A 91595-nucleotide genomic window follows, 5' to 3' on the forward strand; every position below is an offset into this window, starting at 1 on the left:
TCCAGGTACACCCAGTCATGCCGCACCGGACGTTCACCGCCCATCAGCGACCGTCTCCTGTCGCCAGGGGGGAGCCGGGCCCGCTTCCGCGACGCGGGACGGGGCTGCCCCCGGGACATGCGGAAGCGGAAGCGGTGGAACTCACTGCTCGATTCATTACCCGGATTCAAGCCGCCGGTGGGAGCGATCCTGCACCGGTCGGCGACGGTTGCTCCCGGTCGCGCGAATCTCCCCGGAAATCCGGGTGGGAGCCGAGCGCACGCATCAGGGATTCCCCTGAGTCGCGGGAGGGCTAGCGGGGCTTCTGGAGGAGGGGGCTCACGGCGCTCACGTGCTGGTGGCGCATGTCGATGAGGATGTCGTAGTTGCGCGGCTCCGGGGCGACGGGGCCGGCGGCGAAGCGGTAGAGGCCGCTCACGTCGTGCTCGCCAGGGAAGCGCTCCTTCACCAGGGCCTTGAGCATCTCCTTGGCCACCCACTCCGCGTCCACGGAGACGGAGCCGAACTCGTCCAGGTAGTGGAAGGGCGCGGTGGAGTCCGCCTGCTTCGCGGTGAGGACGAAGACGCGCGGCTTCCGGTCCGGGACGACGAGGCTCGCGCCCTGCTCCATCACCGCCAGCTCCCGGCCCTGGGGCAGGGCGAACAGCTCCAGGGACTGCTGGTGCGCGAGCAGGGCGCTGAAGGCCACGAACGCGGTGAGCAGGGCCGTGGCCACGCGCGGGCCGTGCCGGGGCCAGAGGGTGCCCAGGTTCGCCAGCGACGCGGCGAAGAACACGGCCCACACGCCCGTGAGCGCGTTGAGCGTGCGGTAGGTGGGCCACCGCTCCCCGGCGAGGAAGCCCACCGAGTACGCCGCGCCCGACAGCGTCACCAGCGCCAGCAGCCAGCGCCCCACGCCCGTAAGCCCCGAGCGGCGCCCCTCCACCGCGATGCCCACGCCCAAGAGCGTCAGCGTCAGCACCACCATGGCCCGGTAGCCGTCCATGTCGCCCACCGGCGCCTCGTTGAGCGCGGACAGCGCGAGCGCGTTGGGGAACACGTGCGTGAGCGCCCAGACGGTCTTGTCCACCCAGTGCTTCTCGAAGCTGAGCCGGGGTGAGGGCGGGAAGATGCCCGCCTTGAACAGCACCTGCGTGACGGCGTACGCGAGCGCCAGGCCCGCGCCCATCACCAGCAGGTGCTTGAGCATCCAGCGCGCGGTGGCCTTCAGCGACACGTCGTGGTGCGCCACCAGCGACGCCGCCAGCAGCACCGCGGAGAACAGGCCGCTCACCTGATAGATGAGCGTCGCGGTGGCCATGGTGCCCACCGCGGCCAGCGCGTACGGCCACCGGAGGGGGGCCTCCGCGCCCGGCGGACCGATGGCGCGGCGGGCGAAGGCGAACGCGCCCAGGCCCAGCATCAGCGCCAGGGCCTGCGGCCAGCAGATGCTCCAGTTGGCGATGACCTGCGCGGACGGCGTCACCGTGAGGAACCCCGCCAGCAGCGCCGCGGAGCCCGGCCGCCAGCCCTCCTTGCGCAGAAGCAGGAACACCGCCGCCGCCAGCACGCCCAGCCCGGCCACGCCCATCAGGCGCAGCCCCATCAGCCCGTCGATGCCGCCGGCCGCCTTCGCGGACGCCTCCAGCATCCAGCCGTAGAGCGGGCGGCCCTGCGACGCGCAGACGCGCAGAATCTTGCCCGGCTCCTCGCGCGCCTCGCGCAGGATGGCGTAGTCGTCACGCAGGCCGTACCGGTGGATGACCGCGCTCCAGTAGATCAGCCAGGGAAGCAGGAGCAGCAGGGCCACGGTGCCGGGAGTCCCCAGCGCGCGCGGCGAAAGACGCTTCATCAACGGGAAGGCCATCGAAGTTGACGCAACGTAGCAGAAGCCTCCCACGGGCTCCCGGAGGAAGCGGGACACGGCAGGGTTCCAGTCACGGTGAGAAGGGCGGGGCTCCAACCACCTGCGCGTCCTCACCGAACTCGGGGCCTTGGGGGGCTCTCACGACGGTGAGCACGGGCCGCGCTTGCGCAAGGGACGGGGTGAAGAGGGAGGGCTGGTCGGGGTCCGCGAACACGGTGGCGAAGTCCTCCGGGGCCAGGCCCCGCGCGAGCCGGGCCGCGAACGAGTCCTTGAGCAGGCGCACGTAGTACTCGACGTCGTAGTCGCGCGCGTCGTCGCCCGCGGGCTCGCCGGGCCCCGGGCGCGGGGCGGGCTCGCCGTCCTCGGTGAGCGCTTCGGGGAGCAGGCCCGCGCGGCCGCCGGTGGCGCGGTAGATGCGCACGCGCTCTCCCAGGGACCAGTGCTCGCGGCCGTTCGTGAGCAGCGCTTCGTACGGCAGCTCCCTGCGCTGCTTGCGCGTGGCCAGGTACTGCGACGGGGACTTGGTCAGCCGCACCTGCGCGGAGACCTCGAAGGTGGGCACCTGGCGCCGCCGCAGCGCCATCACCGCGTCCACGTAGGTGTCGCGCACGGCGCGCACGTCGCCGGCCAGCAGGTGCTGGAGGGCGCGGCGCAGGAAGTCCTCGCCGTAGGGCTCCGCGCGGCTGGAGCGGAAGGCCACGCCGCGCAGCAGCAGCGGGCCCGCGTAGGGCTGGAGCGCGTAGTTCTTCGGTTCGTGGGACAGCATGGCGGCGTAGCGCCCGTCGAACTCCAGCTTCACGCGCGGCGGCAGCAGGCCCGCGACCTCCGCCACCACGCGGCGCTCGTCCGCCTCCGTCCAGGACTCCGGCACCGCGAAGTAGACGCCGTCCGTGTCGGCCTCCAGCAGCGTCACGCCCCGGTGCGCCAGCTCGCGGCACATCAGGCCCAGCAGCTCGCGCCCGCGCCGCGTCACCTCGTTGGCGGCGTGCACGTCCGAGAAGCGGGTGAGGCCCACCGCGCCCAGGTAGCCGTAGGCGGAGTTGATCAGGATCTTCATCGCCGCCGAAATCGCTTCGTGCGTGTGGCGCTCCCGCGAGCCGGGCGGGGCCTTCTTCGCCTGGGCCTTCGCGTCCAGGCGCTGCTCCACCAGCCGGTCCACCAGCGCGAGCAGCGCGTTCAGCCGGTCGCGCTTCGGCCCGATGCGGTACTGGCGCATCAGCGACGGGTAGAGGCTGGCCACGTCCGCCTTCACGATGTGGCGCGCGACGCCGGTGGCGAACAGGTGCAGCGCCGCGCCGCTGTGGGAGGTGCCGTCGCCGGACTCGTGCGCCGGCAGCGCCGCGCCCGAGCGCACGTAGGCGCGCACCAGCAGCGGATCCAACACGCCCGTCGCGGGGCCCGCGTCCGCCAGCCGCTCGTAGCGCCGGGGGGCCATGCGCGCGAGCGCGAACGCCGCGCCGCCCAGCAGGTGCGCCAGCCCCGCCGCCTCCGTCACGTCCTCGCGCGCGTAGCGGCGCACGCGCTCCGGGTCCTTGAGGAAGACCTCGTGGATGCGCGCGCCGGGGATGAGCTCGCGGTCGGGCCCGGACAGGCCCAGGTGCCGCGCCACCGCCTTGAGGCCGTGGCCGGGCAGGTCGCGGGCGGCGAAGTCGTGGCGGCGCACGGCGTCCAGCGTGTCGATGAACTCGCGGCCGGGGACGGTGTAGCGCGCGCGGCGCATGGCGTCCGCGTCACGGCCCCCGGGGCCCCGGTTCAGCGCGGCGCCTCTCGCGGAGGGGCGGTGGCGCAGGCCCGGCAGCCCCGCGCGGCCCAGCGCCAGCGGCACGTTGAGCCGCTTCGCGCGCTGGTCCAGGAAGGGCAGGTCGAAGCCGTGCAGGTTGTGGTTCTCCACCACGTCGGGGTCCGCCTCGCGCAGGCGCGCGACCAGCCGGCGCAGGAGGTCCGCCTCGCCCGCGTCGCCGTCCTCCGTCACCTCCAGCGTCTCCGCGCGGCCGTCCGGGTCCCTCAGCGCCACGAGGAAGATGCGGTCCCGGGTGGGGTCCAGGCCGGTGGTCTCCAGGTCGAACTGGAGCCTCCGCAGGTCGTCGAACACCAGGTCGCGGAAGTACGTGCGGCCGGTGGCGACCAGGTACTGCTCCTCCGGCGGCAGCACCAGCGCCGCGGCCGGGCCCAGGTCGCGCAGGTGGCCCACGCGCCGGTCCAGCCGCTTCGACGCGCCCTTGAGCACCGCGGACGCCAGCGCGCGGCCGTCCTCCGCGCTGACGAGGAAGCGCAACGCGCCGGGCCCCTCCAGCTCCCGGTACGTCACGGCTCCTGGCACGGGCGGCGCCGGCGGCGGGCCCTCCGGACGGAGCGCGTCCCCCAGGTGCTCCAGGTCCTGGAGCGACGCGAGCAGCACCCAGGGGCGGTACCTCGCGTCCTCGCGCAGCCGCGCGTGCGTGCCCGGCTGCCGCTTCCAGACGAAGGCGCGCCCGTCCGGTTCCGCCCAGACGGACACGATGCCCGGCGTGGGGTCCCATCCCCACAACCACTCGTCCTCCAGCGGATGGGGCGGCGGGACCATGGGCGGGGACTCAGGGGGCGGAAGGCGCGGCGTGCGGGCGCTGCTCCGGGCGCTCATAGGCGCGCGGGGGCCCGCTTCGCAAGGGTGGGCGGACAGGAGCGGCGTGGCGCTGTCGGGAGGGCTTCGCATCGCGGGTGCCTTGGCAGCAGCTTGAGGCCCCCGGCTGACAGCGGTATGTCAGGATTCACCGCCATGCAGCGCACCGAGCGACTCTTCGCCCTCGCCGAGTACCTGAGGGGCCGCCGCACCGGCGTCACCGCGGAGGTGCTGGCGGAGCGCTTCAGCGTGACGGTGCGGACCATCTACCGGGACCTGGACGCGCTGCGCGCCGCGGCGCTGCCGGTGGGCGCGGAGCGGGGCCGGGGCGGTGGCTACGCGCTGGACCGGGGCTACAGCCTGCCGCCGGTGAACTTCACCGCGCGCGAGGCGGCGCTGGTGGTGGCGCTGGGGCGGTTCGCCATCGACATGCGGCTGCTGCCCTTCACGGGGACGCTGGAGTCGGCGCTGGACAAGGTGCGCTCGGCGCTGTCCACGTCCGCGCAGCGGGAGCTGCTGGCCCGGCTGCGCGAGTTGACGTTCCTGGGCGTGCCGTCGCTGCCCACGCGCAAGCCCGTGCGCGAGGCCCTGGAGCGCGCGTGGTTCGAGCGGCAGCCGCTGCGCATCACCTACGTGGACGGCAACTTCCTGGAGACGGTGCGCGAGGTGCGCATCGAGTCCGTGGTGATGGACCGCCATGAGACACGGCTGGACGCGGTGGACCTCGCGTCCGGGGAGCGGCGCCACTTCCGGTTGGACCGCATCACCCGGGCGGAGGTGGTGGGCGCTTGAAGCGCCCCGGACGGCGCCGCGCTCCTGGCGCGGCGCCCTTCCTCCGGGGACCTCAGCCGCGCGAGGGGTAGACGCCTTCCGTCGCGATGATGAAGTTCACGCAGGTGTACGGGTTCTGGACGGGCACGGGCTGGCTGCCGCCGGCGATGCCCACGGCCTGGGCGCCCATCACCGTGCTGGGCGTCGTCGAGTAGGGCGTGGGGGTGCTGCCCGGGGGATAGGCCGCGAGGTACGCGCCCTCCGGGCTCTCCGAGTTGCCCTCCTGCATGCTGGCCATCAGCGGGTGGGTGTGCGCGGGCATCTGCGTCGAGATGAGCGTCACCGACGGCTGGCCGGACGCCTCACCCAGCGTGTGCGGCGCGAGCCCGGGGCCCTGGCCGGGCGCCATGGGGAAGCGGCCGCGCAGGTCCGGCAGCGCGAACGTCGTCCTGCCATCGCCACCGTAGGTGGTGCCCAGGATGCTGAAGAGCGCCTGGTTCTGCGCGATGGAGAGCAAGGCGCCGTTGCAGAAGAGCCAGCCCTTCGGCGCGAAGTCGCCTCCAAACATGATGATCTGCCCAATGTACGGCTCGGACATGGTGCCCCCGGGTGTGACGGATTGTGTGAGCCGGCGAACAGACCATGGGCGGCCACGCGATGAAAGAGCGCGGCGCGTCATCAGGGAAACCAACCCAGCGTGTGCGTAGGTTCACAGTTCGTGAGAGCATGGATTCCTACGCCGCACGTCACCGCGGCGGCTGTCCTTGGGGAGGACCTGTTCCATGTCACTTCGAGCTTTCGTGCCCCTGCATGGGGTGTTCTCGCGGTTCCGCGTGCTGTCGCTCTGCGCGACGTTGATGGTGACCGCCTGCACGGAGGGGACGGCGGGTGATGGCCCGGCGGGACCGGAGGGGCCTCCGGGGCCCGCGGGCGCGACGGGTCCCCAGGGGCCTGCCGGCCCACGAGGTGAGAAGGGCGCCACGGGTGAACCCGGCCTGATGGGTCCCGAGGGGCCGCCGGGCCTGTCAGGTGCCCAGGGCGAGCCCGGTCCCCAGGGGCCGCAGGGCATGCAGGGGCCGGCGGGCGCGATGGGGCCGCAGGGGCCCATGGGCCTGACGGGGCCCATGGGGCCTCAGGGCGCGGTGGGGCCCACGGGGCCAACGGGCGCGAAGGGTGACACGGGCGCGAAGGGCGACACGGGCCCGGCAGGCCCGAAGGGTGACACGGGCGACATCGGTCCCGCGGGCCCGAAGGGTGACACGGGCGCGACGGGCGCGACGGGCGCGGTCGGCCCCGCTGGAGCGACCGGCCCCGCGGGTCCCCAGGGGCCGCAGGGTGACACGGGCGCGACAGGGCCCACGGGCGCGACCGGCGCGATTGGCCCCGCTGGAGCGACCGGCCCCGCGGGTCCGCAGGGGCCGAAGGGTGACACGGGCGCGACGGGCGCGACGGGCGCGATTGGGCCCGCTGGAGCGACCGGCCCCGCGGGTCCGCAGGGCCCGAAGGGTGACACGGGCGCGACAGGCGCGGCCGGGCCTGCTGGAGCGACCGGCCCCGCGGGTCCGCAGGGGCCCGCGGGCGTCGCGGGTCCCCAGGGGCCTCAGGGCCCCACTGGCGCGATCGGCCCCGCCGGGGCGACCGGCCCCGCGGGTCCCCAGGGGCTCACGGGTTCCACGGGAGCGCAGGGGCCGCAGGGGCCCGCGGGCACGCAGGGGCTCTACGGTGACGGCTCGGCGGGGGCGTTCAACGTGGGCTCGGGCCAGACGGTGGACCTCTCCACCGCGGCGGGCGTGTCCTCGCTGCCCTCGGGCTACAACCTCCAGTTCAGCACCATCACCATCGCGGGGACGCTCAAGGTCCCCAGCGGTACGGTGCTGCGCGCCACGGGGGACATCACCGTGTCCGGGACAATCACGGTGCTGCCCGAGGCGGAGGACCTGGGCGGCGGAGAGGCCCCCCCGGGGATCGCCCGGACGGCCGCGGGCACCTACCACGGTGGCGCGGGCCTGACGGCCTTCCAGGCTGCCCAGGTCCGCCGGGTCCAATCCGCGTCGGGTGGCGCGGGAGCCCGGCTCTACGCGGGCCCGAGCGCCGACGGCGGAGCGGGTGGCGGCTCGCTGCTGCTGGTCTCGCGCACCAACATCCGGATCACCTCGGGTGCGGTCATCAACGCGAAGGGCGAGGGCGGCACGAACCCGCAGACGGCCGGCGCGTCCATCGTGGGCACGGGCGGCGGCGGCGGCGGCGTCGTGCTGGTCGCGGCGAAGGGGAGCATCATCCTGGCCGGCTCCATCCTCGTGTCGGGCGGCAAGGGCGCGGACGGCTTCAACGGCAACGGCGGTACGGGTGAAGGCGGTGGCGGTGGCGGTGGCGGTGGCATCGTCCACCTCATCTCCCCGGTGTCCGCCACCGTGACGGGAAGCGTGGATGTGACGGGGGGCGCGGGGGGCGCCAACGCGGCGGCCGTTTCGCCCTCGACCACCATCCTCTCGGCCGGTGGCGGCGGTGGCAGCGGCGGCAACGGCGGCAACGCGGGCGGTATCATCCCGAGCACGACGACGAACGCGACCGCCGCCTCGGGGACGCCGGGCCACTTCCTCCAGACCATCGCCCCGGAGCCCGAGACGCTGCTGGGGCTGTAGGCGCAAGGCCTCACGGAGCCGGCGGGCTCACCCGCCGCCGGTTCCCGCATCGCCCTCCGGAGCCCGCCACTGGAGCTCCCGGTACGGCGACGCCGGGTCGCTTCCCGGCACGGGCGTGAAGCCGTGCCGGGTGTAGAGCCGCAGCGCCGGATTGTCGCGCGTGACGTGCAGCCGCACGGGCACGCGCGCCCGCGCCGCCTCCGCTTGAAGCGCTTCCAGCAGGTGCGTGCCCAGGCCCTGTCCCCGCCGCGCGGGCAGCAGGGTCACGTCCACCAGCAGCAGCTCCGTGGCGGTGCGCACGAGCCACTGGCGGCCCACGGGCACTCCCTCCACTTCGACGATGGCGTGGCCCCCCGGGGCGTAGGTCGCCGCGTAGTGGCGGGCCTGGGCCTGGTGCTGCATGCGCAGGAACAGCTCCGCTTGCGCGGGCGGCCAGCCCCAGGCGGCCAGCTCCTGTTCGCGCGTGCTCGCGTAGAGCGTGAAGAGGAACGGTTCGTCCGCGGGCGTGACCGTGCGCAGGCGGGGCGCGAAGGGTGGGGGTGTCGTCACGGCGGGGAATCCTCCCACGCCGCGCGAGCCCGGGGCGAATGGGGGCGCCGGGACTGGTCCGCCTGTCCGCGGCGACCCGCGCGAACCTGTCCGACAGTCGGACACCCGCCGTCCCCGGCAACCGGCCCCCGCACGCTCCAGCCGTGAGGCGCGGGCGGCGTCAGGACTTCTTCGCGCGCTTCCGGGTCGCGGGCTTCCGCGCCGTCGCGCGGCGGGCGGCCACGGCGGTCCGCGTCTTCTTGGCGCCGGAGCGTTTGGCGGCGGGCTTCGCGCGCTCCTGCGTCGCGTGGTAGCGCTCCAGGAGCTTCGTGCCCTTGGTGGCGAGCCGCTTCGCCCCAGCATTGTCCTTCGGCACGGGCTCACCCCAGGCGCGGGCGGACAGGGCGAGGCGCGTGGGCTTGCCCTGGTCATCCACCATGGGCCCGCGCGGGTGCGCGAAGTGGCGGCGCAGGAAGCTGCCCTTCCTGCGCAGCTTCTCCGGCGTGTCCGCCTTGCCCTTCACGCCGGGCTTGAGGTTCGCGCCTTCCTTCTCGTGGAACCACTCGCGGCCCGCCGCGGTGAGGCCGCCCTTCGGATCCTTCAGGCGCCGCGTCCGCGTGACGCTCTTGCGAGTGGGGGAACGGGTCGGCATCGGGCGTGCTCCTCTTTGAACGGCGGTGGAGGCTTCCGCAGGAGAGGTAGGTCGTCCCGGCCGGGTTGGCACGACGTGACAGGCCGCCTGCTCCCTACGGCGTGGCGCTCGCCTCCGGAGGCACCAGCGAGTCCGCCAGCGCACGCAGGGCCCGCGCATGCGAGTGCCACGGGTCCTCGCTCTTGAAGACCTCCAGCGGGCGCTGGGGCGGCAGGCCTCGGGCCTCGTAGTCCTGGCCCCGCGCGTCGGCGTAGTGCTCGTTCGACAGGTGCACCGTCCATCCGTTGGGCAGCGGCTTGACGAGCATGTCGGAGAACGCGCCCCGCGTGGCCGTGCCCACGTGGACGACGTTCGGGAGTGCCCGCAGGGCGAGCGTGAGGACCTCGCCCGCGCTCACCGTGATGTCGCTGGTCACCACGTACACCGGCCCGTGGAAGGACGGACGCGGCGAGGGCTGGAGGGTGAACTCCTGCGGCGGCACGTCCTTCGCGCCCGTGGCCCACTTGGAATACGCGCGCCGGGGCTCGGCCGTGAAGCGCTCCGCGATGGCGCGGACCACGGCGTCGTGGCCACCCCGGTTGTTGCTCACGTCCAGGATGAGCGCGTCCGCCCCCGCGAAGGCCGTCAGCGCCTCGTCCAGCACCGGCTCCAGCGCGGCCAGTTCCTGCGCCAGCGTGGGCGCCTGTTCTTCCGTCCCGGCGACGAAGCCGCCCATCGTCAGCAGGTTGAGGTAGGCGACGCGGGGCGCGGCGAAGCCCCACAGGACGCGCTGGTTTCCGACGTGATGTCCCTCGCCGCGCAGCACCGTCTGGAGGATGCCGTCGCGGTAGGCGCGCATCCACTCGCGCTGCACGTCGCGCGGGGGGCGCGCCATCGACTCGGCCGCCATCGCCAGCGTCGCGAGCGTGCCCGTGGGGCGGGGCTCGTACTTCAGCGTGTCCGGGTCCGCGTCGCCCGCGAGCAGCTCCACGTGCGCGTCGTTCAGCGAACGGAGCGCGTCCGCGAAGAGGGTGAACAGCGCGCGGCGGTCCATGTCCGGCGTCACCCGCGAGCGCTGCGCGTCCAGGCGGGCCAGCCAGTCCGGGTCCCGCTGGGGGAAGGCGGCGTAGTGCTCCGCGAAGGTCGCCCGGAACACGTCGAACAGCTCCAGCGCGCTCCACGTGCGCGGCGTGTCGCAGCCGGCGGGCAGGGCGGCCAGGCGGTCGAAGCGGTAGCGCGTCTCCCCTGGTGCGCCGAGGAAGTCCCGGACGTCCGCCGACGGCCCCGGCTCCTGGATCCCGAACAGCTCCTTCAGCTCCGCGGGCGAGGACGGATCCGGATGGCACCCCGCCGCCGTCTCGTGGTGCAGGCGCATGCCCTCCGGCGTCACCGTGAGCAGCCATCCATAGCCGCGCGAGCGCCACACGCCGGACCCCTCCGGGGCGCGGGTCCCCGACGCGGCGTGCGGCGTGGCACACGCGGCGAGCAGCCCCGCGAGCACGAGGAGGACGGCCCCGCGCCAGCGCCCCCCACCCCCCGACACCCCACCGCGAGCGGGCCGGGGGGACGCGGGGCGTGCGCTATAAACCTCGCGCGGGGTGGGGGTGGCCTGCCCGCGGATGGGAGACAGCATGGGTGGAGTCGCTCGGAAGTTGGGATGGGTGGCCCTGGCGTTGGCGGGGGCCTTCTGCCTGGGCGTGGTGGCGCTGCACCGGGGTGAGTCCATCAGTGCCATCTGGCTGGTGGTCGCCTCGGTCGCGGTCTTCATGCTGGGATATCGTTTCTACGGCCGTTTCATTGCCGAAAAAGCGCTCCAGGTGGACCCCTCTCGTGCCACCCCCGCCGAGCGCCGCAACGACGGACTGGACTACGTGCCCACGGACCGGTGGGTCGTGTTCGGCCACCACTTCGCGGCCATCGCGGGCGCGGGGCCGCTGGTGGGCCCGGTGCTGGCGGCGCAGATGGGCTACCTGCCCGGCACGCTGTGGATATTGGCGGGCGTGGTGGTGGCCGGCGCGGTGCAGGACTTCATGACGCTGTTCCTGTCCGTGCGCCGCGACGGCAAGTCACTGGGCGACATGGTGCGCATGGAGCTGGGGCCCGCGGCCGGCGTGACGGCCATGGTGGGCGTGCTGATGATCATGATGATCATCCTCGCGGTGCTGGCGCTGGTGGTGGTGAAGGCGCTGACGCACAGCCCGTGGGGCACCTTCACCGTGGCCATGACCATCCCCATCGCGGTGGCCATGGGCCTGTACCTGCGCTACGTGCGGCCCGGCAAGGTGCTGGAGGTGTCCATCGTCGGCTTCGTGCTCCTGATGCTCAGCATCTGGCTGGGCGGTCAGGTCTCCGAGTCCGCCACCTGGGGCCCCTGGTTCACCTTCGACAGCCGCACGCTGGCGTGGCTGCTCATCGGCTACGGGTTCTGCGCGGCGGTGCTGCCGGTGTGGCTGCTGCTCGCGCCGCGCGACTACCTGTCCACCTTCCTGAAGATTGGCACCGTGCTGCTGCTGGCGGTGGGCATCGTGCTGGCGGCGCCGCACATGAAGATGCCGGCGGTGACGCGGTTCGTGGATGGCTCCGGGCCGGTGTTCTCCGGCAGCCTCTTCCCGTTCCTCTTCATCACCATCGCGTGCGGCGCGGTGTCCGGGTGGCACTCGCTCATCGCGTCCGGCACCACGCCGAAGATGCTGGCCACGGAGGGGGACGCGAGGCTCGTGGGGTACGGCGCCATGTTGATGGAGGCCTTCGTGGCCATCATGGCGCTCATCGCCGCGTCGGTGCTGGAGCCGGGCGTGTACTTCGCCATGAACTCGCCCGCGGCGCTCATCGGCACGGAGGCGGCGCAGGCGGCGGCGACGCTCAGCCAGTGGGGCTTCGTCGTCACGCCGGAGGTGCTGGAGCAGACGGCGCGCGACATCGGGGAGACGACCATCCTGTCCCGCGCGGGCGGCGCGCCCACCCTGGCGGTGGGCATGGCGCAGATCCTCCACGGGCTGGTGTCCGGGCAGGGGATGATGGCCTTCTGGTACCACTACGCCATCCTCTTCGAGGCCCTCTTCATCCTCACCACCGTGGACGCCGGCACGCGCGTGGGGCGCTTCATGATTCAAGAGCTGGCGGGCCTGGTGTACGCGCCGCTCAAGCGCACGGAGGCCTGGGGCGCGAACCTGCTGGCCACCGCGCTGTGCGTGGCCGCCTGGGGCTACTTCCTCTATCAGGGCGTGGTGGATCCGCTGGGCGGCATCAACACGCTGTGGCCGCTGTTCGGCATCGCCAACCAGATGCTCGCGGCGGTGGCGCTCACGCTGGGCTGCGTGGCGCTGGTGAAGATGAAGCGCGAGCGCTACGTCTGGGTGCCCGGCATCCCCGCCGCGTGGCTGGTGCTGTGCACGCTCACCGCGGGCTTCCAGAAGGTGCTCGGCGGTGACGTGCGCGTGAGCTTCGTGGCCCACGCCCAGGCCTTCTCCCAGGCGGTGGCCGAGGGGCGCGTCATCGCCCCCGCGAAGTCCGTGGAGGAGATGGAGGCCATCATCCGCAATGACTACCTGGATGCCGGCCTCACCGTGTTCTTCATGGTCGTGGTGGTGGCGACGATTCTCTTCGGCGTGCGCGCCGCGCTGCGTGCCCGTGGCTCGCCGGTGCCCACGTCCCACGAGACGCCCTACGTGGCCGCCGCCGTCCCGGTGAAGCCATGAGGCGCACGCTCGCGCAGACGCTCCAGCACGCCTGGCGGCAGGCCGTGCGCACCGCGCGGCTGATGATTGGCGTGCCGGATTACGACACCTACGTCGCCCACATGCGCCGTCACCATCCAGACAAAGCGGTGATGACCTATGCGGAGTTTTTCAACGACCGCCTCCAGGCCCGCTACCGCGCCGGGGGCGGCCGGTGCTGCTGAGCGGATGAGCCGTTGAGTCTTCCGGACAAAACTGCTTAGTGGGTTTTACGGGTCAGGCCCGTTCAACCCCTTCGCAGGAGTCAGCCGTGTCTCGTACCTCGACGCCGTTCCGGACGTGGGCGCTGGGCGCCGTGTTTCTCGCATCGTTGGGCGGTTGCTCGGGACCGGAGGACGCTCCTGTCGCCGGGGAGGCGGTGGGGAAGGTGGAGTCCGCCGCGCTGTCGACGCGGGTGGTGGGCTACCTGCCGACGTGGGCGGGGGATGTGAATGCGCTTCAGTATTCGAAGCTGTCTCACATCAACTACGCGTTCGCGCTGCCCACGGCTTCCGGCGGGCTCACGGGGGTGAGCAGCTCTGACGCGCGGCTGCGCTCGCTGGTGACGCAGGCGCATGCGCAGGGCGTGAAGGTGCTCATCGCCGTGGGTGGCTGGAACGACGGCAACGACAGCGGCTTCGAGCAGATGGCGGCCAACGCGAGCACGCGCACGGCGTTCGTGAACACGGTGGTGAACTTCGTCAACGCGGCCGGGCTGGACGGCGTGGACATCGACTGGGAGTACCCGGACCCCGGCACGTCGGGGAACAACTACGCGGCGCTGATGCGCGAGCTGGGCACGGCCATGCACAGCCGGGGCAAGCTGCTCACGGCGGCGGTGGTGGCCAACGGCTACACGGGCGGCGGGGTGCAGGCGTCCGTGTTCAGCGACGTCGATTTCCTCAACATCATGGCGTACGACGGCGGGCAGCCGCATTCGACGTATGAGCTGGCGGTCCAGTCGCTGGACTACTGGAAGGGGCGCGGGCTGCCGGCGTCGAAGGCGGTGCTGGGCGTGCCGTTCTACGGGCGCTCGCCGTCGAGCTACGTGGCCTATTCGGAGCTCGTCGCGCGCGACCCGCAGGCGCCCTACAAGGACAACGTGGGGGACGTCTATTACAACGGCATCGCGACCATCCAGGCGAAGACGCAGTTGGGGAAGCAGAACGGCGGCGTGATGATCTGGGAGCTGTCGCAGGACACGTCCGGGAGCACGTCGCTGCTCAGCGCCATCTACTCCGTGGCGCAGGGCACGGGCGGCACGGGGGCGTACCGGCTGGTGAACAAGGCCTCCGGCCGGTGCGTGGACATCAACGGCCCCAGCACGGCGGACGGCGCCATCATCCACCAGTGGGCCTGCCACACGGGCACCAGCCAGCAGTGGTCGATGGAGGCGACGGACAGCGGCTACTACCGCTTCGTGTCGCGCTACAGCGGCAAGGCGCTGGACGTGCGGGACGTGAGCACGGCGGACGGCGCGGGGCTCCAGCAGTGGTCCTACGGCGGCGGGAGCAACCAGCAGTTCAAGCCGGTGGCGCTGGGCAACGGCTACTACCGGCTGGAGGCGCGCCACAGCGGCAAGGTGCTGGACGTGACGGGCTGCCAGCAGGGCAGCGGTGACGGCACGCCGCTCCAGCAGTGGACCTGGTTCAACAACGACTGCCAGCAGTTCCGGCTGGAAGCGCTGTAGCCCCTTCGCGGGAGGCGGAGCCGGCGCCGTGGGCGAGGCGGATGCTATAGGGACGTCTGCGATGACCGACCCACGCTCCCCATGGGCACGCCTGCTCCGCCGTCCCATCGGCCGGGGTTGGGAGTGCATGCGCGCCCCGTATGTGACGGCGCTGGGAGTGTGCTTCGCGGTGCTGGCGCTGCGCTCGCACGAGCGGCTCCTCCAGGCGCACCTGTGGGCGGAAGATGGCATGGTGTTCCTGGGGGACGCGCTCGCGTATGGCTTTGGCGCCACGTTCATTCCCTATGCGGGCTATCTGCACATCGTCCCGCGGCTGCTGGCCTGGGGCCTCTCGCTCCTGCCCATCGAAGCGTTCGCGCTCGGGCTGGCGTTCGTCACCCTGGCCATCAACGCGGCGGTGTTCGCGCTCTTCGCGCGGGCCCGCTTCCGCTGGCTGGTGCCCCATGACGGCGTCCGCGTGTTCACCGCCGTGGCGTTCTGCTTCCTGCCGGGGACCTGGGAGGTGACGGGCAACCTCGCCAACCTCCACTCCGTGCTCTTCTACGGGGGGATGCTGGTGGCGCTCCAGGACCTGGATCGTCCGCTGGGAGTCGTGGATGGCGTGGCGCTGCTCGCGGTGGCATCGAGCGCGGGCGAAGGTGTGTTGCTGGCACCCGTCTTCCTGCTGCGCGGCCTGATGCGGTGGCGCGAGGTCCAGCCCCGGCGCGCGGTGGCGTGGGAGGTGGTGGTGGCGGTGCTGCTGACCGTGCCGGCGGCGGTGAACGCGGTGCTCTTCCGGAAGTCCGGCATGCCCGCCGCGGACTTCGCCACGTGGTCGTTCGCGCGCATGGCCGAGCACGTCTGGAACACCTTCTGCGTCCGTTACGTGCTGTTCCCGGTGCTGGGTGAACCCGGGACGTTCGCCTATTTCGACTGGCCGCTCGGTGCGCGGATCCTGGTCGCGGGCGGGTTCATCGCCGTGCTCGTCCTGGGCCTGCGCCGGTTGCCCGCGCGACCGCGCGCGTTGCTGCTGTTCGTCTGCGCGTGTGTCTTCCTGTTGATTCCGCTCACCTGGTATGTGCGCTCCGGCTCCGCCGAACATCCTTCGTTCGGAGAGCTGCGCAATCCCATCGTGATGCCGGGCCGCTACATGCTGTTCGCGCTCCCGGCGGGAGTCATCCTCTGGGTCGCGGCGCTGGGGCGGTTCCGCGCCGTCCTCGCCGCGGGCCTCTGTGTCTGCGTGGTGGGGCTGGCCTATCGACGTTGGACCTTCGAGCCGTGGGGGCCCGAGCGCGACTGGCCCCGGACCTCCCAGTTCATCCGCGAGACCCGCGAGACGCCAGGGGCGGAGGTGGCCGTGCCCATCAACCCCGGAGGATGGCGGATGCAGGTCCACGGCGCCTCAAGCTCGGCGCCGTGAACGCTGTCAGGGCGCCTGGGCCTTCGTGAGCGCGTCGCGCAGCCTGTCGGCCAGCACCTGGACGTGGGGTGGCTTGAGGAAGGAGTAGTGGTCTCCGGGGACGGTGTGCGCGTCCAGCCCGCCGGGCGCGTAGGCGGCCCAGCCGTGGTCCCAGCGCGAGCCCTCCGCTTCGAACAGGGTGAAGGGCCCGCTGGCCAGTGGCGGTGCGTAGACCCAGGCCGCGTGCAGGTGGACCTCGAACGCCTGGCGCATGTCGCGCAGCGGCTGCTCCGCCGCGAACAGGGGCTGGCTGGCCTGCTCCAGCGCCGCCATCCACTGGTCGGGGGAGCGTCCTTCGTTCGCCGGCAGCGGCTGGCCCGAGGCGCGCAGCAGATCCTCCAGGAACAGCGCGCTCAGCCGTGCCTTCGCGTCCTCCGGGTTGCCGGAGTGCAGGCTCGCGGACGTGTCCAGCAGCGCGAGCAGCGCCACCGTCTCGCCCTCGCGCCTGAGCTGGTGGGCCATCTCCCACGCGATGCTGCCGCCCATGGACCAGCCGCCCAGCAGATAGGGGCCGTGGGGTTGGACCTCCCGGAGGGCGCGCACGTAGAGGGCCGCCATCTCCGGAATGGACTCGCAGGGAGGCTCCGCGCCGTCCAGTCCGCGGGCCTGGAGCCCGTAGAAGGGCTGCTTCGGCCCCAGCGCCCGGGCCAGCTCCGCGTAGGGCGCGACGTTGCCGCCCACCGCGTGGACGCAGAAGAAGGGACGCACGCCTTCCTGGCCCTCTTGAATCGCGACGAGCGGCGACCACGGCGCGGCGTCATCCCGGAGCAGACCCGCCAGGTGCTCCACGGTCGCGTTCTGGAAGAGCGCGGACACGGGCAGCGGACGGCCCAGCCTGGCGCGGATGGCGGACTGCAACCGCAAGGTCAGCAGCGAGTGCCCGCCCAGCTCGAAGAAGTTGTCGCGCACGCCAATGGGATGCACGCCCAGCACCTCCTCCCAGATGCGCACGAGCCGCAGCTCCAGCGGCGTCCGGGGCGCCACCAGGGTCCGGGTGGAGTCGCGGCCTCCTTCCGGCGCGGGCAGCGCCTTGCGGTTCACCTTGCCCGAGGGCGTCAGCGGGAACTGCTCCAGCGGGACCCAGCGCGCGGGCACCATGTATTCCGGCAGCCGCTGCTGGAGGAAGATCCGCAGCGCGCCGACGTCCAGTGACGTCCCGGCGGCGCCCACCACCCAGGCCACCAGCCGCTTCTGGCCGCTGCCGTCGTCCCTCGCGTCGACGATGCAGTCCCGCACCGACGGGTGCTGCGCCAGCGCCGCTTCGACTTCGCCGGTCTCGATGCGGAAGCCGCGCACCTTCACCTGCGCGTCGCGCCGGCCGAGGAACTCCAGCGTGCCGTCCGGCAGGAACCGCGCCCAGTCGCCGGTGCGGTACAGTCGGCCTCCCGGCGTGGGGCTGTGCGGGTCGGGGATGAAGCGGTCGGCGGTGAGGCCGGGCTGATCCAGGTAGCCGCGGCAGACCTGGACCCCGCCCACGTACAGCTCGCCCGTCACGCCTCGCGGCACCGGACGCAGGTGCGCGTCCAGCACGTGGATGGCCACGTTGCTCAAGGGCCTGCCGATGGAGGGCAGGTCCGGCCACGCCACCGGGTCGCCCTTCAGCGACAGCGACGTCACCGCGTGGGCCTCGGAGGGCCCGTAGTGGTTGTGCAGCACGGCGCCCGTGCGCTTCATGAAGCGGCGGAGCGCGGGCGACATGCGCAGTTGCTCGCCCGCGACCATGATCTCCCGGACCCGCGTGGGCCAGGTGCCCTCGCGCTCGGCCACCTCCGCCAGGTTCTGGAGCGCGACGAAGGGCATGAAGAACCGCTCGATGCCCGCGCTCTCCAGCAGCGCGAGGAGCTGGCTTGCGTCGCGGCGGGTCTCGTCGGTGAGCAGCACCAGCTCACCGCCCGCGGCCCAGGTCGCGAACAACTCCTGGAACGACACATCGAAGCTCAGCGCGGAGAACTGGAGCGTGCGCGCCCCGGGCGCCACCGAGTCCCCCAGTTGCCAGTGGAGCAGGTTCACCAGCGCCTCGCGGTGCATCGCGATGCCCTTGGGCGTGCCGGTGGAGCCGGAGGTGAAGATGACGTAGGCGAGCGCCTGCGCGTTGCCCACGGGGGCGGGGCGCGCGTCGGACTCGCGGGCGAGGAGGTCCGCCTGCGTGTCGAGCTCCAGCGACAGCGCGGTGCCGCCGCCGAGGGTGCCGTGCAGCGCCCGCGACGTGAGCAGCACCGCCACCCCGGAGGCCTGGAGCATCGCGGCGAGCCGCTCCGGCGGATAGGCCGGATCCAGCGGCACGTAGGCGCCTCCCGCCTTGAGCGTTCCCAGCACGGCCACGGCCAGCTCCAGCGAGCGGTGCAGGTGGATGCCCACGCGGACGTCGGCGCCCACGCCGTGCCGGCGCAGGTGGTGCGCGAGCTGGTTGGAGCGGCGCTCCAGCTCCGCGTAGGTGAGCGTTCGCGCTCCGAAGCGCACCGCGATGGCGTCAGGCGTGCGCGTGGCCGTGGCCTCGAAGAAGGCGTGGACGCTGGACACGGAGGGGTAGGGCACGGACTGGAGCGTCCACTGCGCGAGCTGCCGTTGCTCCCCGTCGGTGAGCAGGGACAGCGTGGCCAGCGGGGCATCCGGTGTCGCGAGCGCGCTTCCCAGGAGCTGGGTGTAGTGGTCCGCGAAGCGCGCGACCGTGTCCTCGTCGAAGAGGGCGGTGTTGTATTCCCACGCGCTCGACCAGCCTTCGGGTGACTCGCGCACGAAGAGGGTGAGGTCGAACTTGGCCATGCCGGGCTCGAAGGTCAGCGCCCGCACGGAGACGCCGGGCAGCTCCCACGGCGCCCCCGCGTTCTGGAAGACGAACATCACCTGGAAGAGCGGCGAGCGGCTCAGGTCGCGCGAAGGGACGAGCGCGTCGACGAGCTGCTCGAAGGGCATGTCCTGGTGGGCGTAGGCGCCGAGGCAGGCTTCGCGCACGCGGCCCAGCAGCGAGCGGAAGCTCTCCGCGCCGGACGCATCCACGCGAAGGGCGAGGGTGTTGGTGAATAAGCCGATGAGGTTCTCCACCTCGCGACGGCCGCGCCCGGCGATGGGCGTGCCGATGACGAAGTCCTCCTGGCCGCTGTGACGGGCGAGCAGCGCATGGAAGCCCGCGAGCAGCAGCATGAAGGGCGTGACGCCCGCATCCCGCGCCAGTGACTGGATGGCGGCGGGAAGAGACGCAGGCAGCGGGCGCGAGAGCTGAAGCCCCTTGAAGGACTGCACGGGCGGACGCGGCCGGTCCGTGGGCAGGTCCAGCGTGGGAGGTGCGCCCTCCAGGTGCTGCCTCCACCATGCGCGCTGCGCCTCCAGGGGCTCCCCCTGCATCACCTGCCGCTGCCAGGCCGCGAAGTCCGGGTACTGCACGGGGAGCTGGGGCAGGGCAGGGGACCTGGCGCTGTAGAGGGCCTTGAGCTCGCGCACCAGGATGTCGATGGACCAGAAGTCACAGACGATGTGGTGCATGACCAGCAGGAGCGCGTGACGCTCCGGCGCGGTGCGCACCAGCGTGGCGCGCACGAGCGGTCCATGCTCCAGGTCGAAGGGCTTGCGAAGCTCCGCCTCCGCGCGCTGGCGGAGCGCGGCGTCCGGGGTCTCCTCCCGCGCGAGCGTCAGGGGCTGATGCGCACGGACGTGCTGCACGGGCTGGCCGCCCTCCTCGGAGAAGGTCGTGCGCAGGGCCTCATGGCGCTGGATGAGCGCGTCCAGCGCGGCTTCCAGGGCGCGGGCATCCAGCGGCCCTTCCAGTTGGAAGAAGAAGGGGACGTTGTATGCGTACCCTTCCGGATCCAGCCGCGCGAGGAACCACAGCCGCTGCTGCGCGAAGGACAGCGGCAGCGGCTGCTCACGCGAGACCTCGACGATGGGGGGCGTGGGGGGCCCATGGCCTCCCTTCTTCAGGTCCTCCAGGCGCTCCGCGAAGCGGGCCACGGTGGGCGCTTCGAAGAGCAGCCGCACGGGGACGTCCTGCTGGAGCACGTCCCGTAGACGCGACACCACTCGCGTGGCCAGGAGCGAGTGGCCTCCCAGCTCGAAGAAGTGGTCGTGCGCCCCCACGCGGCTGACGTTCAAGAGGGGCGCCCACAGCTCCGCGACCAGGGACTCCCAGCCCTCGCGCGGCGCGACGTAGGTGTCCTTGCTCCCGCTCGCGTCCGGTGCGGGCAGGGCCTTGCGGTCCACCTTTCCCGACGGCGTGAGCGGCAGCCGCTCCAGCTTCACGATGGCGGAGGGGACCAGGTGCACCGGCAGCTTCGCGGCGAGGCTGGCGCGCAGCGCGACCGGCTCCACCGCCATGCCGGCGACGTAGGCCACCAGGCGCTTGTCGCCGGGGGCGTCCTCGCGCACGACGACGACCGCGTCCGTGACGCCCTCCGAGTCCTTGAGGGCGGTCTCAATCTCTCCGGGCTCGATGCGGAAGCCGCGCAGCTTCACCTGCGAATCGTTCCGGCCGAGGAAGTCGAGCACGCCGTCGGGGCGCCACCTCGCGCGGTCTCCCGTGCGGTACAGCCGCGCTCCTGGCGTGGTGCTGAACGGGTGCGGAACGAAGCGCTCCGCCGTCAGCGCGGGCTGGTGCAGGTAGCCCCACGCCAGGCCGTCACCGCCCACGTACAGCTCGCCCGCCACACCCACCGGGGCCGGGGCTCCCAGCGCGTCCAGCACGTAGGCCCGCGAGTTGGCGATGGGACCGCCAATGGGGATGGGGGCTCGCGCATCCGCGGGGACGGTGAGCCGGTACGCGGTGGAGATCGTCGTGTTCTCCGTGGGGCCGTAGGCGTTGACGATGGGCTGGCCCGCCTCCAGGAGCCTCCGTGCGGCCACGGGCGACATCAAGTCTCCGCCCGTCATCACCTGCCGCACGCTCGCGAGCGCGCGGGGCTGCGCCATCACCATCTGCTCGAACAGCGCGGTGGTGAGGAACAGCGTGGTGATGCGCTCGCGCTCCAGCGTCGCACCCAGCTCCTCCAGCGAGGGCTGGTGCGCCGGGAAGACGACCAGCTTCGCGCCGTGCAGCAGCGCGCCCCACAGCTCCAGCGTCGCCGCGTCGAAGGAGATGGGCGCAAGCTGGAGGAGCACCTCCTCCGGTCCGAACCGCGCGTAGTTCGTGCCCGTCACCAGCCGCACCACGCCCCGGTGCGGGATGCACACGCCCTTGGGCCGGCCAGTGCTGCCGGACGTGTACATGACGTAGGCCAGCGCCTCGGGCGGTACGGTGATGCGCGGCGCCTGCGTGGACTCCCGCGCGAACGGGCGCCATGACGGCTCCAGCACCACCACCCGCGCCTCCAGCGCCGCGAGCTTCAGCTCCTGTCCCGGCTGCACGAGCAGCACCGGCAGCCGCGTGTCGCGGGCCATGAAGAGGAGTCGCTCGGTCGGGTAGGACGGATCCAACGGGACGTAGGCGCCACCGGCCTTGAGGATGGCCAGCGTGGCCACCACCAGCTCCAGCGAGCGGCCGGTGCACAGGCCCACCGGAGTGCCCGCGCCCACGCCCAGGCCCCGCAGGTGGTTCGCGAGCTGGTTGGCGCGGACGTCCAGCTCCGCGTACGTCAGGTGGCTGCCTTCGAACGTCACCGCGATGGCGTGTGGCGCGCGCGCGGCCTGTGCTTCGAAGAGGGAGGGCAGGGACGCGTCGCGTGGATGGCCCGCGTGGGTGTCGTTCCAGGTCACCAGCAGTTGGTGACGCTCGTCCTCGGAGAGCAGCGGGATGCGGGAGAGGGGCCGCTCGAAGTCGGAGACGGCGGCCTCCAGCAGGCGCGTGTAGTGCGTGGCCATGCGCGCCACCGTCGCCTCCTCGAAGAGGGCGGTGTTGTACTCCCAGAGGAAGCCCAGGCCCTCCTGGGCCTCCTGCGCGAAGAGGGTGAGGTCGAACTTCGACATCCCCGTCTCCACGTCGAGTGGCTCCACGGCCAGGTCCGGCAGGGCCCGCGCCGGAGCGCCTCCGGCGTTCTGGAGGACGAACATCACCTGGAACAGCGGCGCGCGGCTGGTGTCGCGCTCGGGCTGGAGCGCGTTCACCAGTTGCTCGAAGGGCAGGTCCTGATGGGCGAAGGCCTCCAAAGTCACGTCGCGCGTGAGCCCCACCAGGTCGCGGAAGCTCGCGCCCTGGGGGGAGGTGATCCGCAGCGGCACGGTGTTGATGAAGAAGCCGACCAGTCCCTCCAGTTCCTGCCGCTGACGGCCGGCGAGCGGCGCGCCGATGACGAGGTCGTCCTGACCGCTGTAGCGGGAGAGCAGTGCGTGGAAGCCCGCCAGCAGCAACATGAAGGGCGTCACGCCGTGGCGCTGGCCCAGGGCCTCCACGGCCCGGGACAGCGCGGGCGAGGCCTTCCAGGCCAGGTGCGCGCCCTCGAAGGTCTGCACCGCCGGACGCGGCCGGTCCGTGGGCAGCATCAGGGCGGGAGGCGCGTCCTGGAGCCGGGCCTTCCACCAACCGAGCCGCTCCTCCACCGTCGCGCCCACCCAAGCCAGGCGCTGCCAGCGCGCGAAGTCCGCGGGCTGGAGCGGCAGCGCGGGCAGCTCCGCCGCGGCTCCACCTGTCTCCTCACGGTAGAGCGCGGTCAGCTCGCGCTCCATCACGCCCAGCGACCAGCCGTCACAGATGATGTGGTGCAGCGTGATGAGCAGGGCATGGTCCCCGTCACCCACGCGCACCAGCGTCGCGCGCAGCAAGGGGCCTTGCGCAAGGTCAAAGGGGCGGCGCACCTCTGCCTCCGCCCGGTGCATGAGCGCTTCCTGCGAGGCCACCTGTTCGCGGCGCAGGAGGACGAACAGTGCCGGAGCAATGGCCTCCGCCCGGCGCGTGGGGGGCTCCTGCGAGGCCTCCTGCCCACGGCGCAGAGGCGCCTCCAGCGCCGGAGCAATGGCCTCCGCCCGGTGCGTAGGCGCATCCGGCGAAGCCACCTGCTCCCTGCGCAAGGGCACCTCCAGCGCCGGAGTGATGCGCTGCACCGGCTGGCCCTGGTGCTCCTCGAAGGTCGTGCGCAGTGCTTCGTGCCGCTGGACCAGACGCTGGAGACTCCGCTCCAAAGCATCGGCGTCGAGCGGGCCCGTCCAGCGCGTGAACCAGGGCAGGTTGTACGAGAACCCTTCCGGATCCATCCGCGTGAGGAACCACAGGCGCGCCTGCGCGAAGGACAGGGGCGGCGTCTCGCCGCGCGGGCGGGGCTCGAGCGGCGGCTCCGCGGTCTGGCACGCCTCCGGCTTCAGCGTGGACAGGTGCTCCGCCAACTCCTCCACGGTGGGGAAGGCGAACAGCGCGCGCACGGGCAGGTCCACCTGGAGCCGGTCGCGCAGCCGCGACGTCACCTGCGTCGCCAGGAGCGAGTGACCGCCCAACTCGAAGAAGTGGCCCTGCGCGCCCACTCGCGGCAGTTGCAGCAGCGAGGCGAAGACACCCGCGACCTCCGTCTCCAGCGGCGTGCGCGGGGCCACGAAGTCCCGGGCGCCTTCCGCGTCGTCGCCCGGGGCAGGCAAGGCGCGGCGATCCAACTTGCCGCTGGGCGTGAGCGGGAACGCGTCCAGCAGCACGAAGGCCGCGGGCACCATGTACTCCGGCAGCCGGTCGCGCAGCGCCGCCTTGAGCTCGCCGGCCTCCACGGCCGCCCCGGGCTGCGTCACCACGTAGGCCACCAGGTGCTTGCCCCGGGCCGGGTCCTCGCGGGCCACCACCGCCACGTCCTTCACGCCCGGCAGCTTCGCCACCGCCGCCTCCACCTCCGGCAGCTCGATGCGATAGCCGCGCAGCTTCACCTGTGCGTCGCGCCGGCCCAGGAACTCCAGCGTGCCGTCCGGCAGGTACCGGGCGAAGTCACCGGTGCGGTACATCCGCGCGCCCGGGTGCGGGCTCAGCGGATCCGGCATGAAGCGCTCCGCCGTCAGGTCCGGCCGGTGCAGGTAGCCCCGCGCCAGCCCCGCCCCGCCGATGAACAGCTCGCCCGCGACGCCCACCGGCACCGGCTCGCCGCGCGCGTCCAGCAGGTACGTCCGCGCGTTGGTGATGGTGCGGCCGATGGGCGGCAGGTCCGGCCAGGTGTCCGGGTTCCCCTTCAGCACGTGGGCGCTGGCCGCGTGCGTCTCCGTGGGGCCGTAGTGGTTGTCCAGCACGCACCCGTCCAGCGCGTGCAGCAGCCTGCGCAGCGCGGGCGTCATCCGCAGTTGCTCGCCCGCGGTGTTGATCTCCCGCAGCGTCGTGGGCACCAGCCCCTCCGCGTCCGCCACCTCCGCCAGGTGCTGGAGCGCCACGAAGGGCAGGAAGATGCGCTCCACGCCATGCGCGCGCATCAGCGTGAGCAGGGCCCGTCCGTCGCGCCGCGTGTCCTCCGGCATGAGCACCAGCTCTCCGCCCGCGGCGAAGGTGGGCAGCATCTCCTGGAAGCACACGTCGAAGCTCAGCGCGGAGAACTGGAGCGTGCGCCCCCGGGGCGCGGCGGAGCGGCGCACCTGCCACTGGATGAGGTTGAGCAGCGGGCGGTGTGGCATCGCCACGCCCTTGGGCACCCCCGTGGAGCCGGACGTGAAGATGACGTAGGCCAGCGTGTCCGGCCCTCCCACGGGCACGGGCGCCGTCGCCGGCATGTCCTGGTCGTCCTCCAGGAACAGCCGCTCCACGCCGTCCTCCGGCAGTCCGGACGCCAGCGAGCGCCGGGTGACGAGCACCCTCGCGCGCGACGTCTGGAGCATCAGCGCCAGCCGCTCCGGCGGATAGGCCGGATCCAACGGGCAGTAGGCCGCCCCGGACTTGAGGATGCCCAGCACGCCCACCGCCAGCTCCAGCGAGCGGTCCACGCACAGCCCCACCGCCGTGTCCGGCGTCACGCCGCGCGCCCGCAGCGCATGGGCCACGCGGTTCGCCCGGGCCTCCAGCTCCGCGTACGTCAGGTGCGCGTCCCCGAAGCGCACCGCCACCGCGTCCGGGCTCCTGCGCACGCTGTCCTCGAAGAGGGCATGCACGCCGGAGCGCACCGGCACCTGGGCGAACGTGTCATTCCAGTCCACCACCGCGCGCTCCCGCTCGCGCGGCGTCAGCAGGGGGAGCGCGGAGACGGGAGACTCCGGCCGGGCGACGGCACCCTCCAGCAGGCGCGCGTAGTGCGCGGCCATGCGCGCCACCGTCGCCTCGTCGAAGAGGTCCGCGTTGTACTCCCAGCGGGCCTCCATGCCCTGCGGGTCCTCATAGAGGAACAGGGTGATGTCGAAGCGCGCGACGCCGGGCTCGAAGTCCACCTCCGTCACGGTGAGGCCGGGCCACTTGAGCGCGGCCCACGGCGAGTTCACGTGCACGAACATCGCCTGGAACAACGGCGAGCGGCTGGGGTCGCGCTGGGGCACCAGCAGGTCCACCAGTTGTTCGAAGGGCATGTCCGGGTGCGCGTACGCGCCCATGCACACGTCCCGCACGCGGCCCAGCAGCGCGAGGAACGTCGGGTCGCCGGACGCGTCCAGCCGCAGCGCCAGCGTGTTGGCGAAGAAGCCGATGAGCCGCTCCACCTCGCGACGTCCGCGCCCCGCCACGGGCGTGCCCACCACCAGGTCCTCCTGCCCGCTGTAGCGCAGGAGCAGCACCTGGAACGCCGCCAGCAGCGCCATGTACGGCGTGACCGCGGCCTTGCGGCTCAGCTCGCGGATGCCCGTGGCCAGCGCCGGAGCCATGGGCAGGCGGTACACCGCGCCCCGCGACGTCTGGCGCGGCGGACGGGGGCGGTCCGTGGGCAGCTCCAGCGCGGGCGGCGCTCCGGACAGCCGCTCCTTCCACCACGCGCGCTCGGCCTCCAGGAAGTCACCCGTGAGCGTCTGCCGCTGCCAGTGCGCGAAGTCCGCGTACTGCGCCGGCAGCTCCGGCAGGCGGGGCGGTTCGTCGCGCGTGAAGGCGGTGTAGAGCGCGCTCAGCTCGTTCGCCATCCACCCCAGCGACACCGCGTCGCAGACGATGTGGTGCGTGACGAAGAGCAGCGCGTGCTCGTCCGCAGCCATCCGCGCCAGCGTGGTCCGCACCAGCGGCCCGCGCTCCAGGTCGAAGGGCCCGCGGGCCTCCGCCTCCGCGAAGTCGCGGAGGGCGCGCTCCCGCGCCTCCCCGTGCGTGGACAGGTCCACCCCGCGCAGGGGCACCTCCAGCGCCGGGGCGATGCGCTGCACCGGCTGGCCTCCCACGGCGGCGAACGTGGTGCGCAGCGACTCATGGCGGGCCACCACCGCCTGGAGCGCCCGCGCCAGCGCGCCCGCGTCCAGCGCGCCCTTCAGCCGCACGAAGAAGTAGACGTTGTACGTGGCGCTCGTGCCCTCCAACTGCGCCAGGAACCACAGGCGCTGCTGCATGAAGGACAGCGGGAGCGGCTGGCTCCTGGAGACGAGGGGCAGCGGGGCGCGCTTCTTCCCCGGCGTGGCCGGCGAGGAGGTCGTCATCGGGATGGCTCCGTTACACTTCGAAGGCGGCGAAGCCGCGCGAGCGCAGGGCGCGCAACAGCACGGCGAGGACGAAGAACCCCAGGGCCGCGCTCGCGGTGACCCACCGGATGCCCCAGCGGTCCCCCAGCGCGCCCTGCACCCAGACGCCCAACGTGAAACCCACGAAGAGCAGCATCGCGCTGAGGCTGGCGATGCGCGCCTGGAGCTCGTTGGACACGCGCGTCAGGCACAGCGCGGACAGCCCCGTGAGCGTCAGCATGTACAGCGCGCCCAGCGCCATCACCGCGACCGCCGCGACCGGCAGCGACGGTGACAGCCAGTACGCCGCCGCCGTGGGACCAATCAAGAGCAGGGCCACTTCCAGGAGCCGCCCCTTGCCCAGCCGGTCCGTGAGCGCCCCCGCGCCCAGCGCCGCCAGCAGCGAGCCCACGCCCTGCGCCGTGACGAGCACCGACGTCGCGCCCGCGTCCAACTGGAACACCTGGATGGCCATCACCGGCGCCAGCGCCGTGAAGGGCGCGATGCACACCGCGATGGCCAGCGTGCCGCCCAGCGCCACCACCAGGGCCTCGTCCGCGCGCGCCACCCGGAGGCCCTGCACGATGCCCGCCCACAGCCCGCCGAAGTCCGCCGTCTTCCCCGCGGCCGTGGCCCGCACCCGCGTGAGCGACAGCAGCACCGCGCCAAAGGACAGCGTGTTGAGCAGCAGCGCCCAGCTCACGTCCGCGTGCGCGATGACGAGCGCCCCCAGCGCGGGCCCGCAGATGCGCCCCAGGTTGTTCTGCGCGGCGTTGAGGCTGAGCGCGCTGTGCAGGTCCTCCTTCGGCACCGACACGGCGATCATCGCGGAGTACGCGGGCGTGAAGAGCGTCACCGCGCAGCCGTTGAGGAAGGAGATGACCGCCACCCACTGCACCGTCAGCCGCCCGCTGAAGGCCAGCGCCGCCAGCGTGCCCGCGAGCGCCATCTGCACCAGCGCCCCCATGCCCACCGCCCGGCGCCGGTCGAACCGGTCCCCCAGCGCGCCTCCCAACGGCGACAGCACGATGGCCGGCAGGAACGTCAGCGCCGCCACCCCGCCCGTCCACTCCGCCCGGCCCGTCACCTTCGTCACGTACACGCCCAGCGCCAGCACCTCCATCCACGTGCCGATGTTGGACAGCGCCGCTCCGCCCCACAGCAGGGCGAAGTCGCGGTGCTTGAGCACGCGCAGCGAGGACCACCGGGACGAAGGAGGCGTGGACACACTCGCTTTCTAATTCACCGAGAGCGCCGGGTGTTCACGGACTTCGAAGCTGTTGGGTCTGGATGGAGTTGCGGCGGAAACGTGCAGTGCTGCTTCAGTTCCGCCGGGGCAGGCGCAGGGTGAAGGTGGAGCCTTCACCCAGGGTGGAGCGCGCGGAGAGCGAGCCGCCGTGCAGCTTCGCGAGGGCCGCGGCGATGAAGAGGCCCAGGCCGTGGCCGCGCCCGCGGTCCTCGTCCGCGCGCTGGAAGCGGTCGAAGACGTGGGGCAGGGCGCTGGCGGGGATGCCCACGCCCCAGTCGCGCACGTGGACGAGGACGAGGCCCGGGTTGATCGCCACGCCCACCTCGACGTGGCGCGACGTGCCGCTGTACTTCACCGCGTTGGACAGCAGGTTGTTGAGCACCTGGCGCAGCCGCTCCGCGTCCATCATCAGCGGCTCCACCTGCTCCATGGCGCGCAGGGAGAAGTCCATCTCCGGTTGCAGCTCGCGCCACTCCTGGACGAGCTCCTGGAGGAAGGGCGTCAGCTCCGTGGGCTGGAGCTTCAGCTCCAGCTTCCCGTCCGCCAGCCGGGAGGCGTCCAGGATGGACGTCACCAGCCCGTTCATCCGGTCCAACTGGCGCAGCACGGCCTCCGCGGAGCGGCGCTCGTCGTCAATGCCGCGCTTGTGCACCTTGCGCAGCAGCAACTGCGTGTTGAGCCGCGCGGAGCTGAGCGGCGTCTTCAGCTCGTGCGCCACCCAGTTGAGCATCTCCTCGCGGGCCAGGCCCAGCGCGTTGGAGGGCTCGCGCGCGGTGGGGCCCGCTTCCTGGCGGGCCGCGAGCCGGTGCTGGAGCGCCTGGCTCACCGCCTGCTCGAAGGTGGTCAGGTCCACCGGCTTCGCGAGGAAGGTCTGGGCGGCCTCGCGCCCCTGCGGACGCGCCGCGCTCAGGAGCAGGAAGGGCACGTCCGACAGGGCCGGCTCGGAGCGCATGGCGTGCAGCAACTGCATGCCCGTCTTGCGCGGCATCATGTGGTCGCTGACCACCAGGTCCGGCGTCTCCGTGCGGGCCAGCAGCAGCGCCTCCTCCCCGTTGTGCGCGCGCACCACGCGGTGGCCCAGGTCCTCCACCACCTCGGAGAAGACCTCCAGCAGCGCCTCTTCATCCTCCGCGATGAGGACCAGGCTCATTCACCCATTCCTCCAATGTGCGTCCCCAGCGGCCGGGCCTGTCCGGTGAGCAGGCCCATGGCGGAACGCAGCGGGGCCAGCACCTTCACGCCCGTGTCCTGGATCTGGAACTCGCGCAGGTCCGCGGAGTACTCGCTGTCACGCATCTTGAGCACGGACAGCAGGCGGTGCATCTGGCCGTGCAGCTCCACGTAGCGCAGGAGCAGCAGGTTCTCTCCCAGGCTGGCGATGGGCGCGTCGTTGAAGTCCAGCTCCGTGCCGACGATCTTCGGCACCTCCCGCGTGAACACGGTGGTGATGCCGCGCATGCGCAGCCGCATCGCCAGCGACGCCAGGAAGGTGCGCCGCCGCGAGGCGTCCAGGATGGACAGCTCCAGCTCCGTCAGCCCGTCCAGCACCAGTCGCTTGACGCCGAGCGCGTCCACCTGCGCCAGCAGGTCCCGGATGAGCTCGTCCGCCTCCAGCTCCATGGGCGGCACGAAGCGCAGCGTCAACCGCCCATCGTCCAGCAGCGGGGCCACGTCCAGTCCCACGCGCTGGGCGCGGGCCCGGAGCATGGCCGGAGCGTCGAAGAAGGAGACGAAGAGCGACTTCTGACCGTGGCGCGCGCCATCCGCGGCGAAGTGCAGGGCCACCAGCGTCTTGCCAATGCCCATGCTCCCCGCGAGCATCGTGGTGCTGAGCTCCGGAAGCCCGCCGTGCATCAGCGCGTCCAGCTCCGGGAGCCCGAACGCCATGCGCTTGAGCGTGGGCGGCTCGTCCCGCAGCTCCAGGAGGACGGCCTCCAGGCGCGGGATGAACTCCACGCCGCTCTGGCGCATGATCATGGTGTGCTCACCGGTGAGGTGGGGCCGGCCGCGCAGCTTCACCACCTCCACGCGGCGCACCCGGCGGGAGCCGTGCGGCTGGATGGACAGCGCCACGATGCCGTCCACCGTGGTGGCCTCCGGCAGCTCCATCAACCGGCCCAGCGGGTACTCCGTGGTGAACAGGCCGATGCAGTTGCAGGCGGCCAGGCCGATGCCCAGCTCGTAGAGGAACTCGCGCAGCCGCGCCTCGTCCTGCCAGAGGTCGCGGATGGAGCGCAGCCCGTCGATGAAGAGCATGGCCGCGCCGCGCTCGCGCACCGTCTGGAGGATGAGCTCCCGGGCCTCCTTGGGCCCCCGCTTGAGCGCGGAGTAGGCGCTGATGAGGAAGAGCTTCTCGCCCAGCAGATCCGGCTGGAAGAAGGAGAAGGCGGACAGCGCCTCCATCAGCTTGTCGTGGGGCTCCGAGGTGACGGTGACCACCACCACGGGCATGCCGCGCGCCGCGGCCGCGAAGGCCACCTGGCTGCACAGCACCGTCTTGCCCGACCCCGGCGTGCCGGTGACGATGAAGGACTGACGCGGGGGGATGCCTCCGCCCAGGAGGGCGTCGAAGCTGGGGATGCCGCTCTGGAAGAGCGAGGTGTTGCCACGGGTCATGCCAGAATCCGTCGAACGGCGAGGACCAGATGCGCGTGCCTTTCCGCCGTTCGGAAGCACATGCGAGGACAGGGGATTCGCGGGGTGTGAACAGGGCGCGTCTGGAGCGCCCCCGCTTCCCTGCCGGCATAACCGACGGCCTCGGGTCCAACCAACGGGATGAACCCGCTTTTCTCGTGCTGCGACGACAGGTCAACACCGCCGGCCGTGGGGCAGGCGGCCCACCAGGCGTCAGCGCGAGGGCGCGGGCTGCTCGTCCGGGGAGCGGGCGCTGAAGCCCTTGAACAGCACCAGGGACACCCCGAGCCCCACCGCGCACACCGCGGAGACGTAGTGCGCGGGCGCGAGCGGGTTCTCTTTCAAGGCCAGCGTCACGGCGAGCGGCGTGAGGCCGCCGAACAGCGCGTACGCCACGTTGTAGGAGAACGACAGGCCGGAGAAGCGCACCGCCGGGGGGAAGGCGTGCACCATCACCGCGGGCACCACGCCGGCCACGCCCACGCAGAACCCCACGCCCGCGTAGAGCGGCACCAGGTGCTCCGGCGCGCTCGCCACGCCCCGGTAGAACACCTGCGCCGCGACGAGCAGCATCCCCGAGCCGAGCGCCATGGCCCGCGTGGGCCCCAGCCGGTCCGCGAGCAGGCCGTAGCAGACGCAGCCCAGCGTGAGCGTGAGCGTGGCCACGCTGTTGGCCGCCAGCGCCTTCGCGGGCGGGATGCCGTGCAACTGCTGCATCAGCGTGGGCGTCATCAGGATGATCACCACGATGCCGGCGGTGAGCACCCAGGTGAACAGCATGGACACGACGACGGCGGGCGCGTGGCCGCGCAGCGCGGCCTTGAGCGGCAACTCGCGCACCAGCGCCTTCTTCTGGCGCATCTCCTCGAAGACGGGCGTCTCCTGGAGCCAGCGGCGCAGGAACACGGCGAAGAAGCCGAACACGCCGCCCACCACGAAGGGCACGCGCCAGCCGTACGCCAGCACCTGCTCCGGCGTGAACGCGGTGTTGACCGCCGTGGCCACCAGCGAGCCCAGGAGGATGCCCAGCGTGAGCCCGGAGGTGAGCGTCCCGCACGCCAGGCCCACCCGGCGCTCCGGCACGTGCTCGGAGACGAACACCCACGCGCCCGGCACCTCTCCGCCCACCGCCGCCCCCTGGAGCAGCCGCAAGAGCAGCAGCAGCAGCGGCGCCGCGTACCCGGCCGTGGCGAACGTGGGCAGCAGGCCGATGCACAGCGTGGGCACCGACATCAGGAAGACGCTCAACGTGAACATCCGCTTGCGCCCGGTCCTGTCCCCGAAGTGCGCCATCACGATGCCGCCCAGCGGCCGCGCCAGGTACCCCGCCGCGAACAGCCCGAACGTCTGCAACTGCCGCAGCCAGTCCGCCGTCTCCGGAGGGAAGAACAGCTTCCCCATCACCGCCGTGAAGAACACGAAGATGATGAAGTCATAGAACTCCAGCGCGCCCCCCAGCGCCGCCAGCCCCAGGGTGCGGATGTCCCGGGCGGACAGCGGACGGGGAGCGGCCTGCGGGGACGGGGCGTCTGAGGAGGAGGTCGCCATGCGCTTGAGGACCCGGAGGATATGCCGGGTGCCCCGCGTGTCACCGATCCGTCACGTTGTTAAAGTGTATTCTCCGTAAAACCAGTTGACACGTTGTGCGAAACTTGTGGGGAGGTCTCGGCATCGGTATCTTCCCGGAATTGCGAGTTCCGTCCCGGGAGTACAATTTGGACAGGGTTGATACCGCGACGCCTACGCCGGCCGCACCCGGGGTGAACCCCCTCTTCGGGAAGTACCGCATGGTGCAGCGGCTCGCCACGGGCGGGATGGCGCACCTGTTCCTGGCGACGATTGACGGGCCGGACGGCTTCTCCAAGGCGTGCGTCATCAAGCGCATCCTGCCGGAGTACGCGAACCTGGAGCCCTTCGCGCGGATGTTCGCGGACGAGGCGAAGGTCGCGGCGCTGCTGACGCACCCGAACATCGTGCAGGTGTTCGACTTCGGGAAGATCGACGGTCAGTACTACCTGGCGATGGAGTGGATCCAGGGCCAGTCGCTGGACCGCATCATGCGGCACGCGGCGGCGGCGAACATCCCGCTGGGGCCCCGGGTGACGGTGGACGTGGGGCTGGCCATGTCGGACGCGCTCACGTACGCGCACGCGAAGACGCTGTCGGACGGGACGCCCCTGAAGCTGGTGCACCGGGACATCACGCCGGGCAACGTGCTGGTGTCGCGCGACGGCATCGTGAAGCTGGCGGACTTCGGCATCGTGAAGAGCTCCGTGAACCTGGAGCGCACGGTGGCCGGGGTGGTGAAGGGCAAGTACGCGTACATGTCTCCGGAGCAGATCACGAACCGGGAGCTGGACCACCGCTCGGACCTGTATTCGCTGGGCATCGTGCTCTACGAGGCGTCCACGGGGCGCCGGCTGTTCAAGCGCGACTCCATGGAGGCCACCATCATGGCCGCGTCGGCGGGGGACGTGCCGCCGCCGTCGCACGTGGCGCCGGGCTTCCCGCCGGAGCTGGAGCGCATCCTGCTCAAGTGCCTGGCGAAGGACCCCGCGCAGCGCTACCAGACGGCGCGCGAGCTGCACGACGACCTGGAGCGCTACCGCACGGCGCAGCACTGGACGTCCGGCGGCCGGGAGCTGGCGACCTTGATGGCCACGCTCTTTCCCCCGGATGCCTCCGGCCGCGTGTCCACGGCGCTGGCGGTGCCGGGGTCCATGCCGGGCTCGTCGACAGGCGCTTCGGCGGGCGCGTCGGCGGAGGCCGCGGGCATGGGCTCCACGCGCACGCCCACCGGCATCTCCGCCCCGTCCCCCTTCGCGCCGCCGGAGCACCCGGTGGAGCTGCACGAGCCGAGCGCGCTGGTGCCCACCGGCGTGCTGCCCCGGAGCACGGGGACGGGCTCCACCACGGGCGTCATCCCGCAGCCGGAGCCGGTGGCCGCGGCCGGGGCCTTCCCCTGGGGGCTGGCCGTGGCGGCGGGGGTCGCGCTGGTGGGCAGCGCGGTGTTCTGGCTGTTCATCGCGTGAAGGGCGGGCGCACCGTGTCGTCGTGGGAAGTGGGACTGTGAACGTGAAGAATCAGAAGACCTGGGTCGCCGTCATCCTGCTGGGCACCGTGGCCGTGAACGCCGGGGCGTACCTGATGGTCCGCTCGCGCAGGGCCGCGCCGCCGGAGCCCGTCGCCACGCGGCTTCCCACGCCCACGCCCGCCGTGGCCCCGCCTTCCTCCGAGCCTCCGCCGTCGGAGGACGCGAACGCGGGCGTCATCCGGGCGCTGCGCGCTTCGGGGCTGGCCGCGCTGGAGGACCGCGACTACGGTCGCGCGGTCGCGCAGTTCACGGAGGCGCTCAAGCTGCTGCGTCCGGATGACAAGGACAGCGACCTGACGCGGCTGTTGGGCATCGCCACCGACCTGCGCTCGCGCGAGCAGTCGAAGCCCGCGCAGGCGCCCACGCCCCGGGAGCCGGCGCCTGGACGGACGCCGCCCCGCACGCGCGCCGCGAAGCTCGCCGCCGCGCGGGCCGCCCGCGAGCAGCAGGCCACTCCGGCCGCCGCGCAGGAAGAGGCGAGGGGAGGGCTGCTGCTGGTGACGTCCACGCCGCCGGGGCTGGTGGTGATGGTGGATGGCAGGGCGGTGGACATGACGCCGGCGCGGCTGACGGTGTCCGCGGGCGCGCACCGCGTGGTGCTCGCGCAGGGCGACCGCCGCCTGTACGAGGAGACGGTGGAGGTGGACGCGGACTCGGTGCGCTCGCTCAACCGCGACCTCACCGCGGAACTGACGCCGCCCGCGCCGAAGCCCGCCGTGGCGCCGGTGGCGGCCGTGGTCCCGGCCTCGCCCCCGTCCGCGGGGACACCCGTGGCGGCGCCGCGCGACCCGGAGCCCGCGAAGCCGCCGGAGCCCTCCGTGGCGAACGCCGCCGTGGCGCAGCGGGGTGATTTGGAGGTGACGTCGCCGGGGCTCTACGGCGAGGTGTGGATCAACGGCCGGCCGTATGGCTTCCCGCCCATCTCCGCGCAGGCCCTGCCTTCCGGCCCGGCGAAGGTGGAGGTCCGCGTCAACGGCGAGGTGAAGCGGCGGATGACCGTGGAGGTCGAGCCGGGCCGCAGCACCCGCGTGCGCGTGAAGTGAAACAAGGCTCACGCCCGCATTCGACGCAGTGCGCGCAATCCCAGAACTTTCGGACGGCGCTGGAGCCGGTACACTCCGAGTCACGTGAGGCCGGACTCCCCCGGGGCTCCAGGCTCGCCACCCTCCACTTCGAGAAGGTTGTTTCGTATGGGTTTCACCAGGCACGGGCGTCGTGTGTGTGTATGGCTTGCGGTGTTGGGCGCGGGCACGGGCTTCGCGCAGACGGCGCCGGAGCCCACCCTGGACCCCGGGCCGCCGGAGACGCCCTCCGCCCAGGAGCAGCGCGACCTCCCTTTGGAGGACGAGCCGGAGGTGCACAGCCAGGTGGCGTCGTTCGCCATCACGAAGCTGCACGACTCGCCGGCGGTGGTGACGGCCATCACCGCGGATGAAATCAAGGCCTCCGGTGCGCGCGACCTGATGGACGTGCTGCTGAACGTGCCCGGCTTCTTCTTCGGCGTGGACGTGCAGGGCACGGTGGGGCCGGGCTTCCGGGGCCTGTGGGGCCAGGAAGGCAAGGTGCTGCTCATCATCGACGGCAAGGAGATGAACGAGCAGCTCTACTCCACGATGCAGTTGGGGCACGAGTTCCCGGTGGAGCTGATTGAGCGCATCGAGGTCGTGCGCGGCCCCGGCTCCGTCATCTACGGCGGCAACGCGGAGCTGGCCGTCATCAACGTCATCACCCGGGGCATCCAGGGCAGCACGGACGCGCTGGCGGTGGGCACGTACGGGCAGCTCGCGCACGGCCTGGGCCGCCGCAGCCTCACGCTGTCCGGCCGCAAGGTCTTCGAGAGCGTGCCGGGCCTGAGCGCGTTCGCCTCCGCGTCGCTGGGACAGGGGCAGCGCAGCGACGCCGTGTTCGACGACTTCTACGGCGGCTCCGCGAGCATGAACGGCGCGTCGCGGTTGGACCCTACGGTGGTGCAGGCCGGCGTGGGCTACCGCGACCTCCAGTTGAGCGTGCTGTACCAGCGTCAGGACACCTCGTCGGTGGTCTCCGTGGACGAGGTGCTGCCCGCGCCCGCGGACACGGACTTCGAGTCCTTCCACGCGGAGCTGAGCGACCGCTTCCGGCCCACGGACCGGATTGAGATAATCCCCCGGCTGAACCTCACGCTGGGCGAGTCCTACCGGGACTCGGACGAGTCGTCGGACTTCTTCTACGACAAGCGCTACCGGCGCCTGCGGGGCCGGGCCCTGGCGCGCTGGGCGGCGCTCGACTACCTCCAGCTCACGGGCGGCGTGGACCTGGCGTTCGACCAGGGCCAGCTCCGGGGCCCCGCGGGCATCGGCCTGCAGGAGCCCTTCAACGGCGACGAGGACGTCGTCTCCTACCGCAACGTCGCGGCCTTCATGGAGGTGTACTCGGACAACCCCATCGCCACGGTGGTGGCGGGCGCGCGCTTCGAGGACCACAGCGCCTTCGGCAGCTCGTTCGTGCCGCGCCTGGTGCTGCTCAAGTCCTTCGGGCCGGTGAGCGGCAAGGCCCTCTACAGCCGCGCCTTCCGCGCGCCGGGCATCGAGAACATCTCCCTGGGCGACGACGTCCGGCCGGAGCGCACCACGGTGTACGAGCTGGAGGCCACCGTGCGCCTGGGCGAGGGCCAGAGCCTGAGCGCCAACGCCTTCGACGTGGGCGTGACGGACCCCATCATCTATTCGTACGACGTGGACACGGGCACGGAGGCGTACCGCAACCTGGGCCGCCTGGGCAGCCGGGGCATCGAGCTGGACTACCGGCTGCGCGGGTCCTGGGGCCGCGCGCAGGCGGGCTATTCGTTCTACCGGCCGGGCGGGCGCAACGACGTGGAGGACTACCTGGTGCCCGGCCAGCCCAACGCCTTCACCGGCCTGCCCACGCACAAGGTGACGCTGACGGGCACGGCGAAGGTGCTGCCGTGGCTGTCCGTCAGCCCCACCGCCGTGCTGGTGGGCCAGCGCTTCGCCGTGGGGGCGCCGGACGAGGAGGGCGTGTCGGAGGTCCAGACGCTGTCGCCCCGGCTGCTGCTCAACCTCTTCGTGCGCGCGGAGAACGTGGGGACGAAGGGCCTGGAGATTGGCGCGGGCGTCTACAACCTGCTGGGCAGCGACTTCCGGGTGGCCCAGCCCTACAACGGCGGCCACGCGCCCCTGCCGGTGTTCAGCCGCGAGTTCCTGGTGAAGCTCACCTACCTCTTCGAGCCGTCCTACGACGACGAGTAGCCTGGCCGTCAGCCGGGACGCATCCGACGTTGCGCACGGGCGTGGCGGGGCGTAGGGAAGCCGCCTGCCATGTCCGAGAACACCCAGCTCCTCGAAGCCGTCCGGAAAGAAGCCAAGCCGGGACTCTGGTCCAAGGGCGTCAGCCTCGCGCGGGACGGCGCGGTGGCGCTCCAGTCGCGCACGGGCTCGGAGGTCGAGCTGCGCGTGAAGGTGGCGGGCCGGGCCGTGGCCTTCACCGTCGTCCTCTACCCGGGCGACGAGGCGTGGGAGTGCGACTGCCCCAGCCCGGTGGACCCGTGCGAGCACGTGGTCGCGGCGGCCATCTCCCTGGACAAGGCGGAGAAGCAGGACGCGCCGCTGGAGGCGGTGTCGGAGCGCTGGTCGCGCGTGGTGTACCGCTTCACGCGCGTGGAGGGCGGGCTGCAACTGCACCGCGTCCTCGCGCACGCGGACGGCACGGAGGAGCCGCTGGAGGACCTCACCGGGCGCCTGGCGAAGCCGCAGGCCGGCGTCACGCTGCAGGTGGAGCAGGTGGACCTGGTGATGGAGCGCCTGCTGGAGCGGCGCACCCGGGGGCCGCTGCTGGCGGAGAAGCTGGACGCGCTGCTGCGGGCCCTGGAGCCCGCGCGCAACGTGCTGCTGGACGGCCGGCCGGTGGCGGTGTCCAGCGAGGTGCTGCCCCCGCGCGCGAAGGTGGAGGACAAGGGCCAGCAGTGGGTCATCACCATCACGCGCGACCCGCGCATCACGGAGGTGGTGAGCCCCGGCGTCGCGCTGACGGCGGAGTCCCTGGTGCGCCTGGGGGAGACGGCGATGACGGGCGCGTGGCTGCAGCACCTGCCGCTGGTGCGCACGTACTCGCCGGAGCAGTTGGGGGAGCTGTCCGCGAAGATTCTGCCGGAGCTGGCGCGGCGCATGCCGGTGGACATGCGCAGCCGCCGCCTGCCGCCGCTGGACCGCGACCTGAAGCCGCGCATCCTCCTGGAGCTGAACCAGCTCACCCAGGGCCTGTCGGTGCTGCCCACGCTGGTGTACGGCGCGCCGCCGACGGTGCGCATCGACAACGGGCGCATGGTGTACCTGCGCGGCGCGGTGCCGCTGCGCGACGAGGCCGCGGAGCAGAAGCTGCTCCACCAGTTGCGTGACGAGCTGAACCTGGTGCCCGGCCGCCGGCTGACGGTGCAGGGGCCGGAGATGATGCGCTTCGCGGACAAGCTGCGGAAGTTCCGGGGCGACCTGGGCGGCGACGCGGCGGGCATCGTCAGCCCGGACATGCGCCTCAAGCCATCCTTGCGCGTGGAGGGCGGCGCGTCCGGCGCGGGCGTGCCGGAGGTGCGCTTCACGCTGGAGTTCGAGGTGGAGGGCGGCAAGGGCGGCGCGCGCACGGTGGACGCGGCGGCGGTGGTGCGGGCGTGGACGGAGGGCCTGGGGCTGGTGCCGCTGGACGGAGGGGGCTGGGCGCCGCTGCCGCGCGCGTGGCTGGACAAGAACGGGCAGCGCGTGGCGGACCTGCTGGCCGCGCGTCAGGCGGACGGCCGCGTCGCGAACCACGCGCTGCCGGAGCTGACGCAGTTGTGCGAGTCGTTGGACCAGCCGCCGCCTCCCGGGTTGGACAGGCTGGCCCCGCTGGTGGAGGGCTTCGAGAAGCTGCCGCCGCCGGTGCTGCCCGCGGAGCTCAACGCCACGCTGCGCGCGTACCAGCAGCAGGGGGTGAGCTGGCTGTCGTTCCTCAAGGGGGCGGGGCTGGGCGGCATCCTCGCGGACGACATGGGTCTGGGAAAGACGCTCCAGACCATCTGCATCCTGGGGCCGAAGTCGCTGGTGGTGTGTCCCACGAGCGTGCTGCCCAACTGGGTGGCGGAGCTCGCGCGCTTCCGGCCGTCCCTGAAGGTCTGCGTGTATCACGGCCCGGGCCGCAAGCTGGACCCCGCGGCGGACATCACGCTCACCACGTACGCGCTGTTGCGCCTGGACGCGGCGGTGCTGGGCGCGCCCACGTGGGAGGCGGTGGTGCTGGACGAGGCCCAGGCCATCAAGAACCCGGAGAGCCAGGTGTCGCGCGCGGCGTTCGGGCTCAAGGCGAACCTGCGGCTGGCGCTCAGCGGCACGCCGCTGGAGAACCGCCTGGATGAGCTCTGGAGCCTGATGCACTTCACCAACCCGGGCCTGTTGGGCGGGCGCCGCCAGTTCGAGGAGAAGACGGCGCAGCCCATCGCGGACGGCAAGCCTGGAGCGGCGGAGGGCCTGCGCCGCCGCATCCGGCCGTTCATCCTGCGCCGCCTCAAGCGGGACGTGGCGCCGGAGCTGCCGCCGCGCACGGACTCCGTGATGCACGTGCAGTTGGATGAGCGCGAGCGCTCCGTCTACGACGCGGTGATGGCGGCGACGCGCGCGGAGGTGGTGGCGCTGCTCAACGAGGGTGGCAGCGTGCTCAAGGCGCTGGAGGCGCTGCTGCGGTTGAGGCAGGCGGCCTGCCATTCGGCGCTGGTGCCGGGGCAGCACGCGAAGACGTCCTCCAAGGTGCAGACGCTGGTGGACGCGCTGGAGACGGCGGTGTCGGAGGGCCACAAGGCGCTGGTGTTCTCGCAGTGGACGTCGCTGTTGGACCTCATCGAGCCGGGGCTCAAGGAAGCGGGCATCGGCTTCGAGCGGCTGGACGGAGCGACGGCGAACCGGGGCGAGGTGACGGCGCGCTTCCAGGGCCAGGACGGAGCGCCGGTGCTGCTCATGTCGCTGAAGGCCGGCGGCACGGGCCTGAACCTCACGGCGGCGGACCACGTGTTCCTGATGGACCCGTGGTGGAACCCGGCGGTGGAGGCGCAGGCCGCGGACCGGGCGCACCGCATCGGGCAGGAGCGGCCGGTGATGGTCTACCGGCTGGTGTCCCAGGGCACGGTGGAGGAGAAGATTCTGGGCCTCCAGGAGAAGAAGCGAGCCCTGTTCGAAGCCGCGCTCAGCGAGGCCGGGGGCGCCGCCGCCATCACCCGCGAGGACCTGCTCCAGCTCTTCGCATGAGCCCGGCCCGGGCCAGCAGTTCGCGCACCCGCCGCGCCAGGGCGATGTGCTCGGGGTTGGCCACGGTGAATCGCTCGGGGGTGAGGATGATCAGCGTGCCCTTGTCCTCCACCGGTTCGATGCGCACGGGGGCGGGCAGGGGGGGCACGGTGCCTCGGTCACGGGCGAGGTACGTCACCCAGCCAAGCCACGGGTCGTCCTGGCCCTGCCTGCCGTCCATCCCCCGATATGTCTCGGACATGGCCACCGCCCAATCGGGTTCCCAGGCCAGCGCCATGCTGCGCGTCACGTCCGTCAGCATCGAGGCGGTGATGAGGCGCTCCGCGCTCTCTCCTTTCGATGGGAGAGACAGAACGCAGACGTTGGCGGACTTGCGCTGCGAGTAGCTCCCGCAGGTCATACTCACGGACACCATCTCATTGGGAGGCCCATCGTTGTATGCGCTGACCGTCAGCCCCAATTGCTCGAAGGCCGGTCCGCCCGGCTCGCGGTTGACGCCACGCCGGAACGCCTCCGTCAGCGTGGGCAGGTCGGGAGGCATGAGAGGCGTCTTGCGTCCCCTTCCGCGCGGCTTGGGGATCTTGTTCCAGTTCGCTAGCAGGGGATCGCATGCGGCCAGCAGGTTGAAAAAGGCCGCCGCACGCTGGGCACACTCCTCGGGAGACTCTCGTCGCGCCCCCCAGTAGGCACCTGCGTAGTAGGTCTCCGGATAGGTCCTGGAATCAGCGAGGGTCGTCATGAGATGTATCTCTCAAGGCTTCAACGGGCGCACCGGGGTAGGGATGACGATGATTTCCGTGACGTTCTTGCCCTCTAGCAGCTTCCGAATGGAGTCTGCCGCATGCTTCTCGGCGACGTGCCATTCAATCCGGATCCCCATCCCATGGACGGCTTCGACCTGCCGGGCTCCCTGGGTCGCGAGTTCCTCGGCCTTGCCCGAGAGCGTGAACCAATTCTTGGGGGAGAGGTCCTCATTGAAGAACGCCGAGTAACCGGGGCCCTTGGCGTCCAGGAGCACGTCATCCCTGAACCCATCGAACTTGACGCCTCCGTCCTTCGTACTCGTGCCGCCGACCCAGTACGCCTCGTCCGCCGTGTGCCCGGTGATCTGCTCCTGGTAGGCCCGGGCACGCGGAGACATCGACTCCCTGGCGGGCGCCCACTGCCCTGGCCCTTTGGACGGAGCGGCGCCACTGCCCTGCGCGTTCGCACGCTGGAGGATGATGGCCGCTCCGGGCCCGCCGCTCAGTGCCGCCGCCGCGCGCCCCGCTGGAACCGAGACGCGTTCCAGTGCCAGCGCCCCCTCCGCCGACAGTGAGAGCACCGGTACCGAGACCTCCGCGCCGACCGTCATCCCCTTCAGCGTCCGCGTCGTGGCCGAGGCCGCTCCCCCGGTGATGAGCAGGCCCGTGGTCAGCCGCGAAACTTCGCGGATCTGCTCGCCACGGGTCATGGACTGGAAGCGTTCCCAGTACATGGGCGAGGACGCGATGAGCGCCGCTACGCCCGCTGGCAGGTGGCTCAGTCCCGCGATGCTGTCCACCGGACGCGAGAGCAACTGTCCCAGCGCGTGGTACAGCTCCACGAAGGCGTCCTCGGCTCCGTCCAGCGTGCGGCTGATGACGTCCGCGTCGTCGTACACCTCCGCCAGGGGCCGCCAGTCCGAGGCCTGGAGCTGTGCGTCTACGGCTCGGAATGCACCGCCCCTGCCGCTGTAGAAGCGACCCAGCTCGAAGCCATGCGCGCGGAAGGCGCCATCCCTCCACTCAACCGTCGCGACCTTCTGCTGGGTGCGCCCGGTGAGTGCCCAGGCCAGGTAACCGTCGGGGCGTAACACCGCGATCCGTTCCCGCGAAAAGCGCTCCGCCCGCCGGGACAACTCCTGCCGCGTGACCGCGCGTCCCCCCATCACCTCGCGCAGGATGAAGCCCGCGGCCATCCGGGGCGGGAAGGTGCTCAACGTGACGGGCTTGCCCAGAAGCACTCCCATCAGTCGCGATGCTTGCGTGGGCGTCAGCTCTCCTGCCAGGGGGCGTTCGTCTCGCGCCTCGAGCCCTGCGTTCGTCAGCAACTGCTCCCATGCGTCCGGCTGTGCGTCGTCATGACGGGTGATCTCCGCCATGGCCGTTGCGCGAACAGGGCTTGCCCCCGTCGCCAGTTCGCGCTCGGCCTTGCGGCGGTACAACGGCTGAGCTGCCTTGGAAGGCGCAGTGCTCGACGCCGGAGCGGATGCGCGCGGCGCCTCATCGCTCGACGCGCGCACGCCAGGGGATGCGGCGGCCGTGCGAGGTGTGTAGCTCAGCGAACCACCATGCCTGTGAGGCGCCGAAGCGCAGCCGGTGACAAGGAGGGCCACGCACACAAGCAGGACGTCAGCGCGCATCGTCCGCCCCCAGGCCCACCTGCGGTAGCCCATCGCTCGCGCCTCCTGACGGCACACCGGCCTGGCGTGCGGAGTCCGGTCATAGCCGCCGGGTCCGACAACCCGGCCATGCAGGAGTCGAGGTGTTCCTCGGCGCGGCTAGGTGGCGAACCGCACCGCCACCTTCGCGGCGTCCGGGTCGCTGAAGCGCAGGAGGTCCTCTCCCTCCTGCGCCAGGGCGTCCTTCGCTGCCTTCTTCACGGGCTCGAACGGCTTGCACACCAGGGTCGCGATGCCCTTCTTGCGCTCGGTGCTCCATGAGCCCGCGACGTGGCCGTCCACCAGGAACACGTTGAGCACGCGCAGGTTCTTCGTGGACAGCTTCTCGCGGTGCTCCTCCGGCACGACGCGGGTCCGGTCCGCGTGGGAGAGGATGAGGTTGTCGAAGTCTGGCAGGAAGCGCACCGGCGCGGGCGTCTCTTCGTCCGGGCGCGGGGCCTTGGGCAGATCGAAGAGGACGCGCTTCTTCTCGTCGCGGAACTCCACCAGCTTGCCGCGCACCTTCTCGAAGGCGTCCTTCAGCGGCTTGATGCCGGACCAGGACTGCATGTCCGCCACGGTGGCCGGACCGAAGGCCGCCAGGTAGCGCAGCACCAGCGGCGAAGCGTCGTCGTCCGTGGAGAGCTCCTCGCCCAGCCAGGACTCCGCCAGCGTGAAGCCGGAGTTGCCGGGCCAGCCCCACTCCAGCCCCTCCTCGGGCACCTGGACGAGCGGCAGCATCATCCGCGCGGCGAAGCCCATGGCCCGCTCATCGCCGTCCACGTGGTGCTTCATCAGGTGCCCGCGCACCTCCTCGAAGGTGCGGGGCTGCTCCTGGAGGAACGGCTTCGCCGTGGCCAGCAACGCAGGCAGGTCCAGCGCCGCGGCGCGCTCCTTCAGCACGGAGCGCATGGCCGCGTTGAGCAGGGGCTGGAAGAGGCCCCGGTAGCGCAGGTAGTCCTTCGCGGTCATCAGGTGCAGCGTGCCGCGCATCATCGTGCCGCGCGCCAGCTCCCGCTTCAGCGCCAGCTTCGTGAGCGCGTCGCGCTGGAAGCCCTGCAAACGCGACCAGAGGGCCAGGTACGGCGGACGCGCGAGCTGGGCCTGGAGTCCCACCAGGTGCTCGATGGCTCGCGGCACGGTCATCTTCTCGCGCGTGAGCAGTAATTGACGCGCGAGAGTGGCGCGGTTGAGGGCCTGACGGGACAGCACGTCGGTGGGCATGCTCCCGAGCATACCCAGCGGCCTTCAGCGCGTGAGCGCGGGAATCACCTTCTCACCGAAGGCCTCGATGAAGCCGTCCTGCTCGCGGTTGACGTTGTGCAGGTACAGCCGGTCGAAGCCCAGGCGCAGGTCTTCCCCCAGCCAGTCCACGTGCTGCTGGAGGCTGCTGGAGACGCGCAGCGGGCCGTCCAGGTCGTGCGGCTGGACGACCGTCGCCGCCGCGTGGAACTGCGCGGGCGTGCGCAGGTCGGTGAGGACGCTGTTGTCCAGGATGTTGGCCGCCCACTGGTTGCAGGCCCCCTCGCGGGCCAGCTCGTCGTCCTTCGCGTAGGACAACTGCACCTTGAGGAACGAGTGTTGGCTGAACGAAGTCCGATGGCCCCCAGGTGTGGGGTTCCGCACGACGCCCCCATCCGAACGGCCACGTCCGCGAGGGGACGGCTAAACGGAGCGGATGATTGAAGACCTCTGGTACAAGAACGCGGTCGTCTACTGCCTCGACGTCGAGACGTTCATGGACGGCAACGGCGACGGCGTGGGGGACTTCACCGGCCTGCGCCGCAAGCTGGACTACCTGGCGGGCCTGGGCATCACCTGCCTGTGGCTGTTGCCCTTCCAGCCCACGCCCAACCGCGACAACGGCTACGACATCCGCGACTACTACGGCGTGGATCCGCGCCTGGGCGACCTGGGCGACTTCGTGGCCTTCACCCACGAGGCGAAGCTGCACGGCATCCGCGTCATCATCGACCTGGTGGTGAACCACACGTCGGATCAACACCCGTGGTTCCAGGCCGCGCGCAAGGACCCGGACAGCCCCTACCGCGACTACTACGTGTGGGCGAAGAAGAAGCCCAGGGACGCCCACAAGGGCATGGTCTTCCCGGGCGTGCAGCCCTCCACGTGGACGTACGACAAGGAGGCGCGCCTCTGGTACTTCCACCGCTTCTTCGACTTCCAGCCCGACCTCAACGTGGCGAACCCGGAGGTGCGCGAGCAGATCCTCAAGGTGATGGGGTTCTGGCTGGAGCTGGGCGTGTCCGGCTTCCGGGTGGACGCGGTGCCCTTCCTCGTCGAGCTGAAGGGCGTGAAGAACCCGGACGTGAAGAACCCCTACAAGCTGCTGGAGGAGATGCGCGAGTTCCTCTCATGGCGAAAGGGCGACGCCATCCTGCTCGCGGAGGCCAACGTCACCATGGACGAGGTGGTGGAGTTCTTCGGTGACAACGACCGCATGCAGATGGTGTTCAACTTCCTGGCGAACCAGAACTTCTACCTGGCGCTCACGCGCGGGGACGTGACGCCGCTGGTGCAGGCCCTGAAGTCCTCCCCCAAGCTGCCGCACACGGCGCAGTGGGCGAACTTCCTGCGCAACCACGACGAGCTGGACCTGGGGCGCCTGCCGGACGCGGACCGGCTGGAGGTCTTCCAGGCGCTGGGGCCGGACAAGGGCATGCAGTTGTATGACCGGGGCCTGCGCCGCAGGCTCGCGTCGATGCTGGACGGGGACCGCCGCCGCATCGAGGTGGCGTACAGCCTGATGTTCTCCCTGCCGGGGACGCCGGTGCTCTGGTACGGCGACGAGCTGGGCATGGGGGAGAACCTGGCGCTCACGGAGCGGCAGGCGGTGCGCACGCCCATGCAGTGGAGCCCGGAGCCGCACGGCGGCTTCACGCTGGCGGACGCGCCGGTGAAGCCCCTGGTGTCGGAGGGGCCGTTCGGCTTCCGGCAGGTGAACGTGGCGCAGCAGCGCCGCGACCCGGGCTCGCAGCTCAACTGGACCGAGCGCATCATCCGCGCGCGCAAGGAGTGCCCGGAGCTGGGGTGGGGCGCGTGGAAGGTGCTGCGCACCGGCAACAAGGGCGTGCTGGCCATCCGGTACGAGTGGAAGGGCAACGCGCTGGTGGTGCTGCACAACCTGTCCGCCCGGCCCTGCACGGTGAAGCTGGATCCGGGCGGCGAGGAGGCGTGCACGCTGTTCAACGTGCTCAGCGAGGACCACTCCAGGCCCGTGGACGGACAGCGCCACGTGCTCACGCTGGAGGGTTACGGCTACCGGTGGTTCCGCGTGGGGTTGGAGAACCCCGCGCGCAAGCACCGGACGGAGCCGCTGCCCTAGCGGAGGCTCACAGCATGCTGGCGATGTCCTTCACCGGCTGCGGGGCGGCCTCGGTGTTGGCCAGGGCGCCCGTATAGGCTCCGAAGAGCATCCCGGCCGGGTTGGCGCGGCCCTTGGTGATGGAGCCGATGACGCCCTCCGCGGCGCCCTTGATGGTGTTGACGTAGCCCTTCGCGGCGCCCTCGAGGACGCCCTTGAAGCCGCCCTCCGAGTCGCCGATGCCCGTCAGGACGTTGCTGACTCCGGGGATGAACCAGAGGGCCTTGCCGGCCTCGCCCATGGCCCACTGGAAGTTGTCCTTGTTGCTGCCGTCCGCCTTCACGTGGGTGTCCTTGGTGGTCGGCAACTGGTGCTCGCCCAGGAAGGAGTAGCCCTTCTCCGCGAAGTCCTTGAGCATGCCGGCCTCCGTGCCGTGGCGCGCGTCACCGTCCTTGGTGATGCCCTCGATGTTGCCGTCGCCCACGCCACCCTGGACCTTGTTCGAGCGGTCCCCGCCCGTGGAGGCCTTCGCGCTGTCGATGAACTCCAGCACCTTGGCCAGACGGTAGACGCCGTCGGCGTTCTGCTTCGGGTCCTTCAGGTCCAGCTTGGGGTCGACGCCCGTCTGCTTGCACAACTGGTCGAACTTGATGTCCTTCTGGCGGCCCAGGTTCTTGAGCACGGGCGTGTCGTCGACGATCTGCGCCGCCGTGCGGTTGTCGCCAGCCGGGCGCTTGTCATTGGCGCTCGGGACGCCGTTGCTGGTGGCCTCCGGAGCCGGAGCCGGAGCCTGGGTCTGCGCGGGAGCCGGCGCCAGGTCCTGGAGCTCCGGGGGGAGCCCGCGGGGACCGAAGGCGGCCGGGGCCGGCGCCAGGTCCTGGAGCTCCGGGGGGAGACCGCGGGGGGCGAAGGCGGCCGGCGCGCCGAGCATGTCCGCCGCGCCCTCCATCCCGGACATCGCGAGCGGCTGCCGCCGGTTGATGATCGCGGGCTCGAACGAGTCCACCTGGCTGAAGCCCCGCGCGGGCATGCTCCGGGAGGCGTCCGCGACGGGCCCCGCGGAGAGCTGGGCCTTCGGGCTGACGAGCGCGGACTCCGCGGTGGTGGGGCGCAGCAGGGAGGAGGAGCGGGCCGTGGCCTTGAGGTCGATCATGGGTATCACCTGGGGTCTGGGGTGCGACGTTGCCCTCACCCATTGCAGCGCGCATGCCGCTCCAGGGCTGCTCGTAACTCGCGGATTTCCCAGGGATGGGGGCCCCGTCGCGGGCGTGCCGGCGGTGACTCCAGTCACCAGGAGGATGGCGCCAGTCACCACGGCAGGGCCTTCCAGGTTGGCTGTGCGGTGGGTGTTGCCCGCGCTATGAGGGGCTTCCTTCATGAGCCCCTCGCCTTCCGAGTCATCGTCTCCCCCGGGTGTGGCGCTGCGCTACGCGCTCGCGTTCGCCGTGCTGTTCGCCTGTTACGAAGCGCCGGAGGGGATTGGCGGCCGGGTGCTGGGCAGCTTCGCGGTGACGGCGGCGCTGATGCTGTTCTTCCACGCGGTGGCCTGGGGCGTGGGGCGGTGGCTGGGCTACCGCAATGGCTTTCATGCGTATGCGCTGGAGTGGCGGGGCTCCGCGCTCGCGCGGGCGCTGGCGGTGATGCTGGTGCTCAAGCCGCTGTCCGTGCTGGTGGGCGTGGCGGTGGGCGTGATGCGCGTGCAGCCGCTGGAGAAGCCGCTGATGGGCACGGCGCTGCTCGTGGCCGCGCTGGGCGTGGGGGTGTCCACGTTCGTGCCGTCGGTGGCGGAGGATATCGTCGCGCGCGGCTTCTGGTACCGCGTGTGGCCGGTGGCGGGGCGGGGCGTGGGCTACGTGCTCCTGGCCGCGGGCGTGTTCGTGCTCACGCACGTGTACCGGCTGGGCAACGGTCCGCTGGAGTGGCTGATGTTGTTCTGCACGGGCCTGGCGTACGCGGCGGCGGTGGCGCGCACGGGCTCGCTGTGGGGCGCCGTGGGGCTGCACTGGGGATGGAACCTGGCGAACGGGCTGATGGACCTGCAACTGGACGTCAACGCGGTGGGGCAGGGCGGCCGCATCCTGTCCGCCGTGACGGGGCTGGTCGCGCTGGGGCTGGTGGTGCTGCTGCCCAAGCGACGTGACTCCTCGGTGTAGGTGGCGGGTTCAGGAGCTTCGGGTTACAGACCCGGGGGAGGAGGCTCGCGATGCCCGCTCCCCTGACGCGGCGCCCGGAGACGAAGTCGTTCAGCATCGAGGACCTGCTCGACCGCGTGCGGCGTGGCGAGGTGCGCATCCCCGAGTTCCAGCGCCCCCTGCGGTGGACCGCGGAGGACGTGCGCGACCTGCTGGACAGCGTGTACCGGGGCTATCCCATCGGGACCCTGTTGTTCTGGCGCCGGGAGGCCCCCGCCGCCAACGTCAGCTTCGGCCCCGTGCGCATCGACGCGCCCTCCACCAGCCAGGGCCTGTGGGCCGTGGACGGACAGCAGCGCGTGACGGCGCTCGCGGGCGTGCTGCTGCATCCGTCCTATGGCGACGAGGCCGGACGCGACGACTTCCACCTCTACTTCGACCTGGAGACGGAGGAGCTGCACGCACCTCCGGAGTCCGGCGCGCCCCCCCCGCACTGGCTGCCGATGAACGAGGTGCTGGACAGCGAGTCGCTGCTCCACTGGCTCAACCGCTACCCTGGCCGTGAGGCCCACCCGGAGCACCTGCGCGCCGCCATCCGCCTGGGCAAGGCCATCCGCGAGTACCAGGTGCCCGCGTACGTCGTGGACACGGCGGACGAGAAGGTCCTGCGCATCATCTTCAAGCGCCTCAACACCGCGGGCCGCCCGCTCACGGACGAAGAGGTGTTCAACGCGCTGTACGTGGGCTCACGCTCGCTGAGCCTGGAGTCGGTGACCGAAGGGTTGAAGGAGCTGGGCTTCGGCAGCATCCCGGAGTCGCTGCTGCTGCGCGCCGTGCTGGCCGTGCGCGGCCTGGACTTCACGCGGGGCTATCAGGAACAGCTCAACCAGGACGACGAGCTCACGGAGACCGTCCGCCGCACGGACCGGGCGCTCCGGGACGCCATCGTGTTCCTCAAGCGCGACGCGTTCATCCCGCACTTCAAGCTGCTGCCCGCGCCGGAGAACTCGCTCGTCTTGCTGACGCGCTTCTTCCAACTGCACCCGGAGCCGTCACCGCGCTCGCGAGAGCTGCTGTCCCGCTGGTTCTGGCGCCACATCGTCTTCGGCGGCTGGGAGCTGAAGCCCCCGGAGGCCCTCCAGGTCTTCGCGGCCATCCGCTCCGACGAGGAGCGCTCCATCCAGGCGCTGCTGACCCAGGTCCCGCCTCCGCTCATCCGCTGGTGGATGGAGACCGGCATGCCGGTCATCCCGCACACGTCCATGCGGCCGCCCCTGGTCCTGCGCATCGCCATGCTGTCCCTCCAGCCCCGGGACCTGCTGACGGGCGGGGTGCTCGAACCCGGCGAGGTGCTGGCGGAGGGCGAGGGCTTCCAGCGCCTCCTGCCCCTCGAGGGCGACTTGCGGTGGGCCATCGCTTCACCCCAGGGCCACCGCGCGCTGGTGCGGGTGACGGAGCGCCCCTTCAACTTCCTCTTCCACCCGCGCATCCCAGGAGGGCTGGTCGCGAGGCTGATGGATGCGCAATCGACTCCGAGCCAGGAGGTGCTCCAGAGCCACGGCATCACCCCGGACGCCATGGACGCCTTGCGGCGCGGGGACCCCATGCGCTTCCTCCAACTGCGTCAGGCGGTGCTGGAGCCCGTGCTGCGCCAGTTCATGGAGGCCCGCACGCGCTGGGATGACTCGGACCGGCCTTCGCTCCAGTCGATGATCATCGACGACGATGAGGACTGACATGGACCCCACGCTCCCCGTGTCCACCACGGGCATCCTCGACGTCCTCATGGGCGACGTGCACGTCGGCACGCTCACGCTGCTCGCGGACGAGCGCATCGAGTTCAGCCTCTCCGAGGACTACCGCCAGCGCTACCCGCGCCCCGTGCTGGGCCAGTTCTTCGAGGACGACCTGTCGCGCCGCCACACCAGCCGCATGCGGCTGCCGCCGTTCTTCTCCAACCTGCTGCCCGAAGGCCCGCTGCGCGACCTCATCTCCGAACGCCAGCACATCGCCCGGCAGCGCGAGTTCTTCTTCATCGCCCACCTGGGCGCGGACCTCTCCGGCGCCGTCATCGTCCGGCCCGCGGGCGAGCTCGCCGGCCACGACGCGCCCCTGACGGACGCCCCCGCCGAGCCCGTGTCGGACGGTGAGCCGCTGCGCTTCTCGCTCGCGGGCGTGCAGCTCAAGTTCTCCATGCTCCGGCGAGACCGGGGCATGACGCTGCCCATGGGCGGCCTGGGCGGAGACTGGATCGTCAAGCTGCCGGACAACCGCTACGACCGCGTGCCGGAGAACGAGCTGTCCGTGATGACCTGGGCCCGCGCCACCGGCATCGACGTGCCGGAGCTCCAACTGCTCCCGGTCTCCGACCTGCACGGCCTCCCGGAGGGCATCACCCTGCGCGAGGACCTGGCCTACGCCATCCGCCGCTTCGACCGGCCGTCCCCCGGCCGCCGCGTGCACATGGAGGACCTGGCGCAGGTGCTGGGGCTGTACTCCGACGAGAAGTACAAGAAGTACAACTACGAGACCATCGCCAACGTGCTGCTCAAGGTCGCGGGCCTGGACGCGCTCCAGGAGTTCCTGCGGCGGCTGGTGTTCATCGTCGCGTGCGGCAACGGCGACGCGCACCACAAGAACTGGTCCCTCTTCTACCCGGACGGCACGCGCCCCACGCTGTCGCCCGCGTACGACTTCGTCTCCACCATCCAGTACATGCCGCAGGATCAGCTCGCGCTGAACCTGGCGAAGTCCAAGCGCTTCGAGGACGTGTCGCTCCAGAGCTTCGAGCGACTGGCGCGCAAGCTGGGCCTCGCCGACGAGGACGTCCTCCCGGTGGTGAAGGGCGCCGTGGAGGTCGCGCTCGACACGTGGACCACGCTGCGCGCGGACCTGCCCATGCCGGAGCTCTTCAAGCAGCGCATCGAGGAGCACTGGAAGCGCGTCCCGCTGCTCCAGGGCAACGTGAAGCGCAGCGCGGGCGAGCTGCGCCAGACGGTCAACGCCTTCTTCACCCTCTACAACGAGCTGCCCCGCCTGGGCCCCGGCAGCGACGAGAGCACCCGGGAGGCCCTGCGGCGCCTGTCTCCGCTGCCGCCCTCGCCGCGCGTGCTGGACCTGGGCGCGGGCACCGGCCGGCAGTCGCTGGTGCTCGCGCGGGAGCTGGGCACGCGCGTCACCGCCGTGGACCTGCACCGGCCCTACCTGGACCGGCTGGAGCGCGAGGCCCGCGAGCAGGGCATGGCGGACGCCATCGTCACGCGCCAGGAGGACATGCGCGCGTTGACGCTGCCGCCTGCGTCCGTCGATCTGCTCTGGTCCGAGGGCGCCATCTACCTGATGGGCTTCGAGCAGGGCCTGCGCCAGTGGCGGCCGTTGCTCGCGCCCGGTGGGCAGGTGGCCGTCACCGAGTGCACCTGGCTCACGGACGTCCGGCCCCCGGAGGCGGTGCGCTTCTGGGCCGCCGGGTACCCGTCCATGGGCACCGTCGCCCAGAACCGCGCCAGCGCGGAGGCGGCGGGCTTCACGGTGCTGGACACCTTCACGCTGCCCGCGTCCGCGTGGTGGGACGACTACTACACGCCGCTCCTCCAGCGCATCGAACGGCTGCGCCCCACCGCGGACGCGGCCCTGCGCGAGGTCATCGCGGCGGCGGAACAGGAGGTGAGCCTGTACCGCCGCCACGGGGACAGCTACGGCTACGTCTTCTACCTGCTGCGCTCGCGCGAGGCGTGACGCCTCAGCGGCGGCTGTTCAGGTAGTCCGCGTGCCACGCGGCGGGCAGCGCGGCCAGCACGTCCGAGGCGACGGGCCGGTGCTTCTCCCGCGCCAGGTCCGTCTGCATGCGCGCGTCACCGACCAGGAAGCCGTTGGCGATGAGCGTGTGCTCCTTCGCGCCCACGTCCACCAGCTCCGCGTCCGTGCCGAGGGTCAGGTTGTAGACCTGGCCCTTGAAGGGCACGCGCTCCACGGAGGCCAGCGTCGCCTCGCCGTCCTTCGTCACGAGCACGTCGCCCACGGCGAGCTCGCCCGCCGTCACGACGCCGCGGGTGCGGCTGACCATGGGGTGGGTGTTGGTCACGAGCACGTCCTGGCCCTTGCCCGCCTTCAGGCGCACCATGGGCTGGGACTCGGTGCCCTTCGTCACGGTGGTGACGGTGAGGGCGCGGCCGTCCGCGCTGGACAGCACGCGGTCACCGACCTTCACGGACTCCACGGGGACGGACCTGCCGTCCGCGCGCAGCACGCGCGTGCCCGCCGCGAGGCAACTGTTCTTGAAGTCCAGCACCGCCAGCCGGCGGAAGCCCACGCGCGTCACCGGGCTGAAGCCGCCGCCGGAGCGGGGGCACGTCGCGTTCACGGTGGTGAAGGCCTGCATCGCCACGTCCTGCTCGTGCGCCAGGCAGTCCGTGCCCAGGTCCATCAGCCCGTTGAAGGGGATGCTGGACGCGTCCGGGCCGGTGCCCAGCGGCAGGCTGCCCGTGAGCACCACCGTGCCCGGCGTGGTGGCCGTGACGTTGTTGACCTTGCAGCGGCCACCCGCGCTGAGGAGGACGATGTTCACCTCGCTCTTCACCGCCGTCACGGTGCAGTTGGACGGCAGGCCCGTCACGTAGGTGCCCCGCGCCGGCAGGTACAGCTTCGCGGAGTTGAACGCGCCCGGCGTGGGCCAGTAGGCCGTGGTGTCCGGCAGCCACTTCTTCGCGGCCACGGACGTCAGGGCGTTCACCGCCGCCACGCCCGTGTAGCCGCCCGCGAAGGCGGTGATGTTGCCGGCCGCGTCCTTCTTCGCCAGCGTGTAGTCGCAGTCCAGCGCGCCCGTCGCGGAGCCGCGCTCCAGGCAGGTGCGGATGGCGTTGCCCGCCAGCCCCGTGCCGATGAGCTCGCGCGGGTGGTCGAAGTTCAGGCCCGGCGGCAGGAGCAGCACCGTGGTGTCCGCGGTGGAGTAGAAGGTCTCCATCCGGCCGCTGGCCTCGTCGTAGGCCATGGCCACCGAGTCGTAATACAGGACCCGGTCCGGACCCGCGTCCAGCACCACGTTCAGCGGATCCGTCTCCAGCGTCTTGGCCAGGTAGTCCTCCGTGGCCGTCGTGGCCAGCAGTTGGAACTCCTGGCGGTCCGGCGTCGTGGAGTACGCGTTGAAGTCCACGTAGGAGTAGTCCGCCCCGCCAGCGCAGGTGAGGTAGCCCGAGCCCTGGAACGTCGTCTCACCGCCGCCGTGAGCAATCTCCTCCAGGGGCAGCAGGTGGCCGCACCACTCGGCGGTCGTGGTCTGGGCCTTCACCTGGCCGGAGGCCTTCTCCGTCAGCACGCGCTCGCGCTGCCGCGACAGGGTGGAGAACAGGCGAGGCGAGTTGGCCGGCGTGTTGCCCGCTGCCTCCAGGCGCTTCATCAGGAAGGCGTACTGGTCCGCGTCGCCCAGGTCGAGCGGCATCTGGGTGGCATCCGCGTGCTGCTGCTTCCACTGCGCGTACAGCTTCGACATCTTCAGCGCGTCGCGGGCCCGGTCCTGGCGCACGGCGGCCGTCGGCGCTTCGCGCGGGGGCTCGGCCGTGCAGCCGGCCATGAGGGGAGTCGAGAGCACCATCGCGGACAGGACGAGGCGCTTCCAGTTGGGGGTGACGTGGAGCATCGGGGAACTCCGGAACCGGACGCCTTCTCACCATGAGTGCTGGCTCGGTTCACATTGAGTATGCTCCTGGAAGTCCTGGATGTCCCATGAAATCAGACTGGAGTCTGTGACATCCGCGTGCCTGTGATTGGGCGGGTGGGGGCGACAGGGATTGAGACATCCCGGAGCAGGCGGGGCCGGGGAGGTGGCGCGGGAGGGGACGAAGGGAGAGGATGGGCGGCCCATGCCGGCCCCCGCCCCCCGAGCCGTCCCCGCCGGGGACACGCCCTCCGACGCCTCGCTGACGCTGCTGAGCATCCCCGGCGGGACGCAGGCGGAGGTGGATACTTACTGGCTGGAGCACGTGTACCAGGGCGACCGGCTGCCCCAGCTCACCCTGCGCGCGGTGCTCCTGGGCGCGGGGCTGGGCGTGCTCACCTGCGCCACCAACCTCTATGCGGGCCTGAAGACGGGCGTGGCGTTCGGCGTGGCCGTGACCGCCGCGCTGCTCGCGTCCGCGGCGCATGGGGCGCTGCGGCGCTTGGGCCCCCGCGCCGCCGGCAGCCCGCTGTCCCTGCTGGAGCTGGGGTGCGCGCAGACGGTGGCGTCGTCGGCGGGGTACGCGACGGGCGGCGCGCTCGTGTCGGTGCAGGGGGCGTGGCTGTTGACGACGGGGCACCACCTGCCGGGTGTGACGCTGCTGGCGTGGACGTTCCTCCTGTCCGCGCTGGGGGTGCTGTTCGCGGTGCCGCTCAAGCGGCAGTTGGTGGACCGGGAGCAGCTCCCGTTCGCGTCCGGGACGGCCGCGGCGGCCACGGCTCGCGCGCTGCACTCGGGAGGGGAGGCGGCGGGGCCCCGGCTGCGCATGCTGGGCGTGGGCGGGATGATCGCGGGTGTGTTGACGCTCGCGCGGGATGGGTTCGGGCGCGTGCCGTATGCGTATGCGTTTCCCGGGACGTGGGGTGGGGTGTCGCTGGAGCGGTTGGGGTTCGCGCTGGAGACGGGGTTGATGCCGGTGGGCGGAGGCGCGCTGTTGGGCGTGCGGGTCACCGCGTCCATGTGGCTGGGGGCGCTCGTCGTCCATGGCGTCATCGCGCCCCGGTTGATGATGGCGGGGGTGGTGGCCCCGGAGGGGGATTTCCTCGCGTGGGCGCTGTGGCCGGGGGCGGCGGCGCTCACCACCGCGTCGCTGTTGCAGTTCGCGCTCCAGGCCCGCGTGTGGGGCCGGGCGCTGCGGGGGCTGCGCGGGCCGCGTCAGGCGCCGCATCCCATTGAAGCGCTCCAGGTGCCCGGGCGGTGGTGGGTGGCGGGGATGCTGGTGCTGACGCCCGCGACGGTGGCGCTGGCGCGGGTGGGCTTCGACGTGCCGGTGCCGCACGCGCTGCTCGCGGTGGCGCTGTCGTTCGTGCTGTGCCTCATCTCCTGCCGTGTCACCGGGGAGACGGACGTGAGCCCCGTGGGCGCGCTGGGGCAGGTGACGCAGCTCACGTATGGCGTGCTGCTGCCTGGGGACGTGCGCGCGAACCTGGCGACCGCGGGCATCACGGTCAACGCGGCGTCCTCCTCCGCGGACCTGCTCACGGACCTGAAGGCGGGGCACCTGCTGGGCGCGAATCCGCGCCGCGTGTTCCTGGCCCAGTTGATGGGGTGTGTCGTGGGGGCGCTGGTGGTGGTGCCGCTGTTCTACCTGCTGGTGCCGGAGCCGTCGGTGCTGGGCTCGGAGCGCTTCCCGGCGCCGGCCGCGACGGTGACGGCGGGCGTGGCGCGGGTGCTGGCGTCGGGGCTGGAGGCCGTCTCCGCGGACCTGCGGATTGCCATGGCGTGGGCGGCGGGGGCGGCGGCCGTCCTCACGCTGGGCGAGCAGGCGCTGCCGGAGCGCTTTCGCCGCTGGACGCCCTCGGCGGTGGGCATGGGGCTGGCGTGTCTGCTGCCTGCCTCCACGTGCCTGGGGTTCTTCCTGGGCGGGCTGGGGTGGGAGCTGGCCCGGCGGTGGCGGCCCGCGACGGAAGGGCCGGGCGTGACGCTGGCGGCCGGGCTCATCGCGGGCGAGGGGCTGGTGGGGGTGGGCATCGTCCTGGCGCGGGCGCTCTGGTAGCCTTCGGGCATCCGCATGCGCTGTCCGGTCTGCCACCGCCGCCTCGCGCCCGGCGCGGCGTGCCCCGTGAATGGCGTCGCCGCCGGGGCCGGTGTCCCCCTGGAGCCGCTGGCGATTCCCGACGTCCCCGGCCTGTCCGGTGCCGCCCTGTTGGGGGTGGGGGGCTTTGCCCACGTCTTCACGGCGGTGCGCGAGTCGGACGGCCGCGAGGTGGCGCTCAAGGTGGGGCTGGGGCCGCACCATGCGCGCTTCGCCCACGAGGCGGAGGCGCTCCGGCGCGTCGGGCCTCCCACGGTCCCGGAGGTGCTGGAGGAGGGGCGGGTGGGGGGCAGGCCCTTCCTGGTGCAGGAGCTGCTGCGAGGGCAGACGCTCGCGGCGTGGATGGCGGCGCTGCCAGGGACGGGCGCGGCGTCCGTGGCGCGGGTGCGGGAGCTGCTGACGGGGCTGTGTCCGGCGGTGGCGCGCGTGCACGCGGTGGGGGTCGCGCACCGGGACCTCAAGCCGGAGAACATCTTCCTGCGTGAAGGTGGCGCGCTGAGCCTGTTGGACTTCGGGCTCGCGCGGTGGATGGACGCGGGGCCGGCGGAGGAGGCGGGGAACCGCGCGGGCACGACGGTCTACATGGCGCCGGAGCAGTGCCTGGACGCGCGCGGGGCGGGGCCGGCGGCGGACCTCTACGCGTTGGGAGTGCTGCTCTTCGAGCTGCTCACGGGGACGCCGCCGTTCCACGGCACGCCGGACGAGGTGCGCGAAGGCCACGTGAGCCAGCGTCCGCCGCGCGTGTCGGAGCGGGCCCCGGTCCCGGTGGCGCTGGACGCGGTGGTGGCGCGGTGTCTGGCCAAGGAGCCGGCGGAGCGGTACGCGAGCGCGGAGGAGGTGCTGGCCGCGTTCGAGGCGGCGTGCGCGGAAGGGCCTTCGCTGCCTGCTGTCGTCGGGGCGAGGGATGCGCGGCCGGCGCAGGGGCTGGCGACGTTCGCGGGCGCGCGGCCGGTGGCGGTGCTGGGGCTGCGCACGGCCGCGTCGGTGGAGGGGCTGGCCGCGACGCTGGAGCCGTTTGGCGGAGTGGTGGCGCGGGTCGCGGCGGGTGGCTACCTGCTCGTCTTCTGCGAGTCGTTGTCCGCGGAGGCGAACGTGCGCGCGGGCGCGCTCGCGGCGCGGCGGCTGGTGGAGTCCGGAGAGGCCTCGGCGGTGCTGCACGTCGCGGTGCTGTACGTGCATCCGGGCACCACGTTGCCGCGCATCGCCGGTGCCGCGCTGGAGCGGCCGGAGACGTGGTGGGGCAGGGCGCTCGCGCAGGGCGAAGTGCGGGTGACACCGGAAGCGGTCGCGCGGCTCGAGCCCGGTTGGATCGAGCCCGTCACCGGCGAGTCCACTCCGTCGCATGCGGCCAGAGAGGACGAACTCGCCGCGACGGGTGACGCCGCTGTGCCGCGAGCGGCCGTGGAGGGGACAGGCGGAGCGGTCTTCCGTCTGCGCCTCCATGACGAGGACGGCGCTCGCGTTGATGGCGAGCCCCCTCCATTCGTTGGCCGCGACGCGCTGCTGGAGGCACTGAGCGCGGACGCTGCGCGGAGCCTGTCGTCCTCGGCTCCGGGCCTGGGCGTGCTCACCGGCGAGGTGGGGCATGGCAAGTCACGGTTGCTCAAGGCGCTCGCGGTCCAGTTGGAGTCCGCGGGCCACGCGCGGGTCGTGCGTCTGCGCGCGCCCCCTCCTGATGCGTCGCTGTCCAACTCCCTGCTGGATGCCCTGCGCGCCGTCGTGGGCCGTCCTTCCGCGGAGCCCCGCATCCTGGCCGAGGCACTCCTCGCCCAGGCCCGTGAAGCCCCGCTCGTGCTTTTGCTGGACGACGCGCACCTCGCGGATCCCTTGAGCCTGGATGTGCTCGAACGCGCCACGCTCGCAGGGCCTCGGGCACCCCTTTGGATCTGCGTCGCTGGACGTCCTTCGCTCCTGGGCCTGCGTCCCCACCTGGGCGAGCGCAGCGCCCACGTCTCCCGCCACACGTTGCCGCCCCTGTCGCCGGAGGCGAGCCGCGCGGTGCTCGTCCACCTGCTGCGCCCCGCGGAGCACATCCCCGAACCCGTGCTCGCGCGCCTGGAACAACTGGCGCAGGGCGTGCCCCTGTCCCTCGTCGAGCTGGCTCGCGCGCTCCGCGCCGCCGGAGCCCTGCGCTCGGCGCCAGGGGGCGGATGGTACGTCGCGCCGGACGCGCTGCTGGACGTCTCCGTCACGCCGCTCTTTGAACGGCTGGCCCCGCGCGTGCTCGCGGGCCTCCCGGAAGCCCACCGGGTGCTCGCGCGGCTGTGCGCGGTGCTGGGCACGGAGGTGGATGTCGCGCGCGTGGACGCAGCCCTGCGCCACCTGGCCGCTGGACCGGAGCTGTCTCGCGTCGCCGCGCTGGACGCGGGCGCGGGCCTGCAACGGCTGACCCGCGCGGGCCTCCTGCGGCCCACCGGCCCGGGCCGCTTCGCCTTCCGCCACCCGCTCCTGCGCGAGGCCCTGGAGGCCCTGCTTCCTCCCGCGCCCCGCCGCGCGCTGCACGCCGCCGCGCTCAAGGCCAGCGTAGGCGACGACGTGGCGGAACGCCGCCGCCGGGCCCACCACGCGGCCGTCTGCGGCGCCCACCTGGAGGCCTCGCGCGACTACCTGGCGCTCGCGGAGGAGGCCCGCTCCGGACACCTTCCCGTGGAAGCGGAGCAACACTACACGCGCGCGCTCGCGCTCCTCCCGGAGTCCGACGACGCGCGCCGGGCCCAGGCGCTCGCGGGACGGGGCAAGGTGCGCCACCGCCTCCAGCGCTTCCGCGAAAGCCTCGCGGACCTGTCCGCCGCGCGCGCCCTGGCCCGCGTCCGGGGCGACGCCGCGCTCGAAGTGGACCTGCTGCTGGAGGAAGCCACCGCGCGCGACTGGATGGAGGACTCGGAGGGCTCCGCCGCCTGCACGCGCGAAGCGCTCGACGCCATCGAACCCCTGGACGCGCCGCGCCTGTCCCTCCGCTGTGGCCTCGCCCGCGGCCGCCTGCACGTGCGTCAGGGCGAGTGGGCCGCCGCGGCCCGCGTGCTCACCTCCACCGCCGAGGGCGCTGAACGCGCCAGGGATCACGAGACGCTGGTCGTCTCCCTGGCCCTGCTGGGCGCGGCCCTCACCTTCCTGGACCGCGCACCGGAGGCCGCCGAACGCTTCGACGAAGCCCTGGAGCGCTGTGAGGCCGCGGGCGACGGACTGCACAAGGCCGCCGTGCTGTGCAACCGCGTCCTCTTGTGGCTCCGCCAGGGAGACGTGCCCCGCATGGAGGCGGACCTGCGAAAGGCCATGGCCCTGGGCCGGGAGCTGGCCCACGCGCAGATGGAGCGCTGGTCCACCTTCAACCTGGCGGAGGTCCTCTACATGCAGGGCCGCCTGGACGAAGCGCTCCCCCTCGCGCAGCGAGCGCACGAACTGGGCGTGCGCTTCTTCCGCGAACACCCCGTGCCCGTGGACGCGCTGCTCATCGCCCGCATCCAGGCCGCCGCGGGAGACGAGGCGGCGGCGGCCCGCCAGCTCGCCTGGATTTCGGAGCGCTGTCCGCCGGAGTCCCTGCCGCCCACCGCCATCATGCGGCGGCTGGTGGAGATCCAGGTCCATCAACAGGCCACCGGCGCCTTCCGTGCGGCGGACTGGGCCGCGCTCCACGCGGAGGCGGACGCGCTGGCCTCGCCGGATGAGAAGGCGGAGATCCTCCTGCAGGCCACCGGCATCGCGCGCCGCACGGGCGCCATGGAAGAAGCCCGCGCGTGGCTCGAGCGCGCCAGACCCGCCGTGGCGGAAGCCCCGCTGTGGTCTACGCGTTTCCACGCATTGCGTGCCGCGCTCGCACCCGCAGCGCTGTAACGGGAAGCGCTACACGGTGCCGCGCACGTAACCTTTCGCGCTACAGGGAGACAAGAAGGCCGCGCCTGGGGTTTCCTTCCCCTCCCATTTCCGAATCCTGCCCAAGGAGTGTTCGCGCGATGGCCTCCTCCGTCCTCCGAGTCCCCTGGTGTTTCCTGTTGCTGGCCCTGACCGGCTGCGAGCCCGCGCTCCCGGAAGACACCACCTCCAGCGCCGACGCGGACGTGGCGCTCGGCAAGAGCGAGGCGGACATCCGCATCGCCAACTCGCTCCTCACGCGGGAGCTGGTGCTCAACGCCATCGCCGCGAACCACGACGCCAACGAGGCGCTGTCCACCCACTCGCTGGAGTCCCTCTTCGACCCTGACGTGATGAGCCCCGGCGCGGACAGCGCGCTCGTCAACCACCAGCTCCGCGACCCGTACGCGCAGCGCTTCATGGCGTACCTGGTGAGCTGCGCGCTGGGCGAGGGGGAGACGCTCGAATGGCTCAACCCCTTCCTGTCCGCCGGCTCCCAGCGCAGTGAATGGGCCGGCTCCGCGGGCCTCTGCCCGTGGTGGCGCACGCAGGCGCCGGGCGACGCGTGCCTCCGGCGCGTGACGGCGTGCCTCCTGTCGCGCAACAACGGCCTGGGCTACCGCGTGGAGCTGTCCATGCGCGGCGAAATCCGTGAGCCCGCGGCCTCCATCGCGGAGCCGTTCTCGCTGGACCCGTGGTCGGTGCCGCTGGACCAGGTGCCGACCGCGACGTCGTCGGTGAACAGCGCCGTGCCGTGCGGCTCCCAGACGCTGGGCGCGGATCGGGACTGCGGCTGGAAGATGCACTCGGTGGGGTGGTGCCCGGCGAACCAGACCATCTCCGTGGGCGCGGGGGGCCCGGCGATCTGCCCGTCCGGGACGCCGCTGGGCTCCAGCTCCGAAGCGCGCATGGTGCTGCGCGTGTGCCGGGGCATCGCCGGCTGCGACAAGGCGGACGCGCGGCACGTGGAGTCCAGCCAGGGGTGCGTGCCGGAGTCCACGGACCCCTCGTCCTCCACGGACACGGACCCCTCCGTGACCTTCACCTGCCCCGCGGCGGGTGGGTACTTCACGGTGATGACCGCGCCCTGGGACAGCGACGTGGAGGGCACGGCGACCGTGGGCGTCTCGGCCGGCGTGCAGGCGCCGCTCTCCGAGCGCGCCGTGTACCGGGTCCGCGAGGGCGCCTTCTACGGCAACCTCTTCGGCGCGGAGGCGCTCCGCGGCGACATCAACGTGACGGTGACGTTGGTGGCGGGGTCGAAGGACCGCTACACCGTCAACCGCCCGAAGGGCCGCCAGTCGAAGCCCATCTTCAAGGACCTCTACTCCTGCTACGACCCGGGCTGGGTGTACGGCCGGGCCTACGCGACCTACCGCGTGTGCGCGCTGCCGGGCACGGAGGAGGACTGCGCGGCCACCGTGACGGGCCCGTGCTGGACCCCCGACGCGAGCATCGCCCGCCAGTGCAAGACGCAGGACGGCCCGCTGCTGGCGGGTGACGGCGACTTCGAGCTCTGCAAGGACACGTCCGGCCGCGTCTGGGAGGAGCCCATCACCGTCTACCTGAATGGCGCGTGCGACCTGGTGGATGAGCAGCACCGCGACCTGTGCAAGCGCTGGACGGAGCCCCCGCCGCCGCAGGAGACGTCCCGGGGCAAGTGGTAGCCCATGGCGGGCAACGGCGAGGAGTCCCTCTATGGCGAGGAGCTGCGGCCCGGGGCGCTCGTGGGCGAGTGGGTCGTGGACCGGGTCCAGGTCCACGGCCCGGTGTCCGCGCTGTATCGGGCGCGGCACGCGCGGTCCGGCGTGCCCGCGGCGCTGAAGGTGCTGCACCCGCAGGTGGCCGCGGCGGCGGTGGCGCTGCGGCGCTTCCGGCGTGAAGCGGCCACGCTCCAGCGGCTGCGCCACCCGCACATCGTCACGGTGCTGGGGTACGGCGAGCTGTCGGACGGCCGTCCCTTCATCGCCATGGAGTGGCTGGAGGGACAGGACCTGGCGGCGGAGCTGGCCACGCGAGGGCCCCTGTCGCCGCGCGAGGTGCTGGAGGTGATGGAGCAGGTGGGCGCGGCGCTGCGGGTGGCGCACGCGGCGGGCGTGGTGCACCGCGACCTCAAGGTGCAGAACGTGGTGCGGCTGGCACCGGGGCGCGGTGGCCCCGCCGTGAAGCTGGTGGACTTCGGCGTGGCGAAGGGGCTGGTGCCGGGCGCGCCGGGCAGCTCGTCGCTCACGCACACCGGCGTGGTGCTGGGCACGCCGCTGTCCATGGCGCCGGAGCAGATCCGCGGCGAGGTGCCGGACGCGCGCACGGACCTGTACGCCGCGGGCGTGCTGCTCTTCCAGTTGCTCACGGGCATGCCGCCCTTCCAGGGCACCACGCGCCACGACGTGGAGCAGCAACACCTGCACGCGCCGCCGCCACGTCCCGGAGAGCACGCGCCGGTGTCCGCCGCGCTGGACGCGGTGGTGCTGCGCTGTCTGCGCAAGGCGCGCGAGGAGCGCCACCCGGACGTGGACGCGCTCCTGGAGGACCTGCGGGGCGCGGTGCTGGGAGGCGCGGCGCCGGTGGAGGTGCCGCGCGCGGTGGGCCTGTACGTGGAGGCCCGGCTGACGGGAGCACTGGACGCGGGCGCCATGGAGGACCTGGACGCGAGCCTGGAGCGCGCGAGCACCCTGGCGCGCGAGGCCGGGCTGGAGGTGCGGGTGATGGGCGGCGCGTGCCTGCTCGCCGTGGCCAGCCTCCCGGACGACGTGCGCCGGGAGCGGGAGCTGCGCGCACGCGTGCTGGACGTGGGGCTCGCGCTGACGGGCCAGGGTCCCTCCGACGCGCGCCTGCACGTCACCGTGCACGTGGACCGGCTGACGTCACGCGAAGAGGCCCACGGCTGGACGGAGTCCACGGCCTCCGCGTGGGACGGGGCGGGCGGGGAAGGGGGCCTGCTCCACCTGCCCGGCTGGGTGCGGGACGACGCGGAAGCCGCCACGCCCATCGTCACCGGCGCGGCGCTGCGGGGGCTGGAGGCGGACTTCATGGCCAGCCCGGTGCCGGAGGCTCCCGAGCGCTGGCGGCTCTCCTCCCGGCGCTGAAGCCGCCTACGGCTTGATGCCGTGCCTGCGCAACAGCCGGTAGAAGTGCACGCGGTCCATGCCGGCGGTGACGGCGGCCTGGGCCACCTTGCCCTGGTGCTTCTCCAGGAGCGCCCGCAGATATCGCCGCTCGAAGTCGTCCACCACGCGCCGGCGCTGCTCCGCGTATGGCCGCGACAGGTCCAGCTCCAGCGGGCTGCCCTCCGGGCGCGAGTCCTCCTCCGCCAGCGGCAGCGCGTCCTCGAACACCAGGCAGCGCTCCAGGTGGTTGCGCAGCTCGCGCACGTTGCCCGGCCACGCGGCGTGCCTCAGGCGCGACAGGAACTCCGGCGTGCGCAGCGCGCCCGTGCGCTCCGGATCCGCGCCCAGCGACGCCAGGATGCCCGACACCAGCATGGGCAGGTCCTCCGGCCGCTGGCGCAAGGAGGGCATGGCGATCCTCAGCACCGCGAGCCGGAAGAAGAGGTCCGAGCGGAAGCGGCCCGCGTTCACCTCCGCGCGCAGGTCGCGGTGCGTGGCCGCGATGAGCCGCACGTCCACCGGCTGGTAGGTGTTGCTGCCCACCCGGCGGATCTCCCGGTTCTCCAGCACGCGCAGCAGCTTGGGCTGCAGCTCCGGGGGCAGTTCGCCAATCTCGTCCAGGAAGACGGTGCCGCCGTCGGCCTCCTCGAAGACGCCCGCGCGCCGGCTCACCGCGCCGGTGAAGGAGCCCTTCTCATGGCCGAACAGCTCGCTCTCCAGGATGTGCGCGGGGATGGCGCCGCAGTCCACCACCAGGAAGGCCGCGTCCTTGCGCCGGCTGGCCTGGTGGATGGCGAGCGCCGCCTGGCTCTTGCCCGTGCCCGTCTCGCCCTCCAGCAGCACCGTGACGTCGCGTGCGGAGGCCCGCTCCATCATCGCGAAGCAGCCGCGCATGGCCACGGACGTGCCCACCAGCGTGCCGAAGCGCGTCAGCTCCGACAGGGGCAGCCGGTTGCTCTCCGCGCTGAAATCGAACCTCAGCACCACGCGGCCCAGCCGCAGCAGGCTGCCGCTGCGCAGGATGCCCTCCACCACCTGCACGCCGTCCACGATGACGCCGTTGAGGCTGTCCAGGTCCTTCACCTGCGGGCCCTTGGGGCCGATGCGCACCTCGCAGTGGAAGCGCGACACGGTGGAGTCCTCCACCGCGAAGTCGTTGAGCGGATGCGAGCCCACCGAGCATGTGTCCGCCGTGGACTCCCACACCGTGCCCGCGCCCGGGCCCTCCACCACGGACAGGCGGAAGCGGCGCACCGTGGGCAGGTCCCCCGGCCGGCGGGCCTGCTCATACGGCAGCGTCACGTGGAGCGCGGCCTCCTGCGCCTCTTCGTCCGGGCGCGCGCCCTTGTCCTTCGACTCCCCGGGGGCCCCGTCGACGCGGGTTCGATCCGACACAGACATGCGGCTGAAACTACCACGTCCGGGCCACCCGGGGCTGCGGCAGCCGGGTGTCCTCCAGGACACAGACGCGGCTCGCGCGCACGCAAAGCATCAGCTCAGCGTCACGTCCAGGAACATCATCAGCACGAAGCCCACCATCAGCCCTGCGGTGGCCTCCTTCGCGTACTCCTGGCGGTGGCTTTCGGGGATCATCTCGTCGCTGACGACGTACAGCATGGAGCCGCCCGCGAACGCGAGCGCCCACGGCAGCACGCCCGACGCGAACGACGTGGCGAAGAAGCCCACCAGCGCGGCCACGCCCTCCACCAGCCCCGTGTAGAGCGCCACCAGCACCGCCTGCTTGCGGCTGTACGCCACGCCCATCAGCGCCAGCGCGACGACGAAGCCCTCCGGGATGTCCTGCAGCCCGATGCCCACGAGGATGGGCACGGCGATGGTCATGGAGCGGCTGCCCACGCCGGTGCCCACCGCCAGGCCCTCCGGGAAGTTGTGCAGCGCGATGGCCAGCACGAACAGCCAGATGCGCTTCAGGTTCACCGCCTCCGCGTTGCCCTCCTGCCCCTTGATGAAGTGCTCGTGGGGGATGAAGCGGTTGCACAGGTGCAGGAACAGGCCGCCCACCAGCATGCTGCCGCCCACCACCAGCGCGGGCACGAAGCGCGACGTGGAGCGCTCCTCCGCCAGGTGGATGGCGGGGACGACGAGCGAGAAGGCCGTGGCCGCGAGCATCACGCCCGCGCTGAAGCCCATCAGCACGTCCTTGGTGCGCTGGGAGATGCCGCCCATGGCCAGGGCGGGCACGGCGCCCAGGCTGGTGGACAGGACGGTGACGGCGCTGCCAACGAGCGCCAGGGCGAGGGTGGACGAGCCGAAACCGCTGTCGGACATGGCCCCCTCAACCTGTCGCACTCCCCGCCGCCCGGCCACCTTTTCAGCAGGGGCCGGGCACGAGGGATGCCCGCCATGGAACAACCGCGCCGGGAGGGACGCACTCAGGGCGACAGGCGCTGCTTCTCCCGCTGGATGAGGTGCCACTCCTGGAGGTTCTTCTGGAGCGCGGACAGCCACGCGTCGATCTCCGGATCCAGGCGCTTGTCCACGCCGCGCAGGGACTCCAGCAGCGGCCGGGCGCCGGACTGGCCCAGCCGCGCCAGGCCCTCCAGCGCGGACTTGCGCACCGCCAGGTCGCTGTCGCTCCGGTACAGCGACGTGAGCGAGCGGCGCGCGCCCGCGGACTCGGAGCCCGGCACACCGCCCAGCGCCTTCGCCGCCGCCGCGCGCAGGCCCGCGTCCTCCGAACGCAGTTGCTGGGTGAGCTTGCGCACCACCTCCGGGCTCGCGGCCTCCATGGAGACCTCGCCCAGCAGGCGCTTTGCCAGCGCGGGGTCGTCCGTGGCCGTGGCGACCTTCACCGCCGCCTCCGCCAGCTCCGGGTTGTGGCCGAAGTAGATGCCGGCGCTCTCCGTCACCAGGTTCTCCACCACCGCCTGACGCACCTCCGGCGCGCTGTCGCGCACGAGCTGCTCGTAGTTCACCACGTCGCCGTTCTTCGCCATGAACTCCACGGACGGGGAGCCCTGGAGCGCACGCACGGCGGCGGCGCGCAGGCCGGGGTCCGCGTCCTGGCTCGCGCGGGAGAGCAGCGGCTGGAGCAGCTCCGGCTTCTGGGCGTTGCTCGCCTTGGTGGCCAGCGCCGCGCCCACGGCCTCCAGCACGGCGGGGTCGCGCTCCTGGCTCACCACCCGGCCCAGGGCCTCTGGCGGCAGGGCGATGGCGGCCTCCTTCAAGCGCAGCCGCGCGTACTTGCGGTACGCGGGCGAGCCCGTCCGCATGGCCACGCGCACCTCGTCCAGCATGCCCTCCACCGTGCAGGCCGTCCGGGTGGGGACGGCGACGGGCGCGCCCTGCGCCAGGGCCAGGCCGGGCAACAGCGCCAGCCAGAGCACCCCGGCCTTCTTCGTTCGCGAGCCCATCAGTGCGGCGCTCCTTCCTCGACCACGCAGTCGTGGTGCTCCTTCTTGCCCAGCCAGATGCGCGCGAAGTCCGTGGTGCCGCTGGCGTACAGCGCCTTGAAGTCCAGATAGTCCTGCCGCAGGCGCGGGTCCTTGCGCGCGAACTCCTCCACCAGGGGCAGGGCGTCCGCGCCGGCCGCGCGCACCGCGAAGCGCAGGAAGGCCCATCGCACGCACAGGTCCTGCTCACCGTCGAAGGCGGCGCGGTACGCGGCCAGGGCCTTCTGCGGGTCCTCCGTGACGGCGAGCCGGAAGGCGGCCATCTCGCGCACGTCGCGCTCCTTGTCGGTGCGCATCACCTTGGAGAGCGCGTCGATGGAGTCCGGGTCGAGCAGCGGGTCGGAGTACGACGGCATCTCCAGCGCGAGCAGCCGCACCGCCGTGTCCTCCGACGTGGTGCCGATGTCCAGCAGGTCCTTCCAGTACGGCGCATACGTGCCGGTGCGCTCGTAGTCCTCCTTCATCACCCGGCCCAGCGTGCGTGTGGCCACCCACGCGGCCGAGTCCGCGGAGTCATCCAGCGCGATGGCCTTGAGCCGGCCGCGCGTCTCCGGCGTGAAGCGGTGCTGCGTCTCCAGCGCGTCCAGCGCGGAGGCGCGGTCCGTCGTGGCCAGCGACTTGTCCTCGGCCACGGACATCAGCTTCTCCGTGACGCGCGGGTGGCGCACGGCGGGCGCGGCCTTGAGGGCCTCCAGGTAGATGGCCGGCTCCGGCGGCGCGGCGTTCACCGCCCACGCCACCAGTTGCAGCGCGCGATCCGGGTCGTTGCCCACCAGCTCCGTCAGGCGCTCCTGGAGGTAGGCCACCAGCGCGGTGTCGCGCGCCTGGATGGCGGCGGCCACGGCGGCGTGCAGCGACTCCAGCGTCGCGGACCTGTCCAGCGCGGCCAGCCCGTCCCAGCACCCGGGCATGGGGATCTCCTCGCGCGGTCCGGTGCGCGCGGCGGACGGAGTCGTCGCGGTGGCCGCGTTCCCGGCGGCGGCCGTGGGCACGGAAGGCGTCGCCGCGACGGGCAGCGGAGGACCGGCGTCATTGCTCCCGGCCGAGCCCCGCCACCACACGACGCCCAGGGCGACGAGGAGGACGAGGCCGGCGAGCGCGACCTTGAAGAGGGGACGGGAGGTCATGTCGAAGGGGGCTCACACGGTGAGGGAGGGAAGGGCGCACGCGCGCCGGAAACAGCCGGGCGGGGCACACGTGGCCCCCGCCCGGAGCCACACGGGCTACAGCGTGGGGACGCCCAGCCGGTTGTTGCAGTAGGCGTTGGTGCCGCACGTGGTGCCGACGCTGGTGTACCAGGCCGACTTGCGCGTGCCGTACTGCCGGTTGTCCGCGTGAACGTGCGGGCCGGTGGCGTTGCCCGTGCCGCCCACGAGCCCCAGCGCGCAGCGGTCGCACGTCTTCGTGCCGGAGCTGACGTTGGCGTAGAAGTGCAGTTGGCGGAAGTCCCAGCCGCTCGCGCCGGACACCACGTAGTAGTTGCCCGCGCCGCCGTTGCAGGTGGAGCCGTAGCAGGCCCCCGCGCAGCCGCCGTAGTAGTAATAGTAGTAGTTGCCCACCAGCATGCCCCGGTGGTTCCACTCGCCGCAGGTGCCGTTACCGATGTCCAGCGCCGTGTGGCTGCTCCCGGTGCAACTGTAATAGGTGGTCGAGTTCACGTAGGCCGCCGTGTCGCAGATGGGGCCGTTCGCCGTGGCCGCCACTCCCGGTCCGGCCCACGCCGCGGCGGCCAGCGCCACCCCGGCGGACAGCAACGTCTTCAGCTTCATGCGGTGCTCCCTCCCGTCATCCGTCCTCCGTTCCCCGACGAATGGGGTGGAGGCGGTGAAGCTGTAATACATGAAAAGCTGGAAACCATCTCGGGAATTGGGAATTGAGAAACACAACGATTCCAGGGGCTTCCGTGCCGCGCCGTGTCGTTTTCCGGCAGCCGACGCAACTGGCGGCAAACGTTCACGACAATCTGGAATGTCGGCGTTCGGCCGACCCTGGCGACCCGCCGCCGGGACCCTCAGGCCAGGTGTCTCCGTCACCTGGGAGAAGCGACATGACCACGATTGGCAAGCCCGGCTCGCGCACGACGTCCCCTGTCAGCACCCCGCAGCCGAAGACGCTCGCGACGCCCGCGAAGCCCAACGCGGTGAAGGCCGCCGTCACGCAGCGGATGTCGGACGGCTTCGACGCCGGGCCCCGCGCGGGGGCGCGCCCCCCGTTGTCGGAGGTGCGCACCACGGAGACGGCGCTGAAGAAGGACAAGGACGGCGGCGGCTTCCTGGGCGGCATCGCGTCGAGCGTCGGTTCGGCCCTCGACAAGATTGGCAAGGGCGTGGCGAAGGCGCTCGCGCCGCAGGTGAGCACGAACGCGGACGGGCGCACGGTGGTGGACCTGGGCGCGGGCAACAACACCGCGACGGTGTCGCAGAACAAGGACGGCGGGCTGACCATCAAGTCCGGCAGCGACACGGTGACGCTGACGGCGGAGCAGGCCCGGGGCGCCATCATCAACGGCGGCGCGGGCAACGACTCCATCACGGTGGACAAGAGCGTCACGCAGGACATCACCCTGGATGGCGGTGAGGGCGACGACAAGCTCACCGGCGGCGCGGGCAACGACACGCTCATCGGCGGCGCGGGCAACGACACCGTCATCGGCGGTGAGGGCAACGACACGCTGAGGGGCCAGGACGGCGACGACTACCTGGAGGGCGGCGCGGGCGACGACCGCGTCTACGGCGGCGAGGGCCGCGACGTGCTCTACGGCCTGGACGGCAATGACACCCTGTCGGGCGGCAAGGGCCGGGACTACATCGACGCGGGCGCGGGCAACGACCGGGCCTTCGGCGGCGAGGGCGATGACCAGGTCATCGGCGGGCGCGGCGACGACACGCTGTCTGGCGGCGCGGGCAACGACGCGGTGGCGGGCGGCGAGGGCAAGGACACGGTCCGGGGCGGCACGGGCACGGACAAGCTCTACGTGGAGGACAACGAGGCCACCTGCGACGCGGCCGAGGGTGAGCGCGAGATCGTCGACATGACGAACGCGGACCAGCGCGGCTCCTCCGTCTCCGTGACGGGCAGCGCGGAGTTCCAGGCGCGCGTGCAGTCGGACCTGGACGCCATGCGCTCGCTGCCTTCGGGCCAGGAGCTGCTGGGGACGCTGGACGCCAGCGGCAAGAAGACGGTCATCCGCGAGACGTCCAGCGGCAACAGCGCGGGCGGCACGAACTTCAACGACGGCTTCATGAACGCGGACGGCACGCCGGGCAAGGGCACGGACTCGCAGGTGAACTACAACACCACGCGCATCTCGCTGGGCAGCGAGGAGTGGATGAACCGCCCGCCGGTGGTGGGCCTGTTCCACGAGCTGGTGCACGCCTCGGACATGAACAACGGCACGCTGGCGCTGGGCTCCAAGAACGGCACGCGCAACCTGGAGACCTCCGCGGTGGGCCTGCCCATCGACCTGGACCAGGACCCGTCCACGCCGGACGTGGTGCAGGGCGGCCGTCCCGGAGAGAACGTCCTGCGTGACGACCTGAACCTGCCCACCCGCCCGCGCTACTAGGATGCGGGGGATGAGGACGTTCCGCCTCGCTGGTGCCATCATGGCGCTGGCAATCAACGTGGGCTGTGCGCGGGCGCCGGAGCGGCCCGCGCCCCCAGCAGCGGAGCCAGGAGGACAGCGCGTGGCCCAGGCGGACGTGGAGCTGAAGGTGGAGTCGGTGGCGCGCGAGGCGGACACGCTCGCCGTCACCTACGCGGTGCACAACCGGACCCGGAAGGCCGTGCTGCTGCTGGACGGCCTATGGGACGTGGGCTTCAGCGGCCACCTCACGCTGGCGCCCGAGCGGGCCTACGTGGACCTGTCCGGCGGCAAGGTGGTGCTGTCGCGCATGTTGCTGCCGGTGCCGGAGGACCTGGCGGTGGAGGCGCCGGAGGTGCCCGCGGTCACCCGCGTGGAGCCGGGCGCCACGGCGAGCCGCCGCGCGGTGGTGCCGCTGCCCCTGCGCACCGCGCTGCCGTACCCCACGGGCCCGGAGGAGACGCGCGAGCTGTCCACCGTGCGCGAGCTGTCCCTGCGCGTGGGCTACCTGCCGGACGCGGAGGCCATTCCGTTGAGCCAGGGGAAGGACTCGCAGGGCACGCCCATCCAGACGCCGCAGTACGGGCCGGCGGTGACGGCGCAGCGGGTGCTGGACAGCGGGCCCCTGCCGGTGACGGACGCGAAGTAGGGAGCCCGGGCCCTGGCGTTGGAGGACGAACGCGATGACGGCTCCGGGCCCGTCATCGTCACCGAGGACGCGGAAGGGCGCCGCTCGCTTCGCTTCGGCGACGGGGGGGCGCGCCAGAGCGTGGTGTGGCCCGGCGAGCCGCTGCGGCTGGAGCTGCCGTACACCCGCATGGTGATGGTGGCGCTGGCGTTCGTGCCCCAGCCGGAGAACATCCTCGCCATCGGGTTGGGGGGCGGCTCCATCCCCATGTTCCTGCGCGCGGTGCTGCCGGACACGCACATCGACGTGGTGGAGCTGGACGCGGCGGTGGTGGACGCCGCGAAGGAGTACTGCGGCTTCCAGGAGGACGCGCTCCTGCGCGCGCACGTGGCGGACGGGCGGGCCTTCATCGAAGCGGACGGGCCGCCCTATGACATCATCATCCTGGACGCGTACGGGGCGGATCAGATTCCGGGGCACCTGGCCACGCGCGAGTTCCTGGGCGCGGTGCGCGCGCGGCTGACGCGGGGCGGGGTGGTGGTGAGCAACGTCTGGGAGTCCGCGGGGAACCCGCACTACGACGCGATGGTGCGCACCTACCAGGTGAGCTTCCACGGCCTGTCCCTCTTCGAGGTGCCCACCACGACCAACCGCATCCTGGTGGGGTTGGAGGGGCCGCGGCGGCTGACGCGCGAGGCGCTGGTGGAGCAGGCCCGCCGGGTGGAGCGGGAGCGGAAGCTGCCGTTCCGGTTGAGCACGCTGGTGGCGCAGCGCTACCGGCCCCTGACGCGGCGGCTGGGACGGGGGAGGGTGCTGACGGACGCGGGGCTGGGGTCCGACGGCCTCATCCCGGACGAGTGAGGCCGCTCTGCTGGCCAGTGAGCACGGCCCCGCCCGGCCGCGACTGAATCAGCGTGGCGCGCTGCTAATCTTGAAGGCTCGGTACGTGAGCATCCTTTCGGGAGACGCGATGAACGGCGCGAACGACGGACGACCCGGCCAGCCCTCTGCTCCCTCCGAGGACGAGGCGCCGCTGGAGGCCGGCGAGTCCGATGGCGCGGGCCTGGAGGCCCCTCCGAGGTCGAAGCCCATCTACGTGTTGGAGGGCAACACGCTGAGGACGCGGCTGACGCGCGAGCTGGGCATCCACTATCCCTTCGTCGGAGCGGGCATGGCGTTCGTGTCCCTGCCGCCGCTGGTGGTGGCGGTGTCGGAGGCGGGCGGCCTGGGGGTGTTGGGCGCGGCGCCGGAGCCGCCGGGCGTGCTGGAGGCGCGGCTGAAGGCCATCCAGGCGGGCACGCGGAGGCCCTACGGCGTGGACTTCATCGTGGACCGGCTGGAGCCGCACGGCTTCACGACGCGGGACCACGTGGACACGTGCATCGCGGCGAAGGTGCCGGTGGTGGTGTTCCACTGGACGCTGCCGCCGCGCGAGTGGATTCAAGCGCTGCAGGCCGCGGGGACGCGGGTCTGGGTGCAGTCAGGCACGGTGGAGCTGGCGAGGCAGGCGCTGGACGCCGGGGTGGAGGGGCTCGTCGCCCAGGGGCGGCAGGCGGGCGGCCGCAACCTGGGGAGCACGCCGACGTTGGCGTTGCTGAAGGAGCTCCGGAAGCTGACGGACACGGTGCCGGTGCTGGCGGCGGGAGGCATCGCGGACGGGTTCAGCGCGGCGCGAGCGCTGCATCACGGGGCGGACGGAGTCTGGGTGGGCACGCGGCTGGTGGCGTCCGTGGAGGCGCACGCGCACCCGCTCTACAAGCAGCGGCTGGTGGACGGGGACGCGGGCGACACGGCGATGACGACGCTGTTCGGGCCGGAGTGGCCGGGCAAGCGCATGCGGGTGATCCGCAACCGCGTGGTGCGCGAGTGGGCGGGGCGCGAGTCGAGCGTGCCGCCCACGGCGGAGTCGGAGGCCATCGGGACGACGCGGCTGTTCCCGGGCGTCCTGGACGTGCAGTACGTGATGCCGAAGTTCAGCTCGTTCCTGCCCACGCCGGACACGCAGGGAGACCTGGAGGAGATGAGTCTTCCCGCGGGAGGCGCGAGCATGGCGCGCATCGACACCGTGCAGCCCGCCGGGCAGATCGTGGTGGAGATGATGGAGCGCGCCCGGCGGTTGTTGGAGTCGCCGGAGGGGCTGGATGAGGCGGACGAGGAGGACCGGGGTTAGGGGTGTCGGTTCTATTTGGTCCAAGAACTCACTGCGTCGAAGGCTGGGACGCCAGGTGTTGGGCAAGTCGCCGCTCCCAGATGTCCAATGTTTCGCCGAGGAGCTTCCGCTCTCCCTCGGTCATGTTTGGACTGACGGAGTGCTGAATCTGGCTCAATTCCTCGCGAAGGTTCCTGGGCAACCCGATATCTCCGTTTGGATTCTGGACCCGGGCCGCGATTGCTTCCAACCGCTGCTCCAATGACTTCTTCACGGGTGCGGGTGCGGGTGCGGGTGCGGGTGCGGGTGCGGGTTGTGGCGTCACCGTCTTCGGGACTTCCGGTGCAGACTCGACGGTCTTCAAGATGGGCCGACGGGACACTGGCTTGTGACTTCGTTCCACCTGAGGAGGGTTTTTCGAAGGGGACGGGGGCGTGATGGGGGGCGGGGCCGCGGTGCCCTCCGGCGAAGTGGTGGTGGCAACGGTGGTAATGGGCGTAACCGGGTCCGCGTCTCGCGTCACAGAGGGGATGGGGACCGCCCTGGTAAGTGGCACAGGTGGTAGGACGACGTCGTGTCGCCGGGTCATCCACCAGGCCATCCCGCTGACTGCCGTCACGACCAGCACCGCACCAACGGTGGCCGCGCGGCGACGGGGCGTGGGCAATGCCTGGGTCGAGGCAGTGGGGAGGGATTCTGGCCCGACGGATGTGACCGCTTCTTCCCGCTGGGGCAGCACTCGGGGCTTTCGCTGTTCAAGCGTCGGCCCGGGCTGGGGCGTCTGGGGAATGCGGCGCAGTTGCTGACGCACGGCTTCCGCGGAGGAGGGCCTCAGCGCGGGCTCCTTCGCCAGGAGTTGGAGCACGAGCGTGTCGAACTCTGGCGGGATGCCCGCAGCCCTGGATGACGGAAGTGGAGGCTGTTGTTCGACGTGCGCGAACATCACCTGGAAGTGCTCGCCTTGGAACACGCGTGTCCCGGTGAGCATCTGGAACGCCATGAGGCCGACGGCGTAGAGGTCCGTCGCGGGCCCCACGGTTTGCCCTCGGACCTGCTCGGGCGCCATGTACTCCGGCGTTCCCAGGATGGAGCCGTCCACCGTGGTAGGGCCGTCATGGGACTCCAGCAACTTGGCGATCCCGAAATCGACCAGCTTGAGTGAGGGCGCCGAGTCTGGCGTCTCTACCAGGAACACATTGGCGGGTTTCAGGTCCCTGTGGACGACGCCCGCCTTGTGCGCCGCGCCCAGGGCCGCGAGCATTTGATCCAAGAGCCAAATCACGCGCTCGACATCAAGCCGGCCTTGCTGCCGCAGGACGGTCGAGAGGGGCTGGCCCTTCAGCAACTCCATGATGACGTAGGGGCGTCCGTCGGGCAGGCTGCCAAAGCCAAAGATGTCGATGATGCCCGAGTGCTGGATGGCGTTGACGGAGCGGGCCTCTACAAGCAGTCGTTGCTCCTGTTCGGGAGAGACGAGCTCTGCCCGCAGGATCTTGATGGCGACCTGTTTGCCGATGAGGGGATGTGCCGCCCGGTAGACGACCCCCATGCCTCCGGCTCCGATGCGTTCCTGGAGGATGTACTCCCCGAGTTGCATGCCCAGAAGTGTATCCTTCGCGTCGGCGGAGCTGGGTGGGGCAGCCGCCCTGGCTGCTTTGGGTTTCGGCTGAGGTTGGGATTTCATCAAGGTATCGGCCTGGGCTGGTAGGGGCACGGACTCTGAGCAGCGTGACGAACCGGGCGGGGGAGTCTTTCTTGGCTCACTTCATGGATCGTGCTCTGCGTTGCTCCTGTCGTGCGATAGGCGTCAGCGCGCCGGGAAGCGCTGTTCGAGGCGGTCTTCCCAGTCGTCCAGTGCGGAATTGGCCCCCTCGTAGTCCTTCACGGAGCGTGCGTAGTTCGCGGACTGTTCGATCGTATGCAGTGAGTTTTTCATCGCCGTGGACTCTGGACTGCCCGCGCTCCTGCGGTGCAACTCTGTGCGAAGCCTCTGGATGCGCTGACGAAGTTCCCTCTTCTCCTGGGAGAGCTTGGGCTTGGGCGGTGTGGGCTTGGGAGGTGTGGGCTCAGTGGGCGTGGGCTCAGGAGGTGTGGGCTCGGGAGTCGTGGGCTCAGTGGGCGTGGGCTCTACTGGACCCGCGTCGAGCACGGTTTCAGGACGAGGAGGCTCGGGAGGAGGCACGGCGCGGAGCCGGAAGACGCCGGCCCCCACGCTCATCAACACCATCGCTCCGAGCAACGCCCATCCAATGCCTGGCGGTTGGCGGATGGCCTTGAGGGCCTCTTGCGTGCTGGGCGTATGGCTGTTGTCAGCCGCTGGGAGGGGGACCTCGGTCTTCGTGAGAGACGGCGCGCGAGGCGGCGCGCGCAGCGGAATGCGCTTCAATTGCTCACGCACCGCTTCTGCGGAAGCCGGCCGTGACGCGGGACTCTTCGCGAGGAGCTGAAGCACCAGCGTGTCCACGTCATGTGGCAGTCCCGGAAGGCGTGACGATGGCAGCGGCGGCGACTGCTCCAGGTGCGCGAACATCACCTGGACGGACTCGCCCTGGAAGGGGCGCACGCCGGTGAGCAACTGGAACATCAGCACGCCCGCCGCGTAGAGGTCGGTCGCCGGCCCCACGGTGTCGCCGCGGATCTGCTCGGGCGCCATGAACTCCGGCGTGCCGATGACCATGTCATCCGCGGTCAGTGGCTTGTCGCGCGACTCCATCAACTTCGCGATGCCGAAGTCGACCAGCTTCACCGCGGCTGGAGTCGATGGCGTTTCGACGATGAAGACGTTGGGAGGCTTCAGGTCGCGGTGCACCACGCCCGCACGGTGCGCGGCGCCGAGCGCGGAGAGCATCTGGTCCATGACCCAGACGACGGACTCCAGGTCCATGGGGCGCTTCGAGCGGACGAAGTCGGAGAGCGACCGTCCCTGGAGCAGCTCCATGATGACGTAGGGACGCTCATCGGGGAGCGTCCCAAAGCCGAAGATGTCGATGATGCCCGGATGCCGGACGGCGTTGACCGCGCGAGCCTCCACCAGCAGGCGCTGCACCTGCTGCTGCGACACCATCTCGATGCGCATGACCTTGATGGCGACCTGCTTGCCAATCAGCGGATGCACGGCGCGGTACACCACGCCCATGCCGCCCGCGCCGATGCGCTCCTGGATGACGAACTCCCCCAACTGCGTCCCCAACAGAGGATCCGGAGGCGTGCTGACCCGCGATGGGGGGCGCATGACCTGCGTGACATCGCTTGGGGAGGAGCGAGAGCTTTTCATGGGGGGCGCTGGCGCGCGAACCATAGTCATGCGCTCCCAACGCATTCAAACATCCGCTGGCCAGCGGATCACGATGCGGAGGGGCCCCTGCGATAGGGAGAACCCCAGGGTCGTGTCTGACATCGCTTTGGGGGAACCAATGATCAGAGGGGGTATCGCACCTTCAGTTGCTCGACCCACTTGTCCATTTCTCGTTGGAGATCCATGCGCTCAGTAGCGGTCAGCTCCTGGGAGGCACGCTCATAGAAGTGCCGGAGGTCCCATTCCAGATCCAAAGAGCTACGATCGCCCGACGTCCGGCGTAGGAACTCACGGGTGAACAGCTCCACCCGGCTCGCAAGCTTCTCCTCATTGGGTGTCGTTCTTCGCAGTTCCGGCAGGGGGCCGAGGGGATGCGGTCGTGACTGCGGTTCCGAAGGAGGGACAGGCTGTGGCTTTGGTGGCCCGACCAGGGCTGGTGCGACGGCGCCCGGCGCTTCGGCGGGCAATCCCCGCCACTGATTGAAGCGCTTTTCCCATTCGTCGACACCCCCGGAGACGTCGGTCCTTTCTGTGCCGGTGCTGGCCTTGGCGGCCTGGCGCATGATCCACATCAGGTCGTTTAGAAGCTCCTTGGGGGGATTTCCTTTCGGACTCGGGGCATGGAGCTTGTTGAACAGGTTGGTCAGCCGGTCCGCCAGGCGCTTCTGGGGCTCGTTGTCCCTGGGCAGCTCGGGCATCGCGGTACGGGGCTCGGCGCTCGCTGATGCGACGGAGGGTGTCGTCGGTGGCGCCGTCTGGGGTGAAGCGGTCGTTGCCACGATGGGCGCAACTTCCGCCTCCGTGACATCCGTTATCGTGGACTTGGCTTGGCGCTCGGGAGGCGGCGCTGGAGCTTCATCGGGTGGGGCTTCTGGACTCCGCCGCGAGGGCTCCTCACGCCTGCTGCTTCCCCCCTTACTAGAGGTGCGCGACCGCGATGTTACGCCTTCAGGTTCGGGCGAAACCTCTTCGGTTCTCTCCTCAGGTGTCTCCTGTGTGGAGGGGGCGCTGCTGCCAGCGTGTTGGGGCGTTTGGGGGTGGGGAGGCTGTTCGGTAGGAACGCCCGCGTCGGGATTGGGCTCGGACGTGACCTGCACGGGAGCCTTTTCGACGGACGCGACCGGACGGCTCAGCCACCACGCCCCAGTCCCCAGTCCCACGAGCAACGCCGCGCCTCCCAGCATCCAGCCCCGGCGCGCTGGACGGAGGGCCTGGAGCGTCTCCGTCCCCAAGTCTTCAGCATCCGCGACCGCGACAGGCGTACGGGTGGCGACACTGTCCACGGCGGGCTTGGGCACAGGGACCGGGCGCTGCGTGGAAGCCTTGGGCTTCAGGCCCGGGGGCCTCGCGAAGGCCTGGGGACGCGACTCCGCGGGCACGCGCAGGAGTTGCTGCTGCACGGCCTCGGCGGAGGGGGGACGCAGGGCCGGGTCCTTCGCGAGCAACTGGAGCACCAGTGTGTCGAGTTCCGGGGGAATCCCCTCCGCGCGCGAGGAGGGCAGGGGTGGGGCCTTATCGACATGGGCGAACAGCACCTGGACCGGATCGCCCTGGAAGGGCCGCACGCCCGTGAGCATCTGGAACGCCATCACCCCCAGCGCGTAGAGGTCCGTCGCCGGGCCCACCGTGCCGCCGCGGATCTGCTCGGGGGCCATGAACTCGGGCGTGCCCAGCACGGAGCCATCGAGGGTCGTCGGGCTCTCCCTGTTCTCCAGCAGCTTGGCGATGCCAAAGTCGACCAGCTTGAGCGTGGGGGCGGCGTTCGGCGACTCCACGATGAACACGTTCGCCGGCTTCAGGTCCCGGTGCACCACTCCCGCCCGGTGCGCCGCCCCCAGCGCGGAGAGGATCTGATCCAACATCCAGAGGACGGTGGGCACATCCAGCCGACGCTGGTCCGACAGCAGCTCGGAGAGCGGCCGACCCTCCAACAGCTCCATCACGACGTAGGGGCGCTCATCCGGAAGCTTGCCGAAGCCGAAGATGTCGATGATGCCCGGGTGCCGGATGGCATTGACCGCGCGGGCCTCCACGAGCAGCCGTTCATGCAGCCGAGGTGAGACGAGCTCCGCGCGCAACACCTTGATGGCGGCTTGTTTCCCAATGAGGGAATGGGTGGCCCGGTAGACGACTCCCATCCCCCCTGCGCCAATCCGCTCGTCGACCGTGAAGTCACCAATCTGCGAAGAGAGCAGCGGATCCGAGAGGGGCGTCGTCTCCGCCGATGCGGTCTTCCGCAGGGTGAGCGTCGTCCCGTCGGGATTGGAAGGACGGTGGGTTTTCATGAGGGGATTGCGAGTGGGCGGACCATAGCCGCGCATTTCCCCTGATTCCAAACAACCCACCGGCAAGAGATGGCGCAATGGCGGGTCGTGAATGACTGGGGGGATGTTAATCCATACCCGCCAGGGCTTGTCTCCCGTTCGCTTCGGATTTCAAGTCCCGGGCTGCTCCCGCCACATGAGCGGGTCAGCGCGCAGGGAAACGCTGCTCCAGGCGGTGCTCCCAGTCGTTCAGCGCCTCCTTGATCTTGGCCAGGTCCTTGCGGGCCTTCGCCGTGGCAATGCTGTTCAGGAGCATCACCTGCTCTTCAACGATGTCCTCCGGAAGGTCATTGCCGCCGTTCCGGATCCGCATCTTCGCCACGAGGGTCTTGATTCGCCCGAGCAACTCATCCTTCTTGTCCTGGATGCTCATGGAAGGAGGGGGGAGCATCTGGGCTTGCACGGGCGGCGGGCTGGACTCTGGCAGCGTGGCGAGCGTCGTCGGCTCCTCTGGGGGCTCCGGCTTGAGCTCCGGGGCGGGCGCCAACGCTGGTGGCGGTGTCTGTGCTTCCGAGCGGGAGTCCTGCTGAAGCTGGGGCTGCGCGGGCTCCGTCCGTGCGGGTGCCGTGGCGACGTGGGCGGAAGGGGGCTCGGACGTGACCGCTGGCACGGGAGCGGGCGTTCGGTACTGGATGACTGCGGCCCCGGCCCCCAGGAGCAGCACTGCTCCCGCCAACACCCAGCGCAGGCCAGGTGATAGGCGGATGGAATTGAGCCCATCCTGCGTCGTGGTGTGCGTCACGGTGTCTCCCGCGGAAGGTGTTGTCATGGGCGTGGCATCAGGCCTCGGAAGCGACGGGGCCTGAGGCGCGGAGCGCAGAGGGATGCGCTTCAATCGCTCGCGCACGGCTTCGGCGGAGGAAGGCCGCCGCGTTGGATCCTTCTGCAGCAACTGCAGGACCAGCGAATCCAGTTCCAGAGGGAGCCCGGGCACGCGCGAAGAGGGCGCGGGAGAGCGCTCCTCTACGTGCGCGAACATCACCTGAACCGAGTCCCCCAGGAATGGACGTACGCCGGTGAGCATCTGGAACATCATCACGCCTACTGCATAGAGGTCCGTCGCGGGGCTGACGTCGCCGCCACTTCGGATCTGCTCCGGTGCCATGTACTCCGGTGTTCCGATGACGGAACCGTCGGCCGTGAGCGGGGTGTCGTGCGACTCCAGGAGCTTCGCGATGCCGAAATCGACCAGCTTCACGGAGGCCGGTGTCTGCGGTGTCTCCGCGATGAAGACATTCGCGGGCTTCAGGTCCCGGTGCACGACGCCTGCCCGGTGTGCCGCCCCCAGCGCGGCCAGCATCTGGTCCATGACCCAGACGACGCTTTCGAGCTCCATGGGCTGCTTCGCACGGACGAAGTCCGACAGCGGCCTTCCCTGGAGCAGCTCCATGATGACGTAGGGCCGTTCATCCGGAAGGCTGCCGAACCCGAAGATGTCGATGATGCCCGGATGCCGGACGGCATTGACCGCGCGGGCCTCCACGAGCAGGCGCTGCACCAGTTGCTCGGAGACCAACTCCAGCCGCAGGACCTTGATGGCGGCCTGTTTGCCAATCAGTGGGTGCACCGCGCGGTACACGACGCCCATGCCGCCCGAGCCAATACGCTGCTGAATGACGAAATCGCCCACCTGCGTGCCCAGCAGGGGATCCGGGGTTGTGCTGGGCCGGGACTGCGGCCGGACGGTTTGCCCGGCGTCGCTTCGAGAAGAGGGGTTTTTCATGGGGGCGCTGGCGCGCGAACCATAGCCATGCGCTCCCAAGGCTTTCAAACATCCCCGCCGAGGCGGTCCACGGATCCGCTGATCAGACAAGATGACCCACTCGGGTCGAGTCTGACTTCGGGAGTTTCCGATGTCAGCGCGGAAAGCGCGCCGTCAGCCGCTCCTGCCACGCATCCAGGGCCTGATGCACGGTCATGCGCTCGGTGGCGGTCTGGGCCTTCGCGGCCTCGGTGAAGATTTCCACCAATTGCTTTGTGAGCTCCGGTGCGACGTCCTGGTTCTGCGTGCGCGTGCGCAGCTCCACCACCAGCTTGTCCATGCGCTGGGCCAGCTTCTGCTCGGAGGCATTGCTCTGGGGCAGGGTGGGGAGCTTGGGAATCACGAGCGCCGGGACCCGGGGCGCCACGGGTGGCGCGACGACGGCGACGACGGGCGCAGGGGGCGCGTCGTGTAGCGCGATGCGCTGGGTCAGCTCCTTCTCGATGTCATCCAGCGCGACATGGATGCGCGTCCGCTCGGCGTCCGTCTTCGCATCCGCGGCAGCCCGGTACTGCTGGAGCAGCCTGCCGCGCAGCGCTCCCTCCGCATCCACATCCTTCGCCCGCGCCAGCAGCAGCTTGAACAGACCTGCCTGCCGCTGCTCCATCTTCTTCTCGGAGGGAGTCTCCGCAGGCAGCGGTGGCAGCTTCGTCGACTTCGCCAGGGTCGCTGTCGCGGTCTCCGCCTGCGCTTCTTCCTCAACGACCTCCGGCGGCGCCTCGGCGGGCTCCTGCGGCACCATGACTGGCGGCAGCTCCACCGGAGGTGTGGGCCTCGCGTCCACCATCACCTGTTCAGAAGGTCGCGACGGCGCAATCACTTGCACCGGCTCCGCCTCCCGCGCCTGCGCGCCCCACCAATACCCCACCCCCATTAGCGCCACCCCAGCGACCGCCGTCACCGCGAGGGACACGCCATTCCGGCGCCCCGCCGGCACAGTGGCCGCAGGCACAGCCCGCGACTCCACGCTCGACGGCGGTGGCGCATCCGGCTCCGCGCTCACGGGCGGTCGCGCCAGTGCCCGGAGCTTCATCCTCACGTCCGTCGCGGTCGCGGGCCGCTTCGCTGGTTCCTTCTCCATCAGCCGCGCCACCAGCTCATCGAGCTCCGGCGGGATCCCCTCCACCCGCGTCGACACCCGGGGAGGAATCTGCTCCACGTGCGCGAACATCACCTGCACGTTGTCACCCTGGAACGGCCGGGTGCCCGTGAGCATGTGGAACGCCATCACCCCCAGCGCGTACAGGTCCGCGGCCGGGCCCACCTCGCCTCCGCGTACCTGCTCCGGGGCCATGAAGTCCGGCGTCCCCACCGTGGAGCCGTCCGCCCGCGCCAGCGCGTCGTGCTCCTGCATCACCTTGGCGATGCCGAAGTCCACCAGCTTGATCAGCGGCGCCCCGTCCGGCTGCTCCATCAGGAACACGTTCGCGGGCTTCAGGTCCCGGTGCACCACCCCCGCCCGGTGCGCGGCCGCCAGCGCGGCCAGGACCTGCTCCAACACCCACGCCGTGGTCCCCACGTCCATCCGGCCCTGCTCGCGCATCCGGTCCGCGAGCGACTGGCCCTGGAGCAGCTCCATCACCACGTACGGCCGGCAGTCCGGCAGCGTCCCGAAGTTGAAGATGTCCAGCACGCCCGGATGCCGGATGGCGTTCACCGCCCGCGCCTCCACCAGCAGCCGCTGCTCCTGCTCCGGCGACACCAGCTCCGCGCGCATCACCTTGATGGCCGCGTGCTTGCCAATCAGCGGGTGCTCCGCCCGGTAGACGACCCCCATCCCGCCCGCGCCCACGCGCTCCCGGATGACGAACTCGCCAATCTTCGATCCCACCAGCGGATCCACCGATGGCGTCGCTGGGACCTCTTCGTCCGTCACCACCTCCGGTGACCCCGCTTCTGGCAATCGTTGGCGTTCATGGGGGCCCTCAATGGTACCGGTCCAGGGCCATGACGTCGCGCGTCCAGGCGAGCCGTCAGGCCGCTCGGCCGCCACCCTATCCTTGCTGATCAGGGAATCCTGTTCTCTAGAGCGAAAAATGCTGATCCGTGGAGGGGGGCCGGCCTCAAGGAAACGGGGGGGACCCGTTGTAGAATCAGGTCCGTCCTTTCCTGGACGTTCCCGGGTCGCGCCTTCCGGATCCCTGCTCCCCAGGGACCGCACCCGAGGGGGAACATGGCACCGGCATACGACGCCCTGGTCATCGGCACGGGGTTTGGCGGCGCGGTGGCGGCCTGTCGGCTCGCGCAGGCGGGTTTGTCCGTGCGCGTGCTCGAACGCGGCCTGCGCTACCCGAAGGGCAGCTTCCCTCGCGACTTTGAGGACCCTCGCAACGGCTGGCTGTGGCAGCACCGCCAGGGGCTCTTCGACATCAAGCTCCTCAAGGGGATGAGCGTCGTGCAGGCCGCGGGGTACGGCGGCGGCTCGCTCATCTACGCCAACGTGCACCTGCGCCCGCCTCCGGACGTGTTCGCGTCCGGGTGGCCGGAGGGCTACAGCCGGGAGTCGTTGGATCCGTACTACGACCTGGTCGCGCACATGCTGGACGTGCAGCCCATCACCGCCGCCGCGCGCGGGCTGCCGCCCAAGACGAAGCGGATGCAGGAGGTGGCGAAGAAGCTGGGCCGCGAGGCGCAGTTCTTCTACCCGAACCTCGCCGTGCGCTTCGCCCCCGCGGGCGAGCCCCTGCCCAACAAGTTCGGCGTGCTCCAGGAGGGCTGCAACTACTGCGGCGAGTGCGACATCGGTTGCAACCGCCGCGCGAAGAACACCCTGGACCTCAACTACCTGGCCGTCGCCGAGCAGCGGGGCGCGGAGGTCACCACCCAGGCGGAGGTCACTCGCATCGAGCCCCTGTCGCCGGGCTACCGCGTCACCTTCACCGACCACGCCAGCGCCGGCATGCAGCGCACCGTGGACGCCCGCCGCGTCTTCCTGTGCGCGGGCGCGGTGAACACCACGGAGCTGCTGCTGCGCAACCGCGACGTGCACGGCACGCTGCCGGACCTGAGCGCGCGGCTGGGGTCTCGCTACTCGGCCAACGGGGACTTCCTCGCCTTCGCCTTCGACACGAAGGAGCCGTGGGACCCGGCGGTGGGCCCCACCATCACCACCGGCATGGTGGTGGATGAAGGCCAGGGCAAGGACAAGACCTGGTTCCTCTTCCAGGAGGGCGGGCACCCGGTGCAGGCCGCGGGGCTGATGGTGGCCATGGACCCCGACCGCGCCATGACGCTCCCGGCGGACCTGCTCCAGCGCGAGCTGGTGAAGGTGCTGCGCACGCGCTCGAAGGAGCTGGCCGCCATCGAGAACGAGCGCGGCCGCTTCCAGGCCGTGTTCCTGGCCATGGGCCGGGACAAGTCCAACGGCCGGCTGACGCTGTCGCCCCTCACCCGCGAGCTCCAGGTGCAGTGGGACGTGCCCGCGAACCTGCCGCTGTACCGCACGCAGGAGCAGCTCTGCGAGGACGTGGCCCGCGCGCTGGGCACGCGCGCCGCCTACAACCCGCTGTGGGAGCGGCTGCACCTGCCGGTGTCCGTGCACAACCTGGGCGGCTGCGCGATGGCGGAGGAGCCCGCGTACGGCGTCCTCACCCCCGACGGCGAGGTGCACGGCCATCCCGGCCTGTACGTCATGGACGGCGCGGCGCTGCCGGTGGGCGTCGGCGTCAACCCGTCCTCCAGCATCGCCGCGGTGGCCGAGCGCAACGTGGAGCGGGTCATCCGCCAGGTGAAGGACGCGCCGAACTGGGTGGCGCCGGAGCGCGTGCCCGTGAAGGCCGCGCCCGCGTATCCGCCCCGCGTCAGCCTGCGGATGATGCCGGAGGTGGAGACGGTGGCCTCGCCGGTGGTGCCGGGGACGGATCCGCTGGGCGACGTGGTGATTCCACCCGGCGGCACGGTGGCGTCCCCCACGCCGGTGGTGGGCCTGCGCTTCACGGAGCGGATGAAGGGCTTCCTCCAGCCGAACCACCCGTCGCCGGAGGACTTCGCCGGCGCGGCGCGAGCGGGCCAGCGCGCGGGACAGACGGCGGAGTTCGTCGTCACCATCACGCTGCCCAACCTGGACCGCTTCCTCGCGCAGGAGTCCCACGGCGGCATCGTCCAGGGCACGCTGCACGTGCGCGGCTTCACGCCGCCCGGGGGCGCGCCGGTGGAGAACGGCGTCTTCAACCTCTTCGTGGGCACGGAGCGCTTCTACGAGCGGCGCATGCTGTACCTCATGCCCTTCACCGGCGTGGACGGCCAGCCGTACCTCCTGGATGGCTACAAGGAGGTCAACGACGACGCGGGCTTCGACGTGTGGAGCGACACGTCCACGCTCTACACGGTGCTGCGCAAGGGGCACGAGCGCACCGGCCCCATCGTCGCCACCGGAATCATCCGCCTGCACCTGCCGGACTTCCTCCAGCAGCTCACCACGTTCTCCGTGCTGGGCACGTCCTCGCCGCTGAAGCAGGCGGACGCGCTGAGGCGCTTCGGCGGCATGTTCATGGGCACGCTCTGGGACGTCTTCGCCCGCGCGAAGTTCGACTGAGGGGGGACACAGCATGGGCATGGCGAAGAAGTACGACGTGGTGGTGGTGGGCTCCGGCTTCGGCGGCTCCATCACCGCGCTCCGGCTGGCGCAGGCGGGCAGGTCCGTGGCGGTGCTGGAGCGGGGCCGCCGGTACAACCCGGGCCAGTTCCCCCGGGACGTCACCCGCGCGGATGAGCTGCTCTGGCGCCACCCCCTCCGCCCGGAGGCGCGCGGGCTCTACGACGTGCGCTTCCTGTCCGGCATCGGCACGGTGACGGCGAGCGGCGTGGGCGGCGGGTCGCTCGTCTACGCCAACATCCACGTGCGGCCGGACCCCATCGTCTTCGACCACCCGCGCTGGCCTCGGGGCTTCAGCCGCGAGGCCCTGGACCCCTACTACGACAAGGTGGCGCGCGAGCTGGACGTGAAGCCGTTCCCCGCGTCCGAGCCGCTGCGGAAGCGCGACCTGTTCCAGCAGGCCGCCCGGCGCATGGGCCGCCAGACCTTCGACCCGGACGAGGCCGTCTCCTGGACGGAGCCCTCCGCCCCGGGCCGCAAGGCGTGTCAGCGCTGCTCGGAGTGCGAGTTCGGCTGCCAGTACGGCGCGAAGAACACCCTGGACCTCACCTACCTGGCGCGAGCGGAGAAGCTGGGCGCCACGGTGTGGCCGGGCCTGTCCGTGTCCCACGTGCAGCGCGTGGCGGGCGGCTACCGGGTGCACTTCAAGGACCTGACCACCGGTGAGAAGTCGTCCGTGGAGGGCAGCCGCGTGGTGCTGTCCGCCGGGTCGCTGGGCACGGTGGAGATATTGCTGCGCAGCCGCGACCGGGCCCGCACGCTGCCGCTGGTGAGCGACTGGCTGGGCAGGGGCTACTCCGGCAACGGCGACTTCCTGGGCTCGCTGCACGGCAGCCGCGAGGAGATCCTCCCGTGGGAGGGGCCGGACGTGGCCACGGTGATGCGCTTCTTCGACGCCGCGCCGCGCTTCACGATGGTGACGGCCACGTTCAACCGGCCGGCCACGGAGGTGCTCGCGGGGCTGGGGCAGCCGAGGCTGGGCCTGCTGGGCGGCGTGGGGGCCCCGCTGTGGCCGAAGCTGTGGCCGCTGCTGCACGGCGCGTTCGCCAAGGGGCTGTTCAACAAGCCGCTGGGCACCGGCGTGGACGCGGCGCGCACGAGCAACCTCTTCGCCATCGGCCAGGACAATGCCAATGGGCACATGGTGCTCAAGGGCGACCGGCTGGACATCGAATGGGATTACGCCAACGAGAACGTGGCGCTGGTGAACCGCATGACGGCGGCGATGCAGGAGCTGGCCTCGCAGTATGGCGGGACGTTCGCGCCGCTCATCACGTGGGAGCTGTTCCGCCGGCCGTTCACGGTGCACTCGCTGGGCGGGGCGCACCTGGCGGAGTCCCCGGCCCGGGGCGTCGTGTCGACGGAGGGCGAAGTGTTCAACTACCCCGGACTCTACGTGGCGGATGGCTCGGTCATCCCCACATCCATCGGTTTCCATCCGGTGATGACCCTCAGCGCGGTGGCCGAGCGCATCGCGGAGGCGGTGGCCCATGGCTTTTGATTACCGAAGCAGCGCGGCGGTGTCCCGGACGCGCTCCCAGGACGTGACGCTCCAGGGACTGCCTCTGGCGGAGCGGTACGACTTCCTCGCGGGCGACGGCGTGCCCCTGAAGCTCACCCGCTACGTGGGCGGCACGAAGGGGCCGGTGCTGCTGGTGCACGGCGCGGGCGTGTGGAGCGGCATGTTCATGCTGCCCACGCTGAAGGAGAACTTCGTCCAGTACCTGGTGCGCCACGGCTACGACACGTGGCTGCTGGACTGGCGCGCCAGCGTGCAACTGCCCCTGCGCCAGTTCACGCTGGACGACGCGGCGGACCACGACATGCCCGCGGCGGTGCGGCGCATCCGTGAAATCACCGGCGCGGAGTCGGTGCAGGCGGTGGTGCACTGCGCGGGGTCCGCGGCGTTCTTCATGTCCATGGCCGCGGGCCACCTGCCGGACGTGCGCACCGTGGTGGCGTCGCAGGTGGCGCTGCACCACCACACGCCGGCCTCCACGCGCTTCAAGGCGCTGCTGCGGGTGCCGGAGCTGCTGGACGCGGGGCTGGACTCGCTCACGCCGGATGAGGCGTCCCGCACGCCGCTGTTCCAGGCGGCCTTCACGAAGGTGTCCAGCTTCCTGCGGATGGAGTGCGACAGTCCGGTGTGCCACCGGCTGTCGTTCATGTACGGCCGGCTGTACCGGCACGCGCGCCTCAACGCGGAGACGCACGCGCGGCTGGAGGAGCAGTTCGGCCGGTGCAACCTGCTGACGTTCCGGCACCTGGGGCAGATGTCTCGCGGCGGCCACGCGGTGAAGTTCGACTTCGGCCGCGCGGAGAACCTGCGGCGCTACGGGCAGGCCCGGCCGCCGGACTACCTGGACCCGGAGCCCTTCCAGCGGCCCATCACGTTCGTCTCCAGCGAGCAGAACCGCACGTACCTGCCGTCCTCCACGGAGCGCACCTTCCAGTGGCTGCGCGAGGCGAACGGCGCGCGCTGGTACCAGCGCCGCATGCTGCCGGGCTACGGCCACCTGGACACCTTCATGGGCAGCACCTCCGCGGACGACACGTACCCGGTGCTGCGCGAGGCGCTGGAGTTCCAGCCCCGCTGACCGGCCGCCGCCGTCCAGGGGAGCAGGAGGCGGAGCGACCGGTCGCCGACGATGGCGGCCCCTTCGCCGGTGCTTACCGTTGGGCCGACGTTGGAAGTCTCTTCCCTCGCTCGGTGGACGTGGAGGCCCGGATGAAAGCGGTCGTGCTGAAAGGCTATGGAGACGTGGACGTGCTCGCGGTGCAGGACATGCCCGAGCCGAAGGTGGGGCCGGGCGAGGTGAAGGTCCGCGTCACCGCCGCGAGCATCAACCCGGTGGACTGGAAGATCCGCCGCGGGGACATGAAGGGGCGGATGGACCTGAAGTTCCCGGTGGCCATCCTCGGGCGAGACGTGGCCGGTGAGGTCGTGGAGGTCGGCACGGGCGTGGAGGCCTTCGAGCCGGGCGACCGCGTGATGGGCCTGGTGACCGCGGGCTACGCGGAGACGGTGGTCGCGCCCACGGAGGCCTGGGCGAAGGTGCCCGAAAACCTGGACCTGAAGGACGCCGCCGCGCTGCCGCTGGTGGCGCTGACGGGCACGCAGCTCATCGAGGAGCACGTGCAGCCCTCGCAGGGGGACACGGTGCTCATCACGGGCGCGCTGGGCGCGGTGGGGCGCTCGGCCGTCTTCGCGGCGCGGGCGCGGGGCGCGCGCATCTGGGCGGGCGTGCGCAAGAGGCAGGTGGAGGAGGCCCGGAAGCTGGGCGTGGACGGCGTCGTCGCGCTGGATGATCCGAAGGACGTCGCGAAGCTGCCCACGCTGGACGCGGTGGCGGACACGGTGGGCGGTGAGGCCGTGGCGGCGGTGCTCGGCAAGGTGAAGCACGGCGGGACGGTGGGCACCGTGGTGGGCGAGCCGAAGGGCGCGAAGGAGAAGGGCCTCGTCGTGCGCAGCTTCCTGGCCCATCCGGATGCGCACCGGCTCGCGCAGCTCGCCGTGAGCGCGGCGAAGGGCGACCTGGTGATTCCCATCAGCCGGACCTTCAAGCTGGACGACGCGCGCGAGGCCCAGAAGGTCGCGGAGCAGGGCGGCGTGGGCAAGGTGCTGCTCGTCAACTGACGCGGGCGTTTCAGAACGGGGCGGCGCGGGTGAAGGACACGCGCTGCCCCGTCGCCGGATGCACGAAGGACAGCGTTTCGGCGTGCAGGTGCAGGCGCAGGCCCGCGTGTCCGTACAGCGGGTCTCCCACGATGGGCGCGCCCAGGCCCTGGGGATGCGCCGCGTGGACGCGGAGCTGGTGCGTGCGGCCGGTGCGCGGATGGAAGGCCACGCGCGTGTGGCTCGCCGCGCGGTGGAGGACCTCCCAGTCGGTGACCGCGGGCTTGCCGTGGACGGGGTCCACGATCTGCCGGGGGCGGTCGTCCAGGTCCACGCGCAAGGGCAGGGTGATGGTGCCCGCATCGCCGCGCACGGGACCGTCGATGAGCGCCACGTAGCGCTTGGCCACGTCGCGGTGGAGGAACTGGCGTTGAAGCGACGCGTGCGTGCGGCTGTCCAGCGCGGCGACGAGCAACCCGGACGTGTCCAGGTCCAGCCGGTGCGCGAGCAGCGGCCCCGTGGCGTGGGGGTAGCGCGCGCGCAGGCGGGTGAGCACGGAGTCCAGGAGGGAGGCCTCCCGGCCCGGCACGGACAGCAGGCCACACGGTTTGTCGATGACGACGAGCCACGCGTCCTCGAAGACGATGGAGAGCTCCGGCGTGGGCGCGGGCGGCGGGACGAAGAGGCGCGGCGCGGAGACCTCCAGGCCCTCCAGCATGAAGGGGAGCAGGGGGCCGCACTTGTCCCGGCACGCCGGGTAGAAGGCGCCCTGGATGCGGCCACCGGACGCGGGCGGCGTGCCCCACCAGAACTCCGCGAGCGCCACGGGCTGGAGTCCGTGCGCGAAGGCATGGGCGAGCAGCTTCGCGCCCGCGCAGTCGCCCGCGCCGGAGGGGGGCTCCGCGCCGCCGTAGAGCGAGCGCAGGGGGCGGGTTTCGCCCCGGGCGTTGGTGATGGCGTAGGTGTCGTGGAACTGCTTCATGAAGCCGCGTGAGACGATGCGGCGCAGGCGGTCCAGCGCGCGCACGCGGCGCTCCGCCTTCGCGCGGGCAGGGGCGAGGATGCGCCGGGCCTCTTCCTGCGCCGCGTCCCAGCGGCGCTTCTCCGCCTTGTCGCCCCGGCTCTCCTGGTCGAGCGCGTGCAGTGCCTGGGCGCGCTCCGCATCCGTGAGCGCGGATGGGGGCGAGGCTTGCGGCGACTGTGGCTCTTCGCCCAGAGAACCCGTGCGTAAGGGCATGGCCAGGATGGCCGCCCGGCGTTCGTGACGTTGGCGGCGCCGGGCGTCGTGGCGCAGGCGCATGGCTTCGCGCTCCGTGGCCTCACGGGACTGGCGGGCGTCATCGTCCTCGCGCAGGCGGCGCAGTTCCTCGGAGGTGCTCCAGGCTTCGGCGCGGGCCATCAGGGACTTCACCGTGGCGTCCGCCACGGGTTCCACGCGGGCACGTGCCTCGCGGTCGAAGATGGGCGGCACGAAGCCCGGCACGTCCCAGCGCCCCGCGAGCATCGCGGAGAAGGCTCTCAGCACGCCGAAGGTTCCATCCGGCTTCCGCACCACGAGCACGCCGAACATCTTTCCGCCGTCAGGCCCCTGGAGGATGGAGCTCGGGAGCCCCGGCGCGATGAGCCCTTCACGAAGTGCGGCCTGCATCGACTCCGCGGCCCGGCGTGCGAGTGCGTGCGGGCCCAACGCGTCGAAGGGGCTCGGGAACGCTGCTGGAACTTCATCCGCCCGGGGCGCCGGTTCGAGTGCGGTGAGATGCGGGGCCACGGCGCCGGAGTAGCACGAAATCGCACGCGGGCCGCATCGGTCGTGAAGGCCTGGCGGGCAGGCTGGCTGCCATTGCATGGCCATGTCAGGATTCCGGGTGCGACTCATGCTCATGCACCCTTCATTCGCGATGCTGCTCCCACGCCTCCGGGGCGCCGTGCTCCTGGCGATCCTCGCCACGACCCCGGCGGCGGCTGAAGCGCCAGCGTCCTCCTCGCTCCCCAGCAAGGTCAGCCAGGACGCATGTCCACCGGCGCTGCGCGTCGTGGTGGATCCCCAGGAGCTGAAGAAGCAGGTGCGCGCCGCGAAGACGACCGCCGGCTTGCGGAAGCTCCTCCTCCCGCTGGGATTGGACTCCCCGTGGGAGCGGCAGGAGTGCCTGAAGGAGGAGGGACCGGCGTCCGCGCAGCTCGACGTCTTCCGTGCGCGCATCCTGTCCGCGGACGCGCAGGACTTCGTCCTCCAGGTCCGGGGACAGGTGTGTGACGGAATGAAGCTGCTGACCGGGGTGGTGCTTCATCCGCTCAGCGGCAAGAACAGCTTCTGCGCCACCCCGATGGGTTTCCTGCCGGGCGTGGTGGAGAGCCAGGCCTTCCGCGTCGTGTTTTCCTTCGAGAACCTCACCGATCCGGTGCGGCAGGTCTTCCGTGTCGAGGAGACCGACGCGGACTCGCGCAACGAATACCAGACGCTGTCGTACTGGGAAGCGCAGGAGGGCTCCTTGCGGTCTATCTTCACCATCGAGTCGGGAAGCCACATGGGCTTCGTCCATGGCTCGACCGAGGTGAAGGTCACCCCGGTGGGCGATGCGTTCCCACGCTTTCTCCAGATCAAGGAGTCCAGCCGGGACTGCGGCAAGTTCATCGACATGCCCTCGGGCGAGAGTGTCTATGAGTCCGGTTGCACGGACGCCGAGAACGAGGTGCGCATGTGCTACCGCAAGTCACCCGGTGCATCCGGGGGCTACGACAAGTGCTAGGCCTATGATCGGGTGAATTCCGTGGGTTGGTGATGGAGTTTCACTCGGGCCTTCGGCACGGTGAATCGCCAGCGAATCCGGAGTTGGTGGCGGTTTGCCAACTTTTGCCATTCCTGGGTTTCGCATCGGGGTTTCCAGTATGGGTGATAGGTGGTCTTTCGTCGGCCACATCATCGCGCGGCTATTCCACTAGCAGCCATACCTCTTCCAGCCCTCCTAAAGGTAGTGGCGCACCGCGGAGGCAACAGTGGGGGGCACGCAAGGCGACTCCCGGCGCTCGCCTCGGCAACCGCCTGTTCGAACCGCTGCTGATGGCTGTTCATTCCGCCGGTGCAATGGGGTGCTTATGGTTCATCCAAAAGGCTGTAGTCACGGATGCCTCAATGGGCGAGCAGCATGGGGCACTGGAGGGAATGATGGCAAAGAACCTTGAAACGACACAGTCGAAGCCACCGGAATGGAGGCCTGACAACCTTCAGGCTTCGCTCGACCGACTGTACGCCTGGGTGGATGAACAGACGAGCTCGGTCGTTCGCTGGTATTACGAAAACAAGGCATGGAAGTCGATCGCTTCTCGCTCCCTGCGATTGCTGGCAATCGTCTTCGGGGCAGCGGGCGCCCTGATCCCGATGTGCTCAATAATAATAGGCGGAGATGAACATCAGACGTTGATGGTGAATCAAGTCGGATACATTGTGCTTGGTCTTGCCGCGCTCTGCATTGCGCTCGATCGATTTTACGGATACTCGACAGGCTGGATGAGATACATCCATACCGCACTCATGATCGAAGGATTACAGGAGACGTTCCGCCTGGAATGGTCGAAACTCAGGGCGGAGCAAGGCACCCAGTCGATCGACACGGCACGACTTGAGAGGTTTGTGGCGCTCATTCAGAGGTTGGTTGTTGCGGTGCGGGCACATGTGCAGAAGGAGACGGAAGACTGGATGGCCGAATTCCAATCGAGCCTCGTTCAACTGGAGCAGGAGACTGCACATGCCTGGGAGGGGGCGCACGCGGAGGCGCGCAAGAATGCCGAAGCGATCGAGGCCGTGAGGCTCGCCGAAAGCGAGGAGCAGCGCCCTGGTGCTATCCAGATAACTATCGTGGGCAATGGAGCCTTCGATGAGGGGCTGCAAGTGGAACTCGATGGCAAGCCGCACCTCGACCACGTAACGGGCACGACGTGTGGCATCGCCAAAGTTCCTCCTGGGCTTCACGAGGTGGCGCTGGCAGGGCTTGTGAGCGGAAAATGGAGGCTCGCTTCGAAAGTAGTCGCCGTCGAGCCGAACCAGTTGGCGACCGTCTCGTTGGAACTAGTACCACTTAGTCGGTTGTTGAAGCCGCCGGTCGATCATGATCTACGGTCGCGATGGACCGGCGGACGCTGAAG

At 71.3% G+C, this 91595-nt stretch carries 57 protein-coding genes (1 of these 57 only partly in view); 28 read left to right on the top strand and 29 right to left on the bottom strand.

Going from position 1 to position 91595, the window contains the following annotated elements; all coding sequences use genetic code 11:
- The 3 genes from mdcG to K8612_RS19940 all read right to left on the bottom strand — a co-directional run.
- A protein-coding gene (gene mdcG / locus K8612_RS19930) for a malonate decarboxylase holo-[acyl-carrier-protein] synthase (RefSeq protein WP_223741660.1) crosses the window boundary here: on the bottom strand, nucleotides 1–44 show its start. It extends 616 nt beyond the left edge of the window; 44 of the gene's 660 nt are visible here — the first part of the coding sequence; its start codon is at nucleotides 42–44; its stop codon lies off the left edge, out of view.
- A 248-nt stretch (nucleotides 45–292) separates the two neighbouring features.
- A complete protein-coding gene (locus tag K8612_RS19935) occupies nucleotides 293–1903 on the bottom strand; it encodes a hypothetical protein (protein ID WP_223763439.1) in 1611 nt (536 codons plus the stop codon).
- A gap of 13 nt (nucleotides 1904–1916) precedes the next feature.
- Complete coding sequence (locus K8612_RS19940) at nucleotides 1917–4409, bottom strand: ribonuclease H-like domain-containing protein (protein WP_223763440.1); 2493 nt, start codon at nucleotides 4407–4409, stop codon at nucleotides 1917–1919.
- A 192-nt stretch (nucleotides 4410–4601) separates the two neighbouring features.
- Here K8612_RS19940 and K8612_RS19945 point away from each other — a divergent pair, with 192 nt between their 5' ends.
- Entirely contained in the window at nucleotides 4602–5237 is a 636-nt protein-coding gene (locus tag K8612_RS19945) for a YafY family protein (protein ID WP_120563765.1), read from the top strand.
- A 52-nt stretch (nucleotides 5238–5289) separates the two neighbouring features.
- Here the strand turns inward: K8612_RS19945 and K8612_RS19950 are convergent, their stop codons facing one another.
- The gene (locus tag K8612_RS19950) at nucleotides 5290–5814 is read right to left on the bottom strand and encodes a phage tail protein (RefSeq protein WP_223741663.1); all 525 of its coding nucleotides are present in this window, start codon (nucleotides 5812–5814) and stop codon (nucleotides 5290–5292) included.
- A 184-nt stretch (nucleotides 5815–5998) separates the two neighbouring features.
- On the opposite strand from K8612_RS19950, the gene K8612_RS39295 reads away from it, so the two are divergent.
- On the top strand, nucleotides 5999–7858 hold the full coding sequence (locus K8612_RS39295; protein WP_306799683.1) for a collagen-like protein: 1860 nt from the start codon (nucleotides 5999–6001) through the stop codon (nucleotides 7856–7858).
- 27 nt (nucleotides 7859–7885) lie between these two features.
- Here the strand turns inward: K8612_RS39295 and K8612_RS19960 are convergent, their stop codons facing one another.
- The 3 genes from K8612_RS19960 to K8612_RS19970 form a co-directional block, all read right to left on the bottom strand.
- Nucleotides 7886–8407 (bottom strand): GNAT family N-acetyltransferase, encoded by a 522-nt coding sequence (locus tag K8612_RS19960; protein ID WP_223763441.1) that lies wholly within the window; start codon nucleotides 8405–8407, stop codon nucleotides 7886–7888.
- Nucleotides 8408–8567: 160 nt separating this feature from the next.
- Complete coding sequence (locus K8612_RS19965; protein WP_223741665.1) at nucleotides 8568–9038, bottom strand: DUF6321 domain-containing protein; 471 nt, start codon at nucleotides 9036–9038, stop codon at nucleotides 8568–8570.
- A gap of 94 nt (nucleotides 9039–9132) precedes the next feature.
- Nucleotides 9133–10650, bottom strand: a complete 1518-nt coding sequence (locus K8612_RS19970) for a S41 family peptidase (RefSeq protein ID WP_223763442.1) — start codon at nucleotides 10648–10650, stop codon at nucleotides 9133–9135.
- Here K8612_RS19970 and K8612_RS19975 point away from each other — a divergent pair.
- From K8612_RS19975 to K8612_RS19990, 4 genes are all read left to right on the top strand, one after another.
- A complete protein-coding gene (locus tag K8612_RS19975) occupies nucleotides 10649–12715 on the top strand; it encodes a carbon starvation CstA family protein (protein ID WP_223763443.1) in 2067 nt (688 codons plus the stop codon). The two genes, K8612_RS19970 and K8612_RS19975, sit on opposite strands and share 2 nt — an antisense overlap.
- Entirely contained in the window at nucleotides 12712–12918 is a 207-nt protein-coding gene (locus K8612_RS19980; RefSeq protein WP_223763444.1) for a YbdD/YjiX family protein, read from the top strand. Before K8612_RS19975 ends, K8612_RS19980 begins: the two co-directional genes overlap by 4 nt.
- Before the next feature lie 86 nt (nucleotides 12919–13004).
- Nucleotides 13005–14423, top strand: coding sequence for an RICIN domain-containing protein (locus K8612_RS19985; protein WP_223763445.1), 1419 nt, complete (start codon nucleotides 13005–13007; stop codon nucleotides 14421–14423).
- A 127-nt stretch (nucleotides 14424–14550) separates the two neighbouring features.
- Nucleotides 14551–15822, top strand: a complete 1272-nt coding sequence (locus tag K8612_RS19990) for a hypothetical protein (protein WP_223763446.1) — start codon at nucleotides 14551–14553, stop codon at nucleotides 15820–15822.
- A 6-nt stretch (nucleotides 15823–15828) separates the two neighbouring features.
- Here K8612_RS19990 and K8612_RS19995 read toward each other — a convergent pair whose 3' ends face one another.
- The 5 genes from K8612_RS19995 to K8612_RS20015 form a co-directional block, all read right to left on the bottom strand.
- Nucleotides 15829–26274, bottom strand: a complete 10446-nt coding sequence (locus K8612_RS19995) for a non-ribosomal peptide synthetase (RefSeq protein WP_223763447.1) — start codon at nucleotides 26272–26274, stop codon at nucleotides 15829–15831.
- A 13-nt stretch (nucleotides 26275–26287) separates the two neighbouring features.
- Nucleotides 26288–27523: an MFS transporter gene (locus K8612_RS20000; RefSeq protein ID WP_223763448.1), complete on the bottom strand. Its 1236-nt coding sequence runs from the start codon at nucleotides 27521–27523 to the stop codon at nucleotides 26288–26290.
- Nucleotides 27524–27617: 94 nt separating this feature from the next.
- Nucleotides 27618–28694, bottom strand: a complete 1077-nt coding sequence (locus K8612_RS20005; RefSeq protein ID WP_223763449.1) for a hybrid sensor histidine kinase/response regulator — start codon at nucleotides 28692–28694, stop codon at nucleotides 27618–27620.
- The gene (locus K8612_RS20010) at nucleotides 28691–30160 is read right to left on the bottom strand and encodes an ATPase domain-containing protein (protein WP_223763450.1); all 1470 of its coding nucleotides are present in this window, start codon (nucleotides 30158–30160) and stop codon (nucleotides 28691–28693) included. The genes K8612_RS20005 and K8612_RS20010 overlap by 4 nt, the downstream gene beginning before the upstream one ends.
- A 231-nt stretch (nucleotides 30161–30391) precedes the next feature.
- Nucleotides 30392–31726 (bottom strand): MFS transporter, encoded by a 1335-nt coding sequence (locus K8612_RS20015; protein ID WP_223763451.1) that lies wholly within the window; start codon nucleotides 31724–31726, stop codon nucleotides 30392–30394.
- A gap of 212 nt (nucleotides 31727–31938) precedes the next feature.
- On the opposite strand from K8612_RS20015, the gene K8612_RS20020 reads away from it, so the two are divergent.
- The 4 genes from K8612_RS20020 (at nucleotide 31939) to K8612_RS20035 (ending at nucleotide 39535) form a co-directional block, all read left to right on the top strand.
- On the top strand, nucleotides 31939–33210 hold the full coding sequence (locus K8612_RS20020; protein WP_223763452.1) for a serine/threonine-protein kinase: 1272 nt from the start codon (nucleotides 31939–31941) through the stop codon (nucleotides 33208–33210).
- Nucleotides 33211–33253: 43 nt separating this feature from the next.
- Nucleotides 33254–34315 (top strand): PEGA domain-containing protein, encoded by a 1062-nt coding sequence (locus tag K8612_RS20025; RefSeq protein WP_223763453.1) that lies wholly within the window; start codon nucleotides 33254–33256, stop codon nucleotides 34313–34315.
- 174 nt (nucleotides 34316–34489) lie between these two features.
- Complete coding sequence (locus K8612_RS20030; protein WP_223763454.1) at nucleotides 34490–36520, top strand: TonB-dependent receptor domain-containing protein; 2031 nt, start codon at nucleotides 34490–34492, stop codon at nucleotides 36518–36520.
- Nucleotides 36521–36589: 69 nt separating this feature from the next.
- Complete coding sequence (locus K8612_RS20035) at nucleotides 36590–39535, top strand: DEAD/DEAH box helicase (protein WP_223763455.1); 2946 nt, start codon at nucleotides 36590–36592, stop codon at nucleotides 39533–39535.
- Here the strand turns inward: K8612_RS20035 and K8612_RS20040 are convergent.
- From K8612_RS20040 to K8612_RS20055, 4 genes are all read right to left on the bottom strand, one after another.
- Entirely contained in the window at nucleotides 39501–40274 is a 774-nt protein-coding gene (locus tag K8612_RS20040; RefSeq protein WP_373692118.1) for an immunity 52 family protein, read from the bottom strand. The two genes, K8612_RS20035 and K8612_RS20040, sit on opposite strands and share 35 nt — an antisense overlap.
- A 12-nt stretch (nucleotides 40275–40286) precedes the next feature.
- Complete coding sequence (locus K8612_RS39300; protein ID WP_304503982.1) at nucleotides 40287–41720, bottom strand: Tox-REase-5 domain-containing protein; 1434 nt, start codon at nucleotides 41718–41720, stop codon at nucleotides 40287–40289.
- Nucleotides 41721–42056: 336 nt separating this feature from the next.
- Nucleotides 42057–43172 (bottom strand): winged helix DNA-binding domain-containing protein, encoded by a 1116-nt coding sequence (locus K8612_RS20050; protein WP_223763457.1) that lies wholly within the window; start codon nucleotides 43170–43172, stop codon nucleotides 42057–42059.
- A 12-nt stretch (nucleotides 43173–43184) separates the two neighbouring features.
- Nucleotides 43185–43562, bottom strand: a complete 378-nt coding sequence (locus tag K8612_RS20055; RefSeq protein ID WP_223763458.1) for a hypothetical protein — start codon at nucleotides 43560–43562, stop codon at nucleotides 43185–43187.
- Nucleotides 43563–43614: 52 nt separating this feature from the next.
- Between K8612_RS20055 and K8612_RS20060 the strand changes: the two genes are divergently transcribed.
- A complete protein-coding gene (locus K8612_RS20060; RefSeq protein WP_223763459.1) occupies nucleotides 43615–45279 on the top strand; it encodes an alpha-amylase family protein in 1665 nt (554 codons plus the stop codon).
- 7 nt (nucleotides 45280–45286) lie between these two features.
- Here K8612_RS20060 and K8612_RS20065 read toward each other — a convergent pair whose 3' ends face one another.
- Entirely contained in the window at nucleotides 45287–46411 is a 1125-nt protein-coding gene (locus tag K8612_RS20065; RefSeq protein WP_223763460.1) for a hypothetical protein, read from the bottom strand.
- 223 nt (nucleotides 46412–46634) lie between these two features.
- Between K8612_RS20065 and K8612_RS20070 the strand changes: the two genes are divergently transcribed.
- Genes K8612_RS20070 through K8612_RS20080 form a run of 3 tightly spaced genes read left to right on the top strand, consistent with a single transcriptional unit; the run spans nucleotide 46635 to nucleotide 51125 of the window.
- Nucleotides 46635–47411 (top strand): CPBP family intramembrane glutamic endopeptidase, encoded by a 777-nt coding sequence (locus K8612_RS20070; protein WP_223763461.1) that lies wholly within the window; start codon nucleotides 46635–46637, stop codon nucleotides 47409–47411.
- Between the two features lie 50 nt (nucleotides 47412–47461).
- Nucleotides 47462–49126: a DUF262 domain-containing protein gene (locus tag K8612_RS20075; RefSeq protein ID WP_223741685.1), complete on the top strand. Its 1665-nt coding sequence runs from the start codon at nucleotides 47462–47464 to the stop codon at nucleotides 49124–49126.
- 1 nt (nucleotide 49127) lies between these two features.
- Complete coding sequence (locus tag K8612_RS20080; RefSeq protein WP_223763462.1) at nucleotides 49128–51125, top strand: HipA domain-containing protein; 1998 nt, start codon at nucleotides 49128–49130, stop codon at nucleotides 51123–51125.
- Nucleotides 51126–51129: 4 nt separating this feature from the next.
- Here K8612_RS20080 and K8612_RS20085 read toward each other — a convergent pair whose 3' ends face one another.
- Nucleotides 51130–53022 carry a Hint domain-containing protein gene (locus K8612_RS20085; RefSeq protein WP_223763463.1) on the bottom strand — a complete coding sequence of 631 codons (1893 nt, stop codon included), beginning with the start codon at nucleotides 53020–53022 and terminating at the stop codon, nucleotides 51130–51132.
- Between the two features lie 223 nt (nucleotides 53023–53245).
- Between K8612_RS20085 and K8612_RS20090 the strand changes: the two genes are divergently transcribed.
- The 4 genes from K8612_RS20090 (at nucleotide 53246) to K8612_RS20105 (ending at nucleotide 62070) form a co-directional block, all read left to right on the top strand.
- A complete protein-coding gene (locus K8612_RS20090; protein WP_223763464.1) occupies nucleotides 53246–55096 on the top strand; it encodes an OPT family oligopeptide transporter in 1851 nt (616 codons plus the stop codon).
- 15 nt (nucleotides 55097–55111) lie between these two features.
- Entirely contained in the window at nucleotides 55112–58966 is a 3855-nt protein-coding gene (locus K8612_RS20095; RefSeq protein ID WP_223763465.1) for a serine/threonine-protein kinase, read from the top strand.
- Nucleotides 58967–59085: 119 nt separating this feature from the next.
- Nucleotides 59086–60651: a hypothetical protein gene (locus K8612_RS20100; RefSeq protein WP_223763466.1), complete on the top strand. Its 1566-nt coding sequence runs from the start codon at nucleotides 59086–59088 to the stop codon at nucleotides 60649–60651.
- A 3-nt stretch (nucleotides 60652–60654) separates the two neighbouring features.
- Nucleotides 60655–62070 carry a serine/threonine-protein kinase gene (locus K8612_RS20105; RefSeq protein WP_223763467.1) on the top strand — a complete coding sequence of 472 codons (1416 nt, stop codon included), beginning with the start codon at nucleotides 60655–60657 and terminating at the stop codon, nucleotides 62068–62070.
- A gap of 6 nt (nucleotides 62071–62076) precedes the next feature.
- Here the strand turns inward: K8612_RS20105 and K8612_RS20110 are convergent, their stop codons facing one another.
- The 5 genes from K8612_RS20110 to K8612_RS20130 all read right to left on the bottom strand — a co-directional run bounded on the left by K8612_RS20110 (nucleotide 62077) and on the right by K8612_RS20130 (nucleotide 67273).
- A complete protein-coding gene (locus tag K8612_RS20110) occupies nucleotides 62077–63492 on the bottom strand; it encodes a sigma 54-interacting transcriptional regulator (protein ID WP_223741692.1) in 1416 nt (471 codons plus the stop codon).
- 90 nt (nucleotides 63493–63582) lie between these two features.
- Nucleotides 63583–64380 carry a ZIP family metal transporter gene (locus K8612_RS20115; protein WP_223741693.1) on the bottom strand — a complete coding sequence of 266 codons (798 nt, stop codon included), beginning with the start codon at nucleotides 64378–64380 and terminating at the stop codon, nucleotides 63583–63585.
- 104 nt (nucleotides 64381–64484) lie between these two features.
- On the bottom strand, nucleotides 64485–65465 hold the full coding sequence (locus tag K8612_RS20120) for a HEAT repeat domain-containing protein (protein ID WP_223763468.1): 981 nt from the start codon (nucleotides 65463–65465) through the stop codon (nucleotides 64485–64487).
- On the bottom strand, nucleotides 65465–66631 hold the full coding sequence (locus K8612_RS20125; RefSeq protein WP_223763469.1) for a HEAT repeat domain-containing protein: 1167 nt from the start codon (nucleotides 66629–66631) through the stop codon (nucleotides 65465–65467). Before K8612_RS20125 ends, K8612_RS20120 begins: the two co-directional genes overlap by 1 nt.
- A gap of 96 nt (nucleotides 66632–66727) precedes the next feature.
- A complete protein-coding gene (locus K8612_RS20130) occupies nucleotides 66728–67273 on the bottom strand; it encodes a M23 family metallopeptidase (protein WP_223763470.1) in 546 nt (181 codons plus the stop codon).
- A 278-nt stretch (nucleotides 67274–67551) separates the two neighbouring features.
- Here K8612_RS20130 and K8612_RS20135 point away from each other — a divergent pair, with 278 nt between their 5' ends.
- The 4 genes from K8612_RS20135 to K8612_RS20150 all read left to right on the top strand — a co-directional run bounded on the left by K8612_RS20135 (nucleotide 67552) and on the right by K8612_RS20150 (nucleotide 71885).
- Nucleotides 67552–69069, top strand: a complete 1518-nt coding sequence (locus tag K8612_RS20135; RefSeq protein ID WP_223763471.1) for a M91 family zinc metallopeptidase — start codon at nucleotides 67552–67554, stop codon at nucleotides 69067–69069.
- 10 nt (nucleotides 69070–69079) lie between these two features.
- Nucleotides 69080–69736 (top strand): hypothetical protein, encoded by a 657-nt coding sequence (locus tag K8612_RS20140; RefSeq protein ID WP_223763472.1) that lies wholly within the window; start codon nucleotides 69080–69082, stop codon nucleotides 69734–69736.
- A gap of 18 nt (nucleotides 69737–69754) precedes the next feature.
- Nucleotides 69755–70576: a spermidine synthase gene (locus K8612_RS20145; RefSeq protein WP_223763473.1), complete on the top strand. Its 822-nt coding sequence runs from the start codon at nucleotides 69755–69757 to the stop codon at nucleotides 70574–70576.
- A gap of 85 nt (nucleotides 70577–70661) precedes the next feature.
- Nucleotides 70662–71885 carry a nitronate monooxygenase gene (locus K8612_RS20150; protein WP_223763474.1) on the top strand — a complete coding sequence of 408 codons (1224 nt, stop codon included), beginning with the start codon at nucleotides 70662–70664 and terminating at the stop codon, nucleotides 71883–71885.
- 28 nt (nucleotides 71886–71913) lie between these two features.
- Here the strand turns inward: K8612_RS20150 and K8612_RS20155 are convergent, their stop codons facing one another.
- The 5 genes from K8612_RS20155 to K8612_RS20175 all read right to left on the bottom strand — a co-directional run bounded on the left by K8612_RS20155 (nucleotide 71914) and on the right by K8612_RS20175 (nucleotide 81148).
- Nucleotides 71914–73461, bottom strand: coding sequence for a serine/threonine-protein kinase (locus K8612_RS20155; protein WP_223763475.1), 1548 nt, complete (start codon nucleotides 73459–73461; stop codon nucleotides 71914–71916).
- Between the two features lie 210 nt (nucleotides 73462–73671).
- On the bottom strand, nucleotides 73672–75096 hold the full coding sequence (locus K8612_RS20160) for a serine/threonine-protein kinase (protein ID WP_223763476.1): 1425 nt from the start codon (nucleotides 75094–75096) through the stop codon (nucleotides 73672–73674).
- 185 nt (nucleotides 75097–75281) lie between these two features.
- Nucleotides 75282–77480, bottom strand: a complete 2199-nt coding sequence (locus K8612_RS20165; protein WP_223763477.1) for a serine/threonine-protein kinase — start codon at nucleotides 77478–77480, stop codon at nucleotides 75282–75284.
- 148 nt (nucleotides 77481–77628) lie between these two features.
- Nucleotides 77629–79296 (bottom strand): serine/threonine-protein kinase, encoded by a 1668-nt coding sequence (locus tag K8612_RS20170; RefSeq protein WP_223763478.1) that lies wholly within the window; start codon nucleotides 79294–79296, stop codon nucleotides 77629–77631.
- A gap of 43 nt (nucleotides 79297–79339) precedes the next feature.
- Entirely contained in the window at nucleotides 79340–81148 is a 1809-nt protein-coding gene (locus tag K8612_RS20175) for a serine/threonine-protein kinase (RefSeq protein ID WP_223763479.1), read from the bottom strand.
- A gap of 270 nt (nucleotides 81149–81418) precedes the next feature.
- Between K8612_RS20175 and K8612_RS20180 the strand changes: the two genes are divergently transcribed.
- The 4 genes from K8612_RS20180 (at nucleotide 81419) to K8612_RS20195 (ending at nucleotide 87476) form a co-directional block, all read left to right on the top strand.
- Nucleotides 81419–83779 carry a GMC oxidoreductase gene (locus K8612_RS20180; protein WP_223763480.1) on the top strand — a complete coding sequence of 787 codons (2361 nt, stop codon included), beginning with the start codon at nucleotides 81419–81421 and terminating at the stop codon, nucleotides 83777–83779.
- A gap of 13 nt (nucleotides 83780–83792) precedes the next feature.
- Entirely contained in the window at nucleotides 83793–85340 is a 1548-nt protein-coding gene (locus tag K8612_RS20185) for an FAD-dependent oxidoreductase (RefSeq protein WP_223763481.1), read from the top strand.
- Entirely contained in the window at nucleotides 85330–86436 is a 1107-nt protein-coding gene (locus K8612_RS20190) for an alpha/beta fold hydrolase (RefSeq protein ID WP_223763482.1), read from the top strand. Before K8612_RS20185 ends, K8612_RS20190 begins: the two co-directional genes overlap by 11 nt.
- A gap of 131 nt (nucleotides 86437–86567) precedes the next feature.
- On the top strand, nucleotides 86568–87476 hold the full coding sequence (locus tag K8612_RS20195) for an NADP-dependent oxidoreductase (protein WP_223763483.1): 909 nt from the start codon (nucleotides 86568–86570) through the stop codon (nucleotides 87474–87476).
- Between the two features lie 10 nt (nucleotides 87477–87486).
- Here the strand turns inward: K8612_RS20195 and K8612_RS20200 are convergent, their stop codons facing one another.
- Entirely contained in the window at nucleotides 87487–89103 is a 1617-nt protein-coding gene (locus K8612_RS20200; RefSeq protein ID WP_223763484.1) for an RluA family pseudouridine synthase, read from the bottom strand.
- A 217-nt stretch (nucleotides 89104–89320) separates the two neighbouring features.
- Between K8612_RS20200 and K8612_RS20205 the strand changes: the two genes are divergently transcribed.
- Nucleotides 89321–90202: a hypothetical protein gene (locus tag K8612_RS20205; protein WP_223763485.1), complete on the top strand. Its 882-nt coding sequence runs from the start codon at nucleotides 89321–89323 to the stop codon at nucleotides 90200–90202.
- Between the two features lie 383 nt (nucleotides 90203–90585).
- Nucleotides 90586–91593 (top strand): SLATT domain-containing protein, encoded by a 1008-nt coding sequence (locus K8612_RS20210; protein ID WP_223741710.1) that lies wholly within the window; start codon nucleotides 90586–90588, stop codon nucleotides 91591–91593.
- The last annotated feature ends 2 nt before the right edge of the window (nucleotides 91594–91595 follow it).

Origin of the sequence: Corallococcus sp. AS-1-6, from assembly GCF_020037015.1 — a bacterium.
Taxonomy (GTDB): Bacteria; Myxococcota; Myxococcia; order Myxococcales; family Myxococcaceae; genus Corallococcus.

Excerpts from the sequence above, each read along its gene's own strand:
- K8612_RS19940 (WP_223763440.1), bottom strand. The coding sequence starts at position 4,409 with ATGGTCCCGCCGCCCCATCCGCTGGAGGACGAGTGGTTGTGGGGATGG.
- K8612_RS19945 (WP_120563765.1), top strand. The coding sequence starts at position 4,602 with ATGCAGCGCACCGAGCGACTCTTCGCCCTCGCCGAGTACCTGAGGGGC.
- K8612_RS19950 (WP_223741663.1), bottom strand. The coding sequence starts at position 5,814 with ATGTCCGAGCCGTACATTGGGCAGATCATCATGTTTGGAGGCGACTTC.
- K8612_RS39295 (WP_306799683.1), top strand. The coding sequence starts at position 5,999 with ATGTCACTTCGAGCTTTCGTGCCCCTGCATGGGGTGTTCTCGCGGTTC.
- K8612_RS19965 (WP_223741665.1), bottom strand. The coding sequence starts at position 9,038 with ATGCCGACCCGTTCCCCCACTCGCAAGAGCGTCACGCGGACGCGGCGC.
- K8612_RS19975 (WP_223763443.1), top strand. The coding sequence starts at position 10,649 with ATGGGTGGAGTCGCTCGGAAGTTGGGATGGGTGGCCCTGGCGTTGGCG.
- K8612_RS19970 (WP_223763442.1), bottom strand. The coding sequence starts at position 10,650 with ATGCTGTCTCCCATCCGCGGGCAGGCCACCCCCACCCCGCGCGAGGTT.
- K8612_RS19980 (WP_223763444.1), top strand. The coding sequence starts at position 12,712 with ATGAGGCGCACGCTCGCGCAGACGCTCCAGCACGCCTGGCGGCAGGCC.
- K8612_RS19990 (WP_223763446.1), top strand. The coding sequence starts at position 14,551 with ATGCGCGCCCCGTATGTGACGGCGCTGGGAGTGTGCTTCGCGGTGCTG.
- K8612_RS19995 (WP_223763447.1), bottom strand. The coding sequence starts at position 26,274 with ATGACGACCTCCTCGCCGGCCACGCCGGGGAAGAAGCGCGCCCCGCTG.
- K8612_RS20005 (WP_223763449.1), bottom strand. The coding sequence starts at position 28,694 with ATGAGCCTGGTCCTCATCGCGGAGGATGAAGAGGCGCTGCTGGAGGTC.
- K8612_RS20010 (WP_223763450.1), bottom strand. The coding sequence starts at position 30,160 with ATGACCCGTGGCAACACCTCGCTCTTCCAGAGCGGCATCCCCAGCTTC.
- K8612_RS20015 (WP_223763451.1), bottom strand. The coding sequence starts at position 31,726 with ATGGCGACCTCCTCCTCAGACGCCCCGTCCCCGCAGGCCGCTCCCCGT.
- K8612_RS20035 (WP_223763455.1), top strand. The coding sequence starts at position 36,590 with ATGTCCGAGAACACCCAGCTCCTCGAAGCCGTCCGGAAAGAAGCCAAG.
- K8612_RS20040 (WP_373692118.1), bottom strand. The coding sequence starts at position 40,274 with ATGACGACCCTCGCTGATTCCAGGACCTATCCGGAGACCTACTACGCA.
- K8612_RS20050 (WP_223763457.1), bottom strand. The coding sequence starts at position 43,172 with ATGCTCGGGAGCATGCCCACCGACGTGCTGTCCCGTCAGGCCCTCAAC.
- K8612_RS20060 (WP_223763459.1), top strand. The coding sequence starts at position 43,615 with ATGATTGAAGACCTCTGGTACAAGAACGCGGTCGTCTACTGCCTCGAC.
- K8612_RS20065 (WP_223763460.1), bottom strand. The coding sequence starts at position 46,411 with ATGATCGACCTCAAGGCCACGGCCCGCTCCTCCTCCCTGCTGCGCCCC.
- K8612_RS20070 (WP_223763461.1), top strand. The coding sequence starts at position 46,635 with ATGAGCCCCTCGCCTTCCGAGTCATCGTCTCCCCCGGGTGTGGCGCTG.
- K8612_RS20075 (WP_223741685.1), top strand. The coding sequence starts at position 47,462 with ATGCCCGCTCCCCTGACGCGGCGCCCGGAGACGAAGTCGTTCAGCATC.
- K8612_RS20080 (WP_223763462.1), top strand. The coding sequence starts at position 49,128 with ATGGACCCCACGCTCCCCGTGTCCACCACGGGCATCCTCGACGTCCTC.
- K8612_RS20085 (WP_223763463.1), bottom strand. The coding sequence starts at position 53,022 with ATGCTCCACGTCACCCCCAACTGGAAGCGCCTCGTCCTGTCCGCGATG.
- K8612_RS20090 (WP_223763464.1), top strand. The coding sequence starts at position 53,246 with ATGCCGGCCCCCGCCCCCCGAGCCGTCCCCGCCGGGGACACGCCCTCC.
- K8612_RS20095 (WP_223763465.1), top strand. The coding sequence starts at position 55,112 with ATGCGCTGTCCGGTCTGCCACCGCCGCCTCGCGCCCGGCGCGGCGTGC.
- K8612_RS20100 (WP_223763466.1), top strand. The coding sequence starts at position 59,086 with ATGGCCTCCTCCGTCCTCCGAGTCCCCTGGTGTTTCCTGTTGCTGGCC.
- K8612_RS20105 (WP_223763467.1), top strand. The coding sequence starts at position 60,655 with ATGGCGGGCAACGGCGAGGAGTCCCTCTATGGCGAGGAGCTGCGGCCC.
- K8612_RS20110 (WP_223741692.1), bottom strand. The coding sequence starts at position 63,492 with ATGTCTGTGTCGGATCGAACCCGCGTCGACGGGGCCCCCGGGGAGTCG.
- K8612_RS20115 (WP_223741693.1), bottom strand. The coding sequence starts at position 64,380 with ATGTCCGACAGCGGTTTCGGCTCGTCCACCCTCGCCCTGGCGCTCGTT.
- K8612_RS20120 (WP_223763468.1), bottom strand. The coding sequence starts at position 65,465 with ATGGGCTCGCGAACGAAGAAGGCCGGGGTGCTCTGGCTGGCGCTGTTG.
- K8612_RS20125 (WP_223763469.1), bottom strand. The coding sequence starts at position 66,631 with ATGACCTCCCGTCCCCTCTTCAAGGTCGCGCTCGCCGGCCTCGTCCTC.
- K8612_RS20130 (WP_223763470.1), bottom strand. The coding sequence starts at position 67,273 with ATGAAGCTGAAGACGTTGCTGTCCGCCGGGGTGGCGCTGGCCGCCGCG.
- K8612_RS20135 (WP_223763471.1), top strand. The coding sequence starts at position 67,552 with ATGACCACGATTGGCAAGCCCGGCTCGCGCACGACGTCCCCTGTCAGC.
- K8612_RS20140 (WP_223763472.1), top strand. The coding sequence starts at position 69,080 with ATGAGGACGTTCCGCCTCGCTGGTGCCATCATGGCGCTGGCAATCAAC.
- K8612_RS20155 (WP_223763475.1), bottom strand. The coding sequence starts at position 73,461 with ATGCAACTCGGGGAGTACATCCTCCAGGAACGCATCGGAGCCGGAGGC.
- K8612_RS20160 (WP_223763476.1), bottom strand. The coding sequence starts at position 75,096 with ATGCGCCCCCCATCGCGGGTCAGCACGCCTCCGGATCCTCTGTTGGGG.
- K8612_RS20165 (WP_223763477.1), bottom strand. The coding sequence starts at position 77,480 with ATGCGCGGCTATGGTCCGCCCACTCGCAATCCCCTCATGAAAACCCAC.
- K8612_RS20180 (WP_223763480.1), top strand. The coding sequence starts at position 81,419 with ATGGCACCGGCATACGACGCCCTGGTCATCGGCACGGGGTTTGGCGGC.
- K8612_RS20185 (WP_223763481.1), top strand. The coding sequence starts at position 83,793 with ATGGGCATGGCGAAGAAGTACGACGTGGTGGTGGTGGGCTCCGGCTTC.
- K8612_RS20190 (WP_223763482.1), top strand. The coding sequence starts at position 85,330 with ATGGCTTTTGATTACCGAAGCAGCGCGGCGGTGTCCCGGACGCGCTCC.
- K8612_RS20195 (WP_223763483.1), top strand. The coding sequence starts at position 86,568 with ATGAAAGCGGTCGTGCTGAAAGGCTATGGAGACGTGGACGTGCTCGCG.
- K8612_RS20200 (WP_223763484.1), bottom strand. The coding sequence starts at position 89,103 with ATGCAGGCCGCACTTCGTGAAGGGCTCATCGCGCCGGGGCTCCCGAGC.
- K8612_RS20210 (WP_223741710.1), top strand. The coding sequence starts at position 90,586 with ATGGGCGAGCAGCATGGGGCACTGGAGGGAATGATGGCAAAGAACCTT.